At 35.0% G+C, this 106,643-nt stretch carries 88 protein-coding genes, 17 tRNA genes, 1 rRNA gene and 2 pseudogenes; 23 read left to right on the forward strand and 85 right to left on the reverse strand.

Features of this window, described 5'->3' with window-relative positions; translation table 11 throughout:
• Positions 1-114: 114 nt before the first annotated feature.
• Complete coding sequence (locus tag ABH960_RS22830; RefSeq protein ID WP_113937896.1) at positions 115-1,818, reverse strand: putative bifunctional diguanylate cyclase/phosphodiesterase; 1,704 nt, start codon at positions 1,816-1,818, stop codon at positions 115-117.
• A gap of 731 nt (positions 1,819-2,549) precedes the next feature.
• Complete coding sequence (locus ABH960_RS22835) at positions 2,550-2,870, reverse strand: cobalt transporter (protein WP_215552970.1); 321 nt, start codon at positions 2,868-2,870, stop codon at positions 2,550-2,552.
• A gap of 344 nt (positions 2,871-3,214) precedes the next feature.
• Here ABH960_RS22835 and ABH960_RS22840 point away from each other — a divergent pair, with 344 nt between their 5' ends.
• From ABH960_RS22840 to ABH960_RS22850, 3 genes are all read left to right on the forward strand, one after another.
• Positions 3,215-4,744, forward strand: a complete 1,530-nt coding sequence (locus ABH960_RS22840) for a cardiolipin synthase (protein WP_113937895.1) — start codon at positions 3,215-3,217, stop codon at positions 4,742-4,744.
• A 127-nt stretch (positions 4,745-4,871) separates the two neighbouring features.
• Positions 4,872-5,765 carry an ATP-binding protein gene (locus tag ABH960_RS22845; protein ID WP_000892986.1) on the forward strand — a complete coding sequence of 298 codons (894 nt, stop codon included), beginning with the start codon at positions 4,872-4,874 and terminating at the stop codon, positions 5,763-5,765.
• Positions 5,766-5,768: 3 nt separating this feature from the next.
• Positions 5,769-7,652: a vWA domain-containing protein gene (locus ABH960_RS22850; RefSeq protein WP_404448599.1), complete on the forward strand. Its 1,884-nt coding sequence runs from the start codon at positions 5,769-5,771 to the stop codon at positions 7,650-7,652.
• 37 nt (positions 7,653-7,689) lie between these two features.
• Here ABH960_RS22850 and ABH960_RS22855 read toward each other — a convergent pair whose 3' ends face one another.
• From ABH960_RS22855 to ABH960_RS22865, 3 genes are read right to left on the reverse strand one after another with little or no spacing between them, the layout of a single operon-like run.
• Complete coding sequence (locus tag ABH960_RS22855) at positions 7,690-8,112, reverse strand: NUDIX hydrolase (RefSeq protein ID WP_113937893.1); 423 nt, start codon at positions 8,110-8,112, stop codon at positions 7,690-7,692.
• 60 nt (positions 8,113-8,172) lie between these two features.
• Positions 8,173-9,138: an L-threonine 3-dehydrogenase gene (locus ABH960_RS22860; RefSeq protein WP_113937892.1), complete on the reverse strand. Its 966-nt coding sequence runs from the start codon at positions 9,136-9,138 to the stop codon at positions 8,173-8,175.
• A gap of 44 nt (positions 9,139-9,182) precedes the next feature.
• Entirely contained in the window at positions 9,183-10,373 is a 1,191-nt protein-coding gene (locus tag ABH960_RS22865; protein ID WP_113937891.1) for a glycine C-acetyltransferase, read from the reverse strand.
• A gap of 211 nt (positions 10,374-10,584) precedes the next feature.
• Here ABH960_RS22865 and ABH960_RS22870 point away from each other — a divergent pair, with 211 nt between their 5' ends.
• Positions 10,585-11,316 (forward strand): class I SAM-dependent methyltransferase, encoded by a 732-nt coding sequence (locus ABH960_RS22870; protein ID WP_113937890.1) that lies wholly within the window; start codon positions 10,585-10,587, stop codon positions 11,314-11,316.
• A 184-nt stretch (positions 11,317-11,500) separates the two neighbouring features.
• Here the strand turns inward: ABH960_RS22870 and ABH960_RS22875 are convergent, their stop codons facing one another.
• From ABH960_RS22875 to ABH960_RS22885, 3 genes are read right to left on the reverse strand one after another with little or no spacing between them, the layout of a single operon-like run.
• The gene (locus tag ABH960_RS22875) at positions 11,501-12,322 is read right to left on the reverse strand and encodes an ABC transporter ATP-binding protein (RefSeq protein WP_002134356.1); all 822 of its coding nucleotides are present in this window, start codon (positions 12,320-12,322) and stop codon (positions 11,501-11,503) included.
• Between the two features lie 12 nt (positions 12,323-12,334).
• Complete coding sequence (locus tag ABH960_RS22880) at positions 12,335-13,393, reverse strand: FecCD family ABC transporter permease (RefSeq protein WP_113937889.1); 1,059 nt, start codon at positions 13,391-13,393, stop codon at positions 12,335-12,337.
• On the reverse strand, positions 13,390-14,394 hold the full coding sequence (locus ABH960_RS22885; protein ID WP_404448603.1) for a FecCD family ABC transporter permease: 1,005 nt from the start codon (positions 14,392-14,394) through the stop codon (positions 13,390-13,392). The genes ABH960_RS22880 and ABH960_RS22885 overlap by 4 nt, the downstream gene beginning before the upstream one ends.
• Before the next feature lie 162 nt (positions 14,395-14,556).
• Between ABH960_RS22885 and ABH960_RS22890 the strand changes: the two genes are divergently transcribed.
• Positions 14,557-15,522, forward strand: coding sequence for an ABC transporter substrate-binding protein (locus tag ABH960_RS22890; RefSeq protein ID WP_404448605.1), 966 nt, complete (start codon positions 14,557-14,559; stop codon positions 15,520-15,522).
• A gap of 379 nt (positions 15,523-15,901) precedes the next feature.
• The gene (locus ABH960_RS22895; protein ID WP_061674012.1) at positions 15,902-17,251 is read left to right on the forward strand and encodes a peptide MFS transporter; all 1,350 of its coding nucleotides are present in this window, start codon (positions 15,902-15,904) and stop codon (positions 17,249-17,251) included.
• A 42-nt stretch (positions 17,252-17,293) separates the two neighbouring features.
• Here the strand turns inward: ABH960_RS22895 and ABH960_RS22900 are convergent, their stop codons facing one another.
• Positions 17,294-17,473, reverse strand: coding sequence for an acid-soluble spore protein H (locus ABH960_RS22900; protein WP_002010492.1), 180 nt, complete (start codon positions 17,471-17,473; stop codon positions 17,294-17,296).
• 207 nt (positions 17,474-17,680) lie between these two features.
• Entirely contained in the window at positions 17,681-17,968 is a 288-nt protein-coding gene (locus ABH960_RS22905) for an ArsR/SmtB family transcription factor (protein ID WP_001075217.1), read from the reverse strand.
• Positions 17,969-18,466: 498 nt separating this feature from the next.
• Between ABH960_RS22905 and ABH960_RS22910 the strand changes: the two genes are divergently transcribed.
• Entirely contained in the window at positions 18,467-18,895 is a 429-nt protein-coding gene (locus ABH960_RS22910; protein ID WP_404448682.1) for a TlpA disulfide reductase family protein, read from the forward strand.
• A gap of 203 nt (positions 18,896-19,098) precedes the next feature.
• On the forward strand, positions 19,099-20,718 hold the full coding sequence (locus tag ABH960_RS22915; protein ID WP_113937886.1) for a lactate permease LctP family transporter: 1,620 nt from the start codon (positions 19,099-19,101) through the stop codon (positions 20,716-20,718).
• Between the two features lie 37 nt (positions 20,719-20,755).
• Here ABH960_RS22915 and aspA read toward each other — a convergent pair whose 3' ends face one another.
• The 3 genes from aspA to gloA2 form a co-directional block, all read right to left on the reverse strand.
• Positions 20,756-22,189 (reverse strand): aspartate ammonia-lyase, encoded by a 1,434-nt coding sequence (aspA, locus tag ABH960_RS22920; protein WP_002029742.1) that lies wholly within the window; start codon positions 22,187-22,189, stop codon positions 20,756-20,758.
• A gap of 181 nt (positions 22,190-22,370) precedes the next feature.
• Positions 22,371-23,669: a hemolysin family protein gene (locus tag ABH960_RS22925; protein ID WP_404448609.1), complete on the reverse strand. Its 1,299-nt coding sequence runs from the start codon at positions 23,667-23,669 to the stop codon at positions 22,371-22,373.
• 110 nt (positions 23,670-23,779) lie between these two features.
• The gene (gene gloA2, locus ABH960_RS22930; protein ID WP_404448611.1) at positions 23,780-24,166 is read right to left on the reverse strand and encodes an SMU1112c/YaeR family gloxylase I-like metalloprotein; all 387 of its coding nucleotides are present in this window, start codon (positions 24,164-24,166) and stop codon (positions 23,780-23,782) included.
• A gap of 91 nt (positions 24,167-24,257) precedes the next feature.
• Between gloA2 and ABH960_RS22935 the strand changes: the two genes are divergently transcribed.
• The 3 genes from ABH960_RS22935 to ABH960_RS22945 all read left to right on the forward strand — a co-directional run bounded on the left by ABH960_RS22935 (position 24,258) and on the right by ABH960_RS22945 (position 28,136).
• Positions 24,258-25,436 (forward strand): NupC/NupG family nucleoside CNT transporter, encoded by a 1,179-nt coding sequence (locus ABH960_RS22935; protein WP_113937884.1) that lies wholly within the window; start codon positions 24,258-24,260, stop codon positions 25,434-25,436.
• A gap of 186 nt (positions 25,437-25,622) precedes the next feature.
• Positions 25,623-26,639, forward strand: a complete 1,017-nt coding sequence (locus ABH960_RS22940; protein WP_242310844.1) for an LCP family protein — start codon at positions 25,623-25,625, stop codon at positions 26,637-26,639.
• A gap of 234 nt (positions 26,640-26,873) precedes the next feature.
• Positions 26,874-28,136, forward strand: a complete 1,263-nt coding sequence (locus tag ABH960_RS22945; protein WP_404448613.1) for a VanW family protein — start codon at positions 26,874-26,876, stop codon at positions 28,134-28,136.
• Between the two features lie 54 nt (positions 28,137-28,190).
• Here the strand turns inward: ABH960_RS22945 and ABH960_RS22950 are convergent, their stop codons facing one another.
• Both ABH960_RS22950 and ABH960_RS22955 read right to left on the reverse strand, forming a co-directional pair.
• Entirely contained in the window at positions 28,191-28,463 is a 273-nt protein-coding gene (locus ABH960_RS22950; RefSeq protein ID WP_404448615.1) for a hypothetical protein, read from the reverse strand.
• 15 nt (positions 28,464-28,478) lie between these two features.
• Positions 28,479-28,997 carry an RNase A-like domain-containing lipoprotein gene (locus ABH960_RS22955; RefSeq protein WP_002125157.1) on the reverse strand — a complete coding sequence of 173 codons (519 nt, stop codon included), beginning with the start codon at positions 28,995-28,997 and terminating at the stop codon, positions 28,479-28,481.
• A gap of 400 nt (positions 28,998-29,397) precedes the next feature.
• On the opposite strand from ABH960_RS22955, the gene ABH960_RS22960 reads away from it, so the two are divergent.
• Positions 29,398-29,946 (forward strand): TVP38/TMEM64 family protein, encoded by a 549-nt coding sequence (locus ABH960_RS22960; RefSeq protein ID WP_113937881.1) that lies wholly within the window; start codon positions 29,398-29,400, stop codon positions 29,944-29,946.
• Between the two features lie 63 nt (positions 29,947-30,009).
• Here the strand turns inward: ABH960_RS22960 and ABH960_RS22965 are convergent, their stop codons facing one another.
• From ABH960_RS22965 to ABH960_RS22975, 3 genes are all read right to left on the reverse strand, one after another.
• Positions 30,010-31,710: a M4 family metallopeptidase gene (locus ABH960_RS22965; RefSeq protein ID WP_113937880.1), complete on the reverse strand. Its 1,701-nt coding sequence runs from the start codon at positions 31,708-31,710 to the stop codon at positions 30,010-30,012.
• A 168-nt stretch (positions 31,711-31,878) separates the two neighbouring features.
• Complete coding sequence (nprX, locus tag ABH960_RS22970) at positions 31,879-32,010, reverse strand: quorum-signaling peptide NprX (RefSeq protein WP_002174820.1); 132 nt, start codon at positions 32,008-32,010, stop codon at positions 31,879-31,881.
• Between the two features lie 2 nt (positions 32,011-32,012).
• The gene (locus ABH960_RS22975) at positions 32,013-33,284 is read right to left on the reverse strand and encodes a tetratricopeptide repeat protein (protein ID WP_016101848.1); all 1,272 of its coding nucleotides are present in this window, start codon (positions 33,282-33,284) and stop codon (positions 32,013-32,015) included.
• A 199-nt stretch (positions 33,285-33,483) separates the two neighbouring features.
• Between ABH960_RS22975 and ABH960_RS22980 the strand changes: the two genes are divergently transcribed.
• The gene (locus ABH960_RS22980; protein WP_078178067.1) at positions 33,484-34,947 is read left to right on the forward strand and encodes a nicotinate phosphoribosyltransferase; all 1,464 of its coding nucleotides are present in this window, start codon (positions 33,484-33,486) and stop codon (positions 34,945-34,947) included.
• Positions 34,948-35,170: 223 nt separating this feature from the next.
• On the opposite strand, the gene ABH960_RS22985 is transcribed toward ABH960_RS22980, so the two are convergent.
• From ABH960_RS22985 to fdhF, 9 genes are all read right to left on the reverse strand, one after another.
• Positions 35,171-37,531: a heavy metal translocating P-type ATPase gene (locus ABH960_RS22985; RefSeq protein ID WP_113937879.1), complete on the reverse strand. Its 2,361-nt coding sequence runs from the start codon at positions 37,529-37,531 to the stop codon at positions 35,171-35,173.
• 20 nt (positions 37,532-37,551) lie between these two features.
• Entirely contained in the window at positions 37,552-37,929 is a 378-nt protein-coding gene (locus tag ABH960_RS22990) for an ArsR/SmtB family transcription factor (RefSeq protein WP_002010461.1), read from the reverse strand.
• Between the two features lie 209 nt (positions 37,930-38,138).
• Positions 38,139-38,690, reverse strand: a complete 552-nt coding sequence (locus ABH960_RS22995) for a class I SAM-dependent methyltransferase (protein ID WP_404448620.1) — start codon at positions 38,688-38,690, stop codon at positions 38,139-38,141.
• Between the two features lie 126 nt (positions 38,691-38,816).
• On the reverse strand, positions 38,817-40,232 hold the full coding sequence (locus ABH960_RS23000) for an amino acid permease (RefSeq protein ID WP_002063741.1): 1,416 nt from the start codon (positions 40,230-40,232) through the stop codon (positions 38,817-38,819).
• Between the two features lie 103 nt (positions 40,233-40,335).
• Complete coding sequence (gene ald / locus ABH960_RS23005) at positions 40,336-41,469, reverse strand: alanine dehydrogenase (protein ID WP_113937877.1); 1,134 nt, start codon at positions 41,467-41,469, stop codon at positions 40,336-40,338.
• 368 nt (positions 41,470-41,837) lie between these two features.
• A complete protein-coding gene (locus ABH960_RS23010; protein WP_404448623.1) occupies positions 41,838-43,709 on the reverse strand; it encodes a glycerophosphoryl diester phosphodiesterase membrane domain-containing protein in 1,872 nt (623 codons plus the stop codon).
• Positions 43,696-43,863, reverse strand: a complete 168-nt coding sequence (locus ABH960_RS23015) for a hypothetical protein (RefSeq protein WP_157264618.1) — start codon at positions 43,861-43,863, stop codon at positions 43,696-43,698. Before ABH960_RS23015 ends, ABH960_RS23010 begins: the two co-directional genes overlap by 14 nt.
• 1 nt (position 43,864) lies before the next feature.
• Positions 43,865-44,347, reverse strand: coding sequence for a helical membrane plugin domain-containing protein (locus tag ABH960_RS23020; RefSeq protein WP_002010449.1), 483 nt, complete (start codon positions 44,345-44,347; stop codon positions 43,865-43,867).
• A gap of 12 nt (positions 44,348-44,359) precedes the next feature.
• Positions 44,360-47,302, reverse strand: coding sequence for a formate dehydrogenase subunit alpha (gene fdhF / locus ABH960_RS23025; protein ID WP_404448625.1), 2,943 nt, complete (start codon positions 47,300-47,302; stop codon positions 44,360-44,362).
• A 295-nt stretch (positions 47,303-47,597) separates the two neighbouring features.
• On the opposite strand from fdhF, the gene fdhD reads away from it, so the two are divergent.
• Together fdhD and ABH960_RS23035 are read left to right on the forward strand one after the other, a co-directional pair.
• On the forward strand, positions 47,598-48,404 hold the full coding sequence (gene fdhD / locus ABH960_RS23030) for a formate dehydrogenase accessory sulfurtransferase FdhD (protein WP_404448627.1): 807 nt from the start codon (positions 47,598-47,600) through the stop codon (positions 48,402-48,404).
• Positions 48,405-48,905: 501 nt separating this feature from the next.
• Positions 48,906-49,412, forward strand: a complete 507-nt coding sequence (locus tag ABH960_RS23035) for a GNAT family N-acetyltransferase (RefSeq protein ID WP_002010444.1) — start codon at positions 48,906-48,908, stop codon at positions 49,410-49,412.
• Positions 49,413-49,924: 512 nt separating this feature from the next.
• Here the strand turns inward: ABH960_RS23035 and ABH960_RS23040 are convergent.
• The gene (locus ABH960_RS23040) at positions 49,925-50,047 is read right to left on the reverse strand and encodes a hypothetical protein (RefSeq protein ID WP_002029704.1); all 123 of its coding nucleotides are present in this window, start codon (positions 50,045-50,047) and stop codon (positions 49,925-49,927) included.
• Positions 50,048-50,379: 332 nt separating this feature from the next.
• On the opposite strand from ABH960_RS23040, the gene ABH960_RS23045 reads away from it, so the two are divergent.
• The 3 genes from ABH960_RS23045 to ABH960_RS23055 all read left to right on the forward strand — a co-directional run bounded on the left by ABH960_RS23045 (position 50,380) and on the right by ABH960_RS23055 (position 53,233).
• Entirely contained in the window at positions 50,380-51,051 is a 672-nt protein-coding gene (locus ABH960_RS23045) for a response regulator transcription factor (RefSeq protein ID WP_404448630.1), read from the forward strand.
• A 77-nt stretch (positions 51,052-51,128) separates the two neighbouring features.
• Positions 51,129-52,574 (forward strand): sensor histidine kinase, encoded by a 1,446-nt coding sequence (locus tag ABH960_RS23050; RefSeq protein ID WP_404448632.1) that lies wholly within the window; start codon positions 51,129-51,131, stop codon positions 52,572-52,574.
• Between the two features lie 146 nt (positions 52,575-52,720).
• The gene (locus tag ABH960_RS23055; RefSeq protein ID WP_002029700.1) at positions 52,721-53,233 is read left to right on the forward strand and encodes a GNAT family N-acetyltransferase; all 513 of its coding nucleotides are present in this window, start codon (positions 52,721-52,723) and stop codon (positions 53,231-53,233) included.
• Positions 53,234-53,267: 34 nt separating this feature from the next.
• On the opposite strand, the gene pdxR is transcribed toward ABH960_RS23055, so the two are convergent.
• A complete protein-coding gene (gene pdxR, locus ABH960_RS23060) occupies positions 53,268-54,668 on the reverse strand; it encodes a MocR-like pyridoxine biosynthesis transcription factor PdxR (protein ID WP_404448634.1) in 1,401 nt (466 codons plus the stop codon).
• Positions 54,669-54,788: 120 nt separating this feature from the next.
• Between pdxR and ABH960_RS23065 the strand changes: the two genes are divergently transcribed.
• The 3 genes from ABH960_RS23065 (at position 54,789) to ABH960_RS23075 (ending at position 56,664) form a co-directional block, all read left to right on the forward strand.
• Entirely contained in the window at positions 54,789-55,715 is a 927-nt protein-coding gene (locus ABH960_RS23065) for a DMT family transporter (protein ID WP_404448636.1), read from the forward strand.
• A gap of 181 nt (positions 55,716-55,896) precedes the next feature.
• Positions 55,897-56,421: a DUF4871 domain-containing protein gene (locus tag ABH960_RS23070; protein WP_002029695.1), complete on the forward strand. Its 525-nt coding sequence runs from the start codon at positions 55,897-55,899 to the stop codon at positions 56,419-56,421.
• 120 nt (positions 56,422-56,541) lie between these two features.
• The gene (locus tag ABH960_RS23075) at positions 56,542-56,664 is read left to right on the forward strand and encodes a hypothetical protein (protein ID WP_016093371.1); all 123 of its coding nucleotides are present in this window, start codon (positions 56,542-56,544) and stop codon (positions 56,662-56,664) included.
• Positions 56,665-56,866: 202 nt separating this feature from the next.
• On the opposite strand, the gene ABH960_RS23080 is transcribed toward ABH960_RS23075, so the two are convergent.
• From ABH960_RS23080 to ABH960_RS23175, 20 genes and pseudogenes are all read right to left on the reverse strand, one after another.
• Complete coding sequence (locus ABH960_RS23080; RefSeq protein ID WP_404448639.1) at positions 56,867-58,069, reverse strand: NAD(P)-dependent malic enzyme; 1,203 nt, start codon at positions 58,067-58,069, stop codon at positions 56,867-56,869.
• 59 nt (positions 58,070-58,128) lie between these two features.
• On the reverse strand, positions 58,129-59,475 hold the full coding sequence (locus ABH960_RS23085) for a 2-hydroxycarboxylate transporter family protein (RefSeq protein ID WP_404448641.1): 1,347 nt from the start codon (positions 59,473-59,475) through the stop codon (positions 58,129-58,131).
• A 122-nt stretch (positions 59,476-59,597) separates the two neighbouring features.
• Positions 59,598-60,305 (reverse strand): response regulator, encoded by a 708-nt coding sequence (locus ABH960_RS23090; RefSeq protein WP_404448643.1) that lies wholly within the window; start codon positions 60,303-60,305, stop codon positions 59,598-59,600.
• Positions 60,302-61,906, reverse strand: coding sequence for a sensor histidine kinase (locus tag ABH960_RS23095; protein ID WP_404448645.1), 1,605 nt, complete (start codon positions 61,904-61,906; stop codon positions 60,302-60,304). The genes ABH960_RS23090 and ABH960_RS23095 overlap by 4 nt, the downstream gene beginning before the upstream one ends.
• A 78-nt stretch (positions 61,907-61,984) precedes the next feature.
• A pseudogene (locus ABH960_RS23100) lies at positions 61,985-62,617 on the reverse strand (methyl-accepting chemotaxis protein); the annotation flags it as partial.
• Positions 62,598-62,741, reverse strand: a complete 144-nt coding sequence (locus ABH960_RS23105) for a hypothetical protein (RefSeq protein ID WP_404448684.1) — start codon at positions 62,739-62,741, stop codon at positions 62,598-62,600. The pseudogene ABH960_RS23100 and the gene ABH960_RS23105, both read right to left, overlap by 20 nt.
• A 297-nt stretch (positions 62,742-63,038) precedes the next feature.
• Positions 63,039-63,767, reverse strand: a complete 729-nt coding sequence (locus ABH960_RS23110; protein ID WP_404448647.1) for a C39 family peptidase — start codon at positions 63,765-63,767, stop codon at positions 63,039-63,041.
• Between the two features lie 42 nt (positions 63,768-63,809).
• Complete coding sequence (locus tag ABH960_RS23115; RefSeq protein ID WP_404448649.1) at positions 63,810-64,631, reverse strand: transporter; 822 nt, start codon at positions 64,629-64,631, stop codon at positions 63,810-63,812.
• A gap of 234 nt (positions 64,632-64,865) precedes the next feature.
• On the reverse strand, positions 64,866-66,101 hold the full coding sequence (locus ABH960_RS23120) for a sensor histidine kinase (RefSeq protein WP_404448651.1): 1,236 nt from the start codon (positions 66,099-66,101) through the stop codon (positions 64,866-64,868).
• A gap of 11 nt (positions 66,102-66,112) precedes the next feature.
• Positions 66,113-66,784 (reverse strand): response regulator transcription factor, encoded by a 672-nt coding sequence (locus ABH960_RS23125; RefSeq protein WP_113937945.1) that lies wholly within the window; start codon positions 66,782-66,784, stop codon positions 66,113-66,115.
• 212 nt (positions 66,785-66,996) lie between these two features.
• Positions 66,997-67,701, reverse strand: a complete 705-nt coding sequence (locus ABH960_RS23130) for a metallophosphoesterase family protein (protein ID WP_404448653.1) — start codon at positions 67,699-67,701, stop codon at positions 66,997-66,999.
• Positions 67,702-68,120: 419 nt separating this feature from the next.
• The gene (locus ABH960_RS23135) at positions 68,121-69,497 is read right to left on the reverse strand and encodes an ABC transporter substrate-binding protein (protein WP_404448655.1); all 1,377 of its coding nucleotides are present in this window, start codon (positions 69,495-69,497) and stop codon (positions 68,121-68,123) included.
• Positions 69,498-69,524: 27 nt separating this feature from the next.
• Positions 69,525-70,346, reverse strand: a complete 822-nt coding sequence (locus ABH960_RS23140; protein WP_113937864.1) for a carbohydrate ABC transporter permease — start codon at positions 70,344-70,346, stop codon at positions 69,525-69,527.
• Positions 70,343-71,275 (reverse strand): carbohydrate ABC transporter permease, encoded by a 933-nt coding sequence (locus ABH960_RS23145; RefSeq protein ID WP_404448657.1) that lies wholly within the window; start codon positions 71,273-71,275, stop codon positions 70,343-70,345. Before ABH960_RS23145 ends, ABH960_RS23140 begins: the two co-directional genes overlap by 4 nt.
• Complete coding sequence (locus ABH960_RS23150) at positions 71,275-72,372, reverse strand: ABC transporter ATP-binding protein (protein ID WP_404448659.1); 1,098 nt, start codon at positions 72,370-72,372, stop codon at positions 71,275-71,277. Before ABH960_RS23150 ends, ABH960_RS23145 begins: the two co-directional genes overlap by 1 nt.
• Positions 72,369-72,935 (reverse strand): glycerol-3-phosphate responsive antiterminator, encoded by a 567-nt coding sequence (locus ABH960_RS23155; RefSeq protein WP_098666044.1) that lies wholly within the window; start codon positions 72,933-72,935, stop codon positions 72,369-72,371. The genes ABH960_RS23150 and ABH960_RS23155 overlap by 4 nt, the downstream gene beginning before the upstream one ends.
• 307 nt (positions 72,936-73,242) lie before the next feature.
• Positions 73,243-73,923, reverse strand: a complete 681-nt coding sequence (locus tag ABH960_RS23160; RefSeq protein WP_404448661.1) for a GNAT family N-acetyltransferase — start codon at positions 73,921-73,923, stop codon at positions 73,243-73,245.
• 170 nt (positions 73,924-74,093) lie between these two features.
• Positions 74,094-74,966, reverse strand: coding sequence for an ankyrin repeat domain-containing protein (locus ABH960_RS23165; protein WP_002029673.1), 873 nt, complete (start codon positions 74,964-74,966; stop codon positions 74,094-74,096).
• Between the two features lie 289 nt (positions 74,967-75,255).
• On the reverse strand, positions 75,256-75,759 hold the full coding sequence (locus tag ABH960_RS23170) for a nitrous oxide reductase accessory protein NosL (RefSeq protein WP_404448663.1): 504 nt from the start codon (positions 75,757-75,759) through the stop codon (positions 75,256-75,258).
• Positions 75,760-75,895: 136 nt separating this feature from the next.
• Entirely contained in the window at positions 75,896-76,150 is a 255-nt protein-coding gene (locus tag ABH960_RS23175; protein ID WP_060750498.1) for a hypothetical protein, read from the reverse strand.
• A gap of 254 nt (positions 76,151-76,404) precedes the next feature.
• Between ABH960_RS23175 and ABH960_RS23180 the strand changes: the two genes are divergently transcribed.
• Positions 76,405-77,709 carry a CitMHS family transporter gene (locus tag ABH960_RS23180; protein ID WP_404448665.1) on the forward strand — a complete coding sequence of 435 codons (1,305 nt, stop codon included), beginning with the start codon at positions 76,405-76,407 and terminating at the stop codon, positions 77,707-77,709.
• A gap of 69 nt (positions 77,710-77,778) precedes the next feature.
• Here ABH960_RS23180 and ABH960_RS23185 read toward each other — a convergent pair whose 3' ends face one another.
• The 19 genes and pseudogenes from ABH960_RS23185 to ABH960_RS23275 form a co-directional block, all read right to left on the reverse strand.
• Positions 77,779-78,471 (reverse strand): response regulator, encoded by a 693-nt coding sequence (locus ABH960_RS23185; protein WP_016101865.1) that lies wholly within the window; start codon positions 78,469-78,471, stop codon positions 77,779-77,781.
• Entirely contained in the window at positions 78,471-80,081 is a 1,611-nt protein-coding gene (locus ABH960_RS23190) for an ATP-binding protein (protein ID WP_404448667.1), read from the reverse strand. The genes ABH960_RS23185 and ABH960_RS23190 overlap by 1 nt, the downstream gene beginning before the upstream one ends.
• 162 nt (positions 80,082-80,243) lie before the next feature.
• Positions 80,244-81,191, reverse strand: a complete 948-nt coding sequence (locus ABH960_RS23195) for a methyl-accepting chemotaxis protein (RefSeq protein ID WP_372584076.1) — start codon at positions 81,189-81,191, stop codon at positions 80,244-80,246.
• A pseudogene (locus tag ABH960_RS23200) lies at positions 81,186-82,220 on the reverse strand (HAMP domain-containing protein); the annotation flags it as partial. The gene ABH960_RS23195 and the pseudogene ABH960_RS23200, both read right to left, overlap by 6 nt.
• A 259-nt stretch (positions 82,221-82,479) precedes the next feature.
• Positions 82,480-84,054: a flotillin lipid rafts scaffold protein FloT gene (locus ABH960_RS23205; protein ID WP_002125100.1), complete on the reverse strand. Its 1,575-nt coding sequence runs from the start codon at positions 84,052-84,054 to the stop codon at positions 82,480-82,482.
• 12 nt (positions 84,055-84,066) lie between these two features.
• Positions 84,067-84,615 (reverse strand): NfeD family protein, encoded by a 549-nt coding sequence (locus tag ABH960_RS23210; RefSeq protein ID WP_016121430.1) that lies wholly within the window; start codon positions 84,613-84,615, stop codon positions 84,067-84,069.
• Between the two features lie 246 nt (positions 84,616-84,861).
• Positions 84,862-87,759: a collagenase ColA gene (gene colA / locus ABH960_RS23215; protein WP_404448670.1), complete on the reverse strand. Its 2,898-nt coding sequence runs from the start codon at positions 87,757-87,759 to the stop codon at positions 84,862-84,864.
• A gap of 302 nt (positions 87,760-88,061) precedes the next feature.
• Entirely contained in the window at positions 88,062-90,785 is a 2,724-nt protein-coding gene (locus tag ABH960_RS23220) for a leucine-rich repeat domain-containing protein (RefSeq protein ID WP_404448672.1), read from the reverse strand.
• Positions 90,786-90,913: 128 nt separating this feature from the next.
• On the reverse strand, positions 90,914-92,089 hold the full coding sequence (yhbH, locus tag ABH960_RS23225; protein ID WP_002010376.1) for a sporulation protein YhbH: 1,176 nt from the start codon (positions 92,087-92,089) through the stop codon (positions 90,914-90,916).
• Between the two features lie 448 nt (positions 92,090-92,537).
• Complete coding sequence (locus ABH960_RS23230) at positions 92,538-94,433, reverse strand: PrkA family serine protein kinase (protein ID WP_002029658.1); 1,896 nt, start codon at positions 94,431-94,433, stop codon at positions 92,538-92,540.
• Between the two features lie 403 nt (positions 94,434-94,836).
• Positions 94,837-96,906: a sensor domain-containing protein gene (locus ABH960_RS23235; RefSeq protein WP_404448674.1), complete on the reverse strand. Its 2,070-nt coding sequence runs from the start codon at positions 96,904-96,906 to the stop codon at positions 94,837-94,839.
• 124 nt (positions 96,907-97,030) lie between these two features.
• Positions 97,031-97,519: a tRNA (uridine(34)/cytosine(34)/5-carboxymethylaminomethyluridine(34)-2'-O)-methyltransferase TrmL gene (gene trmL, locus ABH960_RS23240; protein ID WP_000538149.1), complete on the reverse strand. Its 489-nt coding sequence runs from the start codon at positions 97,517-97,519 to the stop codon at positions 97,031-97,033.
• A gap of 58 nt (positions 97,520-97,577) precedes the next feature.
• Positions 97,578-98,465, reverse strand: a complete 888-nt coding sequence (locus ABH960_RS23245; RefSeq protein WP_113937851.1) for an amidase domain-containing protein — start codon at positions 98,463-98,465, stop codon at positions 97,578-97,580.
• Positions 98,466-98,509: 44 nt separating this feature from the next.
• Entirely contained in the window at positions 98,510-99,652 is a 1,143-nt protein-coding gene (queG, locus tag ABH960_RS23250) for a tRNA epoxyqueuosine(34) reductase QueG (protein ID WP_404448677.1), read from the reverse strand.
• A gap of 200 nt (positions 99,653-99,852) precedes the next feature.
• Positions 99,853-99,926: transfer RNA gene (locus ABH960_RS23255), tRNA-Gly, on the reverse strand.
• Positions 99,927-100,041: 115 nt separating this feature from the next.
• The gene (locus ABH960_RS23260; RefSeq protein ID WP_002091101.1) at positions 100,042-100,695 is read right to left on the reverse strand and encodes a DsbA family protein; all 654 of its coding nucleotides are present in this window, start codon (positions 100,693-100,695) and stop codon (positions 100,042-100,044) included.
• Positions 100,696-100,881: 186 nt separating this feature from the next.
• Complete coding sequence (locus tag ABH960_RS23265) at positions 100,882-101,658, reverse strand: transglycosylase domain-containing protein (protein ID WP_113937850.1); 777 nt, start codon at positions 101,656-101,658, stop codon at positions 100,882-100,884.
• A 518-nt stretch (positions 101,659-102,176) separates the two neighbouring features.
• Positions 102,177-102,638, reverse strand: coding sequence for an NUDIX hydrolase (locus ABH960_RS23270; RefSeq protein WP_002063701.1), 462 nt, complete (start codon positions 102,636-102,638; stop codon positions 102,177-102,179).
• Positions 102,639-102,941: 303 nt separating this feature from the next.
• On the reverse strand, positions 102,942-103,661 hold the full coding sequence (locus ABH960_RS23275) for a YebC/PmpR family DNA-binding transcriptional regulator (RefSeq protein ID WP_002091105.1): 720 nt from the start codon (positions 103,659-103,661) through the stop codon (positions 102,942-102,944).
• A 649-nt stretch (positions 103,662-104,310) separates the two neighbouring features.
• On the opposite strand from ABH960_RS23275, the gene ABH960_RS23280 reads away from it, so the two are divergent.
• On the forward strand, positions 104,311-104,631 hold the full coding sequence (locus ABH960_RS23280) for a DUF3884 family protein (protein WP_404448680.1): 321 nt from the start codon (positions 104,311-104,313) through the stop codon (positions 104,629-104,631).
• A gap of 208 nt (positions 104,632-104,839) precedes the next feature.
• On the opposite strand, the gene ABH960_RS23285 is transcribed toward ABH960_RS23280, so the two are convergent.
• From ABH960_RS23285 to rrf, 17 genes are all read right to left on the reverse strand, one after another.
• Positions 104,840-104,921: transfer RNA gene (locus tag ABH960_RS23285), tRNA-Leu, on the reverse strand.
• Positions 104,922-104,930: 9 nt separating this feature from the next.
• Positions 104,931-105,001: transfer RNA gene (locus ABH960_RS23290), tRNA-Cys, on the reverse strand.
• 14 nt (positions 105,002-105,015) lie between these two features.
• A tRNA-Gly gene (locus tag ABH960_RS23295) sits at positions 105,016-105,090 on the reverse strand.
• 5 nt (positions 105,091-105,095) lie between these two features.
• Positions 105,096-105,170 (reverse strand) — tRNA-Gln (locus tag ABH960_RS23300).
• A gap of 64 nt (positions 105,171-105,234) precedes the next feature.
• A tRNA-His gene (locus ABH960_RS23305) sits at positions 105,235-105,310 on the reverse strand.
• Between the two features lie 19 nt (positions 105,311-105,329).
• Positions 105,330-105,403: transfer RNA gene (locus tag ABH960_RS23310), tRNA-Trp, on the reverse strand.
• Between the two features lie 8 nt (positions 105,404-105,411).
• Positions 105,412-105,495: transfer RNA gene (locus tag ABH960_RS23315), tRNA-Tyr, on the reverse strand.
• Positions 105,496-105,505: 10 nt separating this feature from the next.
• Positions 105,506-105,581, reverse strand: a tRNA-Thr gene (locus ABH960_RS23320).
• A gap of 14 nt (positions 105,582-105,595) precedes the next feature.
• A tRNA-Phe gene (locus ABH960_RS23325) sits at positions 105,596-105,671 on the reverse strand.
• Positions 105,672-105,680: 9 nt separating this feature from the next.
• Positions 105,681-105,756: transfer RNA gene (locus tag ABH960_RS23330), tRNA-Asp, on the reverse strand.
• A gap of 3 nt (positions 105,757-105,759) precedes the next feature.
• Positions 105,760-105,836 (reverse strand) — tRNA-Met (locus ABH960_RS23335).
• A 57-nt stretch (positions 105,837-105,893) separates the two neighbouring features.
• Positions 105,894-105,970, reverse strand: a tRNA-Met gene (locus ABH960_RS23340).
• Positions 105,971-105,994: 24 nt separating this feature from the next.
• Positions 105,995-106,070, reverse strand: a tRNA-Val gene (locus ABH960_RS23345).
• Between the two features lie 5 nt (positions 106,071-106,075).
• Positions 106,076-106,150 (reverse strand) — tRNA-Glu (locus ABH960_RS23350).
• Between the two features lie 19 nt (positions 106,151-106,169).
• Positions 106,170-106,261: transfer RNA gene (locus ABH960_RS23355), tRNA-Ser, on the reverse strand.
• Between the two features lie 2 nt (positions 106,262-106,263).
• Positions 106,264-106,338: transfer RNA gene (locus ABH960_RS23360), tRNA-Asn, on the reverse strand.
• Positions 106,339-106,346: 8 nt separating this feature from the next.
• Positions 106,347-106,462, reverse strand: a 5S ribosomal RNA gene (gene rrf / locus ABH960_RS23365).
• Positions 106,463-106,643: the final 181 nt, after the last annotated feature.

Here is a 106,643-nt window from a genome sequence, read left to right on the forward strand (position 1 = left end):
GAATTTAAAAAAGATGACTCCTGTTGGATACAGAAATCATCTTCTTGATGTTGCCTAACTTTTTTCAAAATGTCCTTTACAAAGGGTACAGATTATTTCGCTTCTCTTTTTTTATTAAAAATCAGTTAATAATTTTTCTTTTAGTTCCCCTATATCTAACGGTTTCGCATAATAAAAACCTTGTACAAAGTCGCAACTCATTGATTTTAATAAACTTTCTTGTTCTACCGTTTCTACCCCTTCAGCAACCACTAATAAATTTAAACTATGGGCGATTTCAATAACCGATTTTACAATCGTTCGCTCTGGTTGTGCATGATCATAATGAAACTCACGAATAAAATTACGATCAATTTTCACAATATCAAGTGGTAGTTGTTTTAAATAATATAATGAGGAATACCCTGTTCCGAAATCGTCTAAAGCGATTAAAATTCCCATACTTCTTAATTCTTGTAATGTAGCAATAATATAATCAAAATGACGTACAGCTATACTTTCTGTTATTTCTAATATTAAACGATTTGGCGGAAACCCTGTTCGCTTCAATATACTACGAACAGATAAAATAAATCGCTTTTGCATCAATTGTTGTATTGATAAATTAACAGATAACTTCAGTCCCTCTTGATAATCTGGTAAAGTTTTAAACAGTCGACATGACTTTTCTAGTACCCAGTCTCCTAGTTTTATAATAAGTCCACACTCTTCAGCTACAGGGATAAATTCACTTGGCGAAATAGGACCTTCTTCTGTCTTACAGCGTACTAAAGCCTCAATACCAGTACATTTCTTTGTTTTCAAATCAATAATGGGTTGTAATGCCACTTTTAATTCTTCGTCACGAATCGCTTTTTGCAAAGCAAATTCTATTTTCATTCTACGGTTTATTTTCGCACGTAATTCATCTGTAAAGAAGCACGCCACATTTCTTCCTTGCTCTTTCGCACTATACATGGCTAAATCCGAATTTTTTAATAACGTTTCAACGTCTTTTCCATCTTGCGGATAGGAACAAAGTCCTAGACTAGCTGAAATATATACTTCATGACCTTCAAGCATAAATGGCGCTTGAAAGCATGACAACACGGATGTCGCTAACTGCCTCATCTCATCATGTGTATGAGTTTTTGTTAACAGTACAAATTCGTCGCCACCAAGCCTAGCTAGAACATCTTTCTCTCCTAGCACATAATGCAACCGTGAAGCAACTTCGCTTAAAAGTAAATCTCCTATCATATGACCTAACGTATCATTCACTAATTTAAAACGATCTAAATCAAAGTAAATCATGCCAAACTCTATTTTCTCTGCAATCATCTTATTTACAGTCGTAATTAACTGTAAACGGTTCGGTAAACTTGTTAACGCATCATGATAAGCAAGTTCCCTATAACGACTTTCGCTTAATCGTAATCTTTGTTCTGCTTCTTTCCTACTACTTATATCATTTCGAATTGCAATAAATTGATAAGGTTCTCCCTTTTCATTTAAAAATGGAACAATTGTTGTTTTAACCCAATAATACGAACCATCTTTTGCTTGATTTCGAATTTCCCCCGTCCAAACTTTTCCACTCAAAATACGCTTCCATAGGATTTGAAAAAATGCTTTCGGATGATATCCGGAATTTAAAATACGGTGATCTTTTCCTATTAACTCTTCTCTTTTATATTTTGAGATTTTACAAAATTTATCATTCACATATGTAATAAGACCATTTCGGTCTGTAATAGCAACAATTGAAGACTCATCTAATGCTAATTTTAAATCTTGCAATGAAGAGTCATATAATGCATGACCTCTTTGTTCTAGCATGCGCACCTCTCCTTGCTTCCTATCTGACTAAAACACAACTCGTTTCTCTTCATAGAAATAGAGATATTTCATTTTCTAACAATACGCCTTTACATAAAATGAAACTTTAATCAGTGGGGGGGGGTGTTCATCCCCCACTGATTATTAGCCTTCACCAATTGGGCTTTTATCTCCCACCTAACTTCCTCACATTCACCGAATTTTGAGGTGGGAGTCTTACTGCCCGTTAATGCGGGATAAATCACAATTTTTTTCTAAATAGGCCGATTAAAATAACATAATATTATTTATAAAAAAAAGCAATATGGTGCTGTTTTAATTATAGTAGAAGCTTCTCATCTCTCTACTTATCTAAGCTTATTATACAGTATTCTCTTACATTCTTTGAATTTGTAAAGTGACAATTTCATCACTATTAGCCTCTGCTCCCTACTAATACGACCTCACACCTAACCTCTTTTATTTCATTAAATGTTAAGATGTAAATCTAACTGCCGATACATAATGAAATAGAGATTAATATACAAAATGCAACGATTCACGAATACTAATATAAAGTGAAACTTTAATCAGTGGGGGTTTTACTACCCACAAATAGCGGGATAAAGCCAAAATTTGCATTTAACATATTGAATTATAATAACAAAATATTAACATATTTTCACCTTGTTTTTGGAAATATTTTATAAATAAAATATTAAACTAAAAAAGAGGATATCCTCTTTTTTAGTTTAATACTGATATGGTATTTGCTGATAACCCGGGTATGGCATTGGATATGGTGCTGGATATGTTACTGGGTACGGTGCTGGATAGTAGCCTCCACCTGCTGCACCCGTTAATGCGCCAGCTGTAAGCCCACCTAACATGCCTCCAGCAAAACTTCCTGGGAAAAATCCTCCGCCCCACGAGCCGCCACCCCAGCCCCATCCACCACCGTGATGATGATGATCATAATGATTGTGCCCACCATGGTGATTATGTCCGCCATTATGATGGTGCCCTCCATGATTATGACGATAATACAATCCGTTATTTTCTATATAATTCATTATTTCCCTCTCCTTTCCATTTCCTCACCTTAATAAGAAGAATTCGCGTAATATGGATAACCATATCCTGGGCTTCATAATGCACCTGCTACAAATCCAGGAAAGAAACCTCATTCCCTTTCCTATATAAGAGGCAAGGGTTTTGTCCCTCCTACACTGATCATTAACCAGCAAATAGCGGGATAACAACGTAACAATATACTGTATGTAGGACAAATGCGGAAAGTATAGGACAAATGTCTATATTTTGTAAAAAAAACAAAACACTTTATAATAAGGATGTCAGATTATATCTTCTATTTAAGAAGTCTATATTTAAGAAAGATTAGAGGAATTATATAGAAATGAAGAAACCTATCGTTCAATTATTATTAATATTTACAATCGTATCTATCGTTCTTTTCCTATTAAATACATCGGTTATTTCGTTATATACGTTTGTTGGTGCTCTATGGTCCATCACAATCGTAGGAATTTCATTCGTTATTTTTATCGAAAATAGATCACCCCAAAGCACCTTAGCGTGGTTTTTAGTATTAGCACTTCTTCCTGTTGTAGGTGTACTTTTATACTCTATTTTCGGGCGTAGCCGTTGGAGAAGAAAAAAACATCTTCATCGTTCAGAAGAACAAAGAAAATTATTCCGCGAAATATTAGAAGGAAGACGACTAGAATTATCACTCACAGTCCCATTACATGAACGTTCTATACATTTAACAGAAGTCGTACAAAAATTCGGAGGCGGGCCTGCCGCGGATAGAACGACAACAAAACTTTTAACAAACGGTGATCAAACCTTTTCAGAAATTTTGAACGCAATCGAGAATGCAAAACATCACATACATATTCAATACTATATTTATAAATCTGATGAGATTGGTAAAAAAGTACGCGATGCTTTAATACAAAAAGCAAAAGATGGTGTTATTGTACGCTTCCTTTATGATGGACTCGGAAGTAATACGTTAAGACGACGATTTTTACAACCTATGAAAAAAGTTGGAATTGAAATTGTCGAATTTGACCCTATTTTTTCAGCTTGGTTACTCGAGACAGTTAATTATCGTAATCACCGTAAAATCGTCATTGTAGATGGAGAAATTGGTTTTACCGGAGGGCTCAACGTCGGTGATGAATATCTTGGTCGCTCAAAAAAATTCCCTGTTTGGCGTGATAGTCATTTAAAAATAGAAGGAAAAGCATTGTATAAATTACAAGCCATCTTTCTAGAAGATTGGCTTTATGCGTCTAGTGGATTGAATACTTATTCTTGGGATCAATTTATGAATAGACAATACTTCCCAGGAAAAGAAATTCCGGATGCAGAAGGTGCGGTGCAAATTGTAGCAAGTGGACCAAGCTCAGATGATAAAAGTATTCGTAATACATTACTAGCTATTATGGGCTCAGCCAAAAAATCTATTTGGATCGCTACACCATACTTTATTCCGGATCAAGAAACTTTAACATTATTACGCCTAAGTGCAATATCTGGCATAGATGTACGTATTTTATATCCTGGTAAGAGTGATAGTATTATTAGCGATCAAGCATCTCAATCCTATTTCACTCCACTTTTAAAAGCTGGTGCTTCTATTTACAGTTATAAAGATGGATTTATGCATGCAAAAATTGTACTCGTTGATGATACAATCGCAACAATTGGAACAGCAAATATGGATGTACGTAGCTTTGAATTGAATTATGAAATTATTAGCGTACTATATGAATCAGAAACCGTTCATGATATTAAACATGATTTTGAAGAAGACTTTAAACACTCCAATGAAATTAAATGGAACTCGTTCCAAAAAAGAAGTATCAAAAAAAGAATATTAGAGTCCTTTATGCGACTCATTTCTCCTTTACTATAAGCAATCAATGTGATATTGATTGCTTTTTCTTTTATATTTCCCCCTTCTCCTTTTCTTTGCATACCATATTAAAACAAGTTATCATAAGATGTATTACTTTATGAAAATAATGTTAGGTGGGAAATACATGTTAGAACAATTTCATATACATTCTGATTTAAAACAGCAGCTTTCTACAATTCATGAAAAGAATAAACAAGAAGCTGGTGAAAATGCACATTTAATTGGCAAGAAAATATATAAAGCATCTGATAACAGCATTATTGAAGATGCCATTACAGCACTTTTACTTGGTAAAAACATTCTATTAAAAGGGCCAACTGGTAGTGGTAAAACCGTACTAGCAGAAACTCTTTCTTCTTTATTCCAAAAACCAATGCATAGCATTAACTGTTCTGTCGATTTAGATGTGGAAGGTATTTTAGGATACAACACATTACAAACGAAAGACGGAGCATCTGAAGTTACGTTCGTTAACGGTCCTCTTATGAAAGCAATGAAGAACGGTCATTTCTTATATATTGATGAAATCAATATGGCAAAACCTGAAACGTTACCACTTCTTCACGGCGCATTAGATTACCGTAAAATGATTACAAACCCATTTACACAAGAAGTTGTATACGGTGATGACGAATATCGCGTAATTGCTGCGATTAACGAAGGTTATGTTGGGACAAGTGAACTAAACGAAGCGTTAAAAAACCGTTTCGTTATTATTGAAGTTCCTTACATTCAAGGTGATACATTAAAAGAGCTATTACTATCTGAATCAAAATTAAATGATGTTGCAACAATTGAAAAGTTCGTTGCATTCGCAAGCGATCTTATGCCTTTAGCTCGTGATGGGCGCGTAAGTGAAGAAGCCGCTAGTATTCGTGGCATTATCGATGCATGTGATTTAGGTGTATATATTCCTGTTATGCGTGCAATTGAACGTAGTATTATCGCAAAATTAAACGATGAAACAGAACAAATGACTGTCCGTGAATTAGCAGAAAGTTATTTCTTTGAGGGATAATTCATGAGACAAATTTTTAGTGACAAAAAAATTGATGCGTCGCTGTTTCTACAAATGGAAAACTTAATGTATGCTCTTCTAAAAGAAGACGATGCCTATCTTGAGTATGGCTATAAAGCATACTACGACGAAATTGAAAAAAAGGTTGTCATTAGTCACTTTTGGGATGATCGAAAAGAAGAGGATACAGTAATCGGATTAAAAAGCGAAGTGTTCTTAAAGGCACTTGGTAATAAACATTACTCGGACATGACTTTAATTCGTTCTTATGCGATTGAGTTACAAGAATCGCCTCTAAAAAAGTTTTTAACACAATTATTTGTTCTATTAGAAGATTTACGTGTTGAGGAAATCGTCAAAAATTTACGTCCTGGCACAAAGCATATTTTTAAACGCCGAAAAGAAATGTATCGCAATTACTTTGGCTCACAAAATGAAATAAATCGTGTTCGTAATTATCACGGTGATCGTCTATTTTGTCTATGCTATCTTTCATTAACGAGTGATAAATATGAAATGTTTAATAATGAATATTTCGAGCAAATTGAATCAATTTTGCATGAAACATTCCAAGCTCGTAATACGGAAGATATTATGTATATTGTTGAGAAAATTCGCTATCGTTTAGAAGGACTTCTTGAAAGTGATATGCTTAATAATTATTTCGGACATGCACCGCTTTATTTATCTGTTATTACAGATGAGAAAGACAGTCGCGCTGAAAAATTAGCAAATGATGATACGCAGCTCCTAGATGACGATGATAACAAAAACAAAATGGATGAAAGCTTCTCGACATGGCACCGTGAAAATAAAAACAATGAAAACGAGAACTTTTTACGCTTTGATTTAGAAAGCGGAACAAAAACAAATATGATGGGTGATACTGCTCGTGAATCAGAAGATGGTGACCAAGCACTTGGTTCTGTACAAGGTACTTCCCAAAAAAGTACACAATCTAACTTTGATGGTGCTGATACAGAGGAAGCAAGAGCGTCTCATACTTCTAGCCAAAACGACGGTGCATACGGCAAGTATAATGTGGGAGCTTCTCATACATTTAAAGAAGCTCGCAAATCGAATACTGATGAGAAAAAAGATTACCAAGCTATCAAATCAGTCGTTAATAAAGATGTAAAAGAATTAAAGAAAATTATCGAAAAAACAATTGAAAACAAAACGAATGCAAACAGTGATAAATATTACGGAAGGCTTCGTAAGAAATTCCTTCGTATTTATACTGAAAAGCAGCCGCGTATGTTTTATAAAAAAGGACAAGAATCACAAGAGCTCGACGTTGCATTCCAACTATTAGTGGACTGCTCTGGTTCTATGTATAACAAAATGGAAGAAACGAAGAAGAGTGTGGTCCTATTCCATGAAGCTTTAAAATCTTTAAAAATTCCGCACGCTATTAGTGGATTTTGGGAAGATGCTTCTAGTGCTAAGCCTGAAGATAAACCGAACGTTATCCATGAAGTTGTTACGTATAAAAACTCAACGTTACCAAACGTCGGTCCAGAAATTATGCAACTTCGCGAAGAAGAAGATAACCGCGACGGGTATATTATTCGTATCGTTTCCGAAAAGCTTGCGAAAAGACCAGAAAAACATAAATTCTTACTTGTCTTTACAGACGGTGAGCCTTCTGCGCTAGACTATCAACAAGACGGTATTTTAGATACGCATGAAGCTGTCAAACTTGCTCGTAAAAGTGGTATGGAAGTAATCGGAATCTTCATCGAAGAAGGCGAAGCGAAAGAAGCAACTTATCAATTAATGAAGAACATTTATAACCATCACTTCTTAGTTGCAAATCATGCTGAAGATTTACGCCTGAAGATTAAACCATTGTTGAAGAAACTATTACTGAAGACGATTGAATAGAAAACAGGAGCCTTGTGGCTCCTGTTTTTTCGTTCACTCACTTTGTTTCTGGTTGAAACTTGTATGGAATGGAAACTTCTAATAATAATTCGAACCCTCCATCATAGTATGGGAATCGCTCATTCGCGATTTTTCTATCTACCCACTCGATTGCGGAAATTTCTCCTTCATCTTCTGCACGAAGTTCACCTGTTACTACATTTGCTCGGAATGTAAAAAATAATGCATGATGTCCTTTCTCTTCAAAAAACTTCTCATTTATTGCAACAAGCCCACCTGCTGTAGCAGTTAAACCTGTCTCTTCTTTCACTTCTCTTACTAGTGCTTGCTCTAACGTTTCTCCTTTTTCAACAGCCCCGCCTGGCAATGACCAAACGTTTTGTTCTATATTATGTACCATTAATATTTTATCTTTTTCGCTATCGTGTATTAGTGCATATACGACATCAACTCTTTGCATGTTGCTTTTCTCCCTTCCTAAAATAATTAAGAGCCAATTCCTAAGAATCGGCTCTTCCTATTAATTCATTACTAACTCAGATGCGAGCTTTTTTTTTAACTTAGCCAGCATATCAGTTGTCATTCTGTCTAAATCATATTCTGCCTTAAAGCCCCACTCTTTCATTGCTGCTGTTGCATCAATAGAGTTCGGCCAGCTATCAGCGATTGTTTGACGAGCTGGATCTACTGCGTAATCCATTGTAAAGTTCGGAATGTGTTTACGGATTGATGCTGCAATTTTCTCTGGTTCAAAGCTCATTGCTGTAATGTTAAACGCATTTCTATGAACTAGTTTATTTGGATCAGCTTCCATTAATGAGATGATTGCTTGTAAAGCATCTGGCATATACATCATGTCCATGTATGTTCCTTCTGCAATGTATGAGGTGTATGTACCTTTTTTAATCGCCTCATAATAAATTTCAACTGCATAGTCAGTTGTTCCGCCTCCTGGAGGAGCTACGTAAGAAATTAAGCCTGGGAAACGTACACCGCGCGTATCAACGCCAAACTTTTGATGATAATAATCACATAATAATTCTCCTGCTACTTTGTTTACCCCATACATCGTAGTAGGACGCTGAATTGTATCTTGTGGTGTATTATCTTTTGGCGTTGATGGACCAAATGCACCGATAGAACTTGGCGTGAAAAACTTACAGTTTAATTCACGTGCTGCTTCTAATGCATTTACAAGTCCGCCCATATTTAAATTCCAAGCAAATAATGGATTTTTTTCTGCAGTTGCTGAAAGTAAAGCCGCTAAATGAATAATTGTATCTACTTCATTACGCTTTGCAATATCATGTAATTTTTGTCCATCTGTTACATCTAACGTTTCAAATGGACCAGACGTTACTACTTCACTATCTGTTTCACGAATATCAGTTGCAATAACGTTCGATGCGCCGTATACATCACGAAGTTTCATTACTAGTTCAGAACCAATTTGCCCTAAAGAACCGGTTACTAGAATTTTTTTCATTTTCCCCACTCCTCATTTGCAAGCTATTCAAAAGATGTCGTTACTTAAATGATACCCATTTCTTTCCCTACTTTTTCATACTTACGAATTGCTTCATCTAACAGTTCTTTCGTATGAGCTGCTGTAGGCATATTACGAACGCGTCCCATTCCTTTTGCTACAGTTGGGAATACGATAGATTTTGCGTATACGCCTTCTTCATTTAGACGTTTACTAAATTCTTGTGTTAATACTTCATCACCAATAATACAAGGCGTAATTGGTGTCTCACTTTCTCCAATGTTAAAGCCAAGTTCTTTTAACCCTTGTTTTAAATAGCGACCATTTTCCCATAAACGATCGTGTAACTCTGTGCTTTCCATTAGAATTTCAATTGATCTCATACAAGCAGCTGCATCAGCTGGTGTTAAAGCTGTTGAGAATAAGAATGGACGTGAACGCACTTTTAACCAATCGATTAAGTTTTGTTTCCCAGCTACATATCCACCAATTACCCCAATTGCTTTTGATAATGTACCGATTTGGAAATCAACTTTATCAGAAAGACCGAAATGTTTTACAGTGCCTGCACCTTTGCCAAGTACACCTGAACCGTGTGCATCATCTACATATGTCATTAAATCCAGCTCTTCTGCAATTTCAACAATCTCTGGTAATTTTGCAATATCTCCATCCATTGAGAAAACACCGTCTGTAATAACCATTAATTTATTATAAAGACCTGATTCTTTTGCCTCGATTGCTTTTTTGCGTAAATCTTCCATATCAGAATGCTTATAAACGATGATTTTCGCTCTTGATAGACGACTACCATCAATAATAGATGCATGGTTTAATTCATCTGAAAGAATCGCATCATTTTTATCCATAACAGCTGAAATCGCTGCCATATTACAGTTAAATCCTGATTGATAAGCAATTGCTGCTTCTGTATGTTTAAACTTTGCAATTGTTTCTTCTAATTTAATATGCAAATCTAAAGTACCGTTAATTGTACGAACAGCTCCTGCTCCAACGCCGTACTTATGAATTGCACCAATTGCTGCTTCTTGTAAGCGATTATCAGTCGCTAATCCAAGATAGTTGTTTGAAGATAAGTTAATATATTCTTTTCCGCCAATTGTAATAATCGGTCCATTTGGACTTTCAAGCGGATCAATTACGTTATAAAGCCCCTTTGATTTTAAATCCTCTAAATTTTCTTCTAAAAAGTTTGCAAGTGTTTTACTAGACATCGTGAAGCCTCCCATCGTTCATGTAAGCGGATTATTATCTTAATAGTTCTAATAATCCCTCTACTAGCTTAACACGTTTTCAGAATTTATTATAGAAAAATAGCTTAGAGAAACCGCTTACAATTTTAGATTATATATGATTCATTACGAGAAATCTATCATTTACTTTTCATATTTGATAGAATTAAAAAAATATTTAGGGGCTTTTAAAATGGCATTTACTGAATCTGATGTATATAATAACGAATCATTTTTAGAGCAATATATGCAGCGAAGATATCGAGAAAATAGTCCAAACGAATCCCTTGAAAAACCAGCATTCTTTCAGCTCATTGGCAATGTAACAGGAAAACAAATCCTCGATTTAGGTTGTGGTGATGCTAAATTCGGCGAAGAATTATTAGAACATGGATGCCACTCTTACACTGGTATTGAAGGCTCCGAGCTTATGTATGAAAAAGCTAAAAAACAACTAGAAAATAAAAATGGCACCGTTCATTTTTTAAACCTCAAAGACTACACATACCCTCCTTCTACTTTTGATTTAGTAACATCTAGACTTGCCTTACATTATATTGAACACCTTGATATCATTTTTCAAAATGTGTTTCAAACTTTAAAAACAAACGGAACCTTCACCTTTAGCGTTCAACATCCCGTTATTACCTCTTCATTTGAAAGCTTGCAAACGAGTGGTAAAAGAACTAGTTGGCTCGTCGATGATTATTTCAAAACAGGAAAACGAGTTGAGCCATGGATTGATCAAGAAGTTATTAAATATCACCGGACTACGGAAGAATATTTTACATTATTACAACAAGCCGGATTTACGATTACAAACTTAAACGAAGCTACACCAAATCGAAACTGTTTTCAAGATGAAGAAGAATATGAACGACGTTTACGTATTCCCCTTTTTCTATTATTTTCTTGCCGAAAATAAAGTGAAACTTTAATCAGTGGGGGATGTTCATCCCCCACTGATTATTAGCCCTCACCAATCGGGCTTTTACAGGCAGTTGATCCCCCAACCAGCTTCTTTGCTTTCGCTGAATTTTGAGATGGGGATCTTACTGTCCTCAAATAGCGGGGTAAAAAAGACGATGAATCCTCATCGTCTTTTTTCGTTATCTCATCGCTTGAACAGCCTCTTTAAGTACACGTCTTCCTCTTCCATGTGGGATACAGAGCGGTGTCCCGAATAACGGATCAGCGCTTATTTGACACTCCATACGGAATACATCCCGAACTAACTTCTGGTCAATAACTTCTTCTGGTTTACCTTGCGCATATATTTGTTTATCTTGAATAGCTACAATATTGTCTGCATAACGACATGCCAAATTTAAATCGTGCAATACCATAACAATCGTTCTTTGCTCTGTTTCATTTAATTCGAATAATAAATCTAACACTTCAATTTGGTGCGTCATATCTAAATATGTAGTCGGCTCATCAAGCAAAATAATATCTGTATCTTGTGCAAGGGTCATTGCAATCCAAGCACGTTGACGTTGTCCGCCTGAAAGGGCATGAACATCACGCTCAGCAAATTCTGTCATACCCGTTGCAGCAAGCGCTTTTTGTACCATTTCCTCATCTTTTTCGGACCATTGCTTCAGCCATGTTTGATATGGATAACGTCCTTGCTTTACAAGTTGCAATACTGTAAGTCCTTCTGGAGCTTGTGGCCCTTGCGGTAAAATTGCCATTTGGCGAGCAATTTGCTTCGTTTGCATACTTTGAATTGCTTGATTATCTAACAAAATGTCACCGGTTGTTGGCTTTAATAATCTAGCTAGTGAACGTAATAAAGTTGATTTCCCACAACCGTTAGAACCGATGAAGATTGTAATTTTCCCTTTTGGAATTTCTAAATTCAGCTCATCAATAATAATCGTTTCACCATACGACAGCGTCAAGCGTTTCGTCTCCAATGCTTTTTGCATATTAATCTCCCTTTATGAATTCCGACTTTTATAAAGTAAATAAATAAAATAAGGTGCACCAATTGCTGATGTAAATACCCCTGCTGGAATTTCAAGTGGTGTGAAAACTGTACGCCCAATTAAATCTGCAGCGAGTACTAGAATTGCACCGATAATCGCCGCAACTGGGAGCAATGCACCGTAGAAAGAGCCAACTAATCTTCGCGAAATATGAGGTGCCATTAAACCAACAAATCCAATTCCTCCTGCAAAGGCAACTGCCCCGCCAATTAAAGCTGTACTAAGTAACAACATAAATACACGCGACTTCGTTAAAGGAACACCAAGTCCCACTGCTATATCATCCCCTAGCTCTTGTGCATTTAAATGTCTCGCAGCGATAAATGATATTGTCGTTAAAATGAGAACCCACGGCGCAAGTACCATAACATTTTGCCATGAAGAACCGTAAACAGTACCTGTGATCCATACATTCGCTTGACTTGCTTGATAAATTGGTGCTAACAACATAAATAAAGTTGTTGCTGCTTTCGTTAATGCCCAAAATCCAACACCAATTAAAACAAGACTAATCGGTGATAACCCGTCATTTCTCCATGCAAATAAATATACAAACAACGCTACAATCGTTGCACCAGCAAAAGCTGCTAATGGCATATAATGAATGCTTACTGTTAGCGCATTATTTTTATCACTAAATATAGCTAAAAATAGTACAACTGCAACACTTGCCCCGCCCGTAATCCCAATGATATCAGGAGAAGCCAGTGGATTTCGAACGAGCCCTTGTAAAATACAGCCCGCTACAGCAAGTGCGATTCCTACAAGGATGGCAATTAAAATACGCGGCATACGAAATTTATTTACAACCATATTTGACATCGCATCGCCATTTCCCGTAATCGCTTGCCATACATCATAAGGAGCAATTTTCATATCTCCCATACCTGCACTCGCAAAAAATAATCCTATTAAAACAACTAGTAAACTAAACAAGACTAGAACAGCTCGTTTATACATTAAAAACGAGAGCCCACCTTTTCCTATACGAAACGGAATATACTTCTTCATTTGCTAAGCCCTCTCTTACGTGCAATATAAATAAAGAATGGGGCCCCGATAAATGCTGTCATAACCCCTACTGGTACTTCTTGTGGCATAATGACATATCTAGCTGCTATATCAGCTAAGAGTAATAGTATTGCACCTAACAAGCCGCTATACGGTACTCTCCACCTGTGATCTACTCCAACAAGGAATCTGGCAAAATACGGAGTAACAATACCAATAAATCCAATTGGACCAGCGACCGCAACTGAACCACCAGACAGCAATACAATAATAAGTAGTACGAATGATTTCATTAAAATTGTTCGTTGTCCAAGTCCTTTTGCAACGTCTTCCCCCATCATTAATGTGTTTACTTTCCCTGCCATCATAAGAGATGCGATCCAGCCTATTAATAAATATGGGAATACAGATTGTAAAATTTCTAACTTTCTTCCTTGCACAGATCCGGCAAGCCAAAATAACACTTCTTCAAATGCTTTTTCATTTAAAACAAGTAACCCTTGTGTTAATGATGAAAATAACGCACTGATTGCAACACCTGCTAACGTTAACTTAAGAGGTGTTGTCCCTTCTTTTCCTAAAGAACTAGAGGCGAATACAAGTACTGCTGCAACTGCCGCTCCTAAAAAGGCAATCCAAGTGAAAGCCGATAAAGACGTAACGGAAAAAAGTACAATTGCTACAACTATAAAGAACGCAGCGCCTGAATTTAATCCAATAAAATCTGGAGAAGCAAGCGGATTCTTTGTTAAAGTTTGCATTAAACAACCCGCAATGGCTAAACTAGCACCAACACTAGCTGCAATTAATGCCCTTGGTAGACGCACATTTTGAATAATAATATGTTCATTGGAACCATTAAAATGAAAAAAAGCATCTATCGCTAATTTCCAACTCGTATTTGTATACCCGAAAATAATACTTCCCCAAATACAAATAACGACTGCAATGATTCCAACAAATAATCCAATCCATTTTGCTTGATTTGTTTTTAATAACATGCAGCGTTTCCCCTTCAATGTATAATGATACGTTGTAAGTGTATTTCAACTTAATTCTCATTGTCAATGATAATGAGAATTATTTTCATTGACAAATGGACCATGAAGTATTACTATCATGCTTGCTATTGAAAAAACTTCTCAGTATGTAGGGGGTACATAATGAAATTTATGCGAAAGAACTCGTTTACAGTATTTGTATTTTTACTAGCCTTTTCATTACTTTTAAGTGCTTGTGGAAAATCAAATACTAAAGAGGAAACAAAAGAAGATACGAAAAAAGAAATGATTAAGGTTGAACATGCAATGGGTAAAACAGAAGTTCCTGCTAATCCAAAACGTGTAGTTATTTTAACAAATGAAGGAACTGAAGCTTTACTTGAGTTAGGGGTAAAACCAGTTGGTGCTGTAAAATCTTGGACTGGTGATCCGTGGTATCCACATATTAAAGACAAAATGAAAGATGTAAAAGTTGTTGGTGATGAAGGACAAGTTAACGTTGAAACAATTGCTTCTTTAACACCTGACTTAATTATCGGTAACAAAATGCGCCACGAAAAAGTGTACGAGCAACTAAAAGCAATCGCACCTACTGTGTTCTCTGAAACATTACGCGGTGAATGGAAAGATAACTTCACATTTTATGCAAAGGCTTTAAATAAAGAAAAAGAAGGTCAAAAGGTTTTAGCTGATTACGAAAAACGTATGAAAGATTTGAAAGGCCAACTTGGCGATAAAGTAAATCAAGAAATTTCTATGGTACGTTTTATGCCTGGTGATGTTCGTATTTATCATGGCGATACATTCTCTGGTGTTATTTTAAAAGAACTTGGATTTAAACGTCCTGGAGATCAAAACAAAGATGATTTCGCCGAACGTAACGTATCTAAAGAGCGTATTTCGGCAATGGATGGCGATGTATTATTCTACTTCACATTCGATAAAGGCAATGAGAAAAAAGGTTCTGAACTAGAAAAAGAATATATAAACGATCCTCTCTTTAAAAACTTAAATGTAGTAAAGAGCGGAAAAGCATACAAAGTTGACGACGTTATTTGGAATACAGCTGGTGGTGTAATGGCCGCTAACTTACTACTAGATGATATTGAAAAACGCTTTGTTAAATAATTTTATTCTAACCAGCTCCCTCTTTTATGGAGCTGGTTTTTTCATTTCACTGAAGTGTCACATTATTTCATTTTGTATTTTTATTACCGATATGTTATATTATAAAAGTAAATATAGTTTATTTTCTCTATATCAGAATAAATATTCTAATCTAAATTTTCTGATTTATCACTATTTTACTTTCTTTTAGAATTCAATTACTACATTTGAAAACGCTTATTATCTTGTTTTCAGGGAAAAATACAATAACGGTTGAAGAAAAATAGATTTTTTCAGAAATTTTCTTGCTATTTCCATATAATTCTATTGACTTCTAAATATTTTGTGAATTAAAATAATTACATAAATATCCGTTATACAGGATTAGGGGGAAACAAACATGGATGCAGCTTTAAAATTAGACAAAGCTGGAGAGCAACAATCACCAAAAAAACATCCACCAGGATTATATTTGTTGTTCTTTACAGAAGCATGGGAAAGATTTAGTTATTACGGAATGCGTGGCTTATTAGTTCTTTATTTAACAACGAGCTTAGTAAGTGGCGGTTTAGGATTTGATAAAGCAGTTGCAGTTCAAATTTACGGTATTTTCACAATGCTTGTATATTTCACACCGATTATTGGTGGCTGGTTAACTGACCATTTCATTACGAAACGACATGCCATTACCATCGGCGGTATCATTATGGCGATTGGTAACTTCGTACTATTTTCAATGAACACGAAAACTGGACTATTTTTAGGATTAGGATTATTAGTTATCGGTAACGGATTCTTCAAACCAAATATCTCGACTTTACTAGGTCAATTATATAGCGACAACGATTCTCGTCGTGATAGTGCCTTCACTATCTTCTACATGGGAATTAACTTAGGAGCTCTTATCGCTCCATTCATTTGTGGTTACTTCACAGATTATAGATACGGTTTCTTAACAGCTTGTATCGGTATGATTATTGGACAGATTGCCTTTAATTTCTTAGCACCTCGTTACTTAGGGTCTATCGGAACAACTGTTGTCGGTAAAAAATCTAAAGAACAAAATGCAAAACCTATTGAGAAAAAACCTTTAACAACACAAGAGAAAAAGCGTACAACTGCAATTTTAATTTTAACTTGTTTCGTTGTATTCTTCTGGGCAGGATTTGAACAAGCTGGTAGTTCTTTAACACTTTACACAGATAAGTTCGTGGATCGTACAATTGGTGGATTTACAATTCCAACACCTTGGTTCCAATCTGTAAACCCACTATTCATTATCTTACTAGCATTACCAGTTTCTGCATTATGGATTAAACTTTCAAAAACAAAAAATGGTGATTTAAAAATCCCTACAAAAATGGCTTTTGGTATGATTTTACTAGGAATCGGGTACTTAGTTTTAACTTTAGCTGTTCTAAAAACTGGTAGCGATGAAGGTAACATTACAATGAAAGCAAACTTACTATTCATTGTATTCACTTACATGTTCCACACAATCGGTGAATTATTCTTATCACCAATCGGATTATCTATGGTAAGTGCAATCGCACCTCTTAAATTAGCATCTTTATTAATGGGTGTATGGTTAGCTGGTACTGGCTTTGCAAACTTATTAGCAGGACAATTAGCTGCTTTCACTCAATCTTTAGGATATTTAGAAGTATTCGCAAGCATCGGTGTTATCGTAATCGTGCTAGGATTAGTACTTCTTATGTTCTCTAAGAAAATTGCACATATGATGGAATAGTGAATAAAAAAGACGCTTCTACAATTAGAAGCGTCTTTTCTATTACATCTCTTCTAAAGCCGTCACATCCACGTGAACGCTCTCTCCTGGGTTGGATACGTCATACACTTGAGCACTACCCTTCTGCTCATCACAGCTCTCAATCCATACGGGGACTCCCTCGTATGTAACATCAATTCTACTTGAAGAAGATAATATCTGTTTCACACGTTTTACATCCATTATATTATTCCTCCTTTGGCTTACAACACTCCTTTCTATCTTTTCATATCCCTTCAGAATATATTCCGTCAATTTAGTACTTCAACCGATAGTTTGTTTCTTTCTAACGCGCTAATATATACGCTCTCAAATCTTCCTATTATTAGATCCTTTCCAAATAAAAAAAGACGTATATTTCACACGTCTTCTTTCCGTAATATTCAAAAATTAAGAAAATAATGTTTTTACTACTTCACTTACTTTATCGTTATGAATTTGATAGTACACTTCTAACCCGCGTCTCTCAAAGCGTACTACTTTATTTTGTTTTAATTTCGTTAAATGCTGCGAAACAGTTGATTGCGGAATTTCTAATACCTCTTGTAATTGTGTTACATTACATGTTCCACGCTGCATCAGTTCCATTACTAAACGTAGACGAAGTGGATGAGCTAATGCTCTTAACATCTGTACGTCTTCTTCTGAAATACGACAGTCAAATTGGTTTTGGTTCATAAAATTCCCCTCATTTTCATTTTTTATTTTCTTTTTATTTATTTATATATCTGTTCTTATATTTCCTGTTACGACATAACTTTATCAACCTATAATGCTGAGAAAATTTTCCGACTTTTATCAGCACACAGTTCAAGAAAAAATCCCACCTGATTTTGAATATTATACTATATGATACAATAAAAAAGCAAAACAAAGGGCTAGCAATACTTTGCTTACAAACGTTGTTTTATCAGGCTTTTTGTTATATTTTCACCTTACTGAAATGTACAGTAATGATATTGTAAAATATCGTCCATAATTGATAACCTATCGTAAAGTAATTTGACCATATTTAACCACTTTGTTACGATAAAAAGGAAATTTAAGTAAGGAGGATGATGTAATATTAAAAAATGGTTTATTATTGCGTTAATTAGCATTGCGGTTGGCTGGACTATTATCGATCACTTCCTATTAGACAACAAAGAAGATATAGCTTCAAAATCAAACACCCCCATTGGAACTGAAGTTGGCAATGTTGCCCGCAATTTCCTTCTAGAAACAACCACTGGTCAAGAAGTTCGTCTTACAGACTATAAAGGAAAAAAAGTAATATTGAATTTTTGGGCAAGCTGGTGTGGTCCATGCAAAATAGAAATGCCTGATATGGAGAAGTTTTATCACGATACTAAAGATATGGGGATTGAAATTGTCGCTGTAAATGCGACAGCTACTGAAAAAGACCCGAACAATGTAAAACAATTTCTTGAAGAAAACAAATATACCTTTCCCGTCCTATTAGATCAGAAAGGACAGGCAAGTGCCGCATATCAAATTATCAGTATTCCAACATCTTTTGTCATCGATTCAAACGGTGTCATTCAATATAAGCATGTAGGACAAATGACATATGAAAAAATGAAAGAATATGTAAATAATTTATAAAAGCGTAATCAAATCAATTTGATTACGCTTTTTGTCTACTTTATGAACAAAATGTTACTTTTAATACTATTATGGAATAATTATACTTTTTCACGTTGACAATAGTGTTGAAGGAGAATATACTAAGCATGTAAGTTGATTGTGAATAGTTTCACAAATAATGTGAATTTCTTCACATATAATAGATAGGAGTTGTCATTATTATGAGTACTTGGACACAAATTTATGACCCATTAAACAATATTTGGTTATCTGCACTAATCGCAGCACTCCCAATTTTTTGCTTCATTATTTGTTTAGTGGGATTCAAAATGAAAGGTTACATGGCTGGGCTTTATAGTGTGATCGTCGCTATTATTCTTGCTATATTTGTTTATAAAATGCCCGCAACTGTAGCTGTAGCATCTGCCGGATTCGGTGTTTTATCTGGATTTTATCCAATTTGTACTATCGTTATCGCAGCTATCTTCCTTTACAAATTAACTGTTAAAACAGAACAATTCAATGTCATTCGTGATAGCATTTCAAGTATTACAAATGATCAGCGTTTACAAGTATTATTAATCGCTTATTCTTTCGGTGCTTTCTTAGAAGGCGCAGCTGGTTTCGGTGTTCCAGTTGCTATTACAGCTGCATTACTTGTAGGTATGGGCTTTAATCCATTAAAAGCAGCAGGTATTTGCTTAGTAGCTAATATCGCTGGTGGCGCTATGGGTGCTATGGGTATTCCAGTTACAGTACCTGCACAATTAACTGGGCTAGATGCATTAACTGTCGGTCGTCAAGCTGTTTACATTTTGCCATTCATTAGCATTGTTTTACCGTTCTTACTTGTTTCAATGGTAGATGGATTTAAAGGCATTAAAGAAACTTGGCAAGGTATTCTTGTAAGTGGTGTTTCTTTCGCAATTACTCAGTTCCTTGTGACTTACTTCTTAGGCGCTGAACTTACTAATATTTTCGCAGCAGTCGTAAGTATGGTCGCTCTTACATTATTCTTACGTGTTTGGCAACCAAAATCTTCTGCTAAAGAAGAAAAACAAGAAGAAAAAGAATCTCATACATTCAATCAAATTTTATATGCTTGGTCCCCATTCGTATTCTTAACTGCATTTGTAACAATCTTTAATTTAAAACCAATTAAAGCTTTATTTGCTCCGGATGGTCCATTGGCAAACTTAGTATTTAACATTCAATTCCCTGGTCTTCATAATGCGGTTATGAAAACTGCACCAATTACAAAGGCTGATACACCTTTCGCAGCGATTTTCAAACTAGATGTATTCTCTTCTACAACTACTGCGATTGTATTAGCAATCATCGTTTCACTTATCGTCTACCGTGTAAACGGCAAAATGATTAAAGAATTAATGATCGAAACAATAAAAGAACTAAAAGTTCCAGTATATACAATTTGTAGCGTTATCGCTTTAGCTTACGTAGAAAACTACTCTGGTATGTCATCTACACTTGGACTTGCATTCTCTTCTACAGGAAATGCATTCCCAGTTCTTTCTCCAATCTTAGGATGGATTGGCGTATTCATTACAGGTTCAGTCGTATCAAGTGGTTCATTATTCGCACCACTTCAAGCAGTAACTGCCGATCAGTTAAACATCGTACCATCTACTCTCGTTTCATTAAACGTAGTTGGTGGTACAATCGCAAAAATGGTTTCACCACAATCTGTAGCAGTTGCTTGTGCAGCAGTTGGACTAGTTGGTCAAGAATCTGCTCTATTTAAAATAGTAATGAAATATAGTTTAATCTTCTTAGCTATTATTAGCTTACTTCAATTAAACGCTGTATTTAATATCTTCTAAAAAAAGCACCGATCCAAATGGATCGGTGCTTTTTACATTACATTTTTTTAGTCTTTAATAAAGAAGCACCAGCAATTTCAGGATGCGTCATTTCGTATGGATCCAAAATAATATCAAGCTCTTCTGCTGTAAGTACACCATGTTCTAAACATAGCTCCCTAACAGATTTTCCTGTCGCAATTGCTTCACGTGCAATGCGAGAAGCTGCTTCATAACCAATATGAGGATTCACTGCTGTAATAACTCCAACACTTTTTTCAACATATTGCTTAAGCAACTCTTCATTCGCTGTAATTCCCTTTATACAGTATTCACGGAATACACGGAAACCGTTATTCATAATACTGATGGATTGAATTAAATTAAATACTAATACCGGCTCCATTACATTTAACTCTAATTGTCCAGCTTCTGACGCTAAGCAAATTGTATGGTCATTTCCAATTACTTGGAAAGCAACTTGGTTAATTACTTCTGCCATAACTGGATTTACTTTCCCCGGCATAATAGATGAACCTGGTTGACGAGCTGGTAATTGAATTTCCGCCAACCCAACACGTGGACCAGACGCCATAATACGAAGGTCATTTGCAATTTTAGACATATTCATCATACATACTTTTAGTGCTGCAGATACTTCTGTATATGCATCTGTGTTTTGCGTCGCATCAACTAAGTGCTCTGCACCAACAAGAGGGAAACCACTAAAAGTTCGTAAATGCTTCACAACTTGTTCTATATAAGTAGGGTTTGCATTTAATCCCGTACCGACAGCTGTCGCACCCATATTAACTTCGTATAAATGTTGACGAGACTGTTTAATTCTTTTTATATCACGCTCTAGCACTCTGCTATATGCTTCAAATTCTTGTCCAAGGCGAATTGGAACTGCATCTTGCAAATGCGTACGCCCCATTTTAATAACGTGATCAAATTCTTTTGCTTTATCATGAAAAGCAGAGTGAAGTTCTTCCATTGTAACAAGAAGTTCTTCCAGCATCATAAGAGTTGCTATATGAATCCCAGTTGGGAACGCATCATTTGTTGATTGGGCCATGTTCACATGAGTGTTTGGACTAATTTTCGCATATTCACCTTTTTCGTATCCCATACGTTCTAGCGCTCTATTAGCAATTACTTCATTAGTATTCATATTAATTGAAGTCCCTGCTCCGCCTTGAATCGGGTCTACGATAAATTGATCATGGAACTTTCCATCAACAATCTCTTGTGCCGCTTCTGCAATTTCTTGTCCGATATCTTTAGCTAAGTAACCTGTATCTATATTCGCAAGCGCTGCCGCTTTTTTTACAATTGCCATTGCCGTAATGAGTGACGGATGAATGCGGTATCCTGTAATAGGAAAGTTTTCTACGGCACGTAATGTTTGTACACCATAATAAGCTACACTCGGTACTTCCTTTTCACCTAAAAAATCTTTTTCTATACGTATATCCTTCGTTGCTATCATTTTTCATCACCTATACTTTTCATTCTAAATCCTTATCTAAAGAATTCGCCCTATAAAATACGAGTATCATTAAATGAATTCTTCAGTATCCACTTTCACTATATAGCACCTTTTTTGAAAGCGCAAACATTTATTTTTCTATATATACTTTTTATTAAAGTTTATATAATAGAAAATCCATTCATTCTTCTACTTTCTTTATTTCAACTCGCTTAATTTGATGCATATCCTTTTCAAGAACTTTAAAAGAAAAGCCGTGTTTTTCAATAATATCTCCTTCAGCAACGATTTGCTTTTGTACCATAATCCAACCACCAATTGTATCAACATCATCAGCGACCAAATGTATGCCAAATAAATCATTTACTTCGCTAATAAGCACTTTCCCCTCTACAATTTTACACACTTCACTTATATGTTCTATAGGTGGATGCTCATCTTCATCGTATTCATCTCGGATTTCTCCAACAATTTCTTCTAAAATATCTTCCAATGTAACAATCCCTGCTGTGCCACCATATTCATCATATAATACAGCTAATGGAATGTGCCTTCTCTGCATTTGCAATAGTAAATCATGGATTGGGATATTTTCTAACACTTCAATAACTGGACGTGTATATGGTGTAATCGAACACTCTTCATCTCGATTACCATCCATATAACGAATAAATAAGTCCTTTACATTAACCATCCCAATAATTTCATCTTTATCTTCACCAAATACTGGATATCTCGTATATTTTTCTTGTGCGATTACTTTAATATGTGTCTCAAACGGCTCATCTTCATATAAGCCAACAACTTCAGTACGAGGTACCATAATTTCCTTTGCTACCCTGTTATCAAATTCAAAGATGTTATTCACATATTTAAATTCAGTTTGATTAATCTCGCCACTCTCATAACTCTCAGACAAGATTAATCTTAGTTCCTCCTCAGAATGCGCAACTTCATGTTCAGAAGCAGGATGTAAACCAAATAAGCCTGTCACAAATCGTGCAGAGCCATTTAAAGCCCAAATAAATGGATACATAACTCGGTAAAAATAAATAAGGGGCTTTGATAATAATAAGCTAACTTGCTCTGCTTTTTGGATTGCAAAAGTCTTTGGAGCGAGTTCACCAATTACAACATGTAAAAACGTAATAACTGCAAATGCAATAATAAATGAAACTGTACTTGTAATTGCAGGAGATAAATCCAATTTTAAAAACAGCGGTTCGAGTAAATGTTTAATCGTCGGTTCTCCTAACCACCCGAGCCCTAAAGCAGTAATCGTAATTCCTAACTGACATGCCGATAAATACTCATCTAAATTTGAAGTTACTTTTTTAGCTGCCAATGCGCCTCGTCTTTTTTCACTAACGAGTTGATCGATACGACTGCTACGCACCTTTATGATTGCAAACTCTACAGCTACAAAGAAACCTGTTAGCGCAATAAGAACAGCTACCATCAATAATTTTAAAATATCCACATATGTCCTTTAGCTTTTCTTAGCTAAAGTTACACCTCCTTTAAATAAAGAAGTTTCACTTTAGTTTCTTCATTTGCTTGAAAGCAACCCTATATAAAATTCACCAATTTTTAGCCCTCATACAATTCTAATGGCAAACCGTCAGGATCTTGGAAAAAGACGAATTTTTTTCCCGTTATCTCATCAACACGTATCAATTCCGTCTCAACATCGCATTGGTTTAAATGTTTAACAGCATCTTCTATATCAGTAACCGCAAAAGCTAAATGTCTAAGTCCAGCAGCCTCAGGAAAGCTTGCGCGGTCAGGCGGACTTGGAAATGAAAATAATTCAATTTGATACTCTCCTCCTACACATAAATCTAACTTATACGAATTTCGTTCCTTTCTATATACTTCATTCTTCACTTTGAAACCTAATATTCGTGTATAAAAATCCTTTGACACTTCATAATTTGAACAAATAATTGCAACGTGATGTACTCTACATATATTCATGATTCCTCTATTCCTCTCTTTACCAAACATGCATATTCTCACTTTAAATGAAAAACATATATATCAGAATATCTCTTTTAGGGGGCTTATTATGAAATTTATCACTTTTTTCGTTGGACTTATCGTTGTTTTTCTCCTTGCCTACATCGCTAGTAACAATAAAAAACATATTAAATTCAAGCCAATTTTCATCATGCTTATTATACAGTTAATTTTAACCTATTTATTATTAAATACAGAAATTGGCCTCATCCTTATTACGATAATTTCCAACTTGTTTACAAAGTTACTCGACTATGCTGCATCTGGTATAAATTTTGTATTTGGAGGTCTTGCAAACAAAGGTGAAATGCCATTTTTCCTTAATGTATTATTACCGATTGTGTTTATTTCCGTCTTAATTGGTATATTACAACATTTCAAAATACTACCATTATTTATTCATTGGATTGGTTTCTTTCTTAGCAAAATAAATGGTCTTGGGAAATTAGAATCTTACAATGCCATCGCTTCCGCTATTGTCGGCCAATCAGAAGTTTTTATTACGGTAAAAAAACAATTAGCTCAAATCCCAAAACATCGACTTTATACACTTTGCGCCTCTGCTATGTCTACCGTATCTATGTCCATTGTTGGTGCCTATATGACGATGATCGAACCAAAATATGTAGTAACCGCACTCGTTCTGAACTTATTTAGCGGTTTTATTATCGTACTCATTATTAATCCTTACGACGTTAACGACGACGAAGATATTTTAGAAATAAAAGGTGAAAAGCAAAGTTTTTTTGAAATGCTCGGAGAATACATCCTTGATGGTTTTCGCGTAGCAATTGTCGTCGGCGCTATGCTCATTGGATTCGTCGCATTAATGAGTTGTATTAATGACCTATTCCTCATTATATTCGGCATTACTTTCCAACAACTAATAGGCTATGTATTCGCCCCTATTGCATTTCTTATCGGCGTACCAAGTTCTGAGATTGTCACAGCTGGTAGCATTATGGCAACAAAGCTTGTAACAAATGAATTTGTAGCAATGATGGATCTTAGTAAAATTTCCAGCACTCTCTCTATCCGTACAGTTGGTATTATTTCTGTCTTCCTCGTTTCTTTTGCCAACTTTTCTTCCATTGGAATTATTTCCGGTGCTGTAAAAGGGTTAAACGAAGAACAAGGAAATGTTGTTGCCCGGTTCGGCTTAAAATTACTATACGGAGCTACTCTCGTTAGTATTCTATCTGCAATTATTGTAAGTATTATGTTGTAATTAGGTAAAATTTTATCATTTTCTTATCCTTATCTTTTGTATACAATAACGAATAGATGTCTCATAAATAATCGAGACATCTATTTTTTATACATGTACAATCCATTTTATTTAGCGTAAAATATTTTTTATGTGTTTTAATACGCTTCTAGATATATACACTTTGATAGTTTTAAAGGAGAACAAATGATGAAATCCGACGTTAACAAAAATAATCGAACCACAAAAAAACAATTAAAGAAAAAACGCCTACTTTGGTTCATTCTCATTCCATTACTTATTGTAGCAATGGGAGCAGGAGGCTATTCCTTCCATATATACAGTAAAGCAAAATCTGTCTTAAGCAATGCCTATTCTGAACTCGGCCGGGGAGATAAATCCAGCAAACGTGAAAAAGCTGTTAAACCTATGACTGACAACATTTCTGTCCTTATTATGGGTGTTGATGAAAGTGATATCAGGGAAAAAGGTTACGGAAAAGCAACTCGTACGGATGCATTATTACTTGCAACAATTAATAAAAATGATAAATCAGTTAAACTTGTCAGCATTCCACGTGACTCACGCGTCTACATTAAATCACGTGATAAATATGATAAAATCACACACGCACACGTATTTGGTGGTGTAGACAGCACAATTGATACAGTAGAAAACTTTTTAGATGTCCCAGTTGATTACTATGTAAAATTTAATTTCAAATCCTTTATCAAGATCGTTGATTCTCTAGGTGGTATAACTGTCGACGTTCCCGTTGAGTTCACAGAACAAAATAGTAGCGACGAAGCAGATGCAATTCACCTCAAAAAAGGACGTCAACATTTAAATGGAGAAGAAGCACTTGCACTAGCTAGAACTCGCCATATTGACAGTGATTATATGCGCGGTCAACGACAACAACTTGTTTTAGAAGCTATTGCTGAGAAAGCACTATCTCTCAATTCCATTAATAAAATCGGAAGCCTATTAGATGCTGTCGATACAGACTTAAAAACAAATTTAACTTTTGATGATATGATGACTATTGCAAAAAATTCAATGGATTCAAATTTAAAAATGGATAAATTGCAAGTGGAAGGTACTGATAAATATATAGGTGGTATTTATTATTACGTTCCAAACGAAAAGAGTGTTAATGATATATCGACAACACTTCAAGAACATCTCGGTGTTACGAATAAAAATGAGCATAAAAAATTATAATAAAAAGGCTGCTAGATTTTTCTAAGCAGCCTTTTTATTATAATTTTCAACATATTTCTCATTCATATTGTGACAAAAAGAGACAATTATTACAGCAGTGTAACATTTTTTATGAAAACATTACACACGTAGTGAAAATAATAGTATACTAGGACGTACATAATGTTATTTTCATCATTTTTATACAAAAAATGTAATACATATATTTATACAAATTTTTCTGGGGGGAAATAAATGAAGCTAAGCAAAATCCTGATCGGTTCCGCTATCGCTGGTGGCATATTACTTTGCGTTGGTGGTGTTGGTGGATATCAATATGTATCCAAATTAAATAATCAACTAAATACAACTGCACTACCAAACACTACATTTGAAGGTATTTCTCTTGATGGAAAAAATAAAGCAGCTATTCAAGCCCTTGTTAATCAAAAGGTGAATGAATTAAATCAAAAACCTCTTAACTACGTATTCCAAAATGATAAGCAAAATTACACGTGGAAAGATTTAGGAGTAGATTATAAAGAGAAGGATATTGTCGACAATATCTTTAAAGAACAAGAAGGGAACGTAATGAATCGTTACAACATGCGTAAGCAAGCTGAAAACGGTGAAGTAAAACGTGACTATAAATTAACACCACAATTAAATACAACAACTTATGAAACCTTTATAAAGGATAAATATAATGAAACATTAAAAAATCCTGTCAACGCCGAATTAAGTGTTGAAGGCTCTACAGTAAATATTAGCCAAAGTCAAACTGGGGAAAAAATTGATAAAGGAAAATTAACCGATTTAACAAGCGCAGCTATTACTTCTGGCACATCCGATGTTGTATTACCAGTTACACTAATAAAACCTGAACGTTCTACAGAAGATATACAACAAATGGGGATTAAAGAAGTGATTGCTGAATACTCTACCCCAATGGCTGGCCGTAATGGAAATCAGTCCTATAACGTAAATAAGTCAGCTAATACTTTAAGTGGAGTTATTGTAGCACCTGATGAAACGTTTAGTTTTAATGGCCGTGTTGGCGTAACTGATGCTGCACATGGTTATAAATCCGCAGCAGTATATTCACAAGGTAAAGTTATACAAAGTGCAGGCGGAGGTGTTTGCCAAGTAAGTAGTACTTTATACAGCGCAGCTTTAAGGGCAGATTTAGGAATTGTTTCTCGAAGCAATCATTCTATGCCCGTAAATTATTTACCACTTGGGCAAGATGCAGCAGTAGCAGATTATGGTCCGGATTTTAAATTTAAAAACAATACAGGTAAGCATATTTACATTCAAGCATTTTCAAATGGCGGTAGTATTACTACACGTATTTTCGGTACAAATACTGGTAAAAATGTTGAAGTTTCTTCTCAAGTAGTTAGTAATACTGGTGATAAAATAACAGCGGTTACGTATAAAAAAGTAACACAAAACGGTGAAGTACTCTCAAATGGACAAATTTCAAAAAGCGTATATAAAAGTGCCCCAAAACAATGAGATAATATCAAACGGACAAATTTCAAAAAGCGTATACAAAAAGGCGTGATCTACTCACGCCTTTTTCTTTTGCAATAATAGTAAAAAATTTTCCAGATGATCTTTCGTTTCTTCTAAAGACCACACACGATTGCCTTGCTTCGCAGCTAATACGCACGCTTCTTCCCACGCGTTCTTTTTCTTCATATTTACTAATTCATCGCGTAATTTCAAAACAATCTCTTCGTCCTCTTGCTCCATAAACTCTTCCATCACGCTTACTATTTCATCCTCATGAATACTTAACGTACAGTACGATTTAAGAAAGTATTGTAATGTTGGATACATATATACTCCCCCCCTTTATTTATCTGATGGATAAGAAGTAATAATCTTAAATCCTAGATTTCCTGATTTATCTCTCGCTAAAACAGTAACAGTCTTTACTAGCTTGTCTTTTACATTCATATTTTTCTTTATTACTGTTTTTCCAACTGGGAATGAATGAGTTGTATTCAATACAAGACGAGCCTCTTTAGAGTTTTTCAACCAATCCTGAATTTCTTTATCATGTTGTTTTAAACTATCTTTCACAGCCTTTGTCGCTGTTTCCTTATCATAGTATGTACTTGCCGCTGAAACTTTATCTGTCTTCAAACGATTCTTCAAATCCTCTTCCGATTTGCCTACATGCCTTTCAATCGTATGACCATTTTTAGGTGGCCCTTCCATTTCATCTAAAATATTATCACTAATTTTTTCTACTGATGTAGAATGATCCTCTTTTGGTTTTTCTGTTTTTTGTTCTTTTCCTGCACATCCACTTAAAATCAGCATTAGTGCCAATAAACTACTCAAGAAAAGACTACTTAATCGTTTCATCGTATCACCTCTTCCATGATTATTATCGTAACTCCACTAAAAGTCAATTTCACAAAGAAAAAATGTATACGGTTTTAAAATCCTCATTCATTTTGCTATATTTTCCCCCCCCCCTTTCATCAAATCACTGTTTTTCGCCCTTCTTAAAATATACCCCCATGTTTTTATAATTATTTCCCGGATGAAAACACCAATCAAAACACTCCACGAGCCCTTTAAATATAGGATTTTCGGAGTGTTTTTCAAATAAGTTAAATATACCCCTGTTTTTATATACCCAATACCTACATAAGGTATATAAACAGCTTTCTATCAACTGTTTTCTACATTATGTAAATTTGCACTTGCCTATACAATAGAAATATGGTGTAATGCAAAAAAAGATAAAGGATTTTATAAAATGGTTGAAACAATTCAAAACTTCTTAACAGATTATTATTCAATCGCAATTCCACTTAGTATCTTAATCAACATCATCATCAGTCTTTTAGGTTTTATCCCTAGTATTTTTTTGACCGCTATTAATATACAACTCTTCGGTGTAACAAATGGTACAATCATTTCGATCACAGGCGAGGCATTAGGGGCTATTATCTCGTTTTATATTTATCGTATAGGCCTTCAAAGGTTCACTCACGATAAAGTAAATAAGTATCCAAAGGTAGAGCGCCTTCTTTACGTAGAAGGCAGGGAGGCATTTCTACTCGTCCTATCTTTTCGTTTTATTCCTTTCATTCCATCCAGTATCGTTACTTTATTTGCAGCTCTAGGCAAGATGTCATTACTCTCTTTCAGTATTGCCAGCACAATAGGGAAAATACCGGCCTTATTGATTGAAGTATATTCTGCATATCATGTCATAAACGGAACAAATGAAGCGAAGTGGATTATAACAATCGCGGGTTGTGTTGGATTATTTTATTTGTGGAAAAAATGGAGAAAAAAATAAAGAAGGAGCCTATGCTCCTTCTTTATTTTTGAGGTATTTTATTAATAACTATCCCTTAAAGCCTTAGTTTACACCAACAGCACTAAATGATTGCTTAACTGCTGCTACTTCTGCAGAGCTAGCACCATATAAATCAGCTGCAGCTTGTACTGCACCAGCACGAGCTTGACTAAATGTAGTAGATTGCGTGAAATACTGTGTATTTGCACGGTAGTAAATCGCACCTAATTTATCTTTACCGATACCAGTTACAGTTACACCAGAATGCGTACCACCATTTGCTAATAAATAAGCTTGTTTGTTAATAATACCACTGTTTGTATGAACGCCACCGTTATCACTTGAACCAGTGTAACGCTTAGAATAATGGTCTGGATCACCATATTTCGTTGGATCACTCATAGAACGCAGTGCATCTCCTGCTTTACCAGGCGTGTAAATATCTTCACCAATCTCCCAATCCGGGTTACGGTTATCATAGAATTCTACTAACGTACCAAAGATATCAGAAATTGCTTCATTTAATGCTCCTGATTCATTTTGATAAATTAAATTCGAGCTATTTTCCGTAACTGCATGCGTTAATTCGTGACCAATTACGTCAATACCACCAGATAATGAAGTGAATGTTACACCATCACCATCTCCGTATACCATTTGTGAACCGTTCCAGAACGCATTATTATACTTACTTCCGTAATGAACAGTTGATTTTAATGGTGCTCCTGCATCATTAATAGAATTTCGGTTAAATGTATCTTTATAGTAATCATATGTTTTACCTGCATAGTAATGAGCATCTACTGCTGCTGCATCATACGCTGCATTGAAAACATTATCTGCATCTGCCCATAATGTTCCTGGTAACGTCGAACGATTTTTCGCATCATATGTGAAAATTGTTGCTCCGCGCGTATTATCTTGCAAGTAGTAAGATGATCCAGATAACGTTGTATTAAGCGATTTCGTATCTCCTAATACACCTTTACCAGTTCCTACTTTATTCGTTCCTGTTACAGGCTTTATAACCGCTTTCGCATCCTGTTTAGGAGCATCTTGTTTAACAGGAGACTTATCATCATTTGTTACATGATCAATTGTATTAAACTTATTTAATACTTTACCGCTTTCCGCCTCAATGAAATAGTAGTAATTTCCTGGGCTTGGATCTAAGAAGTTTAGATTTACAACGTATGCATATGTCGTTTCTTCACCGTTTTGATATACATATAAGTCCGCTTTTGGTTCTACCTCATATTTAGGTGTTACTCCTAAATCTTGCTGCGCGATTTCAATTGCTTTTGCGCCTTCAATCTTATTTTTGTTTTTTAACTTTTCCTTTTTGTCTAAATCAGGCGCAACTGTTCCAGACAATACCTTTAAAGAACCATCTTTACTTACGTGAGCTACTTGAGTAGATCCCCATACAGGTACTCCCTCGTAAACTTGTTGCATACGTACTACTGTTGAATCAGTTACAGCGTCTTTTTTCACTTGTTTCACTTTGAAAGAATCTTGCGCACTCTTTTCCCCTAACTTATAATCACCTTTTGCCGCGTTTAAGTAATCAAACACAACAGATTCCGCTTTCTTACCAGTCGCTCCAGTTAGATCACCAGAAATAAACTCAGGTGACTGTACCGTCTCATTGTACTTCTTAGTAGAGAGTACATTTTTAGAATCCGCAAATGCAGAGCCTGTCCCTCCGAACGTAGTAACTGCCATTCCTGCCGCTAACACTAACGCTAAACTCTTCTTTTTCATCTAACATTCCCCCTAATAAAAAATTTTTGAAAAAGAGTAGTTTCATATTATCATTATGTTTCCACTATTAATATACTAAAAATTCAAATAATTGTTTTCTCAAGTTTTGTAGAATTTTCGGGAGCAAATATTGAGAAACCCCTTTCCGTTTGGAAAGGGGTTTTTTGGTTATGAATTAATTTGTTGAACCGTTTTAGCTTGTTGACCAACGATATCAGGTTTACTACTATACTGATGTATTCCTCCAGCAACTGTAAGAGTTACTATAAACGCCAATACTCCAAATACCATCTTTTTCATTTTCACTCCTCCTTATTATCATTCATCAAATCAATAACTAACCTATAATATCGATTACTTTCCTCAAATCTCGATAAACTAGCGAAATGTTCTGCGAGTTCAACGTATACTTTCTTTAATTCTATTTTATTTCCCGCAGATTTATACAAAGGAATAGCCTCATTTTCCAAAAATACTTTATAATCTTTTGCTTCTTCAAAATGTTTATATCTAAGAATTAAAAGCAAATATAACTTTGCATTAAATCTCTCTTCTTGTTTTGCTGCAACAATTCCCTTATCAATCCATTCTTTTGCCTCTTCTAATTCTTCTAATTTAATGCATACTAATGCCAGTTCATATATTGTATCTAGATAGTTTAAATCTACTTGTTTTTGAAGTTGCAGACTATCCAAATAATATTTCTTCGCCTGCTGATATTTGCTTTTTTTATAATATATACTTCCCATATTGCTTAAAGTAATAGCTAAAAGTACATCCTTATCCGCAAAAGATGTGGCCTCCCTCAATATACTCTCATACATTCTTAAGGCCTCTTCATACTGACCTTTTTCTGTGTAACTTACTGCAATAAGTATCTGGCAATTAATTATATTTCTAAACTTATATTCACTACGAAATCCTTCTAATGCTATATTCACAAAATGAATTGCAAGGTGATGAATATCTAAATGAGTATATGCAAGCGCTATATTATAGTACATACCCGTTTCATGATACCCTTGTTCCTTGGCCATTACTTCTGTTTTTAATAAGTGGTCTAGTCCATCCTTCCATCTATACTGCAAACAGCACAATAACCCTCTACTGTACGTATATAATAACTTCTGAAATGGAGAATACTTTTTGTAGACTTTCTTTAATCTCTCTAATTCTTCTTCAATTGCAGATATATCCCTTTTCATAATTAAATAACGTGTATACAGCAGTTTATAATAATTTATAATTTCAAAATCCAACACATGCTTCATTTCACCTTGCAACTCTTCGTATATGCGCTCTACTTGTTGCTTGTCCAAATGAACTAATGCATTCAACCACTCGTCCAACTTCACCTTCACATCTTCTTCTACATCTCTCAAATCCGTCACAGCAATTTCTAGTCTTGTGCAGAGCAATTGTAGAATTTCTTCTGATGCTTCAATCTTTCCATTTTCGATCTTACTTAAGTATGAGACAGAACAAATGCCCTGACATAATTCTTCTTGTGTCATTTTTTGCTGTAGCCGTTTATAAAAAACTTGCTTGCCTATTTTTTCTAATGTTTGTTGCATTGTCCTCCTCCATTCTCATTACCCCCATTACTCTAATAATACATAAAATCTTGAGAAATATAAATTGATAAATGTAAATTTTCTAAAAAATATGCATTATTTCATTTTTTTCTCCCTTGACTTCAATCCCCTATTACTTCTTTGCTACGGAAGGGGGAAAATTGGTATACTATAACCAAATTGCGGAGGTGTTTTCACAATGAATCATTATAAAGACGATAGTTACGCCTTACATACAGATTTATATCAAATCAACATGGCTTATACATATTGGAAAGATGGTATTCATACTCGCCGTTCTGTTTTTGATCTATACTTTCGAAAGCTTCCATTCGAAAACGGCTATGCTGTTTTTGCTGGTCTTGAAAAAATTGTAGAGTACATAGAAAATTTCAGCTTTACCGAAAGTGACATCGCTTATTTAGCAGAGCTGCAATTTGAAGAAGACTTCCTTCATTATTTACAAAACATGAAATTTACTGGCACGATTCGTAGTATGCAAGAAGGCGAAGTTGTTTTTAATAACGAACCATTATTACGTGTTGATGCACCGCTTGGCGAGGCACAAATAATTGAAACCGCCCTCTTAAATATTGTAAATTACCAAACATTAATTGCTACAAAAGCTGCACGTATGAAGCACGCTGCAAATAATGATGAGCTTTTAGAGTTCGGTACAAGACGCGCTCATGAGTTTGATGCTGCCCTTTGGGGAACACGAGCTGCCTTTATTGGTGGGTTTTCATCTACAAGTAACGTTCGCGCAGGGAAACGCTTTGGCATCCCTGTAGCTGGCACACATGCCCATTCTTTCGTTCAAGCATATCGCGATGAATATGTTGCATTTAAAAAATATGCTGAAACACATAAAAAATGTGTATTTCTTGTCGATACATACGACACATTAAAATCTGGTGTTCCAAATGCGATTCGTGTTGCAAAAGAGTTCGGGGATCGTATCGATTTTTATGGCATTCGCCTTGATAGTGGTGATATGGCATATTTATCAAAGGAGGCCAGAAAACAACTTGATGCAGCTGGATTTACAAACACAAAAATTATCGCTTCTAGCGATTTAGATGAATATACGATTATGCACTTGAAATCTCAAGGGGCAAAAATTGATGTATGGGGTGTTGGTACAAAGCTGATTACATCCTTTGAGCAGCCAGCATTAGGGGCCGTTTATAAACTAGTCGCTATTGAAGATACTGACGGAAAATTAAATGATACGATTAAGATTTCATCTAATCCTGAAAAAATTACAACCCCAGGACTTAAACGAATTTATCGTATTATTAACCGTGTTAACGATCATGCAGAGGGCGATTATATTGCTTTAGAGTCAGAAGAACCCGGAAAAGAAGAGCGTTTAAAAATGTTTCATCCAGTTCATACATATATAAGTAAATTCGTAACAAGCTTTGAAGCACGCGAACTGCATCAAGATATTTTCATTAACGGTAACAGAGCGTATGAATTACCTAATATATTAGAGATTCAAAAGTATAATGAACGCAGCCTCTCACTATTTTGGGAAGAGTATATGCGAACTTTAAACCCAGAAGAGTACCCTGTCGATTTAAGCCAAGAATGTTGGGATCATAAAATGAATTATATTCAAACTGTTCGAGAACAAGTTGAAAAAAACATACAAAAATAAAGTGAAGCTTTAATTAGTGGGGTTTTGTCCCTCCCCCACTTCTCCATTTTTCAATACTATATAGATATTTGTAAAAAATATATTAAAATAATAAGAAGAATATTGTTTTTTATAATTTAATATATTACATTATTTAAAAACAAAATAATATTTGATGTTATTTTCTTGAGTCAATTTCAACAAAATAACCAATAAAAAAGAGGACGCAATTGCGTCCTCTTTTTTATAAATCTTTTACTCGTAGTACACGCATTGCATTTAATACTGCAAGTAACGTCACACCAACATCTGAGAAGACTGCTTCCCACATTGTTGCAATACCAAAGGCGCCGAGTAATAACACTAACCCTTTTACCCCTAATGCAAATATAATATTTTGCCAGACAATACTACGTGTACGTTTTGCAATTTTTACAGCTGTCGCAATTTTTGAAGGCTCATCAGTCATAATAACGATGTCAGCAGCTTCAATTGCTGCATCTGATCCTAAACCGCCCATCGCAATACCAACGTCTGCCCTTGCTAGTACTGGCGTATCATTAATACCATCACCGACAAATGCAATCTTTTCTTTACCGCGTTTTGCTGCATCAATTTTTTCGATTTCTTCTACTTTTTGGTGTGGTAATAATTCGGCATGGACTTCATCTAAACCTAATTCTTTACCAACAGCTTCACCAACTGATTTTGCATCACCAGTTAACATGACTGTCTTCTTAATACCTAGTTCTTTTAACTTTTGAATTGCTTGTTTTGAATCCTCTTTTACCTCATCAGAGATAACAATATAACCTGCATATTTACCATCTACAGCAACATGAACTAGTGTACCTACTGTATTTGGTTGCTTAAATGTAATGTTTTCTTTTTTCATTAATTTAGCATTACCTGCGAAAATTTCTTTTCCTTGTACCTTTACAACCGTACCAAGACCTGAAATTTCACTATAGTCTTCAATACTATTTTCATCGATTGATTTTCCATATGCGTTTCGAATAGATTGTGCAATCGGATGATTTGAATATACTTCTGCAAATGCTGCATATTCTAATAGCTCTTCAGCTGTGATACCTTCACTAGGCTCCATCTTCGTAACTTTAAAGACACCTTTTGTTAATGTTCCTGTTTTATCAAAAACGATATATTTCACATCATTCAATGCTTCTAAATAGTTACTTCCTTTTACTAAAATACCACTTTTAGATGCCCCACCAATACCTCCAAAGAACCCAAGAGGAATCGATACAACGAGTGCACATGGACAAGAGATTACTAAGAACACTAAAGCTCTATAAATCCAATCGGAGAATGTAGCACCCTCTAAAATAAGTGGTGGAATAAATGCCATTATTGCTGCTGTTATAACTACAACAGGAGTATAATAACGTGCAAACTTCGTAATAAAGTTTTCTGTTGGCGCTTTTTTGCTACTTGCATTTTGTACTAAGTCTAAAATTTTCGATACAGTGGATTCACCGAACTCTTTTGTAACTTCGACAATTAATACACCATTTTGGTTTACAAAACCACTTAATACGTCATTACCAACTTCTACTTCCCTCGGTACAGACTCACCTGTTAACGCTGAAGTATCCATCATTGATGTTCCCTCAACTACTTTCCCGTCTAACGGTACTTTTTCACCTGGTTTTACGATAATATACTCACCAACTTGCACATCTTCTGGTGATACTTGTTTCGTTTCGTTTCCAACTTTCACATTCGCATAGTCAGGACGAATATCCATTAATGACGTAATTGATTTTCGAGAACGATTTACTGCAATACTTTGGAACAGTTCCCCTACTTGGTAAAATAGCATAACTGCTACCGCTTCTGGATATTGTTGAATCGCGAAAGCTCCTAAAGTTGCAATTGCCATTAAAAAGTTTTCATCGAACACTTGGCCGCGAGTTATGTTTCTCGCCGCTCTCCAAACGATATCTCCACCTATTAATAAATAAGCAAGGACGAATAATGGAATTGTTATCATTTGCGGTAATCCGGCTAATGCAGCAATTCCTGTCAAAATTCCACCGACTACTAATCGTCCTATCATCTTTTTCACATTTCCATCACCATGATCATGGCCATGGTCGTGTCCTTTTTCCTCTTCACGAACAACTTTTACATCAGGCTCTAACTTTTGAACAACATTTTTTATATTTTGTACAGTCGATTCAAGTTCTCGTTTATTTGCAACTTCTACTCGTAATTTCTTTGATACGAAATCAACAGTCGCTTCTGAAACCGTTGGCATTTCCTTTACCTTATTTTCAATCTTCATTGCACAATTTGCACAATCTAAGCCTTCTAATACAAATACTTCTTTTACTGATTTTGTTTTTTGCTCTTCTTGCACTTTAATATGCGGCTCTAATTTTGTAACAAGTCGCTTCGCTTCCGTAACAACTTGATTTTCTTTATTTTGCGGTGTTTCTAAAAGCATCGTTTTTGTTGCAAAGTTTACGGAACAAGATGTTACCCCTTCTATATTCCCAACACCTTTTTCAATTTTCATTGCACAATTTGCACAATCTAAACCTTCTAGCATAAGTTTCTTTTTCACTAATGCTTCTGCCATCGTTCTCCCTCCTCGCTTTTTTATTCTTCCTCGTTTACGTGTTCAAACGCTTGCTCGAAGATATGAATTACGTGTTGATCAGCTAATGAGTAATAAACTACCTTTCCTTCTTTACGGTTCTTTACAAGCTTTGCTTGCTTTAATACACGAAGCTGATGTGAGATTGAAGATTGCGTCATTCCTAATAAATAAGCTAAATCACAAACACACATTTCAGCTTCAAATAATGCATGTAATATTCTCGTACGTGTGCGGTCACCTAATACTTTAAATAATTCTGCTACTTTACTTAAACTTTCATCAGTCGGAATTGTTTGTTTTACTTGATCCACGATTTCCTCGTGAATTACCGTTTGAGAACATGCTTCCTGTTGCGTTTCTACTTTATTTTCAGCCATCACAGCTCACCTCTTCATTTGAACATATGAACAACTATTCATATGTCTTATACCTTTATTATATGAGCGTCCATTCATATGTGTCAATGAATTCTCATACATTTTTTAAAACATTTCGTTCACATTTCAAAATAAACATATAAATATTCTCCGCATCTATCATGCTCTTCATACAAAAAGGATGCACGAAAACTACCGTGCATCCCTTCTTATTTATTAACTTTTACTGCATCCACAATTAACGAAGCAAATCCTAATTTACCATCTTGATTTCTATGATCAAAACGTTTCGATCGATAAATAAATCCACCGTTCTCTTCCCAATCACTATAATGAAACTGGCCATTCTCATCACAGTATTCTAAAAGCTTTACTTGAAAACCTGCTGCTTCAAACATAGATATAATCGTTTTGTAGTTATGTACAATTTTATGACTTGCAGCTGGATGATCTAACGGGCCAGGTCCTCCCACTTGCACACCATGCTGATACTCTTCATTTGGGAAAAATGCACCCGGCACTGCACAGCGAATATATCCATTATATTCCAAAAGCTCATAGCAAACTTTAGCTGCTTCTATACCTTCTTCATACGATAAATGCTCCCATACGTGCTCAGCCAAAATTACTGATAAAGAATTAGACGGAAATTTATTAATCCACGTTTCTCTTTTTAATAAATGTAATTCTTTTTCATTCGTATGTAACCACCCTGGGTTATTATTATATCCCTCTGCTCCAACGACAACTTCCGTCTCCATCTTTCCACCCCTTCTTATATTCCGACATAAAAATTCGACAACATAACATTGGTCTCCTTTATTTCCCCAAAAGAAAAAGCCTTGCGCGCTCCCTAGACGCACAAGGCTTACTAACTTTATATCCCTTTAATTAGCTTTTTCTAAACTATCTTGCGAACTTCCATCGTCTTTTAAATGACTATGTTTTTTCGAATAAACAAAGTATACAACCACTCCGATTGCTAACCAAACACCGAAGTATATCCATGTTTTTAACGGTAGATTTACCATTAAGAATAGACAGCTTGCAACTGAAATAATCGGTAAGATTGGTACAAGTGGTACCATAAATCCACGTTGTAATTTCGGGTGCGTTTTACGAAGAATGATGACAGTTACACCAACCATCGCAAATGTTAATAACGCTCCAATATTCGCTAAATTCGACAATTCTTTTAAATCGATAAATCCGGCAATTAAAGCACTACCAATTCCTGTTAACCAAACTGAAAATGTTGGTGCTTCTGTCTTCTTGTTAATTTTCGCAAAAGATTTTGGCAATAAACCGTCACGGCTCATAGCGAAGAATACACGTGTCGTAGCGTAGATGTATGCGAAAATTACAGCCATAATACCAATTACAGCTCCAATAGCGATTACACCAGCCACTTTATCTTGTCCTACAACTTCTAATACATAGGCCATCGCTTCAGGTACATCTAATTCCTTATAAGAAACCATACCTGTCATAACGAGACAAACTACAACATAAATGATTGTACAAATGACTAATGAAGCAATAATACCAATCGGCAAATCACGTTGTGGATTTTTCACTTCTTCAGCAGAAGTTGCTAATGCATCAAATCCTAAGAATGCGAAGAATACTGCTGCTCCTCCGGCAAAGACTCCACTTAAGCCGTACGGTGCAAATGGTATCCAGTTTTCTGGTTTCACGTAGAATACACCAACTGCAATGAATAAAACAACAATACCAATTTTAATTAATACCATTATGTTATTCACACGCTTACTTTCTTTTGTACCTCGTGATAATAACCAAGTTATCACCAACGTAACGATAACTGCGGGTAAGTTCACCATACCACCTTGCGATGGAATCGTTAACAACGCTTTTGGAATTTCAAGTCCCAATCCACTCACTAAATTATTGAAATAACCTGTCCATCCGCCAGCTACTGCGGCAGTCGTTACGACATATACGGATAGCAATGTCCATCCCATTAAATGGGCAACAAACTCACCAATTGTTGCATATGAATATGTGTACACACTACCTGAAACAGGAAGTGCAGATGCAACCTCTGCATAACATAAAGCTGCAAATCCACAAACAATTGCTGCAATCATAAATGAAAAAATAACTGCTGGACCAGCATCTCTTGCTGCTACTAATCCAGTTAATACTAGAACTCCTGTACCAATTATCGCACCAATCCCTAGCATTGTTAGGTCAAATGCCCCTAGCGTTTTCGTCAAAGTTTTACTTTTACTTTCCCCTAACAATTGCGTAACGGATTTCTTTTTAAATAGGTTGGCCACGATGAATGCCCCCTTTTACCAAGAAGAGCTAAGAGGTATTATCTCTTAGCTCTTATCATGTTGTTTTATATATTGTTCGATTTTGTTTTGTATAATGCTTCTATTAGCAAGATACTGTTTCTGCTTCTAATAATTCTTTAGCACCCTTGTACTCTACACCGTGAGCTTCTGCCACTGCTTCGAATGTTACATAGCCATCTAATGTGTTAATACCTTTTAATAATGCAGTGTTGCCTAGGCAAGCTTCTTTGTAGCCTTTGTTAGCAATTTGTACTGCATATGGTACTGTTACGTTTGTTAATGCAAGAGTTGATGTACGTGGAACCGCACCTGGCATATTTGCAACTGCATAATGAACAACACCATGTTTCTCATAAGTTGGGTTGTCGTGAGTTGTAATACGGTCAGTTGTTTCGAAAATACCACCTTGGTCAATCGCGATATCTACAACAACAGAACCTTGTTCCATTGATTTAATCATTTCTTCAGTTACAAGTTTTGGAGCCTTTGCACCTGGGATTAATACTGCACCGATTACAAGATCAGATTCTTTTACAGCTTCTGCAATATTGTAAGGATTAGACATTAAAGTTTTTACTTGGTTTCCGAAAATGTCATCTAATTGACGAAGACGTTCTGCACTTAAGTCGATGATTGTTACATCCGCACCTAGTCCAACTGCAATTTTAGCAGCATTTGTACCAGCTTGTCCACCACCGATAATTGTTACTTTACCACGTTTAACTCCTGGAACACCTGCAAGTAAGATACCTTTACCGCCTTTGTTTTTCTCAAGGAATTGCGCACCGATTTGTGCAGCCATACGACCAGCTACTTCACTCATAGGTGCAAGTAATGGTAATGAACGGTTTTCTAATTGTACTGTTTCATATGCGATAGCAACAACTTTCTTTTCAATTAACGCTTTTGTTAATTCTGGTTCTGGAGCTAAGTGTAAGTATGTGAATAAGATTAAACCTTCGCTGAAGTGTTTGTATTCGCTTTCAACTGGTTCCTTAACTTTCATAACCATTTCCATGTTCCAAGCTTCTTCAGCCGTCTCAACAATTTTCGCTCCCGCTTCAACATACTGAGCATCTGTGAAACCAGATCCTACACCTGCGTCCTTTTGAATGAATACTTCGTGATTGTTACGAACTAAATGTACAACACCTGCTGGTGTCATTGCCACACGGTTTTCGTTGTTTTTAATTTCTGCTGGTACCCCAATACGCATAATGAAATGCCCCCTTATAATTAACAGAAAAAAGGAATTCTTTTTTCTTTTTTAAATAATTAATAACTTATGTCCTTATTCTAGCATAACTTAAAAGTTATGAAAACGCTAACATACTATTTTTTTAAAGTTTATATATTTAGAATAGTGTAAATATATAAAACATTGATTTTATTGGGTTCTCCGTACCACTCCATCATCTATTACTCTATTTCTATTATATCCATTCAAAATGCATAGTAATTATTTATTATTTGACAATAATAAATAATGTAAAAAAACTAAGCAATGACGTATACATATACACTTATTACTTTGTTCAATACTTTAGAAATATATTCTTTTCACAAAAAAACAGCTACTGGCATTTAGCCAGCAGCTGGATAACTTATAAATAACTTTGAAAATAGATCTTCTGTCGTCTCACTAATTTTATCAAACATATCACTTTCACGATCTTCTTGCTCTTTTAACATCTTAATTGTTTCACGTGCATCTTCAGGATAATCGGTAATGATACCATCTACGTTTAACTTATAATATCCCTTTAACCTTTCCATATCATTTACCGTCCATACGTAAATTGGCTTGTTTAACTTCCTTGCTTCTTTTACTAATTTCTTATTTAACATGTATTCTTCTGCTACATAAAAATCAGCCTTCACATTCTTTAAGTTAGCTCTACTCGCATACAGTATATATCCTACTTTTATATTTGGATTTGCACGTTTAAACTCTTTAATAAGCGGATAGTGTAACGTTTGAATGACACATTGCTTCTCAAATTCATTATCTTTAATCGCTTTTAATACTTTGTTTACGAAATCTTTTTCGCCACCATGAAGCTTCACTTCAATATTAAGTTTGATTTTTCCTTTTGCCAGCTTAATGATCTCATCAAGTGTACTTATTTGTCCTGAAAAACCATCTTGACTAAGGGTAAGCTGTCTTAACTCCTCCATCGTTAAATCTGACACATGAACATTAGCATTAGCAAGACGTTTTAGCTTCAAATCATGTATAACTGCTAGTTCACCGTCTTTTGTTTGCAGTACATCAATTTCAGCGTAGTCTGCTTTGGCATCAATAGCCCCCTGCACAGCTTCTTTCGTATTCTCTACACCTTTTGAAATATAACCACGATGAGCCATAATAATTGGTTCTTTATATGAATTTGAAATAAACGTTACAATGAAGGCAACGACCATTCCGGCGGTAATAATTCCTACAATATATACACCAATAAATTTCCAACGATGTTTTTGGAAGAAACATTTATCTGCTTTTGTTTTCGAATAATCTAATCCTTCTTCTAATAAAACATCTTCAACCGGAACCTTTTGTAAATACAATCGTGTTATTCCCATAATATAAAATGGCGTCACGATAAAACTAAATAAATACAATGTACTCGTTAAAAATACAGACATTGTTGATTCCGCTAATAATGCAAATGTTCCCTGTGGATTTGTAAATTCATACATGCCCCATAGACACAATAAATACACTCCCAAAAATACACCGTAAACAATCCCTATTGAAATAAAAAATCCTACTAAAAAGAATAGTACTTTAAAAAAACTTTCTTTTACTAACGTTGCACTTTTACGTGCTGCTGTGCGAAACGGCTTTTGCTCTAAAACAACAATAGGTAGAACAAAAATCCAGCGAAGGTTCAAATACGCAACTACAGCAAAGAACGTGTAATAACCAACTTGTCCCATCGTTGTCTTAAACAGTTCTCCTGTAATAAAGTTAGGAATTTGAATTTGTGGAATTAATGCCGTTTCATATCCAATATTTAAAAGAGGTAACAATACAACCGCATATAAAATAAATCCTGGTAAGCAATATGTGAAAAGAGTAGGTAAATACGTTACGGTTTTATATAAAATCGGACGTAATTTCACCTTTTGTCTTTTATGAGCGAAGTACGAAATGATAATAAGCACCGCAAATTCCGTAAAGATAAGAAACAGTGCTAACAATGATAAAATGACGATTGCCAAAATGCCGTATGATGTCTTTAAAAACGCTAATAATTCATCATTCGTCGCATTTGCATAACCACCAAAATACAATAACTTATTAAAAATGATCCCAAATAGCGGGACAAATACAATCGCTGCTAATAATTTATAAGCAAGTTGAAAGGTTAATACATTCCAAAAAGCAAATCTAACTGTTTGAAAGGAATGTCCCATTACTCCTGGTATAGATAGTCTTTTACGGTGTTGCATATATTCCTCCACATTCTAAAACGATATTTGAGATGGATTCCACATTTCCAATTTCAATCCATCTTTTTAATAATAATATATTCCGCTTAACATGAACACTCTTATACATATAATGAAAAAAGTGATGGCTAATCCCATCACTTTTTTCACTCACTCTATTTTTTCTCTAATCCTTGTCCAAATGCTTTTAAGAAACTAAAACCGAATGTAATCGCCCTGTTGATATCTGGATCTTTTAATACTTTAAAGAAATCCATCACTTTTGTTTTCTTTCCGTTTTTCAGCTCATCCGTTGCAAATTGTAATCCAGTGACTAAACTAGATGTTATTTGTTTCGTTATTTCTGGGTCCACTGAAGATAATGCCTCTCCTGCCCCCATCATATTGTTTAATGCGTTTTTTACTGGTTCACGATTCAATTGTTCAACAGCTATTTTGGAAACATCTTCTTTTGCAGCAAGTAAACTAATTGCTGCATCTAAAATTCCAGCTTTTTGCAACTGCGCTAATAGCTGCATCGTCTCTTCTACTGCTTCTCTATTTTCAGCTAGATCATTTAACAACTCATCTGTTACTTGCTGTTTTTTTTCTTCTTCTGTTACAATCTTCTTTTTAATTAAAGTAATCTCTTTTGCCATTATCTCCGCCCCCTAATTCTGGTCCACAAGTGATACGTATTGTTTTCTTTGCCACTTTCGCTCGATTTCAACACCATTTTGCGGATGACGTTTTTTATCTCTCGGGTTTGAAGATGGTAACGGACGATCTCCTTTTTCACGTAATACGCGCAGTTTCACCATTGTTTGTTTATAAGCTGGTGTACACGTATAAATGTCTGTTGCTGTTCCTGTTAAAATATTGATTGCCTCTTCATTTACTGTCGCATGCATCGGCAAATATAACTCATTTCCAGTTACACGATCTGTAACAAGCGCTTGTACTTTGATTTTTCCAAATGGTGATGCTAACTCTACAAGACCACCATCTTTCACATTGCGTTCTTTAGCAAGTTCAGGTGAAATTTCAACAAATACTTCAGACACTTTAGATAAAATACCAGCCGACTTATTCGTCATATTCCCTTCATGGAAATGCTCTAGCATACGGCCATTATTTAATAGTAAATCATACTCATCTGGTGCTATAACTGGCGGAACCCATTCATCTAGTGATAAACGTGCTAGTTTGTCTGGGAAGTTAAATCCATCTACATATAATAATGGTGTATCACTACCATCATGGCTACCCCAACATAAACTATTCCAGCCTTCTAGACGGTCGTACGTCGCTTGAGAGTATAACGGTGCAAGCGATGCAATTTCGTCCATAATTTCACTTGGACTTCCATAATTCCAGTCTCCGCCCAGTGCACGAGCTACTTTTTGTAAAATCCACCAATCTGGTTTTGAATCACCAAGCGGTTTCAATACTTCGTATAATCTTTGAATACGGCGCTCTGTATTCGTAAACGTTCCTTCTTTTTCTAAGCTTGGTGCTGCTGGTAAAATAACATCGGCGAAACGAGCTGTTTTCGATAAGAACATATCTTGAACAACAAGGAAGTCTAAATTCGCTAAAATATGTTGTACATGGTTGGCATTTGAATCTACTAAAGCCATTTCTTCTCCCATAACATACATACCACGCAGTTTTCCTTCTTCGGCCGCAAGTAACATTGCGATATTATTTAATCCCGGTTCTTTCGGAATGGTAGTACCGTATGCTTTTTCAAATTTCGCACGATGCACATCATCTGAAACTGCTTGGTAACCCGGAAGCCAGTTCGGTAATGTCGCCATATCACAAGCACCTTGTACGTTATTATGCCCGCGTAACGGATACGCACCGGCACCAGGACGACGGTAGTTACCTGTAACGAGAAGTAAATTTGAAATTGCTGCTGACGTTGTACTCCCTCCTGTATTTTGAGTTACACCCATTCCCCAAAGTACACAAGTACCATCTGCTTCATATACCATACGAGCCATTTCTTTTAACTGATCTTTAGAAATCCCTGTAATTCCCTCAGTATAATCAAGCGTATATTTTTCTAGCATTTTGCTATATTCATCAAAATTCTTTACATTTTCAGCTATGAACTTTTTATCGTGCCAATCTTGATCGATAATGTATTTCGTTATCCCAGCAAGCCATACATAATCCGTCCCTTGACTCGGGTGAACAAATATATCAGCACGCTCCGCCATTTCATGTTTACGAAGGTCTGCGACAATTAGTTTTTGTTCATGTAATTTATGAGCACGCTTCACTCTAGTTGCAAGTACAGGATGTCCTTCTGTTGGATTTGCCCCAACAATAATAACAAGACCTGCCTCAGCAATATCTTTCACTGTTCCAGCATCTCCGCCCATACCGACAGTTTTAAATAAACCGTCTGTTGCTGGAGATTGGCAATAACGGGAACAGTTATCTACATTATTTGTTCCATATATTTGACGAGCTAGTTTTTGCATAAGATAGTTTTCTTCATTTGTTACTTTCGAAGAAGAAATAAACCCAAACGCATCGCTACCATACTCTGATTTAATATGTTGCATATTAGATGCAACAACTTCAAGAGCCTCTTCCCATGAAGCCTCAACAAACATATCCCCTTGGCGAATTAACGGCTTTGTAATACGCTCTTCACTGTTCACAAAGTCCCATCCGAATTTTCCTTTTACACATGTGGAAATACCATTAACCGGTGCATCTGAAACAGGTTGCACTTTTAAAATTTGACGATCTTTCGTCCATACCTCAAATGAACAACCTACACCACAAAATGTACAAACTGTTTTTGTCTTATTAATTTTCGTCTTACGCATCGCGGACTCTACTTCTGAAACTGCTAAAATACTGCTATATCCAGGCTCTACATCTTTTACAAAATCAATCATTGGATTTAGCACATCTGGTTTTAAACCAGTCATAAATCCAGCTTCTCCTAGCATCGTTTTTTCCATTAATGCATTACAAGGACACACTGTTACACATTGCCCACAACTAACACAAGACGAGTCATTTATACTCACACCATTGTCCCAAATAACACGTGGACGGTCTAAACTCCAATCAATCGATAAAGTTTCATTTACTTGTAAATTTTGGCATACTTCTACACACTGCCCACAAGCAATACATTGATTTGGATCGTATCGATAGAATGGATGCGACGTATCCACTTCGCATGCACTTACTTTCGGTTCATATGGATATTTCTGTTCTTCAATCTCCATCATATGTACTGTATTATGGACTTTACAGTTACCATTATTATTATCACATACTGTACAATACAATAAATGATTCTCTAATATTCGATCCATCGCTTCAGTTTGTGCTTCCTTTGCACGTTCCGATTGCCTCTCAATATGCATGCCATCTTCCAACTTCGTCGAACAGGCACGTAGTAAACTTCCATTCACTTCTACAATACATGTATCACAAGTTTGAATAGGATCTACCTCTGGTACATGACAAATTTGAGGATGTTCTAAATTACTTTCGTTAAACAATTGGAGTATCGTCTTTTCACCTGATACGAAAAATTCTTTACCATCAACGGTTACACGGACTGTCTGTTCTGTCATAGTTTCCCCTCTCCTTACAACTAACTGTACAACACAATTATGAATCCGTTTTCATAATTGTGTTGTACATATTTTTGAAGCGCCCTGTTGAAATACTTTCCTTTGGAAGTCGATTCTAGATGTTATAAGGTATAACTACGAAAGCTTGAAAATGTCGCTATTCTACAAATCTATTATATCGTACATATACAATAATAACCAAAATAATCTGCCATCTTCTTGTTAGTAGATGCTTTTGTTTTTTCGATGTTTTATGATAAATATGGAGAAAAATACATATAAAGGGGAATTTAATATGGGGTCTATTCAAGAAACATATACAATTGTACGTTATCAATCTGGTACATTTTCAAAACAAACCGATGAGGTTGTTACGGAATCTCCTATTACAATTAAATTAAATAGCGAAGAATACGTAACAGTTGTATGCACTCCTAATTACATTGAAGATATGGTAACCGGTTTTTTAATTTCTGAAGGAATTATTTCTTCTTATAAAGATATTGAAGAATTATGGATCCAAAAAGAAAACGGAATTGTCCATGTAAAATCATCAAAAATTAATCCGCTCTATCAAACTTTATATAATAAACGGTACGTAACTTCTTGTTGCGGGAAAAGTAGACAAGGTTTTGTTTTCGTCAACGATGCAGCAAAAGCAAAAAAGTTACATGATATACATATAACTATTACTCCGGAAGAATGTTTTCACCTAATGACTTCCTTACAACAATCTTCAACTACATTTCGCCAAACGGGTGGTGTGCATAATACCGCTTTATGTGATCGAAATAACATTCTTTTATCAAGAATGGATATCGGAAGACATAATGCGCTAGATAAAATATACGGTCATTGTTTACGAAACAATATCTCTGTTCAAGGGAAAATCATTGCGTTTAGCGGACGCATCTCATCTGAAATTTTGTTAAAGGTTTCAAAAATAGGTTGCGAAATTGTTCTATCTAAATCAGCTCCAACTAAACTAGCATTGCAACTCGCCCACGATTTAGGTATTACCGTAGTAGGATTTATTCGAAATGGATCTTGCAATATTTATACACATCCGGAACGAATCGATGGCTACAAAATAAACGATTGAATACGTAAAAGAAAGTGAAAATTTAATCAGTGGAGGGGTTTCCCTCCCCACTGATTATTAGCCCAACCAATCGGGCTTTTACGGGCAATCCGAATCCCACGAATAATTGGATAAAAATTACTCCTTTACAAAGTGGGAATTTTAGTTATAAAAATGTAACATATTAAAACCTTGAATAGTTAATAAAGTTAATATATAATTTCATTACATAAAGTGAAACTATAATCAGTGGGGGGTTGTTCATCCCCCACTGATTATTAGCCTTCAGCAATCGGGCTTTTACGGGCAGCAGGGCTCCCACCTAACTTCTTTGCTCCAGCCGAATTTTGAGGTGAGAGTTTTACTGCCCGCAAATAGCGGGATAAATAAAATGAAAACATAGTAGCATAATCTTTTCATTCTTTTACAAATTAAGAAAGAATAGTCACAGAATACATTTAACTAAACTTAATCTTACAAAGTTAATGAATTAAATTTGAATCAATCTAGGAGGTTACAACTATGGAAATTCGCTTATTAACAACAGAGGATGCAGAAATTTATTTGAAAGTGTGTATGGAAGGTTTAATGAAAAACCCTGAGGCTTTTAGCTCTTCTTATGAAGATGTTCTTAAACAGGAAAACCCTGTCGCTGCTATGGCAAAGCGATTAAGCAATCCGGATAAGTATACTCTAGGTGTCTTCAAAGATAATGATTTAATCGGTATTGCTACTCTAGAAACAAAGCCATTTATTAAGCAAGAGCATAAGGCAAAAATCGGCTCAGTTTTTGTTTCTCCAAAAGCGCGTGGCCTCGGTGCAGGACGAGCTTTAATTAAAGCGATTATTGAAAATGCCGATAAATTACATGTAGAACAGCTTATGCTTGATGTTGTCGCTGATAACACTGCTGCAAAAAAATTATATGAGTCCCTCGGCTTCCAAACTTACGGTGTGCAAGAACGGTCCTTAAAACATAATGGCCAATATTGGGACGAAGAGCATATGGTTTTATTCTTAAATAATTAACATTTTAATATAATTTTTCAAAAGCATCTTCTTATTAATTAAGATGCTTTTTTCATTACAACAATGTAATCTTCATGTCACCTTTATCGATCGTTCCAATCCTTTCCATTCGTTATACTAAAAATATAAAGTGAAACTTTACTCAGTCGAAGTCTTTACCTCCACTGAGTATTAGCCCTCACCAATCGGGCGTTTATGGGCAGCCCGACTCCCATCTAACTTCTTCACATCCACTGAATTTTGAGATGGGAGTCTTACTGCCCCCAAATAGCTTGATAAAGTGAAACTTCACTCAGCGAGGAGGATCCGTCTCCCGCTAATTATTAAATGAACGTATAGCATGCAATTGATATGTAGAGGAGAATGTAACGTGAAACAAAACAAACAAGCTATCTTTTTAATATTTGCTACAGCAATTGTAACTTCTGGACTGGCAATTCTACCCTGGTTTATTATATAGAACACATTAAAAAAGCTTATTGCTTCTTAAGAAGCAATAAGCTTTTTTTCTATTATAAAATCCCGAAAAATTTATTTACACAACTTATCATAATAAGCATAGATACCGCAACACACATTACAATCGCATTACGATCTTGCTTTTCTTTTTGTAAACGTTCTACTTTTTTACTCATGTGTACAATCCCCTTTATATAAAAAAAGTGTGAGATAGGAAATTTTTCTTATCCGATGCGAGGTGAATACGAAAACCCTCTCTATCTCACATACACAATAGAATGGAATTGTCATTTTATAAATAAAATGACATGACGTTATGTCGCAACATAGGGTATTTGTGTCGCTACGTTTTCTATTATAAAAAATAGTTGTGCAAAACTAGTGCATTTTTTATGTCAATTGCCCTGATTGAAAAAATCAGCCATCCATTCAATCACATAAAAAGAGTTTTTTATTATTTTCATGTAAACTATACAAGTAGAATGAATAGTTTGGGGTGCACAAGATTATGGTGAAAATTTTATTAGTAGACGATGAAGAACGTATGTTACGATTGTTAGATCTGTTCTTAAGCCCTCGTGGCTATTTTTGTATGAAAGCTACTTCTGGCCTTGAAGCGCTAGAAGTAATCGAACAAAAGGACTTCGATATTATTTTATTAGATGTTATGATGCCGAATATGGATGGGTGGGATACTTGCTATCAAATCCGTCAAATTTCCAACGTTCCAATTATTATGCTAACAGCTCGCAACCAAAATTATGATATGGTCAAAGGTCTGACTATGGGAGCAGATGACTACATTACAAAACCATTCGATGAGCATGTATTAGTCGCGCGAATCGAGGCTATATTACGTCGCACAAAGAAAGATGGCTTTGTTAGCTTCAATGGTATTGAGTGGGATAAAACAAAACATACTGTTACAGTTTATGGTGAAAGAATCTCACTAACTCCTATTGAATTCTCGTTACTTGGACTATTTTTACAAAATATAAACCGCGTTTACAGCCGTGATGATTTAATTGAAAAAATTTGGGGATATCAAACAGACATCGAATACAGAACTATCGATTCACATATTCGTAATATCCGTGATAAATTACGCAAAAAAGAATTTCCAGTTGAAGATTACTTAGAAACCGTCTATAAAGTCGGATATAAATGGAAAAGTGAATAATTACTTTAATCAGTGGGGATGGATAAAACCCCACTGGTTAAAGTTTCACTCTATATGAAATAAGGTATGGTGAGAAAATGAGCAAACTTTCCCTTAAAGTTGGGACATACTTTTTAATATTAGCTTTATGTATTGAGACAATTGCTTTCGTATCTTTTTATAAAAGTCTTTCAAAAATGCGTGTTGAAGAGGAAACCGTTGCTCTATTAGAGAAAGGAAATCGCTATCGTGATACGATTGAACGGCGTGCCAAATGGAATGAATACGCTCAGCAAAAAAAACATGCTGAACGTTTCAAACGCCCTGAATCCCCCGATTTCTCTATTGAACATGCGGCTGAAGATTTAATGGAAACAGAAGCACTTACTAATTCTGATATAGCTATCGTTATAACTGATAGTAATGGCAAAATTACATCTGCCTCAGAAACAGTTACAAAAGATATGCAAAAACACCTTCATTGCAAAACACCACCTGTTACAAGAGATGGCTTAATAGTAGAAAAGAACTGGAAAAACTCAAAATCCATTTCAACAGTAAGCCCAATTAAAATAAAAGACTTTAACGGTAACTTACATATGTTCTTAAAAACATCCTTCTTAGAAAATATGTTAATGAGACTCATGAATCAGTTCATTATCGTTAGTGTTTTAACATTAATTTTAACAACTATTTCTGTCTTTGTTTTTTCTCGAGTTATTACGGATCCTCTTATAAAAATGAAAAGAGCAACAGAAAAAATTTCAAAATTAAATAAACCAATTAAATTAGGCATTAAGCGTAATGATGAACTTGGCAGTTTAGCTAAAACCATTGAAGAATTATCTAACGAGCTGACTTATATGAAAAAAGAACGAAACGAATTTCTCGCTAGTGTAGCGCATGAATTACTAACTCCATTAACCTATATGAAAGGTTATGCAAAGGTAGCAAAAAGAGATTCTCTAACGAAAGAAGAACGTGAAGAATACTTACAAATCATTGAAGATGAAACGGATAGTGTAACCGATCTCGTACAAGATTTATTTATGCTTGTACAATTAGAGCAACACCAGTTTGTTATAAAAAAACAAAAAGTAATTCTTAAACCATTTTTAGAACGAATGGTTGAAAAAACAAAAACAACATTAACAAACAAACAAATGCAACTACATGTACATTGCAAAGATGATTTAGAAGTTTGCATAGACGAAAGACGTATGGAACAAGTTATGTTAAATTTATTACACAATGCTTATCAACATTCACCAGAAAACACTTCTATAATAATACGTGTACTAACCAGTGCGAATACTTTTACAATAAGTGTACAAGATGAAGGTGAAGGTATTCCAAAAGAAGATATCCCACATGTTTTTGATCGCTTTTACCGTGTCGATAAATCCAGAACACGAGCTACAGGTGGAAAAGGTATCGGACTGGCTGTTGCAAAAGAAATTGTAGAACTTCATAATGGTTCTATTGAAGTTAAAAGCGAATTAGAAGTCGGAACAGAATTTATAATTGAATTACCATTTGTATAATATATGCGTGAAATCACCAGTAGCAGTCAACACTACTGGTGCTATTTTATTTATAAAACCAACTATTATAAGCTAAGCTTTTGAAATTATTCTTATTTCAATATAAAATATAGGTATAACTGTCAAAGATTTGGAGGGTGATACAATTGGATATCCATGTATTAACAAAAGACGAAGCAGAAATTTACTTAGAACTTCGAGTAGAAGGATTAAAACAAAATCCGGAAGCTTTCAGCTCTTCTTATGAAGATATTATTAATAAAGAGTGTGCTATTGAATATAAAGCCCAAAAATTAGCACAAGATGAGAACTATACACTAGGTGCATTTAAAGATGGCACTTTAATCGGAGTTGCAACACTGGAAACGAAACCATATGTAAAACAAGAACATAAAGCAAAAATCGGTTCAGTATACGTGTCTCCAAAAGCACGCGGACTTGGAGCGGGAAAAGCACTTATTAAAGAATGTCTTGAGCTTGCTAAATCTTTAGAAGTAGAGCAAGTTATGCTTGATGTTGTTGTCGGAAACGATGGTGCAAAAAAACTTTATGAGTCATTAGGCTTTAAAACATTTGGCGTGCAAGAACGTTCATTAAAATATAACGGACAATATTGGGATGAAGAGCATATGGTTCTTTTCCTAGATGAAGAAAAGTAATAAAAAAACATCCTCCATTTATGAGGATGTTTTTTTACTTTCTTGTAAACCATGCTGTATATAATAATTGAATGGCCTCTTCAATTTCTTCCTCTAATAAAGTCGCAAATCCAAGCAATACTGTACTTTTGGGAGAAGTCCCTTCCTTATAGTATATCGAAGCAGGATACACTTTAATACTCCTTTCAGCTGCAGCTTCCATTAATTCTTTCTCTTCCATCCCATTATGCACTTTTAATAAAATATGTAGGCCGGAATCTTCCCCTATTACTTCAATGCGATTAGAAAAATATTTTTCTAATCCCGAAACAAAACGGTCTCTCTTCTTTCGGTACACAACACGCATTTTATGAATATGTTTTTCCCAATGCCCGTCATTTAAAAATTTCCTAATGATCTCTTGATCTATTCTTGAAACGCTTTGTGTGTAAAATAAATATTGCTCTTGATACTGCTTAATGAGGGATTTTGGCAACACCATATAACTCATCCGTAATGATGGCAATAGCGCTTTAGAGAGCGTCCCCATATAAATTACTTTCCCATCTCTATCTAACCCTTGCAGCGCTGGAATCGGCTTTCCTGAATAACGGAATTCACTATCATAATCATCTTCAATAATATATCTTCCTTCATCTTTTTTTGACCATTGTAAGAGCTGCATCCTTCTCGTAATCGGCATAATCATCCCGCAAGGAAACTGATGCGAAGGTGTAACAAATACAACATTTGCATGGCTATCAGTTAACTGTGACATACAAATTCCATCTCCATCTAAAGATAACATTTGGACATTTTGTTCCCCTTGCTCAAAAACAACCATTTTCCGGTGGTACCCAGGATTCTCAACTGCATAACGACTTCCCTTTAACAGCTGAAATAACATTTTTACTAATATTTGCGTGCCCGCCCCTATTACAATTTGACTAGCTACGCATCGTACACCTCTAGATTCATACAAATAGCTCGCGATTGCTTCTCGTAAACTTACCTCCCCTTGCGGATGTCCAATAAAAAGTAAATCTTTATTTTCAAATTGCCATACCTCGTTCGTAATTTTTCGATATACATGAAGCGGAAAAGTACTAGTATCCACACCCGTTTGAGTGAAGTCAAATTTATACACCTGCTCTTGAAAAGGTACTTCCCCTATTACCTCTTCGCTACCTTCCACATAAATCATTTGCTCGATTTCACATACAAAATAACCTTTTCTAGAAATCGACTCAATATATCCTTCGGCAAGAAGTTGCTCATAAGCTGCCTCTACTGTATTTTTACTTACTTGTAAATATGTTGCTAGCTTCCTCTTAGCCGGTAATTTCGTAAAAGCCGGAATCGTTCCATCTTTAATCTCCTTTTTTATATACTCATACAATTGTACATACAATGCCGTCTTACTATTTGCATTCAAATTAGGCGTTAATTCTAACACAATAACTGACCCCTTTCAAAAACACATAACTGATACTTTTTACAGTACCAGAAGTTCTATATAATTCCTTTTATCATGTAACGCATTAATAATCAAATACTAGAGAGGAGATGCATGATAATGAACAAAATTAGACGTATTGGACTCATTATGATTATTACAGGAGCCACATTATGGGGATTATCTGGACCGATGATTCAATGGCTATTTCAACATACTAACGTATCATCACTTGATTTTTTAACAATTCGCTTGTTGCTTGCAGGAATATTTATTTTGTCTTTCTTACTAATAAAGAAACAAAACATATTTCAAATTTGGAAACACCCTAGACATTCTATACAGCTTATTATTTTCTCTATTCTTGGCATGCTCGGTGCGCAATACGCCTTTATCGAAACAGTTCATATTAGTAATGCGGTCACAGCAACACTCTTTCAATTTCTAGGCCCTGTTCTTATTACTATTTACGTTGCGTTTGAGCAAAAGAAATTCCCTGCTTCTATGCAAATACTAGCAATTATAACTGCTCTAACAGGGACATACTTTATTATTACAAACGGTTCAATTGAAAATATTGTTTTATCTAAAGCAGCTATTACTTTCGGCCTACTAACAGCGATTGGTTTTGCGTTTTATACCCTTCATCCGGCTTCCCTTATTAAAGAATGCGGAACAACTATAGTAATTGGCTGGGGGATGTTAATTGGAGGGATTGCACTGCTTATTTGTAATCGTTCTTTTGGATGGAATCAGATTTCGCAAACTTTCACACTTCAAACTTTTTCTATGCTTATTCTTATCATTATAAGTGGCACTCTTTCTTTCCTTCTTTATATCGGGAGTCTTAAATATTTAGCAGCAACAGAAACAAGTATTTTATCTAGCATTGAACCACTTGTAGCTGCCATCGTTTCAATCGCTTGGCTTAATGAATCTTTTAGAGCATATCAATTATTAGGCGGAGTATGTATCGTCCTTTCTGTTATTTTCTTAACAATGCCTCAAAAAGAGAGAGAACCAACCTTTTCAACTGAACAAATATAAAGTGAAACTTTAATCAGTGGGGGGTTCCATCCCCCACTGATTATTAGCCCTCACCAATTGGGATAGAAAATGTCAAAAGAGGTCGTACAAAACTTACGACCTCTTTTTATGATTTAAAGGAATTGTCTCGTCTTCTAGCAAATACAATTACACTAACAATAAAAATTAGGAGTGTGGCACTATGAAAAAAATCGGAACTATGCTACTTTTCTCCTTCCTCATTACTGGCTGCGCGCAATCGCAACCCGATTCAACAGCACCTAAAAAAGAAGTAATAGAAACGTCATCCTCTCAAATTAACGCACCTTCCTTTTTTCACCTTAGTGTCTTAAAAGATGTAAATTGGGAAGAAGCACCATCATTCGTAGAAGGAAAAATACCGTTAAAAGGCATTGAAAGAAAAATTGCAATGGCTGATAGCTCTATTATCGCAAATGAGCAAAATGAAATAATGTGGTTCTTCCTGGATCCTGAAATGCCAACTGGAAAACTATCTATTATCGCGTTAAAACAAGGAACTACAACTCCAACACCAGTACTCTTTCAAAAAGAAACCTCCAAACAAACTTGGACTACTTCAAATACAGTCGATACAACCGTAAAGGAACTCCCTCTCGTAATGTCACTACCTTCATCTGGATTATGGGTATTAAACATATATGTGAATGAAAGATATTATGATCAATTTGTAATCAATGCCGAATAAAGTGACAAAACTGAAACACTTCCTTACAACAATGTAATTTCTACGTCACGTACTTCGATAGGTGGATTATCTCTCTTCTCTTATACTTAAAGTAAGAAATGACGCAAGGAGAGATGAGAGATGAAAAAAATGATAGAAGTGATCGTAGCAGTAACTGAGGTTTTAATAAATGGTAAACAAGTTGCAATGGAATTAAATAAAGTGAAACTTTATTCAGTGGGGGTTTTCCCCATCCCCCGCTGAATATTAGTTGAACCAATCGGGCTTTTACGGGCAGTGGATCTCCCAACTAACTTCCTTGCATCCACTGAATTTTGAGTTGGGAGTCTTACTGCCCGTTAATGCGGGATAAATAATGAAAGGGGCTTGAATAAATTTACACTTCTTCATTATTTTGATTTCTTATCTCAAAAAAAGCAGTGCCTTTTTAAGGCGCTGCTTTTGACTATTTATAACTTGGCATTTTCGTAATCTGTGCCACTCCTGAATCGATGGCTGCTTTCGCTACTACTTCTGCAACACTTGGAACAACTCTTTTATCTAATGGATTTGGAATTACATAATTCGCATTACGCTCTTCGTCCGTAATTATGTTAGCGATCCCATATGCTGCTGCTAATTTCATCTCTTCTGTAATATCAGTCGCGCGTACGTCTAATGCACCACGGAATATACCAGGGAACGCTAATACATTATTTACTTGATTTGAATAATCAGAACGACCAGTTCCAACTACAGCAGCTCCAGCCTCTAATGCATCTTCTGGGAATATTTCTGGAATTGGATTCGCCATTGCAAACACAATTTGTTTCTCGTTCATCGTCTGTATAAGTTCTTTCGTTAATACGTTTGGAGCAGATACACCGATGAAAATATCAGCTTGATGAATCGCTTCCTTTAATGTTCCACGTACATATTCTCGATTTGTCTTCTTTGAAACTTCGATTTGCGCTTCGTTCATCCATGTTTCACCTTCACAAACAATACCTTCTAAACTAACTAACGTAATGTGTTTTGCGCCAGCTTTTAATAATAATTTTCCAATTGCAATTCCTGCCGAACCCGCACCGTTAATAACAATTTTCACATCGTCCATTTGTTTACTTACAACTTTTAGTGCATTAATAACAGCTGCTAAAACGACAATAGCCGTCCCATGTTGATCATCATGGAATACAGGAATATTCGTTTCTTCTTTTAATCGTCTTTCAATTTCAAAGCAACGTGGTGCTGCAATATCTTCTAAATTAATTCCTGCAAATGTAGGCTCTAAATTTTTAACAAGGGTAACGATTTCATCCACATCAGTCGTCCCTAAACATAACGGGAAAGCATCTACATTCGCAAACTTTTTAAATAAAATACTTTTCCCTTCCATAACAGGCATAGCCGCTTTCGGTCCAATATTCCCTAAACCAAGTACTGCAGTTCCATCTGAAACAACTGCAACCATATTACCACGTGCTGTATAGTCATACGCTGTTTCTTCATCTGCCGCAATTGCTTTGCAAGACTCCGCTACACCTGGTGTATAAGTCAGGCTTAAATCATCCGCTGTATTTACTTCTACCTTACTTGTAATCTCAATTTTCCCTACTAACTCTTTATGCAATAACAATGATCTTTCATTAATTTGATTTTCTAACATACTTATAATCTCCCCTTAATTTGACAAGCTAGCTATATGAATATAGCTAGCTTGTTTGATCATGAAAACATTGTTAATAAGATTGTCGCTGTTACAACCATTGCTGCCCCGCCTAAACGCGTCGAAATTTGCGCAAATGGCATTAATTCCATACGATTTGAAGCTGATAAAATAGCAACATCTCCAGTTCCACCTAAACCGCTATGACATCCAGTTACAATCGCTGATTCAACTGGATACATTTTCATCACTTTTCCTATAAGAAAACCTGACGCTACCATTGTAAGAACAACCGATGCACAAACAACAACATATCCTACAGAAAGAACTGCTGCTACGTCTTTTAACGGAATATATAGCAATCCTAATCCGACCATTAATGGCCAAGTTAAATTCTTTGAAATAAATTTATATAAATGGAATGCTCCTTGTTCCATTTTTGCTGGCATTAATTTAAAGTATTTCACAAGTGCCGCTGAGAAAATCATAATGATTGCTCCTGGAATACCGATGAACTTAGAAGCAAATCCTCCAAAGATGAAGAACGTACACGCAATTAATAAACCTGCTCCCATTAATGAGAAGTCAATTGGCTTCTCTGTATTTTGTTCTTTTAATAACTCTGCTTGATTATCTGTTTTCACTAATACACCGTTACCACTAAGCTCAGGTCTCTTCTCACCTAAACGCTTCATATACCCTGCACTCACGATTGCAAACATATTCCCAATAATAGCTGCCGGAATAAGCTGTGATACAAACGTTGCTGATGATTCGTTTAAAATATCGCTGTAAGCTAGTGACAATGGTAAAATCCCTTCTCCAATACCACCACTCACAATAGGTACAATGATAAAGAAGAATGTCTGCTTCATTTCAAATCCAAATAGTGAGCCGACTAATAAGCCTACTGCTACAGAAGCTAACGTTCCTACTACTAAAGGAATAAACATGCGAACGAAACCTTGTACTAACACTTTCCGGTTCATTCCTAAAATACTTCCAACTACTAAACAAGAAATATATAAATATAAAAAGTTCGATTTTTTCATTAACATAGTGGCAGCTTCCATTGAAGCTGGATTCATCCAGTTAAAAAATACAAGTAACGATGGAATAAATAATGAGAGAATTGCTGGACCACCGATATTTTTTAATATTGGAATTCTCATTCCAATATCACCTAAGAAAATACCCATGATCATAATAACTGCAAAACCACCAATCATATCTGCTGGTAATTTATTATATACAGATGCTCCATAAATAATAGCAGCCAATACTACATATAACGGTAAAGGTATAACACCGATTTTAACGTTCATAATTTTAGAAGCGAAAGATTCATTTTTCAATTCATTGCCTTCAGAAAATGATACCGCTTCCACATTCTTTTGAATTCCCATATGGCACCCCCTTGTTTTCTTAATAACAATATTAAAACGCTTTCAATATTAAGAATAGTTTTTGTAAGTTTTGTAATTGGTTTTGTAATTAAAAAAAGTATAAGCGACTTATAATAAGCCGCTTATACGTAAAAGTCTATTTTATTCCGGTCAATACACCTTAATTTACTCACCGGTCTTCCCACATTTTGATACACCATTTCATTCTCTAATACTCCGATTTCAGTCAAAAACATTACATACTTTCGAATAGAAACTCTCGAAACCCCTACTAATTGCGCCATTTCATCAGTTGTAAATGCTTGTCCATTAAGCGATTCGATTTTCTGCCAAATTAGTTGCAACGTTTGCTTTGTTAACCCTTTTGGAAGCTCTTTAGTAACAAGAGCCTCTCTTTTGTCTTTTTGTAAAATTAGTGAATCTAGTTCCGATTGACTAATTTTTTGTTGTTCTTTCATGAAAGTAAATTTTTCTCGATACACCGTTAATGCTTCCTTAAAGCGTTCAAATGTAAATGGTTTAATTAAATAGTCTACAACTCCATATTGTAATGCTTTTTTAATACTTCCCATATCATGTACAGCTGAAATCATCATAATATCAATTTCTTTTTCTTGATTTCGAATATACATTAAAAGCTCAAATCCAGTCTCCTCAGGCATAAAAATATCAAGTAATATGAAGTCTACTCGTGACTTCTCTAACACTTCTATCGCTTCTTTAACTGAGTTAACTGCATGGACAAGTTCAAACCCTCCCACTTGCTCTAAATAGAGTGTATTTAACATCGCAACCATCGGATCATCTTCTACAATTAAAACTTTAATCATATTTGCTTCTCATCCCTACCTTTAGGTATTTCAATTGTTATCGTTGTTCCCTCTCCTAATAAGGAGGAAATGTCAATCTCCCCATTTATTCGCTGTATACTTTCTTTTACAAGATACAAACCATAACCGCGATTATCCCCTTTTGTGGAATAACCTTTTGTAAATAATGCATCCACTGCGTCTTCTTCTATACCTTTCCCCGTATCTTGCACTGTAATAGTTAATGCATTCTGATATTGTATCCCAACTTCAACTTGTTTCTTTTTGCAATGTATCACTGCCTCTAATGCATTATCTATTAAGTTCCCTACAATCGTAATAAGTTCATGAGTAATACTTTCATCATATATTTCCGGCAAGTAAGAATCTTCACTTATAATTAACTTTATATTTTTCTCCCTAGCATAGCTAAGTTTACCTAGTAAAAAACCAGCAAATACTGGACTTTTTATTCTTTTCATAACCCCACCAATTTCATATTGATGCTCTGATACCATGCCGCTTATATACTTTTGTAATTCTTCATATTGTTTCATATGTGTAAGCCCTAATACGACATGCATCTTATTCATAAACTCATGAGATTGTGCCCGTAATGCTTCCGCATATAGCCTAATACCAGTTAGTTCCTCGGCTAGTTTTCTAATCTCTGTTTTATCACGAAATGTTGCAATTGCGCCAACTATTTCTCCTTTTACATATAAAGGAACACGATTCGTCACAATCGTAATTCCATAAATATTTTGTTCTTCGTTTAATTGTACCTCTCCCGTTTGCAACACTTCTTTTATACGCGAATTTGGCATATACAACTCAACATCTTTACCAATAAAATCTTCTTCCAGTCCACTTTTTTTAAATAGCCGTTTCGCTTCATTATTAATTAATGTTACTCTCGCCTCTTTATCTACAGCAATAATGCCTTCTTTTACAGATTGTAACATCGTATTTCTTTCTTCAAGAATTTTCGCTATCCTGTGCGGCTCAAGACCGAATAAACTTTTCTTTATATGCCTAGCTAGCAATATTGCTCCTATAAGTCCGACTAATACTCCAACTCCGACACCGATATAAATAATATGTCTACTTTCCTTAACTCTCTCTTTTACATTATCTGCCGAGATACCAACGGCCACCGCGCCAAGTTGTTCACCTGTTTCAGAAAATATAGGTACAAACACTCGCATTGAAATACCTAAAGTTCCTTCTGCTAGCGATACATGTTCCTTTCCTTTCAATGCAGGCCCTTCATCTCCCCCAATAAAATGATGACCTATTTTTTGAGGATCTGGATGTGATTTTCTTATTCCATTCATGTCCATAACTACAATAAATTGAACACCTGTGTTTTTTAATATTCTATTTGTATACGTTTGAATTGCAGAAGTATCTGCTTTCCCAATCAAACCATCGATTACAATCGAATCATTCGCCACAATATGTGCAATTGTTTTCGCTTTCTCTGCCTGGCTATCCTCCGTTGTCCGCTCTACATTATGACTAATTAATATATCTGTAACAAGTAAAGAAAAAATTACAACTGTACAAACTAACAATGTAATCGTTTTCCATAAATTCCATAGTCTTTTTCTTTTTTTCATCCCGTTAATGACTCCCCTAATTACTGAATATAAAAATAAATAAGGTGATATTATTTTCACCTTACTTATTTGCTGTTATTATACTTTAAATTTACTAGTCATTGCTTGTAGTTCTTCGGCCATCTCAGCTAAGTTTTGCGAAGCCGAACTAATTTCTTTCATCGAATTTACTTGTTCTTCTGTTGAAGCTGCAACACTTTGCATACTAGCTGTATTTTCTTCTGCAGCCGCTGCAATTTCATCAATAGCGTTTGTCACTTCATTTGCATCTCCAGCGATTCTCTTCGTTGTTTCTACCATTTGATTAACTTGAGAAACAATATGAGTAGTAGAACTTAAAATTTCTGTAAAACTTACTTTCGTTTTTGTTACAACATCTAAGCCTTGTTGGACTTCCCCACTCACATTATCCATTGCCTTAACAGTATGTTCAATATCAGCCTTAATTTCTGCAATTAAATTTGCAATCTCTCCAGATGATTCTCCTGATTGCTCTGCTAATTTTCTAACTTCATCAGCTACAATAGCAAATCCTCTTCCCTGCTCACCTGCTCTTGCCGCCTCAATAGCCGCATTTAAAGCTAATAAGTTCGTCTGAGTAGCAATATTTTGAATTGCTTCAGAAATAGCTCCTACCTGCTTTGATTTCTCATCAAGAAGTTTAATAATAGCATCTGACTGGGATACCGACCTAGAAATAGACTGCATTTGTTTTGGCGGTTTGATATGAAACACCACCGATAATAAGTCCTGGTATAGTTAAAATAATAAAAAATGAAATGATTAATTTTTTATTGATACTCATATATTTAACCCAGTTAAATATATTTTGCATAATAAACCTCCTTTGTGTAATGTGAATACTTGTGTAATTTTATACAAGTAACATACATAAAACAATATATAACGATAAAATGTAATCCTTTCGTCAATTATGCATTTTTACATATTCACTGCTTCTAGGTATTTTAATGATAAAAATAAAAGAACTTTAGCATTATATATGGCTAAAGTTCTCTTGTTTCTTAACAACTTTTATTCAAAAAAACACATCCTACAAAATTCCTCTTATAATTCCTTAAATCTCTATCCTTCACCTTATAACTATATTGTTAAAACTCTCCGTCCTAATTTATTTAGAGCTCTTTATATAACTAATTGCCTGACTCCCCATCTGTACCCACGCCTTTTCAAAATCTTCTCTCGATACACTGATATTCGGGCTTTCATTAAGTGGATCTTGAATATATACAGACTCCTTATCATATCCAACAAGAACAACACAATGTTCATTATAAGTAATGGAAACATCTCCACCATTTGTTTCCCATATAGTGAATTCATCCTCATCTAGTGGGGCATATGTTGCATTTGTAATCATGACTACCGGTTGTCCTGATTTTACACTCTTATAAATTTCTTCTATACTTTTTCCTGTTAAATCTATAGCTTCATTCGGTAAATATTTTTTTGCTAATTGAAAAAGCGGTCCATGATATACACCGTATCCCGATTCAGAAAACGTATAAATGTTCCCCACAAATCCTTCATTCGGATTTCCTCTTACACCATCGTCTAAAAAATCTACCTTTTTGATGTCACTCGCTAATTTCATCTTATCTATAGAAACACCCGCATATTGTAACATCATCGCTAAACTTGTTACTTCGCAGCCTCTATCTAACTCTGGTAACTGCTGAATTAAAGGCACATTTGATAACATGACTTTTTCATTGTTATTACTAAACTCTATTCGTTTTTGACTTTGTATACTTGAAAATAGTAACCCCTTTACTTTCTCCACATACTTTGTAATTCCATTTGTATATGCACCCCATATCCCTATACAAAATACGGCCATACATATATACCACTTCCATTTTCGTATCACCCTCACGCCCTTTTAATTCGTTAAATACGAATAAAACGCATCAGCATCTGTTTGAACCATAGGAACAAACTTAAGCTCTTTTCCCTTTTCAGGTTGTTCAAGATTTATCTTCTCCGCTAAATCTTGAATATTCAAATTCGCTCTATCCATACCCAGCTCATCTGCTATTTCTATTACCTTTTGCTCATTTATTTCTCTTAATACTTGATATATATCTTTGCCATATAAATCAATATGATATTTTTTTGCTTCTTCCTGTACTTTTTGTTCGTACACTTCTTGTGCTAACTCTTCCATCTCTTTTCCTTGTTGAGCAATACCTAGCTTTTCTGCCTCTTCTTTAACTTTCGTGCCGTAGATTTCTTCCGCAATGTCTTCTATTTCTTTTCCTTCAGTTGAAACACCAAGCTTTTCTGCTTCATTATTAATTTTAATCTTATTAATTTGATCAATTAAACTTACAATCGACGTATTCTCTATAGATATTCCTAATTTTAACGCTTCTTGCCTCACTTTTGTTTCATAAATTTCTTCTGAAAGAATTCCAACATCTTTTCCTTCTACCGAGATACCTAATTTTTCTGCTTCTCTTCCTACTTCCGTTTCATGAATTTCCTTTTCTAACGTAATTTGTTCTTTCCCATCCGTTTCAATGCCTAACTTTTCTGCTTTTTCTTCTGTATGCATTGCATGTATTTTCCCATCATTTAATTGTTCTTTACTACGCTGCGTGTAATCTGTCTTTCCTTTTTTCATTCCAGAAGGAGAGGCACCCCCTAATATACTTAAACTCATTACTCCAATAGTGAATACCGTCATCATTTTCTTTTTCAAGACTTCTTCCTCCCTCTCACGCTTTCTTTTCCCAGCTTTCCCATAATTTTTTTTATACTATACATAAACTTCATCTCTGTTAGAAATAACCTTATGATTTATCCAGTTCATTCAAAAAAACTTACAACTTTTCTTTCCATCACAAGTTTCCATTATGTAATACATGATACAAGTTGTTTCTTAACTTTCCCTTAAAAAAAAGACGACCTTGTAAAAACAAGATCGTCTTCTCACTTATATTCTTTGGTTTTTAGGGAAAATCACTTCAAAACAAGTTCCTTCTCCCCATTTGCTCTCTACCGATATTTTTCCATAATGCTTTTCTACAATCCAATTAGCGATTGAAAGACCTAACCCCGCTCCTTCTGATGGACTTCTTGCTTTATCTCCTTGATAAAAACGATCAAATAACTTTGGAATATCCACTTCTTTAACTCCTATCCCGTTATCCTTCACTTGTATGCGAATCGAACTACTCGTTTGCATACAAGTAATTTGAATATGTCCACCTTCATTCGTATACTTCATTGCATTATCTAGCAATATGACCATCAATTGATGAATTCTCTCTCTATCACCAATAAACGATATGTCACGTTCTACTTTTAATATCATCTCTTTTTCTTGATAAGAAGCAATCTCTTTATATGGATCTACTATTTCTTCTAACAATTTATCCACTTCAAATGTTTTCTTATCCATCTCGATTTGATTAGAATCCGAACGTGCTAACAATAATAAATTGTTAACTAGTTTTGATAGCCGTCTACATTCCTTTGAAATTGTAGAAATATCCATCGCCTTTTCTTCTATCGTCGCAGATGGTGACTGGAATAATACATCTGTTTTTGATTGAATAACCGCAAGTGGTGTTCTTAATTCATGCGATGCGTCCGAAACGAACTGCTGCTGTTTCTCCCATGAATTTTGAATCGGTATGAGTGCTCTACCCGCTAGGAAAAAGCCGATTCCTATTGCACATAGACTTCCTATGCTGCAACCTATAACGAGAATTAAAAATAAAGTATTTATCATTTCTTTTTCGGCTGTTGTATCGCGTACGATTTGCACAATTTGTCCGTCATCCTGAAACGCTAATGTTCTGAAATAATGCCCCTTTACTTCTATATCCTGAAGAACTCCTAATTTCTTTGGCGCAAAAGCTGGAATATTCTCTGTAAAAATAGAGAAAAATCTAGGGTTTTTCTCATCCATTGAGATTGTATTTCCCTTCCAGAACAACTTCATGACTCTTGGATCCCCAATTTGAATATTTTTCATGCCTCCCTTTGGAGGATTCTTAGATTTAACCCCATCTTTATATTCAATTATTTTTTCAAATGATTTATCTACTGCACCATAAATTCGATTATATGTGTATAAATAAATTATACTGCCTAATACCCCAATTAATACGATAAAAACTAATGAATTTACTATAGTCAAACGAATGCGTGTTTTTTGAAACATACTTCCCTTTTTCATTGTTCTTTTAATATATATCCAATACCACGAACAGTTTGAATATCTTTCTGATAACCGAATGGTTCTAATTTTTTACGTAAATGATGAACATACACTTCTACTATGGCTACTGTTGTATCCGAATCAAATCCCCAAACACGATCGAAAATTTGTTCACGCATTAAAATCTTCCCGCTATTTTGAATGAGGTACTCTAGTAGCTCGTATTGTTTTAATGTCAGCTTAATACCTTGTCCATCTACTTGAATGTCTTTATCTTTTCCGAACAATTCAATTCCTTTATAGCGAATGGTCTGCTGTGTTGTTAAACTACCACTTCTGCGTAGTAATGCACGAATTCTCGCTTTTAATTCAGGGGCCTGAAACGGTTTAACAATATAATCATCTCCACCAAAGTCCAACCCTTTCACTCGATCTTCTAAAGAATCCCTCGCTGTCAAAAACAGGACTGGTGTTTCAATCTTTTCATCACGTATTTTTTGAATCACTTCAAAACCGTCCATTTCTGGCATCATCACATCAAGCAAAATGGCATCATATATATTCTGTAAAGCTAGAAATAATCCATCTTCTCCATTCAATGCTGTATCTACTTCAAATTCATCGCGTAAAATTTGTACGATAGACTCTAATAACGAGGCATTATCTTCTACTACAAGTAAGCGCATATTCTCACCTTCCACAATCTATTTCAACTCTCTTTATTATTGCATCTCTTCTCTTCATAACGAAATAATGTAATCATATTATGTAATTTCATTTTCAACTATTTCCTTCTAAAGTTTTGCTCGATATAAAATTTTGAACCTTTATTATAAAGGCTCTTTCTTAAATTTTGCTTAATAAAAAATTGAAAGAAATAAGATTCCTCTTATCTCTTTCAATTTTTTACTACATATACCTTTTTACTTGGCAACTCCAAACAATTTAACTGACCACCATACACAGCCCCGCCATCAATTCCAATAATACGATTACTACCAAAATACACTCCGCAATTCTCACTACTATGAAGCGTTTTTGTTTCCGTATGGCCAAATACAACAACCTTTTCGCCGCTATATCCATTATGAAATTCATTACGGATCCACATTAATGTATATGGTTCAGATTCAGAAACTCGGTTCATCGGCTCAACACCAGCATGTACAAAGATATACTCTTCTGTTTCAATGTAATGATCTAATTCTTGAATAAACGTTACATGTTCCTCTAATATATGAGATTGTAAAATCGGTTTTTGGAAGTTTTCCTCATTAACCGCAATGTCTTCTTCTACAAATCCATAGCTATATAACGTTTTATCTCCACCATTCCTTTTTACCCAATGGTTCCATGAACGTTCCTCATCAGTCGTTAACGCCTTGATCATCATATCTTCATGATTGCCCTTTAGAACGAGGGCTCCCTCTTCTGTTAACTCTTTTACCTTTTCAATTACTGCACGCGCATTTGGACCACGATCTACATAATCCCCTAATAAAATCAATTGATCCTGTCTTGCATCGTATTGAGCTTCTTCCAATAACTGTTCGAACTTTTCTATTTCTCCATGAATATCACTAATAACAAGTATTCTCTTCATTTCTTCTCCTTCTTTCTAAACCATTCTCTTTCTAATTATAGATTAAAATGAAGGAAATTTCTGAATACTAATCCGAAATAGTATTTATTACAAATAAAACTATTATCCTTACAACACTGTAAGTCTCTTGTCATCCAATTCGATAGTTGCAATCACTATATTTCTTTATACTAAAAGTAAGAAATGAAACAAAAAACAAGGAGAGATGAGATATGAAAAAAGTGATGGAAGTTGTAGTAGCAGTGGCAGAGGTTTTCGTAAATGGTAAACAAGTTGCAATGGAGTTAAACAAATAATGAAAAGGACAATATTCTTTCTAGACCCTTTACTCATATAAAATAGATAAGAATTCATCATTTCTTTGATCCCTTATCTCCTTATAAAGAAAGCCGTATCCCTCATAAGGATACGGCTTTCTCTTATTTTTGATTCGTACGAGCTGAAATACTAATTGCTCTATCTGTTGTTTTTGCAGCTTCATCTAACGCTTCTTTACTATTTTTCCCGTCATACATTGCTTCTAATGCTTTTACGACTGCATCTCTTGATTCTGGGAATACACTAATTAATGCACCTTGAGTTGCTGGAGATTGCTTCGTTGCTTGTAATTGCTCTACCGTTACTTTTAACTGCGGATACTTTTCATACTGCTCTTTTACTAACGGCTCATTATATGCATCTGGATTAATTGAGAAATATCCTGTTGCAGTATGCCATTTTGCTTGTACATCTGGCTTCGTTAAATATTTCATAAAGTCCCAAGCACCTTGCTGCGTTTCTTCTGAAACCATATTCGTCATCCATAATGATGCACCGCCAATAACAACACCATTTTGTTTCGAATCTTCTGGATAAGGAATATACGAAACGCCTACATTAAACTTAGATGCATCAATTAAATCACGAACACCAGCTGAAGAATCTAAATACATAGCAACTTGTCCAGACTGGAACGCAGCACGAATATCATCCCAACTTGCTCCATACTTTCCAAGTGCACCAGCTTTATTTAGTTCATCTAACATTCCAAATACTTTCTGTCCTTCTTTACCGTTAAATACCGCTTTCTTTGCAGCATCTTTACGGCCGTTTTCGTTGTCTACATATAAAGCACCTTGTGTCGCTAACAATTCTTCAAAGAACCAACCATAATTCAGCATTGAAAATCCATACTGTTTTACATTTCCGCCTTCTTTAATCGTTAACTTTTTCGCCGCTTCTTTTAATTCTGCATATGTTTTCGGAGCTTTCTCTGGATCTAATCCAGCCTTTGCGAAAGCATCCTTATTATAAATTAATACTGGTGTAGATGAATTAAACGGCATAGAATACATTTTTTCATCAACTGAATAATAGTTCGTAATTGCTTTTTCTAATTTTGATGTATCGTACTTATCTTTTTTAATCCAACTATCGATAGGCGTAATCTTTTTGCTATCAATCATATACTTCGTTGTAATTTCACTCGATTGAACAAGAGCTGGCGCTTCTTTCGTTGCAGACATCGTTTTAAATTTCGTTAAAGACTCTTCGTATGTTCCTTGGAACTCTGCCTTTATCTCGTATTTATTCTGCGACTTATTATAGTCTGCAACAAGCCCATCTAGTACACCTTGTGTTTTTCCACCCATTGCATGCCAGAAACGAATTACAGTTTTATCACCATTCTTTTCAACTGGAGCTACTTTTGCCTGTGCTTCAGGTTTCCCCTCTGTTTTACTATTTGAACAAGCTGCGCCGGTTAATGCCATTGTGGCTGCCATTAAAAGAGCAGCACTTTTTTTCAATAAACTCATCTCAATCCCACCTTTTCCTATGTATGCTTATTTAATTGCACCTTTTGTTAATCCTTTTTGTAATTGCTTTTGCCCTAAAAATAATAAAATCAATGTTGGAATGACGATAACCGTAACACCGGCCATTACACTGCCCCAATCAGTTGCAACTTCTTGAGATTGAAGCTGCTTTACACCAATTTGAACCGTTCTTACTTTTTCATCAGTGGTTACTAAAAGCGGCCACAAATACATATTCCACGTTGTTAAAAAGCTATATACTCCAAGAGTAATAAAACTCGTTTTACAATACGGCATTACTACGCTGAATAAAAACCTTACATTTCCAATACCTTCAATAAAAGCAGCTTCTTTCAGTTCATTCGGAAGCGTCATAAAATGTTGACGTAGTAAGAAAATACCGAAAGCTGTTGCAAAAAACGGCACCGTCATCCCAGCAAAACTATTAATCCATCCGAAGTTTTGAATCGTTAAAAAGTTCGGTACCATCGTTGCTTCCCACGGAATAAGCATTGTTGAAATAAACAAGAAGAAAATTAAGTTTCTACCTTTAAACTGAAGAAAAACAAAAGCATAAGCTGCTAAACTGGATACGATAAGTTGTCCAAGCATAACAACTGTCGATACAATTAAACTGTTATATAAGTATGTAAAAAGAGGTACTTTTTGAAAAATATTAATGAAATTATCAAAAGTAAATTGAGTTGGAAATAACCTTCTCATTTGAATATCGTCTGGTGTCATAAAGCTTATTAAAAACGCATACAGTACAGGAAAAAACACCATTACTGCACTAATAATGAGCAGCATGTATAATAGGAAATTTTGCTTCCACTGTTTAACGATCATTTATAATGCACCTTTCTCTCAGCAAACTTAAATTGAATCAATGTAGCAATAAAAATGAAAATAAATAATACCATCGCTTGTGCACTTGCTGTTCCAAATTGATGATTCACAAATGCCTCTTTATAAATCGAGTACACAATTAAATTCGTTGCATCATTCGGTCCACCGTGCGTTAAAATATCAATTTGTCCAAAGCTTTGGAATGCACTAATTAACGTTACTGTCACGATAAAAAATAAAGTTGGTGATAGCATCGGTAATGTGACGCGGCGAAGCTTATATAAATAACTAGCACCATCTATAGATGCACTCTCATATAAAGACGTATCAATATTTTGTAAACCACCTAATATAACTAAAAATGCAAATCCTGTATTCACCCAAACCGTTGTAACCGATACAGAAAACAGTGCCCAGTCCGGACTCGTTAACCATGCGATTGCCGGAAGATTCATAGAGGCTAATATATTATTAAATAACCCTACACTTGGATGAAATAAAAATAGCCAAATCACTGCACTAGCAGCTACTGATATTCCCATCGTTGAAGAAAACAGTACTCGGAATAACCCGATCCCTCTTACTTTTTCATTTGCAATTAATGCAAGAAATAAGGCGAATACAATACTAGTAGGCACTGTATATAAAACAAATAATAAAGTTGATTTTATACTTTTATAGAAAGCAGGATCAGAGAATAAATATTGATAATTTTCTAAGCCAACGAAAAGATTAGCTTCTCCGTGTATATCTGTTAAATAAAAACTATAATAAATCGTCCTAAACAATGGATAGAAAAGAAAAATCGAAAATAGCAAAATAGATGGCGCCAAAAATAATAATCCTATTCTTAAATCTTTCGTTCTGCCCCATAAATGCTTCTTTTTTGACACTGTTGTTTGAACTGGTAACTTACCTACTTCAATCATTATTTCGCCACCACTTTCAGCTCTTCTTCAGCTACCACTTTTAATCTTTCATTCGTATTTTGGTGAAAGAAGCATAGCTTTTCTTGCGAAAATAATAATTTTACTTTGTCACCTTTGTTCAGGAGTAACTGTCCGATGACTTTCGCACTCCAAGTTGTTCCGTTTATCGCAAAGTTTAATATAGATTCATTCCCTAATACTTCTACAGATTGCAGCGTCACTTCTTGCCCTTCCTCAGACAGTGCAATATGCTCAGGACGCATGCCTATTCGAATAGTTCCTTCTGGTAATTGCTTTAGCTGTCCAATAGATAATGGGATTTGCAATTGCCCTATATGTAATATGCCTTTTTCTTTATCCACTTCCCCATCATTTATATTCATAGAAGGCGAACCTATAAAACTTGCAACAAATTCGTTTGCTGGTTCGTTATATATATCAAGCGGTGTTCCAACTTGTTGTATACTTCCTTTATTTAAAACCATAATACGATCTCCCATAGTCATTGCTTCTATTTGATCGTGAGTAACGTAAATCATCGTAATTCCTAATCGTTGCTGAATTTCTCTAATTTCAATCCTCATCTGTGCACGTAATTTCGCATCTAAATTCGAAAGTGGTTCATCCATTAAACAAATCGGTGCTTGACTGACGATGGCCCTAGCAAGTGCAACACGCTGTCTTTGCCCACCTGATAGTTGCCCAGGCTTCATTTTGACATATTCCTTCAACCCTACCATCTCAACAGCTTCCATCAATCGTTTTTGTCGTTCTTCTTTCTGTACTTTTCTTACCTTAAGTCCAAATAAAATATTTTCTTCTACAGATAAATGTGGGTATAACGCATAATTTTGAAATACCATTGATAGATTACGGTCTTTCGGCTCTAAATCATTTGCAACACGTTCATTAATCATTAAATCTCCCGAAGAGATTTCTTCTAAGCCAGCGATCATTCGTAGTAATGTACTTTTTCCACATCCCGAAGGCCCAACTAAAACAAAAAATTCTCCCTTCTTAATATGAACTGATACGTCTTTAACCGCTGTCTCTTCCGCATTTTTATATACCTTTGAAACATCTTTCAATTCGATCACAAGGTTGCACTCCTTTTTTCTTCTTGTATCCATACTTCATAATGACTCGTTGAAATCGCACTTGCTCCTGCACGAATGGCAATTTCCGCATCTTCCCGCGTTTGAATCAATCCGCCTGCAATAATAGGAAATTCTATTTCCACTGCTAGCTGCTTAATAATTGAAGGCATAATACCAGGCATAATCTCTACTGCATTCGGTTTAGTCGTTTTACAATTTTCAATTGATTTTGTAAGAGATAAAGTATCGACAATAAAAATACGTTGAATCGTTTTTAATCCAATTTTATTGGCATTTCGAATTGTCGAACCTTTTGTTGAAATAATGCCTTGTGCTCCGATAACATCTTGAATATACAAAAGAGCTTCCTCTGTATTCGTATTTAAACCTTGTATAAAATCACAATGAAGAAATACATCATGTCCATGTTTCTGTAATTCGTATACACGCTCTGGTAACTCCAGCATTGAACCAGTCATAAGAAAAACTGTTTTCGGTAATTTTTTGTATGTTTTGTACCCTTTCCAATCTTTTATCATCGCAATATAAGGTTCTTTAAACATTTATTCCACCTAGCTTTTCTATTTTTATCCAAACTAAAAACACCTACTTACATAGAACACCTTTCTCCTTATTTGAACTCTAGGGAATAGAGCACACTTAAGAAAGCGGCACGTTATATGTAAGCGGGTGTTCTCAAATGTTCTCTACCCTAGTTATTTTGTTACCTTTACTATATTACGCATTTATTAAGTCAGTTTTGATAAATTGTTAATTAGATGTTAATCGAATGTTAATATTCACCATATTACTTTTACAATAATCTAGATATACGAATAAACTCCAACAGCAAACAACTGTGTTTAAAATTTAAGTGATATGCAAATTCATTCCATAATTAATCAATTCTAGTTTTCTTGCCACTGCTTGCGAAGCAAAGTTATCCCAAGAAGTACTATAAAGCGGAATGCGCTTTTCCTCTTGTATTGATAGTGCCCAGGCTGTAACGACATCAGCACCATATCCATTCCCTTGAAACTCCACTAAAGTTTCCACACTTGCCTCAGCAGCTACGGGCGTACTTCTGGCACTGCAACATATAGAAACTACCTTTTCATTTTTTACAATTGCAAAATAAGGTTGCCTCCATTCCATCTGTTCTATTAGATTAGAAAAATTTTCTCGCAAAAGCTCTTTATTCTTCTCTGTTATTTGTATTGTTCTAGTTGGCTTATGTAAATTATTAGGGAACATGAAAGCAGGACCCACCCAAATATTCTCCACCGTTCTCTCTTCATTTAATACTTTAATGATCTTTGCTATCTCAATGTGATTTGAGCATTCTCGGATTAATTTCTCAATCTTACTTATCATTTCACCATGCAGTTTATAATGATACCTCGTTATATTCCCTTCACGAGTTCTGCTAAGAAAAAAACGTGGTGCTTTCAGATTTCCATTTTCATTTACACACTTTATTCTTCCTACTTGATTATGAACAAATAAAACTTCTGCCTGAATTGCTATTAACTCAAGTTCTGAAAATCGCATTTATACCCTCCTTAATTACTATTTGTAGCCTTCTCGATATAGCATCCATCCATTTTTTCAAAACAAAAATCCCATTTAAATACACATTACTGAATCCATCATACTAAAATGACTTCTTCATTCTGTCTATCTAAATGGGATTATTTCGTGCTTTTTATTTCTTCAGCTTGTTATTCCGCCAGTTGTGGTTGCGGCTGTACTACTTCATTCGCTCCAGCTATCCTCAACATATTCGCAATATCTTTAAAACCTCTTTTTTCAGCATATTGCAGCGGCGTAATATTTTCCTTATTGGCCATATTTACATCTGCCCCGTGGTCAATAAGCATTTGAATTACTTTCTTATGACTTTCACTACCATTTCCTAATACAATTGCTTCTAATAAAGCTGTTCCACCACGTTCATTCTTATAATTCACATCAATATCTGTATGCTCTAATAATTCTTTAACAACCTCTACATGGCCACGCTCAGATGCAGAAATAAGTGCCGTTCCACCTGACTTAGTCGTTTCCTTCGTATTAACTCCTGCATTAATTAATACTTTTACAATATCCGTATATCCTTCTCTACTTGCATAAAGAAATGGATTGCTTTGTTTTTCGTCTTGAATTTCAATATCAGCACCCGCATCAATTAATGCTTTAACTGTCTCTACATGATTTTGATACGTCGCTGCAAGGACAGGCGTTTCTCCGTTGTCACCTTCTACATTGATATTCGCTCCATCTTGGATCAGCTTCATAGCTGTTTCTGTGTCTCCAAGCGTCGCAGAAAGTAGCAACTGTTTGTCCATTAAATTTATACTTTTTTCTTCTTTAGATTCTTCCTGTTCTTTATGCTTCTCTTTTTTCTTTTCGTTTTTCACATGAACCGGTTTTGATTCTGGCTCTTCTTGCTTATCGCAAGCCACTACCGTCATTAAAAGTCCTAATAACATACATAATAAAATTTTTTGTTTTCTCACAACTACAGCTCCTATGAAAGATAATGTTTTCTTAACCATTCCTCCATCACATACAATAACTCTTCTTGAGTACATTTATCCATAAGCCTTTTAGATTCCTTCTTTAATCGGATTATCTTAAACTTATACTATGTTTCTCAACCTATTGGAATGATACGCCTGATGGCCTCATCATTAACATTATGAAGCAATTAGTTTAGCACGTTTTTACCGCATTTGTATACATTTCTAAAAAGTACATAAATGATTGCTTTAGGTTACTATATTCCATTGTAACCGTTCTTCTAAAATTTTTACACCTTTTCTATATTTGCACCTGAGTAATAATAGAAAAAGACAACTATATAGTTGTCTTTTTCTATTATTAATGATGCCCACCGTGATTCCCTTTTTTCGATTTTCCCATCATCTCTTTATTCATTTCCCATTTATGCTCTGATAACTCTTTATACGAAAGAACTTTCCCCTTATAGTTAGATACAAAACTCTCTGCATCTTTTTTATTTTTAAATGAAATGACATTATAAGCCATCGGTGTCGTTATTGTTTTATCATATACGTAAGTAGCATCTTCCAACGAAACCCAATCTTTCGAATCATAATCTCGAACAAATTTTTCTTTCGTCTTTTCACCTGAATTGATCTCCATCCATTTATACATGCAACCAATATCATCAAACTTTAATGCTTTTCCATTTTCTAAAATAATTTCAGTTGCGAATTGATTATCGATTACCCCAATTTGGCAAATGTCACACTTATCATTTTTCTCATTAATCGCAACAGCTGTTAGTTCTTTTTTCCCACATCCTACTATCGTAAATATGAAACATAAACATATAGCAAGTACGACATATTTTACTTTCATCAATATTCCTCCCTAGAAACCGTATACTCCACGAAAAGAATACCAAAAGGTTGTGTGAGATTTGTGAAAAAACAATGTTCTTTTTGTAATATATGGAACAAAAAAGAGATGTGCAGTTACTTCTACACATCTCTCATCATTCACAACCAGTAATTAACAAATCATCTTCTAACTTAACTAATAATGTATCCGTATCAATTTCCTGTCCAACTTCTACATTTACTAATCTTATATTTCCACTGATCCCTACCCCGATTTTCTCAAGCTCACCATCGTACTTTCGAATCATCATTAATTTTTCCCATTCATATACGTAAGAGGATTCATTAATAAAAATCTCCTCTACTTTGCCTTTACATGAACTATAAATTTCTTCTATTCTTGTTTCCATTCAAAATCTACTCCCTACTTCACGCTTCGCTATTTCCATCTTATTCTATCATTCTTGCATACAGGCATTTATCTTTTTAAAAATTCAAAATTACCCTGTGAACAAAATGATCAAAATAAAGATTATGCTTCTAATGATGTTATTTTTCAAATTATTTACCATTCCAATTGAACCTTTTATTATAAACAAAAAACCTTTTATCTGAATTTTTATTTTATTTTGAAAGCGTAATCATTTTTTGAGGGGGAGATTACATGGTAGCATTACTCGGATTTACAATGGTATTTGTCTTTATGTTTTTGATTATGACGAAACGTATGTCTGCACTAGTAGCATTAATATTAGTTCCAATTATTTTCGCATTAATTGGTGGCTTTTATGCCAATATGGGCCCGATGATGTTAGAAGGAATTCAAAAGCTAGCACCTACTGGTATTATGCTTATGTTCGCCATTTTATATTTCGGAATTATGATTGATAGCGGTTTATTTGATCCTGTTATTAGTAAAATTTTAAAATTTGTAAAAGGTGATCCTTTAAAAATTGTTGTTGGTACAGCTATTCTTACTATTATCGTTTCATTAGATGGGGACGGAACAACAACATATATGATTACAGTTTCCGCAATGTATCCACTATATAAACGTCTTGGAATGAATCCACTTATATTAGCTGGGGTTGTTATGTTAGGAGCAGGTGTTACAAATCTTACACCTTGGGGTGGACCAACTGCTCGGGTTATGAGTGCTCTTGGACTTGATGCATCAGAGCTCTTCACACCACTTATACCAGGAATGATTGCTGGTGCAATTTGGGTAGTTTTCGTTGCCTATTATCTTGGAAAAAAAGAAAGAAAGCGTTTAGGAATTATGGATGTACAATATTTAAAACAAATGCAAACAATGGATGAGCAAGCTGCGACAGTTGAAGCTGCCGTGCATAAACGCCCTAAACTTCTATGGATTAACTTTTTATTGACCGCTACATTACTTGTCTGTCTCATACTAGAAGTTATGCCGCTACCTGTTCTATTTACAGTCGCTTTTGCTATTGCTGTTATGATTAACTATCCTAACTTAGAACAGCAAAAAGAGCGTATTGCGTCTCACGCTGGAAACGTATTAGCGGTTGTTTCTCTCGTCTTTGCTGCTGGAATTTTCACAGGTATTCTATCTGGAACAAAAATGGTAGATGCAATGGCTCAAAGTGTCGTTACTCTTATACCAGATGCACTTGGCCCCCAACTTCCAATTATTACAGCTTTACTAAGTATGCCGTTCACATTTTTCATGTCTAATGATGCCTTTTACTTCGGTGTATTACCTATTTTAACGAAAGCTGCTGCCGCTTACGGAATTAGTGCAGCAGAAATGGGACGTGCTTCGTTACTCGGTCAACCTGTTCACTTACTGAGTCCCCTCGTTGCTTCCACTTATTTATTAGTCGGAATGGCCAAGGTTGATTTTGGTGAACACCAACGATTCACTTTACTTTGGGCTGTTGGAACGACAATAGTTATGTTGATTACTGGAATTGTAATTGGAATTATTCCAATATAAGATGAAACTAGAAAAAACAGTAGAGGAAATGTAATAATCCTCTACTGTTTTTATTGTTGTAAAAATCCCTTATGAAGAAACGCGGAAATACCTTCTTTCTGGCCTTCCCACACTTCCATATATAAGCTCCGCATGCACTTTCTTTCCAGAGATCAAATACTCTAAATAGCGCCTAGCAGTTGATCGGCTTACACCTACCATTGAACTTAGTATCTCTGCAGTAATTCCCTCTTCATTAATAGTTAGCATATGCTTTTTTATTTTTGCTAACGTTAAAGGATCGATTCCTTTTGGCGCATATTCTATTGGATTTGCCTGCACCCCTCTTTGGGACCATAGATGTTCAATCTGTTCTGAAGATAATTGAGCATTTTTCTTTAACTTCGTAATCTTCTTTTGATAACCTTCTAAACTTGTTTTAAACCGATCAAATGTAAGTGGCTTTACGATATAATCTGTTACCCCGCCTCGTAAAGCATGCCACACTACATCCGTCTCTGATGCGGCTGTAATCATAATAATATCTGTATCATGCAAATTATGCCTAATATATGTGACGAGTTCTGTCCCTTGCATGTCAGGTAAATATACATCTAGTAAGACGAGTTGTGGCTTTACAAACTCTAGCCATTCTTTCGCCTGTTCCCCAGTCGTTGCTGTTCCAATTACTTTAAACCCCTCAATTTTTTCAGTAAAACGACGATGAATTTCCGCAATCCGAATATCATCTTCTACAATCAATACTTCAATCCCCTCATTCATTACAATTCGCCTCTCTCTTTCGGTAATGCAATGATAAATAAAGCACCACCTAAATCCCCTTTTTCAATCGCAATACTTCCATTTAAGTCTTCCACTAACTCTTTCACTTTCGCTAATCCATATCCACGTTTTTCGCCCACTTTCGTCGAAAAACCTTTATAGAATATACTTGTAATTATTTCATCATGAACACCTTGTCCTGAATCTTCTACTTCAATTAATATTTCTTCCCCAATGTCTGTTACAAACATTCTTACTTTCTTATCATGATCTTGATTTCTTTCAATTGCTTCAAATGCATTCGTGATCAAATTCCCTAAAATAGAAACAACGTAATTACTCTCAATATGCGGACTTAACTCTTCTAAACTACTTTCCCGATCTAACATAAAATCAATCTTCAACTCTCGCGCCCTATTATAAAATCCAATTAAAATCCCACCTAACCATGGATTTTGAATTCGTTTCATAATAAATTGAACGAACTCTTGATATACTGCCGTTTCCTTATGAATAAGCTCTAAAGCATCTTCATAAGACTCTAATTGAATAAGACCTGAAAGCGTATACAATAAGTTGTTATATTCGTGCGTTTGCGCCCGCAATGCCTCTGTATACTGCCGTGTTTGAGATAATTCCGCTGTTAATTGATCCATCTCAGATTTCAGGCGTAAACTGGATACTACACCAGTTACTTTATGATTAACTTTAATAGGTAGGCGATTGGCAATAACATCCTGCCCCTTTATATTTAATTGGCGATCAAATTGTTCTTCTCCGGTTTGAAGCACATCCAGTATCGATGAATTAGGAATAACATCTAAAATAAATTCTCCCATTATATTTTGTTGTTTATCTAAAGAAAGGATATCGTATGCCGCTTGATTTACTAAACTAACCATTCCATTTTTATCGATTACTACAATCCCTTCACGTACAGATTGAATAACTGTACTATGCTCCTCGTATAAAGATGAAATTTCTTCTGGCTCCATTCCAAACATCATCCGCTTAATACTTTTTGCTAAATATACAGAGCCTATTATCCCAATTAACAGACCTGTTATTGTAATCCAAAACACACGCTTTCCATACACTTCTATCGCTCCATGAATATCATCCATTGAAAAACCAACAGATACTACACCAATAATTTCATTATCCTGATTACGAATCGGGACTTTTCCGCGTAGTGAAGGCCCTAATGATCCCGTTGCTTTCGAAACATAAGATTCCCCTTCTAATAGAACCCCTTCATTATCTCCGCCAACCATTCTCTCTCCTATTTTATCTCGCTTAGGATGCGCATAACGAATACCATCTTTATTTCCAACTACAATAAAATCAGCATCTGTTTCGATTCGAATTTTTTCTGCAATTGGCTGAATAATAGAAGCTGGATTTTCTTTTTGAAAAGCTTCCCCGATTTCCGGTATAGCAGCAACTGTTTTCGCAACATGCAACGCTCTTTTTCCGATTTGGTCTTCTACTGTTTCAGATAATATGTAGTAAAATAAATAACTCGTTAACAGAAGCACAGCAAGAATAAGTGTACTAATAGTTAATGTAATTCTCGGTTGCAGTTTCAATTTCTTCAATTTCAAAATCATTCCCCTAACATCAATGAAGATAGAATTTAAAGAAAATACAGTCTTTTGTTTTCGTATTTAATCATAACACGATTACTATATATTTCTTCACTTTATCTCATTACCGTTGCCATAAAAAAGAAACGAAGTAAAATGATTACCTCGTTTCTTAACACTTGCCTCTTATACTTTAAACTTGCCAATCATCCCTTGTAATTCTTCCGCCATTTGCGATAGATGAACTGCTGCTGCATTTATTTCATCTACTGAAGCTAATTGCTCTTCAGAAGAGCCCGCGATATTTTGGACGCTTGCTGCGTTTTCTTCAATCGTTGCTGCAATTTCATTAATAGATGCACTTACTTGTTTTGCATCTACCGTCATTTGCTTCGCTACTTCTACCATACTATCAATTTGTACTACTGTATCATTTGTAGATTTCAATATTTCTACAAAGCTTTTCTTCGTTTCATTTGCAACTACAAGCCCTGATTGTACCTCTGTCCCAACTTGATTCATAGAGCTTACTGTTTCTTTTATATCAAATTGTATCTCTTTCACTAGCTTATCAATTTCCGTAGAAGATTGTCCCGATTGTTCTGCTAATTTCCGTACTTCATCGGCTACAATTGCAAAACCTCTTCCTTGTTCCCCAGCTCTTGCAGCCTCAATTGCAGCATTTAATGCTAATAAGTTTGTCTGCTCTGCAATATGTTGAATCACTTCAAGGATTGCTCCAATTTGTTTCGACTTATCATCTAATAAAACAATGACTTTATCTGACTTTGAAACAGACTCATGAATTAATTGCATTTGATTCACAGTTTGCTCAACTAACTTTCCACCATCTTCAGCTTTTTTCTTCGTATACATAGAGGCTGTAGATACTAATGAAGAACTATCTGCAACACGCTGAACTCCTTCTGTAACTTCTTCTAATAATGTTGCTCCTTCTTCAACTTCTCTCGTTTGTATTTCAGCCCCACTCGATACTTGCTCTATCGCCTGTGTAATTTGTTCCGTCGCTTCACTTGTCTGCTTCATGCTAGCTGTTAATTCTTCTGAAGATGCTGCTACATGACTTGCTGAAATATTTATATTTGAAATGACATTATGTAATGATAATGCCATCTCGTTAAAGCTTTCTCCTAACTGCCCAATTTCATCTTTAGAATGAACTGTAATTGATTCTGTTAAATCACCTTCACTAATTTTTTTCGATGATATTACAAGTTGTTTTAACGGTTTAATAATAGAAGCAATTATAAAGTAAATTAAAACCCCGCCGATCATTAATGAAATACCAATAACAGTTATCGTTTTATAGAAAATAGGCTCCGCCGCTTGAATAATTTCTTTTGAAGGCATAATTCCTGCTATTTTCCATCCAGTTTTCTTACTCGTTTTAAAAGTAATATTACGATCTTCACCATCTAATGAATAATGAAAATCACCAGCTTCCTGTTTATAAAATTCCTTACTAAGTTTCTCTTCTAATTTCTCTCCTGGCTTCAGTGTCGGGTGTGCGACTACATTTTTATCTTGATCAAATATCGCTACATGCCCTTCCTTACCGATATTAACCATCTTAGAAGTAGTTACAATATCATTGATAATTAAGTCAATCCCGAGAACACCACTTTTATCTTCGTTTTGTTTTGCTAGTGTAATAACAATATTACCTGTCGTTTTTGACTTATATGGAGCAGTTACAATCACTTCTCCGCTTTTTTTCACTGCCTCTTTATACCAATCTCTTTCTGTAGGATTATATCCTTCGGGCATTTGAATAGCTGGTGATTGAATAAATTGTCCATTACTAGATCCTGTATAGATCGCTTCCATTTCTGGATGTAATTTATTATATTCTTCTAGTTTATTTTGGATGTTTTGAATTTGATCCGCTTGGTAACTTGATTGTGTAAATAATTTCGTAAAATAAGTTGCATCTACTTTTTTACTATCCAATTCCTTATTAATTACATTATCCAAAATTTTTATATTATCTTTCGCCGATTTTAAAATCGTTTCATTAAAATTTGTTTTCGCCTGCTGATAAGACGTCCAACCAATTACAATACTTGGAAGAATTAAAATAATAATAAATGACACAAGTAACTTTGTTTTTAAACTACTACTCCTTAATTTCCTTTGAAACATATTCCTACCCCTTCATACCGTTTTACATGCAATAACTTACAATTAATCTATTTATAAAAATTATAAGATATAAATACGTTAATGAGACTCTTTATTTCTCTTTACTCATCTTTCTAAATTTAAAAGATTATTGCATACATACTTCATTCTATAAAAATTTAATAATTAAAACAATGTATAAAAATGTATATTATTCGAAATATTATAATTCACAGAAGAACCTCTAGTATCCCACTTACTAGAGGTTCTTTCCATCTTACTATTCTTTAGTTTTTTCTACTTCTTTTTCCTTATCTTCTACTACAGATACAACAGGTTTATCATTTGCTAATTGTTGTACTGCCCCTTTTCCTGCAAACCCTTCTAATAACTCTTTTAAATCAATACCAGAAGAAGCTTTTAGTGTTTCCTGCATTGTTGCCATTAAATCAGTCGCATACCCTGCAACTTTTCCGGCACCGCTATTCTTTCCACCACCGCCTGTATCAACGACTGTAATTTTATCAATGTTGCTAAGCGGACTCGCAATTTCTTTCGCATAACTTGGAAGCATTTTAAGAACCATATCCATAATCGCGGCTTGCCCATATAATTCAAATGCTTCTGCAATTTTTTGTTTCGCTTCTGCTTCTGCTAAACCTTTTAACCTAATAACATCTGCTTCCGCTGTACCTTGCGCCTTTTGTACTTCTGCCTTTGCCTGACCTTGTGCTTTTTCAATTTCTGCTTTTGCTAAACCTTCTACACGAACTTCTTCTGCACGTGCTCTTGCTTCTGCTTCAATTTTATATTGATCCGCATCTGCTTTTTTCATTTGTTTTACTTTTTCCGCTTCAGCTGATTGTTCAACAGCATAGCGATCTGCATCTGCCTTTTTCTTTACTTCTGCATCGTATTGCTTTTCACGACGCGCAATCTCTTTTTCTTCTAACTCAATTTGCTTTTCACGCTCAATGATTTTAACTCGCATTTGCTCTTCTGTAACACCTTGTTGTGCTTTCGCTTGTTGTAATTCGTAAGAAAGATCTGCATCTGCACGAGCTTGTTCTTGGTCCCTCTTATAAGATTGTACTTTTAATTCCTTATGTTTTTCAGCTTCAGCGATTTGTGCATCACGTTGATATTCTGCTTCTTTTGCTTCTTTCTCAGCACGAGCTTTTTCAATCCGTGCCTCTTTTTCACGCTCTGCATTCGCAACTGTTGCATCACGCTTAACCATTGCAATTTGCGGCTGACCAAGTGCATCTAAGTAACCGTTTTTATCCATTATTTCTTTAATTGTAAAGGAAACGATGCGAAGTCCCATCTTCTTCAAATCAGTAGAAGCCACTTCATGCACCTTTTGTGCGAATTGCTCTCTATTACTATAAGCATCTTCTACTGTCATAGAAGATAAAATAGCACGTAGATGCCCTTCTAAAACTTCTTTTGCTTCTACTTTTAACTCTTCCGTTTCTTTTCCTAAATATTGTTCAGCTGCTGTAGAAACTTCTTCAATTGTCGATCCTACTTTAATAATAGAAACACCGTTTACTGTAATCGGTACACCTTGTTTCGTATAGGTATCACGTGTTCCAACTTCTAATTTGTAGTTTAATAAGCTAAGAAGTTCTGCCCGTTGCATAATTGGAACAACGAAAGTACCACCACCGCGGATAATCTTAATCTTCTTTCCATCATCAGTGGTAACGACATTCTTTCCACCACCAAGCCAGTTCCCTGTTACAATTAATGCTTCGTCCGGGCCAACTGTACGATACTTCGTAATAAATACTAAAATGAGTAAAAGTAAAATTGCGAGTAAAACTCCACCGATAATTAATGGAATCGTCATATAAATTCCCCCTTATAATTTTGGTTTCTTTAAAGAATAAGCGATGTTTTGTACAAGTAAAACACCATCTTGAACTCCTTCAATAATGACCTCGGTTCCTTGTGAAATATCTTTTTTTCCAATTGTTTTCGCTGGTATTGCATTACTTCCAAATTGGGATGAGATTAATACTTCTCCAAATCCTTCTGTAGGAATTGTCGTAATGACTTCCCCCTTGCAACCAATGAATTCATCCATACGTTGCACAGTATTTTGTTCCGCTTCTGCAATTGGTTTTAAAATTAGTATTTTCATTATGAAAACACCGATAAAAGATATAGCAAATGAGGACCCGAAAATAACGAGACTATTATAAGAATATAAATATTCTCCTATATAACTAAGTCCACATAACATGGCGAAAAAACTAAGTAGCAACGTTACAACGGATACAGATCCTCCACCAAAGCTAAATATTGATTCAAATATATCTCCAAAGAAGATATAAATGACAGTAAGTATAGTTGCAATTATAAATCCGTATAAATAAATTGTTTCAAGTGGATAACCAAACAAGACCATTTCTTATCCCCCTTTCTTAAACAATCCCTTTTTTGTTATGTGTATGCCCCACCTCTTTCAAAAATTATTAATCTTAATTTTCAGTTATTTAATTTTTAAAGAAAAACCTGTAAGACAGGTCTCTAAAAAAGAACAGGAGAAACCTATTGTGACAGGCTCCTCCTAGTAAATAACCGATATATTGTATATCTATATAATATACTGTTTTCCACAAAAAGTAAAGTTAAACATACATTGGAAAAGCACTTATTTTACTGATAATGCGTACGTTCCATCGCCATTATCATATTTATATACATACAAGTAATACTTACCTGGTTTTGCATTAAATTTTGCTTCTATATGATTTCCATTAGCTTGACCATAAGCTGCGTAATTTTGCATATCTGATTCATGGTGAAGTACCCATGTCATCCCGATTCCATACTCATTTAAAACAGAAATATCGATATCTTTCGCTGATGCGACATTAAATGTATAAACATCGGTATGATCCCCACCGATAAGGCTACCTTTTATAGTAGTGTTTAACCCAATACGATTTGCTTCCTCTGAACGATTATTTGGTTCAGATTCTGTTAAACTCCCATCTTTAATCGTAACAGTTGTTTCATTTCTGCTCTCTTTACCTTTATCATCTTTTACTCTTAACGCTACTTTATAAGTTCCTTCTCTTTCATATGCATGTACTGGATTAACTTCTGTACTTGTACTTCCATCCCCGAAGTCCCATAAATAAGAAACGATTTTTCCATCTTCATCGTTTGACCCATCACTTTTGAATTGAATTCCTTCTTTTACAAGCCCGTTATAAGGTCCGTTTACATTAACCGTCGGAGCTTTATTTTCTCCGTCATCTTTTGCGATACCGTGGAAGACTACATCATATTCAAATTGATTAGAGCTATTCACACGGTAATTGACGAAATATGCTGTAACCGTTTTGTAGCCACTCCATTCTTTTTGCGTCAATTGTTCTAAAGCCTCATTTACTCTTTTACTCATTGCTTTCCAGTCTTCTGACTCACCTTTTGTTACACTACCTGTAAATGTGCCTTCTAATGTAAATGTATTAAAGAATTGAGATGTATGCTTTGTCATTTTTGTATCTTTCATAGACAACGTTTCACTAATTTCTTTCTTCACTTCTGTTAGTGCTTTTGGTGCATGTTCAGCTAAATAATCATCTGCTACTTCCGGCACATTGTACTTATCTTGATTATCAATTAACTGCTGCATATACTCTTGATACTCTTTATTTAACTTAGAATCTTTACTTAAAGTCTCACGATACGTATCATAATTTCCCACATCATTCGAACGAATTAAATCTTGAATTTTATCAAACGTTTCAAATTGATGAGTATATAAGTAAGACTGCAATGCGAACGAGTAGTTATAGAAATCCCAAGAACCATATTTAGCAAATAGTGTACGCTCTGCTGTATAACGACTTGCAGGATCAGATGATAATCCACTAATGATGCTCTTTCTTGGTACAACGTTATTTGTACGAGTAGATCCTGCGAAAAATTCTGCATTCCCTTCTTGGAACCAAGTTAATCTTTCATTTTGATACATATCTCCTCTTCCAAATAAACCGGGAACTTCATATCTCCCTTGAAGATAATGAGTAAACTCATGACGGAATAACTCTTCTAAACTATAAATACTTTGCTCTGGCGTACGCTCATATGTAAAGAATGTCCCTGTCTCTTCAATATAAATTCCACCGTTGTTTGTTTCATATCCATACAATTGTCTATTTAACTGGTATTCGTCTGGAGTATTATAGATTACTATCGTTAATACGTCGTCTGCATTACCTTGTTCTAAAGCTTTGTCATTTCCGATCACACGGTGATATTGCGCTTTTACTTCCTTCGCAGCCCAATATAATCTCTTGATTTTTTCTTCTGACACTTTATCCCCAGTTTTAAATACAATAGATCCATCATCGAATGTATACGTTTTTGGTAAGTATTGCACTTTTCCTTCTTTACGTATCTTCTCTAAATCTACCGTATTCCCGCTATAATCTTTCCCATTATAGTTTGTTGTAATTTGTTCTACTGCAACAAAATACGGCTCACTTAAACGCGGGTACATATGCATTGCCTGTGTAACAACCTCTAATCCTTTATTTGGATTACTATGAAACTTACCTAAACGACTAGCAAAATAAATTCCATTATTAACGAGCCATTTATTTTCTGGCGTTACTTCATTTAGAAGAGCAATACGATTTATTTCATTAATAAACCCATCTACTTTTCCATACCACATCGTTTCATTCGCTTCTTTACGAGCCTCATTTAAGTAAGACTGTATATCATAATCAATGCCTTGCATCATATCGTATACAGCTTGTCCTTTCATACGATCGTCTACATATGCATTAAAATTATCATTATATTGTTTTAAAATATTCGATGCGTATTGCACCGTTTCAACATCACTTGATGCATTACTAATTAATTTTCCGTATGCAGATACGACTGTATCTTGCTCATTTGTTCCAAGCTTAAAGTTGGGATTTTTCGCAATAGCTTTTAACGCTGGTAAACATTTGTCCTGGAAGCTTCTTTCATTTAAGTCGCTTAATTCATTATTATAAAATGCAAGATAAAAAGCTGAACGTAACACTTCAGTAAACGTTTGAATTCCTTTTGAATCATCTTTCGTAAATGTACTACCTCTATGAGCTAATTCGTCTATAATTACTTGCATTTTTCCGTTATCTTTATAAAAGGCTTTTGCATCTTCATTAAACTGGAATAAGTCTGTAATTTGGTGCCACTTAATACTGCCTAACGTTTCAATTAATTCTTGATCATTCATTTTGTTTAAATCAGCCATTGAATAGCTTTCTTTAGCTTGCTTTACTGCCGATTTCTTCGTAATAGATGCTGGTCGCTGTGAAAAATCTCCTACTTTTAAACGTTCTTGAAATGATAATGTTTCCTCGGCTTTAGAAGCGTGTCCGATCTCATCTACTGGTTTTTCAATTCCAACTGGTTTCGAATGCAATACATTATACGGTACCTTTTCTTCTGCTGATACATTCGTTTGAATTGCTCCGAGCGATAGCGCCATTGTACTAATACTAAGCAACACTTTATTGATCTTTGATTGCTTGTTCATATTATTGCCCCCTATTTATATATTCCATTCAAGAAATTAACATATTATCTAGATGAAATGATATAAAATGCAATATTTCATATTATTTCTTCATACATTTTGAACATATCGTGAACGAAAGGGACTTACAGTTTCCGCTACAGTTGCTCCATTATTTAAGCAATCGAAACATCCTCGTATTAATATCCTTCCCCTATTCAAAAAGCCCTTATCATAAGCATATTTCAACATGAAATTGCTATAATAAGGGCTTCTCAAAAACTTATATAATCATTTTATATAATAATAAGATAAAACGTTATTTATTTCTTAAATAATCTCTTTCTAAATACAAACATACTTAATGCTGAAAGAACAAGTGCTAATCCAGAAAGTAAGGTCGGTGTGTTAGCTTGACCACCAGTTTCTGCTAAAGACTTCTGATTTTCCTCTTGCTTATTAGCATGTTGTTTATTTGAATCTTTTTCTTTCGCACTCTCTTGTCCTACCACTTTTACTGGACCAACTTGATTATTCCCTTTTGGCTCTTGATCCAATCCAGTTGCTGATTCTTTTACCTCTTCTTTTGTACCTGCAACTTCTTTCGCCGGTTCTTTCACTTCTTCTTTTGTACCTGCAACTTCTTTCGCCGGCTCTTTTACTTCTTCTTTTGTTTCTTCAATTTCTTTTACCGGCTCTTTTACTTCTTCTTTTATTTCTTCAACTTCTTTTGTTGGTTCTGTCACTTCTTCTTTTTCAACTATATTCTGGATAACTGTTCCATTAAAGCTTATACTAGTTTCATCCGAATCTAAATCAAATTTATATACCTTTTCACCTGGAGTACTCCATTTCATTACTCCGTTATTAAACGTTCCACCCTCACTTGTTAGTTTAATATTCTCAATAGTTTCTCCTTCTAAGTCATATACCGGAACTTGAATTTCTTCATTTACTTTCGCTTCATTTAAAATGATTTTTTGTCTTCCGGCATCAATTGAAAACCATTGACCTAATTGTATTAACGGCCTTACATCACGAATCTCATTTCCAGCTAATTTTAAACTGAGTAGGTCTAACATTGAACCAAGAACTGATACATCTTTAATATGATTATCCGCAAGGTTTAACCACTGTAAATTTTCCAGTGAAGATAACGGCGTTATATCTTCAATTTTATTATGAGATACATTCACGTCTTTCAATTGTTTCAAGTTTGAAATGAACTCAATATTTTTCAACCCTACTCCTTCTAAAGTGAGGTTTTCTAAGTTCGTCATGTATTCTAAACCAGTTAGATCTTTTATCTCTTTTCCTTTTTCTTTAGGTATCTCTAATGTTTTAATCTGTAATAAATCTTCTTTTGTTATAGGGGCATTTAGATTCTCTCTACCAAAATTCTTTTTATTAATATGTTGTTGTAAATTTTTATCAAGAATTACATTTTTACTTTCTGTTTGTTTTTCAACTATACTTTGTATAACCGTCCCATTAAATCTTATTTTACTTTCAGCAGGATTCGTATCTAGTTTAAATTCATATATTTTTTCTCCAGGACTATTCCATTTTATAAATCCGTTACTCAGCGTAGCCCCCTCACTTTTCAATTTAATATTTTGAAGTGGCTCTCCTTTAAAATTGTATACTGGAATTTTTATTTCTTCATCTACGCTTGCTTCATCTAAAAAGATTTTTTGTCTTTGAATATCTATTGAAGTTCGCTTACCCAATTCCTCAACAGACTTTATGTCAGAAATTTCATTCGCTCCAAGATTTATCTCATGTGAATTTTTTAAATTACTCAGTGGCGATATATCAGAGATATAATTCTCTTCTAAATTCAATACTTGTATTTTTACTAATTTAGATAATGATGATATATCTTTTATTTCACTATCAGCAATTTCTAGTTCAATAAGATTACTCATTTTACTAATAGGCTCAACATCACTAATTTTATTATTTCCTATCCATAATAGATTCACATTCTTTAACTTCTCAATACCCGAAAGATTACTAACTTGATTATTTGCTAAGTATACTTCTTCTAACGATAACACTGTAAATAATGGTGTAAGATCCTTTATATTATTACCAATTAAATCTAATATTTTAATCTTTTTCATTTGACTTAACGGTGTAAGATCTGCAATTTTGTTATCTCTTAAAAAGAGCATGTCAAGATTCTCTAGCTTAGAAACGGGTTGAATGCTTTCAATTGGATTAGAGGATAAATCTAAATATTTCAAATGTCTCAATCCTGAGATAACAGATATGTCTGTTACATTAGACTCTCTTAATGTCAACTTCTCTAAGTTTGTCATATATTCTAAACCAGCTATTTCATTTATCCCCTCACCTGAGTATATGGATAATGTTTTAATTTGTAATAAATCTTCCTTCGTTATAGGTTCATTTATATTTTTTCTCTCTAAATTATATTTATTAATATGCTGTTGTAATTTCTTATCAACTATTACATTTGCACTTTCATCTTGTTGATCCACTTTATCCTCTTTATTTTCCTTTTGTTCTTCTGGAACATTGTTTTCTAAATTTAATGCATTTACTTCAAACTGTACTTGATACTTATTGTCATAAGCCATCGTCGGAATATAAATATGCATTTGCATATTATATCTTTTTCCTAATTCTCCAACTTCAAATTGAATAACCTTCGTCCCATTTTTCTTTTTATCCTCTGATATGACTTTTACATCATGGAATACACCAGGAGTATCAATATCCTCTGTTTTCAAGTATTGGAAGAAATCACTATCACTTAACGTTGCCGTTACAATTTTCTTTCCATTCTCAATTGTTAATTTCGGATTTTTTATATAAACAGCTGCCATAGATTCTTCATTCGTTTTATCTTTATACGCTTTAATAACAGCATCATATGTACCATCTTCTAAAGCATATCCCGTTTTATTAGCCTCAATTGCTACAGCTGCTAAAGCAGGCGTTGAATACGTAGCAAATGGAAGCGATAACGCCGCAGCGATAATCATCGCATTTATATGTTTTCTTTTATTTCTTTCCAACTTTACATCTCCTCCAAAATATATAAATCAAAATGTAATCATTTCTCGAATAAATGATAATGATTTTCATTATCGTTGTCAACTAAAAAAATAAAAAGTTTACAAAAAAATAACCCCTTTACAAGGGGTTATGCCATTTTTTCTCCTGATTCTTCTTTAAAAAAGCTCTTCATCGCATGAAATACATCTGCTTTTTGCTTTAAAATATAATACCTGAAATTCTCGTCTTTAATATTTTTATATGCTGACATAAGCGTACTGTGGCGGTTGTACTGATTCACTTCCCCATACCCAAACATATTACACTTCTTCATCAACTCTTCCACAAGCTTTACGCATCTAGCATTATCCGAAGTTAAATTATCACCGTCTGAAAAATGGAATGGATAAATATTATAACGGTCTGGTGAATATTTATTATCGATTAACTCAAGTGCTTTTTTGTATACAGAAGAACAGATCGTTCCGCCACTTTCCCCTTTTGAGAAAAACTCTTCTTCTGTGACGACCTTTGCTTCCGTATGGTGAGCAATAAACTCAATGTCTACGGTTTCATACTTTGTGCGTAAAAATCTTGTCATCCAGAAAAAGAAGCTACGTGCCATATACTTTTCCCATATCCCCATCGATCCACTCGTATCCATCATCGCTAATACAACGGCTTTTGAATCTGGCTTTAACACTTCATTCCAAGTACGGAACTTTAAATCTTCTTGGTGAATTGGATGGAAAGATGCTTTACCACGCATTGCATTTCGTTTATATGCAGATATCATCGTCCGTTTCTTATCAATATTTCCCCATAATCCTGTTTTTCTAATATCATTAAATTCAATATGTTCAATCCGGTTTTCATCCATTTCTTTTCTCTTTAAATTAGGCAGCTCTAACTCTTTGAAAAACGCTTGCTCCAATTCTAAAATTGAGACTTCTGCTTCATAATAATCTTCTCCAGCTGCATCTCCTGCCCCTTGCCCTTTTCCTGGTCCCTTCTGCTTTTGACCACCTGATCCATCTCTTGCAACAACATCACCAACTTTGCTGTCACCGTTTCCTTGCCCAACGTGTTTGTTTTTATCATAATTGTATCTAATCTTATATTCATCTAAAGAACGAATCGGTATTTTCACAACATCCTTGCCATTAGACATAACTATACTTTCTTCTGTTACAAGGTCTGGTAAATTATTTTTGATTGCCTCCTGCACTTTTTCTTGATGGCGTTGTTGGTCGTCATATCCTTTGCGATGGAGGGACCAGTTTTCCTGTGAAATCGTGTAATTTGGTTGGTTTTCTTCGCTCATTCCTTTCCCTCCTTACTGTAATTGTCTTCCTCTATGAACAGCAATCTATAATTTTGTTTTCTAGTGTGCGTAACTAGAATATTTGAAAAATAACTGTTCATCGAAAATCATCCCATAAACATATATAGCGTTTTTCATACAATACTCCGAGCATCCTAAACAAAATTTTGCCATTCACATAATAGAAAGAAACATTCAGCCGTTGATAAGAAAGAAACACAATGCATTGTTGCACACATTTTCGTTTTGCAACATATTGTATTGTGTTGGCTTTTTTGTATGAATGGTTGGTTACTCTATCATATGCATATTGTAAAAATAATTGACAAGAAATTCATAAAATCGCATCTTAATTTATTATATTCGGACAAGCTATGACACTTTTTACAAATATCAATAGATAACAAAACGCCGTCCCAAGAATAAGAGACAGCGTTTTGTTATCAAACTATCGATTTAACAAACTACCTACATATCGTAACAATTCATTCGCAGATGAAGAATTATAGCCATGCTCATCAATTAAGCGTGCAACAACATCATTGATTTTCTTAAGCTGATTTTCGTCTGGTGTTTTCGTTGATGTTGTAATTTTCACTATATCTTTTAAATCGGCAAATAATTTTTTCTGAATCGCTTCACGAAGACGTTCATGTGAATTATAATCAAAGCGTTTCCCTTTACGTGCATAAGCAGAAATGCGAATTAAAATTTCTTCACGGAATGCCTTTTTAGCATTTTCTGAAATTCCAATTTGCTCTTCAATCGAACGCATAAGTTTTTCATCTGGGCTCATTTCTTCGCCCGTTAACGGATCACGTAATTTTGATTTATTGCAGTATGCTTCGACGTTATCTAAGTAATTATCCATAAGTGTCTTAGCTGATTCTTCGTATGAATAAACAAATGCTTTTTGTACTTCTTTCTTAGCAATTTCATCGTATTCTTTTCTCGCTAATGAGATGAAATTCATATAGCGCTCTCGGTCCTCACTACTAATTGACGGGTGCTGATCCAATCCGTCTTTTAACGATCTCAGTACATCTAGTGCATTAATAGATGGTACCTCTTTTCGAATAATTGTAGAAGAAATTCGGTTAATGACATAACGAGGGTCAATCCCCTTCATACCTTCATCTTGATATTCGCGTTGCAGTTCCTCTACATCAATCGTATTATATCCTTCTACCGTTTCTCCATCATATAAACGCATCTTTTTAATTAAATCAATATCTGGACGCTTTGGGTCTTTTAAACGAGTTAAAATAGTGAACATTGCTGCAACGCGAAGTGTATGCGGTGCAATATGAACATTGGACACATCACTTTCACGAATCATTTTTTCATAAATATGTTCTTCTTCACTAACCCGTAAATTATATGGAACCGGCATTACAATAATTCGTGAATGCAATGCTTCATTTTTCTTATTTGCTATGAAGGAACGATACTCTGTTTCATTTGTATGCGCTACAATTAATTCATCTGCTGAAATAAGCGCAAATCTTCCTGCTTTAAAATTCCCTTCTTGTGTAAGCGATAGTAAATGCCATAAAAATTTCTCATCACATTTTAACATCTCTTGGAATTCCATCATGCCGCGGTTCGCCTTATTTAATTCTCCATCAAATCGATATGCACGAGGATCTGATTCCGAACCGTATTCTGCAATTGTAGAAAAGTCTAGACTACCTGTTAAATCGGCAATATCTTGTGATTTTGGATCAGAAGGACTAAATGTACCAATTCCTGTACGGCGATCTTCAGAGAAGAAAATACGCTCTACAACTACATCCTCAATTCTTGATCCATATTCTTGCTCTAAACGCATAACATTTAATGGTGATAAATTCCCTTCAATCCTTACTCCATATTCATCAAAGAAATCATTCCGTAAATGCTGTGGAATTAAATGAAGTGGATCTTCATGCATTGGGCATCCTTTTATTGCAAAAATCGCTCCACGATCTGTTCGTGAATATGTTTCTAATCCTCGTTTCAACATCGTAACTAATGTTGATTTCCCCCCACTAACAGGCCCCATTAATAACAAAATACGTTTCCTAACATCTAATCGTTTTGCAGATGGATGAAAATATTCTTCCACAAGGCGTTCTAAAGCATCCTCTAATCCAAATAGCTGATTACTAAAGAAGTTATATTTTCTTCTACCATCAACTTCTTCAATTCCAGCATCTTTTATCATATTGTAAATGCGAGAGTGTGCTGTTTGAGCCACCCATGGTCTTTCTTTCACAAGCTCCAAATACTCCGCAAACGTACCTTCCCATTGTAAACGTTCTTCTGCTTCCCGATATTGTTCAATTTTCTTTAAAATATCCATTATAGCTCCTCCCCCATCTCCTTGTTCAATCGGATTATTATAAAAGGTATGCTAGGATGTCCTTAAACATTCTTTAAATCAAAACGAAATATATAATAGCGCTATAAAATTCTCTCCAAAATTCAAAGAAAATTCTGTATAATAAAGGTATTAAAGTTTTCACGCTGCTATTCATTGTAAATAAATTCTTTTCTTCTAGGAACCTTACATACATTTCGATTCACAAATAGGATTCGTAAACCGAAAAAGTAAGGAGGAAATTAGTATGAAGTTATTATTAATTTTAGGTGTATCGCTCACATTTCTTACAGCTATTTTCACATCTGGTTATAACGATAAACCAGGTACACATAAAAAGTGATGTGCTGAAAAGCACATCACTTTTTTTCTTATTTTTTATACACTATTTAAAATAAATATTTTCCACATCGTATATCGATAAAGGACGATTATAAAAATAACCTTGTACGAGTTTCACATTCTTTTCCTTTAAAAATTGTATTTGTTCCGCTTTTTCTACTCCTTCTGCAATTACATTTAACCCTAGAGTATGTGCTAAATGAATAATTGCAGCCGTAATATTCGTGTCTCTTTCATCTATATATATACCTTCCATAAAAGAACGATCAATTTTCAACGTATCAATCGGATATGTTTTTAAATAACTTAAAGATGAATATCCCGTTCCAAAGTCATCTAAATGAATCTTTAAATTTTGTTCTTTTAACTGCATTAACACTCTTTTCGATAAATCTTTATGTATAAGAGCCCCTTCTGTAACTTCTATTGCTAATAAATGAGGGGGGACGTTGTACTTATTTAAAGCACGTGTAATCATCTCTATTAATGTAATAGAACGAAAATGTCTAGCTGAAATATTAACTGCAATTGGTACAACTTCATACCCTTTATTTAACCATTCACGTATCTGTTCACAAACTTGATGTACTACCCATTCATCAAGTTTAATAATAAATCCAGTTCTTTCAGCAAGTGGGATAAATTGATTTGGCGAGACAAATCCTAGCTCCTTATTCTCCCACCTTATTAATGCTTCCATACTGGCTATCTTTCCCGTTTCAATATTAATTTGAGGTTGATAATATAAGAAAAATTCATTTTTCTCTATAGCACGATGTAACTGATTCTCTATTATAAACCTTTGTTCACGTTCACAATTTAATCCACTACAATAAAAATGATAATATCCTTTTCCTTTTTCCTTTGCTTTTTCCAAAGCTGCGTCGACTCTTTGGAAAAGCATTTTTTCATCCACTCCATCAATTGGGGCCATTACAATACCAATTGATGCACTTAAATAAACATCCTCTTCCTCTATTACAAAATGCTCACTAATTTTTTTTAATATTGTTTGTGCAACTTCCTCTACGCATTCTCTCGTTATATTTTCTATTAACATAACAAATTGATCATCATGTTCTCTAAATAAATGCATATCTTCTATTTTTAGGTCTCGTAAGCATTCAGTAACTTTTTTTAAGACTTGATCCCCTTCTTTATGACCAAATGTATCATTAATAAGGTGAAATTCATCCAAATCTATAAAAACCAATGCGAATTCTTTATTCTCAGCTAAAAATTCATTTAGCTTATTTGTACATGATATTCTATTCATTAACCCTGTTAACTGATCGAAGTAAGCCAAATATTCTGTTTTCATCTCATTTAATACTTGCCTCGTAACATCCCTCGTAACAATGTACACCCCGACGATTTCACTATTCACAATAATGGGGATTGTCCTCACGGAAATATAAAGTTCATATCCTTCTTTATGAATGTATTTCTTTGCAACAATTTGTTTTGCTCTTCCCTGTAAAGCATTTTTAAATATAATTTGAAAAGTTTTTTCATATTCTTTATTTATAAACTGAAAAATAAATTGGTCCTTTAACTCTTCATATCGATACCCAAAAATTTCATAAGTTGCTGGATTTGCATATGTAATTCTTCCAATAGAATCTACAGATATAATGGAATCATTATTATATTCTAGTAATGACTTAAATAACATTTGTTTTTCTTCTATTTCCACTTTTTTCTTAACCTGTGCTGTAATATCTCTAGTAATACAAATAATAAACTGACATGTTCCATTTACATCGCATACTGGATTAAGTGAAGATTCATAATGTATATCACCAGTTGGCAAACTAATTACATCACAAAATGTATTTGCTCTCGCTTCTCTCATTACTTTTTCATATTGTCCTTGCAATAACCTTGCCGTATCTTCTGGTAATACTTCTGCAAAAGTTTTTCCATAACATTCTTTCCCTAGCCTGGCGTGATCCATTCCTATTTTATTCACATAAATATATTTAAAAGTTTCATCATCAATAACTTTCACAATAAACACTAAATCTTGAATAGCATGTAACAATCCCTGTCTTACTAAATCCATATCTATCATACTTAAAAAGGTATTTTGATTATTATATTGTTCCTTCATATTTATCTCAACCCGTCTTATCTATTTTTATTCATATATCTCATTCTATATGAATATGTACCTTTTTTAAAATGTATGATTACATATTTTTTTAAAAAATAAAAAAGCCGCCAAATGGCGACTTTTAATAAACGATTTCTAAATCTAATCCTGGATAATTTTGTTGACGGAACGCTTCATAAATTAAAATTGCTGCTGTATTAGATAAATTTAACGAACGTACTTTATCCGTCATTGGAATACGTAAACAATGATCGAAGTTTTCTTCAATTACATTAGCTGGTAATCCATTTGTTTCTCTTCCAAATACGAAATAGTAATCCTTCTCACGTTTGCTATAATCAAATGCTGTATGAGCTTTCTCGCCATACTTTGTTAAATAAAAGAATTCACCATCTTTATTTTTCTCATAAAATTCTTCGATTGAATCATAATACGTAACTTTTACGTGCTGCCAATAATCTAATCCTGCACGCTTTAACATTTTGTCATCCGTTGAAAATCCAAGCGGTCTAATCAAATGCAATTCTGTTCCAGTTGCTGCACAAGTACGTGCAATATTTCCTGTATTTGCTGGAATTTCTGGTTGATATAAAACAACATGTACTCCCACGCGATATTCACCTCTATTTTTTATCTACTACGTATTATACCACTTGAACGAAAAATCTCTACCCATTAATAATATGAAAGAATTTATATTTCATTTGTGGTGTATATTTACTAGAATCTTCATAGTTCCAATAACGCCTGCGGCTATTCGCTGAATGTGCATTTACAAGCGGCATACCATCTGCGTCTTTTGCTACTACAATTGTCGTATGATTCCACCTACCATCATCCTCAAAATCATACGCAATTACATCGCCAAGAATAAGGTCTTCTGGCCTTTCTACTGCTTCTGCTCGAAGCCCTGTTGTAGCACCTGACAAATACCAATAAAAAGAGTGTGCTACAGCCCAGCTCCAACTCCACTGGTTTCCCCTTTGCCACCACCCTTTACGAATGTTAGGATGTCCATTCATTGGTACTTCTCCAGTGTGCAGACATTGTGAAATGAAATTTGTACAATTATCCGGAAAATTACGGTATGCAGAATTACGATCATCCCACCAACGCTCTGCATATTTCACTGCCTCTAAACGATTATATTGATATGAACCGTATTTTTCTTTCGTGACTTCCCGTTCTAACGTTTCACCTATTCCTATTTCTTCTGACACTTCAAGAGCATAATCATCTATTATACAACTATTTTTTAAATAAACTCGTCGTTTTAATTGTTCCTCTTCGATATAAAATAATTCTTTATGCTTAATTAAATATTTCAAGTGTATTTGATAATCAATTTCTTGATGCTCATTACTATTTAATTGTCTAATGAAAGAAATATCTGCAGTTGCTTTCACTATATGTGCACTACGCTTTTGAAACAATTGTTTCTTTCTCTGTACCATTTGTAACAAATCTACTGCAATACCATCTACATCTGTTCGTTTCTCTGTTATATATGCTAAAAACTGTTGCACTTGCTTTTCAATATTCGCTTTTACAACCATTTCGTCTCCCTCCCATATTACAATATGAAAAAGGGAGATATTATCTACTCTTTTTTCTGTGCTAACAATTCAAGTCCACGATTCATTTCATGAAGAACCTCTTCATCTTTCTCACGTTCCATCGCTTTTTCAATCGCTTCTCCTACTCCATCTCCACCAATTTTCCCAAGTGCCCATGCTGCTGTTCCTCGAAGTACTGGTCTTGGATCATCTTTCATAACACCGATTAAATCAGGAATTGCTGCTGTTTCTTTAAAATGTGCAAGTGCTAAAATAGCATTTCGTTGCAATGGTTTTTTACCTCTCCATGAACCAGACATAATTCCATACTTCTCTTTAAAATCACGATTACTAATTGTTAAAAGTGGTGTTAATAACGGTTTAACTAACTCAGGGTCAGGCTCCATTTCAGGATGGTTATGAAAATCCATTCCTTTATTTTTCGGACAAACAGTCTGACACGTATCACATCCATATATACGGTTTCCTATTTTATCGCGATATTCTTCAGGCAGAAACCCTTTTGTCTGTGTTAAAAATGCAATACATTTCTTCGAGTCCAACTGCCCCCCTTGTACTAAAGCACCTGTAGGACAAATATCAATACATTTCGTACAACTTCCACATTGATCTTCTATTGGCCGATCAGGAGGGAATGGAACATTCGTAATCATTTCTCCTAAGTATACATACGAACCAAATTCCGGCGTAATAATAGCGCAGTTCTTACCACTCCATCCAATACCGGCACGCTCTGAAACAGCTCGATCACTTAGCTCCCCTGTATCAACCATTGATTTCACTTCTATATCCGGCAGCTTTTCGATTAAATACGCCTCTAACTTTTGCAAACGATCTCGTAGAACAAAGTGATAATCTTGGCCCCAAGAAGCACGGCAAAAAATCCCACGTCGTTCCCCTCGTTTACTTAATGGTGCATTTTTTAATTTTGAAGGGTATGCTAAAGCAATCGCAATAATTGATTTCGCACCAGGTAACAATAGCTGTGGATTCGTTCTCTTCTCTATATCAGGCTCTTCGAATCCAGACTGATAATTCAATTGTTGTTGCTGGATTAGACGCTGCTTTAATTCCTCAAATGGTGAAGCACTGGCAAAACCTATTTTATCTATACCAATCGTTTTACTATACGCAATTACATCTTGCTTTAATTGTTCAAAGTCCATTTTCAATCGCCTCCACCGATGAATTCATCCCTTATGTAACGACTATATTGGTTATCAATTCACTTTTGGAATAATATTCTTCACTTCTATTTTCGCATACAATTATGATTTTCAAACATTAAAAAACGCAATGCTTCGTTTATCTTAGAAACGAAACACTGCGTTGATCACAATTTATTAGAAAAACATTAAATAAAATTTGGAGCGGGTGAAGAGAATCGAACTCTCGACCAGAGCTTGGAAGGCTCTTGTTTTACCACTAAACTACACCCGCAAATATGAAAAAAATATAAGATATTGAAATAACTTATGTAAAGTAGTATAGCATGTAAAAAAAATCGAAGCAAGAAATTTATCGAAAAAAGTCGAAAAAGTGATGAGATACCTCATCACTTTTTCAATTCTTTATCAATCGCCTTCTTCATACTATCGAAATCAGGGTTTGCAAGATTCCCATTTATATATACTGAAGGAGCACCTTGAACTTTTAATTTTTGAGCACGATCTGAATCTTTACGTACTTTGTCTTTCATTTCTTTACTGTGTAAATCTTTTTTAAACTGTTCTACATTAATTTTCGGAAGCTTTTCTTTCACAATATTAAGAAGTAATTCTTCTGTAATCCATTCTTCCGTATCTTTCTTTTGATTTTGATAAATCTCATCATAGAAAATCCAGAATGAATCTTGATCTTGTTTATAAATTGCTTCACCGGCAGCTGCACCTAAATCAGAGTCTTTTCCGATAAACGGGAAGTTAATAAAATATAACTGCACTTTACCTTTATCAATATACTCTTCTTTTAATCGTGGTAATACTGTTACATCCCAAGTACGACAAGCTGGACATTTAAAGTCTCCAAATTCAACTACCTTAACTGGAGCATCATCTTTCCCTAAAGATTGTTGCGTAGAATAAGCAAACATCTCATTCCCTTTATCTTTCTTGTCATTTATGATGCTATACACAATCGTCCCGATTACAATCAATACTGCGATAGAAAAAACTATACCAAGAGCCATGAGTTTGTTTGATGATTTCATATACATTCCTCTTTAATTTCATATTCTGTATACATCATTGTACACAATACACATAATATCAATACTTACATAGGTCACGCAATGAACACGCTCACATAAATTACAAAAATACAACGTTTGTGACAATATTGTGTCGCCTTTTGTCACAAATTATTAAAAAAAGAAGCTCCTATGTAGGAACTTCTTTTAACTTACTGCTTTTTCACGGGCATTTTTTAACATGGATTGCTCTGTTTTTATATCATGGCGAATTACTAATTTCTCACTAACTGCTTGCACATATTCATCATGATTTATATACCCTTCTTTCTCCATTAGCCTTAAAACTACATTCCGTCTCTCAACTGCTTTATCATAATTTTGTGCAGGTGAGTAATAAGCCGGTGCTTTTACTATAGCAGCCATCATTGCACTTTCAGCCAGTGTTAATTGATCCACTTTTTTACCGAAGTAAAGGTTTGCTGCTTTTTCAATCCCCCATGCGCCTTCTCCGTAGTAAATATTACTTACATACAATTTTAATATCTCATCCTTTGTGAATGTACGTTCAATCTTTTTCGTATAAAAAATTTCTTTCCACTTACGGGAAAATGTACGTTCATTAGATAAGAAAGCATTTTTAGATAACTGCTGTGTAATCGTGCTTCCTCCTTGCACAACACCACCAGCTTTTATATTTTCAATAGACGCCCTGATAATCGCTATATAGTCTAAACCGTTATGATGATAAAACCTTTTATCTTCCGTCGCAATAAATGCGTTTGTTAATGATTCTGGCACCTCTAACTTAGCGGGTACATGTAATTTACTAATATCACTTCGCTCAATCATTACATTTCCAGCGAATAATAATGCAAAACTTAACAATAATAATAATATAATGGCTTTATAAAGAAATTTAGTTAATGGATTTAATGCAACTTTTTGATGATAATTCACTCTAGATAATACTCGTTCTTTCATCTCGAACACCTCTTTTCCACACAGCATATAACTCTTAATTTAAGAATACCTTGTTATAAAAGAATATCCCATCGATTTCTCTTACACCTACCTTACAACATTGTAAGGTGTAAAAATGTATTGTATCACAGTCCCTTTTTATCTACTATTCATATGAAATGTTGAATATATATTTGTTTATCACACTATTTATAGGCAGTAGGACTCTCCTTAATTTCACTTTATTCTTTTATTATATCAGTTTATACATTTATACTTTTAAACATCTAGCAATCTAATTATATACGATATATCACCATTATACAGAACAAACGTTCCGTAAATCAATACTAATCTCGCTATTTGTGAGCAGTAAGTCTTCTCCCTCAAAACTTGGCTAAAGCTAGGAAATTAGGTGGTAGTCCTGCTTCCTCCACCAATTATTAGCCTACACTTTATTATTGTGACCTTTTTCTGAAACAGTATACATAAAGAAAAGGTTAGCAATTTGAGCTGTCCTCAAATAACTAACCTTTTCTTTACAACCTTCCTATAAGATTATATGGCTGAACTTCCCATGTTTCGTATGGAATAAAATGCATTGCTTTCATCGCATCAAGTGTCCTTGATTTCATATGAGGACGCGTTATATACTCATCAATGTTCTCTTCGTTTAAAGCAACAAATTTAGCCTCTTGTATTTCTTCAGGTTGAATTTTTATTTCACCACTAACATATGCTACTTTAAAAACAACAGCTACAATATGCATAGAAGCATTATAATAAATCCCTGTAACTCCGATAGGCTTCACAGTTAATCCTGTTTCCTCCATTATTTCTCTGCAAACAGCTTGATCGAGCGCTTCCCCTTCTTCTACCTGTCCTCCAGGCATTTCCCACGTATCAGCTCGCCAGTGCACTTTCGTTAAAAGCACCTCATTCTTTTCATTTGTTAAATAACCTGCTACGGCAACAATATGCTTTGGTGTTTTATGCTCCACAGAAATACCTCCTAGAAATACGATTATTTAAAATACAAACCTATAACCATATTCCCTAGCAGCTACAAAATACCTTTAATACTTTACCACCTGAATTAAATCCATAAAAAAAGACCCTGTCCGTTAAAGGAAAGGGCCTTCTGTCTTATATCCCGCTATTTATGGGCAGTAAAAATCCCACCTCAAAATTCAGCTGGAGCAAAGAAGTTAGGTGGGAGTCGGGCTGCCTGTAAACGCCCGATTGGTGAGGGCTAATAATCAGTGGGGATGAACAAAACCCCCACTGATTAAAGTTTCACTTTATTATTCCCCTAAGTCTACGTTGTGGTAAACTTGCTGTACATCTTCTAAATCTTCTAATGCATCAACCATTTTTTCAAATTGTACTTGAGCATCTTCAGGAAGTTCTACATCACTTTGTGCAAGCATTGTTAATTCTGCAACTGTAAATTCTTCAACACCAGCACCTTTAAGTGCAGATTGTACTGAATGGAACTGATCAGGTTCAGCATAAACGATAACAGAATCTTCTTCTTCTAGAATGTCACGTGCATCTACATCTGCTTCCATTAAGATTTCAAGAACTTCATCTAATGTTTTACCTTCAAGACCGATAACAGCTGTCGCATCAAACATGTAAGCGACAGAACCGTTTACACCCATGTTACCACTGTTTTTGCTAAATGCAGCTCGTACATCTGCTGCAGTACGGTTTACGTTATTTGTCAGTGTATCTACAATTACCATAGATCCGTTTGGTCCAAAGCCTTCATAACGAAGCTCGTCATAGTTTTCTTCTGAACCGCCTTTTGCCTTTTCAATCGCACGGTCAATAATTGTTCTTGGCACGTTGTATGTTTTCGCACGTTCTAATACAACTCTTAACGTTTGGTTTGATTCTGGATCTGGCTCGCCTTGTTTTGCTGCCACATAAATTTCACGTCCAAATTTCGCGTATATACGGCTTGTATTTGCATCTTTTGATGCTTTTTTTTCTTTAATATTGTTCCATTTACGGCCCATACTTTCCACTCTCTTTCCCATTTTAAATCTACATAAAAATATTAATATGAAATATAATGTGTATTCAACACATTTTTAAAAGAAATATAAAAAGTTCATTTTTGATTCATATTACAGACATAATATAAATCATTATCATTTTGTTCTTTCAACAAGTTATATTATACATGAATTCCTAAGTTTATTACGAATTTTAGAATCACATAGCATAAAAAACCTAACATTTCTGTTAGGGTCTTTTTAGGTGACATTTATATAGAGTGCTACCCTTAAAATCCTTTATTTTAAAGCATTTTAAAAATTTTGAGCTTCTTTAAACATGATAAATTAAAATGAAACGGAGCCAAAATGGAATCATATTAAATAACTGACACCTTTTACTTTCATTTCTCTCCCTTGATTAAATTTATCATATTTCATTTATTACTGTGATGATTTATTTTATTATTTCTCGCTAAACAATAAGAAACAGGGCAAAGCTGCCATGTCCTTTTAAAGATTTGTTATGTAGTATGTTATGAACTATTCATTATTAAACTAAAGCTATTCCTTTTCATCCCTCTATTAATTCCATAATATTACCATAATTACTTTCTATTGCTGTATAATTAAAATAGGAAAAAATTTGAAGAAAAGATGGGGGAGAATTATGACACATTCAAATGAGAAAAAAGCACATGGTCTTAAAGGGATAGGAGAAAAGCTAAACCCAACTATCTATCAAGTGAGATTCATAAAATTGGATGGTCCAATTCAATTTGAGTCGTTCCCTAAATTAAAGGAATTAGGGGACTGGTTGAGTACTTCAACGCAAATATGGTCGTGTCACTCAACTATGTACAAGTACAGCAGAGAAGAGTTTGAAAAGAAGTTTTTCGAAATTACGAAATTACCAGCTGATAATGTGGTAATTTCAACTGGTGGTATCGGATTTAACTTCATGTCACCAGGGTGGAGAGATTCTCTCTAGAGTGCTCGAAAAAATTCTTGTATATGTAATATTCTACTGAAATTTTATCCTTTTAATACTCATAGTTTCTTCCAACTGTATCTAAAGTTCGTCACTTACTCACCGCACACTACCCCAACGCACTATTAGTGCTTATTTTGTAGTGTGAAGAAAACACAAAAAAACTCTACACAATTAGTGTAGAGCCTTGATGTTACGCCGTTCGTGATACCGATGGTCGGGGTCGAACCGACACTCCCGAAGGAACACGATTTTGAGTCGTGCGCGTCTGCCAATTCCGCCACATCGGCATAAAAGAAAGGCGGCAACCGGATTTGAACCGGTGGTAAAGGTTTTGCAGACCTCTGCCTTACCACTTGGCTATGCCGCCATATGAAGTTAAAATGGAGCGGAAGACGGGATTCGAACCCGCGACCCCAACCTTGGCAAGGTTGTATTCTACCACTGAACTACTTCCGCAAAAATGGCTGGGCTAGCTGGATTCGAACCAGCGCATGACGGAGTCAAAGTCCGTTGCCTTACCGCTTGGCTATAGCCCACCGAAGTTTTACTTAATTATATGTAAGTATCCATTAATTTATTTGTAATTTTAAAAAATAAAAATGGGGCGACTGATGGGAATTGAACCCACGAATGCCGGAGCCACAATCCGGTGCGTTAACCACTTCGCCACAACCGCCATGTTGTGTTTATATAATTGGCAGGGGCAGTAGGAATTGAACCCACACTGGAGGTTTTGGAGACCTCAGTTCTACCTTTAAACTATGCCCCTATGTAAAATGGTGGAGGGGGGCAGATTCGAACTGCCGAACCCGAAGGAGCGGATTTACAGTCCGCCGCGTTTAGCCACTTCGCTACCCCTCCGAAACTTACATGGTGCCGGCTAGAGGACTTGAACCCCCAACCTACTGATTACAAGTCAGTTGCTCTACCAATTGAGCTAAGCCGGCATATTTTATTAAAATGGTGGCTCGGGACGGAATCGAACCGCCGACACGAGGATTTTCAGTCCTCTGCTCTACCGACTGAGCTACCGAGCCTTATTAAAATGGCGGTCCCGACCGGGGTCGAACCGGCGATCTCCTGCGTGACAGGCAGGCATGTTAACCACTACACCACGGGACCATTTGGTTGCGGGGACAGGATTTGAACCTGCGACCTTCGGGTTATGAGCCCGACGAGCTACCGTACTGCTCCACCCCGCGATAATATTATTTATATAATTATATGATAAGTGTTAGCAACCACATTACGAGAATGTTTGGTTGCGGGGACAGGATTTGAACCTGCGACCTTCGGGTTATGAGCCCGACGAGCTACCGTACTGCTCCACCCCGCGACAATATTATTCATATGATTTATATGGTGGAGGATGACGGGATCGAACCGCCGACCCCCTGCTTGTAAGGCAGGTGCTCTCCCAGCTGAGCTAATCCTCCAAAAGTGGTGACCCGTACGGGATTCGAACCCGTGTTACCGCCGTGAAAGGGCGGTGTCTTAACCACTTGACCAACGGGCCAAATATTATAAATTCCTTATGGCGGAGAGCAAGGGATTCGAACCCTTGATACGCTTGTGACGTATACACGATTTCCAATCGTGCTCCTTCGGCCAACTCGGACAGCTCTCCAATGGCTCCGCAGGTAGGAATCGAACCTACGACCGATCGGTTAACAGCCGATAGCTCTACCGCTGAGCTACTGCGGAATAATATTGCCTGGCAACGTCCTACTCTCACAGGGACAAGATCCCAACTACCATCGGCGCTAGAGAGCTTAACTTCCGTGTTCGGTATGGGAACGGGTGTGACCTCTCTGCCATCATTACCAGACATTATTCTTTTGAGACAATCATTATTATAACTTATTCACCCTGAAAGTCAATAAGTTTTTTATATTCTCTCAAAACTAGATAACGTTGCTTCATATTATATGGTTAAGTCCTCGATCTATTAGTATTCGTCAGCTCCACATGTCACCATGCTTCCACCTCGAACCTATCAACCTGATCAT

This window comes from Bacillus sp. RC252 (assembly GCF_044909215.1).
Taxonomy (GTDB): domain Bacteria; phylum Bacillota; class Bacilli; order Bacillales; family Bacillaceae_G; genus Bacillus_A; species Bacillus_A mycoides.

Excerpts from the sequence above, each read along its gene's own strand:
- ABH960_RS23280 (WP_404448680.1), top strand. The coding sequence starts at position 104,311 with ATGACACATTCAAATGAGAAAAAAGCACATGGTCTTAAAGGGATAGGA.
- ABH960_RS23165 (WP_002029673.1), bottom strand. The coding sequence starts at position 74,966 with ATGTACTCAAGAAGAGTTATTGTATGTGATGGAGGAATGGTTAAGAAA.
- ABH960_RS23070 (WP_002029695.1), top strand. The coding sequence starts at position 55,897 with ATGAAAAAAATCGGAACTATGCTACTTTTCTCCTTCCTCATTACTGGC.
- ABH960_RS22935 (WP_113937884.1), top strand. The coding sequence starts at position 24,258 with ATGAAATTTATCACTTTTTTCGTTGGACTTATCGTTGTTTTTCTCCTT.
- ABH960_RS23135 (WP_404448655.1), bottom strand. The coding sequence starts at position 69,497 with ATGAGTTTATTGAAAAAAAGTGCTGCTCTTTTAATGGCAGCCACAATG.
- ABH960_RS22835 (WP_215552970.1), bottom strand. The coding sequence starts at position 2,870 with ATGAATTATATAGAAAATAACGGATTGTATTATCGTCATAATCATGGA.
- ABH960_RS22900 (WP_002010492.1), bottom strand. The coding sequence starts at position 17,473 with ATGGATGTAAAACGTGTGAAACAGATATTATCTTCTTCAAGTAGAATT.
- ABH960_RS23190 (WP_404448667.1), bottom strand. The coding sequence starts at position 80,081 with ATGATTTTGAAATTGAAGAAATTGAAACTGCAACCGAGAATTACATTA.
- ABH960_RS23180 (WP_404448665.1), top strand. The coding sequence starts at position 76,405 with ATGGTAGCATTACTCGGATTTACAATGGTATTTGTCTTTATGTTTTTG.
- ald (WP_113937877.1), bottom strand. The coding sequence starts at position 41,469 with ATGCGTATTGGGGTACCAGCAGAAATTAAAAACAACGAAAACCGTGTG.
- ABH960_RS23175 (WP_060750498.1), bottom strand. The coding sequence starts at position 76,150 with ATGGAAACAAGAATAGAAGAAATTTATAGTTCATGTAAAGGCAAAGTA.
- ABH960_RS23275 (WP_002091105.1), bottom strand. The coding sequence starts at position 103,661 with ATGGGCCGTAAATGGAACAATATTAAAGAAAAAAAAGCATCAAAAGAT.
- ABH960_RS23125 (WP_113937945.1), bottom strand. The coding sequence starts at position 66,784 with ATGCGCTTACTTGTAGTAGAAGATAATGCCTCGTTATTAGAGTCTATC.
- queG (WP_404448677.1), bottom strand. The coding sequence starts at position 99,652 with ATGGACTTTGAACAATTAAAGCAAGATGTAATTGCGTATAGTAAAACG.
- ABH960_RS23205 (WP_002125100.1), bottom strand. The coding sequence starts at position 84,054 with ATGACGATTCCATTAATTATCGGTGGAGTTTTACTCGCAATTTTACTT.
- ABH960_RS23040 (WP_002029704.1), bottom strand. The coding sequence starts at position 50,047 with ATGAGTAAAAAAGTAGAACGTTTACAAAAAGAAAAGCAAGATCGTAAT.
- ABH960_RS22870 (WP_113937890.1), top strand. The coding sequence starts at position 10,585 with ATGGCATTTACTGAATCTGATGTATATAATAACGAATCATTTTTAGAG.
- ABH960_RS23160 (WP_404448661.1), bottom strand. The coding sequence starts at position 73,923 with ATGCGATTTTCAGAACTTGAGTTAATAGCAATTCAGGCAGAAGTTTTA.
- ABH960_RS23020 (WP_002010449.1), bottom strand. The coding sequence starts at position 44,347 with ATGGCAAAAGAGATTACTTTAATTAAAAAGAAGATTGTAACAGAAGAA.
- ABH960_RS23105 (WP_404448684.1), bottom strand. The coding sequence starts at position 62,741 with ATGCAAAATATATTTAACTGGGTTAAATATATGAGTATCAATAAAAAA.
- fdhF (WP_404448625.1), bottom strand. The coding sequence starts at position 47,302 with ATGACAGAACAGACAGTCCGTGTAACCGTTGATGGTAAAGAATTTTTC.
- ABH960_RS22995 (WP_404448620.1), bottom strand. The coding sequence starts at position 38,690 with ATGGAGACGGAAGTTGTCGTTGGAGCAGAGGGATATAATAATAACCCA.
- ABH960_RS22950 (WP_404448615.1), bottom strand. The coding sequence starts at position 28,463 with ATGTATCCAACATTACAATACTTTCTTAAATCGTACTGTACGTTAAGT.
- yhbH (WP_002010376.1), bottom strand. The coding sequence starts at position 92,089 with ATGAGCGAAGAAAACCAACCAAATTACACGATTTCACAGGAAAACTGG.
- ABH960_RS23140 (WP_113937864.1), bottom strand. The coding sequence starts at position 70,346 with ATGATCGTTAAACAGTGGAAGCAAAATTTCCTATTATACATGCTGCTC.
- ABH960_RS22850 (WP_404448599.1), top strand. The coding sequence starts at position 5,769 with ATGAGACAAATTTTTAGTGACAAAAAAATTGATGCGTCGCTGTTTCTA.
- ABH960_RS22940 (WP_242310844.1), top strand. The coding sequence starts at position 25,623 with ATGATGAAATCCGACGTTAACAAAAATAATCGAACCACAAAAAAACAA.
- ABH960_RS23185 (WP_016101865.1), bottom strand. The coding sequence starts at position 78,471 with ATGAATGAGGGGATTGAAGTATTGATTGTAGAAGATGATATTCGGATT.
- ABH960_RS23210 (WP_016121430.1), bottom strand. The coding sequence starts at position 84,615 with ATGGTCTTGTTTGGTTATCCACTTGAAACAATTTATTTATACGGATTT.
- ABH960_RS23095 (WP_404448645.1), bottom strand. The coding sequence starts at position 61,906 with ATGAAAAAAAGAAAAAGACTATGGAATTTATGGAAAACGATTACATTG.
- ABH960_RS23075 (WP_016093371.1), top strand. The coding sequence starts at position 56,542 with ATGAAAAAAATGATAGAAGTGATCGTAGCAGTAACTGAGGTTTTAATA.
- ABH960_RS22880 (WP_113937889.1), bottom strand. The coding sequence starts at position 13,393 with ATGAAGAAGTATATTCCGTTTCGTATAGGAAAAGGTGGGCTCTCGTTT.
- aspA (WP_002029742.1), bottom strand. The coding sequence starts at position 22,189 with ATGATAGCAACGAAGGATATACGTATAGAAAAAGATTTTTTAGGTGAA.
- nprX (WP_002174820.1), bottom strand. The coding sequence starts at position 32,010 with ATGAAAAAGATGGTATTTGGAGTATTGGCGTTTATAGTAACTCTTACA.
- ABH960_RS23155 (WP_098666044.1), bottom strand. The coding sequence starts at position 72,935 with ATGTTTAAAGAACCTTATATTGCGATGATAAAAGATTGGAAAGGGTAC.
- ABH960_RS22895 (WP_061674012.1), top strand. The coding sequence starts at position 15,902 with ATGGATGCAGCTTTAAAATTAGACAAAGCTGGAGAGCAACAATCACCA.
- ABH960_RS22985 (WP_113937879.1), bottom strand. The coding sequence starts at position 37,531 with ATGGCAGAAGCATTAGTGAAAAAGAAACTTATGCTAGAAGGTTTAGAT.
- ABH960_RS23080 (WP_404448639.1), bottom strand. The coding sequence starts at position 58,069 with ATGTTAGAAAATCAAATTAATGAAAGATCATTGTTATTGCATAAAGAG.
- ABH960_RS22975 (WP_016101848.1), bottom strand. The coding sequence starts at position 33,284 with ATGCAACAAACATTAGAAAAAATAGGCAAGCAAGTTTTTTATAAACGG.
- colA (WP_404448670.1), bottom strand. The coding sequence starts at position 87,759 with ATGAACAAGCAATCAAAGATCAATAAAGTGTTGCTTAGTATTAGTACA.
- ABH960_RS22945 (WP_404448613.1), top strand. The coding sequence starts at position 26,874 with ATGAAGCTAAGCAAAATCCTGATCGGTTCCGCTATCGCTGGTGGCATA.
- ABH960_RS23265 (WP_113937850.1), bottom strand. The coding sequence starts at position 101,658 with ATGAAAGAACGAGTATTATCTAGAGTGAATTATCATCAAAAAGTTGCA.
- ABH960_RS22960 (WP_113937881.1), top strand. The coding sequence starts at position 29,398 with ATGGTTGAAACAATTCAAAACTTCTTAACAGATTATTATTCAATCGCA.
- gloA2 (WP_404448611.1), bottom strand. The coding sequence starts at position 24,166 with ATGAATATATGTAGAGTACATCACGTTGCAATTATTTGTTCAAATTAT.
- ABH960_RS23065 (WP_404448636.1), top strand. The coding sequence starts at position 54,789 with ATGAACAAAATTAGACGTATTGGACTCATTATGATTATTACAGGAGCC.
- ABH960_RS23230 (WP_002029658.1), bottom strand. The coding sequence starts at position 94,433 with ATGGATATTTTAAAGAAAATTGAACAATATCGGGAAGCAGAAGAACGT.
- fdhD (WP_404448627.1), top strand. The coding sequence starts at position 47,598 with ATGGGGTCTATTCAAGAAACATATACAATTGTACGTTATCAATCTGGT.
- ABH960_RS22860 (WP_113937892.1), bottom strand. The coding sequence starts at position 9,138 with ATGAAAAAAATTCTAGTAACCGGTTCTTTAGGGCAAATTGGTTCTGAA.
- ABH960_RS23130 (WP_404448653.1), bottom strand. The coding sequence starts at position 67,701 with ATGAAGAGAATACTTGTTATTAGTGATATTCATGGAGAAATAGAAAAG.
- ABH960_RS23085 (WP_404448641.1), bottom strand. The coding sequence starts at position 59,475 with ATGGGAATTCAAAAGAATGTGGAAGCGGTATCATTTTCTGAAGGCAAT.
- ABH960_RS22845 (WP_000892986.1), top strand. The coding sequence starts at position 4,872 with ATGTTAGAACAATTTCATATACATTCTGATTTAAAACAGCAGCTTTCT.
- ABH960_RS22840 (WP_113937895.1), top strand. The coding sequence starts at position 3,215 with ATGAAGAAACCTATCGTTCAATTATTATTAATATTTACAATCGTATCT.
- ABH960_RS23090 (WP_404448643.1), bottom strand. The coding sequence starts at position 60,305 with ATGATTAAAGTTTTAATTGTAGAAGATGATCCGATGGTTGCGATGTTA.
- ABH960_RS22830 (WP_113937896.1), bottom strand. The coding sequence starts at position 1,818 with ATGCTAGAACAAAGAGGTCATGCATTATATGACTCTTCATTGCAAGAT.
- ABH960_RS23120 (WP_404448651.1), bottom strand. The coding sequence starts at position 66,101 with ATGTTTCAAAAAACACGCATTCGTTTGACTATAGTAAATTCATTAGTT.
- ABH960_RS22875 (WP_002134356.1), bottom strand. The coding sequence starts at position 12,322 with ATGCAAAAAGCATTGGAGACGAAACGCTTGACGCTGTCGTATGGTGAA.
- ABH960_RS22885 (WP_404448603.1), bottom strand. The coding sequence starts at position 14,394 with ATGTTATTAAAAACAAATCAAGCAAAATGGATTGGATTATTTGTTGGA.
- ABH960_RS23260 (WP_002091101.1), bottom strand. The coding sequence starts at position 100,695 with ATGAAATCATCAAACAAACTCATGGCTCTTGGTATAGTTTTTTCTATC.
- ABH960_RS22855 (WP_113937893.1), bottom strand. The coding sequence starts at position 8,112 with ATGCAAAGAGTTGATGTCGTATATGCACTAATACACGATAGCGAAAAA.
- ABH960_RS22905 (WP_001075217.1), bottom strand. The coding sequence starts at position 17,968 with ATGAACCAAAACCAATTTGACTGTCGTATTTCAGAAGAAGACGTACAG.
- ABH960_RS23050 (WP_404448632.1), top strand. The coding sequence starts at position 51,129 with ATGAGCAAACTTTCCCTTAAAGTTGGGACATACTTTTTAATATTAGCT.
- ABH960_RS23235 (WP_404448674.1), bottom strand. The coding sequence starts at position 96,906 with ATGAAGGAACAATATAATAATCAAAATACCTTTTTAAGTATGATAGAT.
- ABH960_RS22865 (WP_113937891.1), bottom strand. The coding sequence starts at position 10,373 with ATGTCTAGTAAAACACTTGCAAACTTTTTAGAAGAAAATTTAGAGGAT.
- ABH960_RS22980 (WP_078178067.1), top strand. The coding sequence starts at position 33,484 with ATGAATCATTATAAAGACGATAGTTACGCCTTACATACAGATTTATAT.
- ABH960_RS23110 (WP_404448647.1), bottom strand. The coding sequence starts at position 63,767 with ATGGCCGTATTTTGTATAGGGATATGGGGTGCATATACAAATGGAATT.
- ABH960_RS23195 (WP_372584076.1), bottom strand. The coding sequence starts at position 81,191 with ATGGCATTATCATTACATAATGTCATTTCAAATATAAATATTTCAGCA.
- ABH960_RS22955 (WP_002125157.1), bottom strand. The coding sequence starts at position 28,997 with ATGAAACGATTAAGTAGTCTTTTCTTGAGTAGTTTATTGGCACTAATG.
- ABH960_RS23035 (WP_002010444.1), top strand. The coding sequence starts at position 48,906 with ATGGAAATTCGCTTATTAACAACAGAGGATGCAGAAATTTATTTGAAA.
- ABH960_RS23170 (WP_404448663.1), bottom strand. The coding sequence starts at position 75,759 with ATGAAAGTAAAATATGTCGTACTTGCTATATGTTTATGTTTCATATTT.
- ABH960_RS22965 (WP_113937880.1), bottom strand. The coding sequence starts at position 31,710 with ATGAAAAAGAAGAGTTTAGCGTTAGTGTTAGCGGCAGGAATGGCAGTT.
- ABH960_RS22915 (WP_113937886.1), top strand. The coding sequence starts at position 19,099 with ATGAGTACTTGGACACAAATTTATGACCCATTAAACAATATTTGGTTA.
- ABH960_RS22890 (WP_404448605.1), top strand. The coding sequence starts at position 14,557 with ATGAAATTTATGCGAAAGAACTCGTTTACAGTATTTGTATTTTTACTA.
- ABH960_RS22990 (WP_002010461.1), bottom strand. The coding sequence starts at position 37,929 with ATGGCTGAAAATAAAGTAGAAACGCAACAGGAAGCATGTTCTCAAACG.
- ABH960_RS23010 (WP_404448623.1), bottom strand. The coding sequence starts at position 43,709 with ATGCAACACCGTAAAAGACTATCTATACCAGGAGTAATGGGACATTCC.
- ABH960_RS23145 (WP_404448657.1), bottom strand. The coding sequence starts at position 71,275 with ATGATTGAAGTAGGTAAGTTACCAGTTCAAACAACAGTGTCAAAAAAG.
- ABH960_RS23045 (WP_404448630.1), top strand. The coding sequence starts at position 50,380 with ATGGTGAAAATTTTATTAGTAGACGATGAAGAACGTATGTTACGATTG.
- ABH960_RS23245 (WP_113937851.1), bottom strand. The coding sequence starts at position 98,465 with ATGGTTGTAAAAGCGAATATTGAAAAGCAAGTGCAACAGTTTTTAGCA.